90 protein-coding genes, 4 tRNA genes and 2 pseudogenes (2 of these 96 cut by a window edge) are annotated in these 115343 nt (G+C 59.4%); 41 read left to right on the forward strand and 55 right to left on the reverse strand.

Translation table 11 applies throughout. The annotated features are described in order from the left end of the window. The 3 genes in view from FHK95_RS07715 to fabI are tightly spaced (at most 34 nt apart) and all read left to right on the forward strand, a layout consistent with a single transcriptional unit that may run on beyond the window. Positions 1-309: the 3' portion of an ABC transporter permease gene (locus tag FHK95_RS07715; RefSeq protein ID WP_150304118.1), read on the forward strand. It extends 708 nt beyond the left edge of the window; 309 of the gene's 1017 nt are visible here — the last part of the coding sequence; its start codon lies off the left edge, out of view; its stop codon occupies positions 307-309. Between the two features lies 1 nt (position 310). Continuing rightward, positions 311-1930, forward strand: coding sequence for an ABC transporter ATP-binding protein (locus tag FHK95_RS07720; RefSeq protein WP_150304018.1), 1620 nt, complete (start codon positions 311-313; stop codon positions 1928-1930). A gap of 34 nt (positions 1931-1964) precedes the next feature. Further along, positions 1965-2759, forward strand: a complete 795-nt coding sequence (gene fabI, locus FHK95_RS07725) for an enoyl-ACP reductase FabI (protein ID WP_150304019.1) — start codon at positions 1965-1967, stop codon at positions 2757-2759. Between the two features lie 332 nt (positions 2760-3091). Here fabI and FHK95_RS07730 read toward each other — a convergent pair whose 3' ends face one another. From FHK95_RS07730 to FHK95_RS07780, 11 genes are all read right to left on the reverse strand, one after another. Then, a complete protein-coding gene (locus FHK95_RS07730) occupies positions 3092-4978 on the reverse strand; it encodes a SurA N-terminal domain-containing protein (protein WP_150304020.1) in 1887 nt (628 codons plus the stop codon). Between the two features lie 233 nt (positions 4979-5211). After that, entirely contained in the window at positions 5212-5484 is a 273-nt protein-coding gene (gene hupB / locus FHK95_RS07735) for a nucleoid-associated protein HU-beta (RefSeq protein ID WP_150299011.1), read from the reverse strand. A gap of 209 nt (positions 5485-5693) precedes the next feature. Beyond that, complete coding sequence (lon, locus tag FHK95_RS07740) at positions 5694-8105, reverse strand: endopeptidase La (protein ID WP_150304021.1); 2412 nt, start codon at positions 8103-8105, stop codon at positions 5694-5696. Between the two features lie 193 nt (positions 8106-8298). Next, positions 8299-9582: an ATP-dependent Clp protease ATP-binding subunit ClpX gene (gene clpX / locus FHK95_RS07745; RefSeq protein ID WP_150304022.1), complete on the reverse strand. Its 1284-nt coding sequence runs from the start codon at positions 9580-9582 to the stop codon at positions 8299-8301. 176 nt (positions 9583-9758) lie between these two features. Next, positions 9759-10400 (reverse strand): ATP-dependent Clp endopeptidase proteolytic subunit ClpP, encoded by a 642-nt coding sequence (gene clpP, locus FHK95_RS07750; protein WP_150304023.1) that lies wholly within the window; start codon positions 10398-10400, stop codon positions 9759-9761. Positions 10401-10492: 92 nt separating this feature from the next. Continuing rightward, positions 10493-11833: a trigger factor gene (gene tig, locus FHK95_RS07755; protein WP_150304024.1), complete on the reverse strand. Its 1341-nt coding sequence runs from the start codon at positions 11831-11833 to the stop codon at positions 10493-10495. Between the two features lie 152 nt (positions 11834-11985). Beyond that, on the reverse strand, positions 11986-14781 hold the full coding sequence (locus tag FHK95_RS07760; RefSeq protein WP_150304025.1) for a putative bifunctional diguanylate cyclase/phosphodiesterase: 2796 nt from the start codon (positions 14779-14781) through the stop codon (positions 11986-11988). A gap of 3 nt (positions 14782-14784) precedes the next feature. Further along, a complete protein-coding gene (locus FHK95_RS07765) occupies positions 14785-15261 on the reverse strand; it encodes a prepilin-type N-terminal cleavage/methylation domain-containing protein (protein ID WP_150304026.1) in 477 nt (158 codons plus the stop codon). Between the two features lie 223 nt (positions 15262-15484). Further along, positions 15485-15569: transfer RNA gene (locus FHK95_RS07770), tRNA-Leu, on the reverse strand. A gap of 53 nt (positions 15570-15622) precedes the next feature. Next, a tRNA-His gene (locus FHK95_RS07775) sits at positions 15623-15698 on the reverse strand. A 54-nt stretch (positions 15699-15752) separates the two neighbouring features. Next, a tRNA-Arg gene (locus tag FHK95_RS07780) sits at positions 15753-15829 on the reverse strand. A 275-nt stretch (positions 15830-16104) separates the two neighbouring features. Between FHK95_RS07780 and folD the strand changes: the two genes are divergently transcribed. Next, positions 16105-16959, forward strand: coding sequence for a bifunctional methylenetetrahydrofolate dehydrogenase/methenyltetrahydrofolate cyclohydrolase FolD (gene folD, locus FHK95_RS07785; protein ID WP_150304027.1), 855 nt, complete (start codon positions 16105-16107; stop codon positions 16957-16959). Between the two features lie 51 nt (positions 16960-17010). Here folD and prpD read toward each other — a convergent pair whose 3' ends face one another. From prpD to FHK95_RS07815, 6 genes are all read right to left on the reverse strand, one after another. Further along, positions 17011-18498: a 2-methylcitrate dehydratase gene (gene prpD, locus FHK95_RS07790; RefSeq protein WP_150304119.1), complete on the reverse strand. Its 1488-nt coding sequence runs from the start codon at positions 18496-18498 to the stop codon at positions 17011-17013. Positions 18499-18580: 82 nt separating this feature from the next. Further along, entirely contained in the window at positions 18581-19765 is a 1185-nt protein-coding gene (gene prpF, locus FHK95_RS07795) for a 2-methylaconitate cis-trans isomerase PrpF (RefSeq protein WP_150304028.1), read from the reverse strand. Between the two features lie 85 nt (positions 19766-19850). Beyond that, positions 19851-22463, reverse strand: a complete 2613-nt coding sequence (acnD, locus tag FHK95_RS07800) for a Fe/S-dependent 2-methylisocitrate dehydratase AcnD (RefSeq protein ID WP_150304029.1) — start codon at positions 22461-22463, stop codon at positions 19851-19853. Then, positions 22464-23627 (reverse strand): bifunctional 2-methylcitrate synthase/citrate synthase, encoded by a 1164-nt coding sequence (gene prpC / locus FHK95_RS07805; RefSeq protein ID WP_150304030.1) that lies wholly within the window; start codon positions 23625-23627, stop codon positions 22464-22466. It lies immediately after the preceding gene. 81 nt (positions 23628-23708) lie between these two features. Then, positions 23709-24593, reverse strand: coding sequence for a methylisocitrate lyase (prpB, locus tag FHK95_RS07810; protein WP_150304031.1), 885 nt, complete (start codon positions 24591-24593; stop codon positions 23709-23711). Then, entirely contained in the window at positions 24586-25269 is a 684-nt protein-coding gene (locus FHK95_RS07815; protein WP_408003596.1) for a GntR family transcriptional regulator, read from the reverse strand. Before FHK95_RS07815 ends, prpB begins: the two co-directional genes overlap by 8 nt. Before the next feature lie 267 nt (positions 25270-25536). Here FHK95_RS07815 and rloB point away from each other — a divergent pair, with 267 nt between their 5' ends. Genes rloB through pabB form a run of 3 tightly spaced genes read left to right on the forward strand, consistent with a single transcriptional unit; the run spans position 25537 to position 29438 of the window. Then, a complete protein-coding gene (gene rloB / locus FHK95_RS07820) occupies positions 25537-27066 on the forward strand; it encodes an osmotic stress tolerance membrane protein RloB (protein WP_150304033.1) in 1530 nt (509 codons plus the stop codon). Positions 27067-27076: 10 nt separating this feature from the next. Next, complete coding sequence (locus FHK95_RS07825) at positions 27077-28093, forward strand: alpha-L-glutamate ligase-like protein (RefSeq protein WP_150304034.1); 1017 nt, start codon at positions 27077-27079, stop codon at positions 28091-28093. A gap of 13 nt (positions 28094-28106) precedes the next feature. Continuing rightward, positions 28107-29438 carry an aminodeoxychorismate synthase component I gene (gene pabB / locus FHK95_RS07830; protein ID WP_408003597.1) on the forward strand — a complete coding sequence of 444 codons (1332 nt, stop codon included), beginning with the start codon at positions 28107-28109 and terminating at the stop codon, positions 29436-29438. Positions 29439-29482: 44 nt separating this feature from the next. Here the strand turns inward: pabB and thrH are convergent, their stop codons facing one another. Then, entirely contained in the window at positions 29483-30100 is a 618-nt protein-coding gene (thrH, locus tag FHK95_RS07835; RefSeq protein WP_150304035.1) for a bifunctional phosphoserine phosphatase/homoserine phosphotransferase ThrH, read from the reverse strand. 198 nt (positions 30101-30298) lie between these two features. Between thrH and FHK95_RS07840 the strand changes: the two genes are divergently transcribed. Continuing rightward, complete coding sequence (locus tag FHK95_RS07840) at positions 30299-31030, forward strand: phosphoadenylyl-sulfate reductase (protein ID WP_150304036.1); 732 nt, start codon at positions 30299-30301, stop codon at positions 31028-31030. 267 nt (positions 31031-31297) lie between these two features. Here FHK95_RS07840 and cysB read toward each other — a convergent pair whose 3' ends face one another. The 3 genes from cysB to FHK95_RS07855 all read right to left on the reverse strand — a co-directional run bounded on the left by cysB (position 31298) and on the right by FHK95_RS07855 (position 34283). After that, entirely contained in the window at positions 31298-32272 is a 975-nt protein-coding gene (gene cysB, locus FHK95_RS07845) for an HTH-type transcriptional regulator CysB (protein WP_150304037.1), read from the reverse strand. Between the two features lie 136 nt (positions 32273-32408). Beyond that, the gene (locus tag FHK95_RS07850) at positions 32409-33314 is read right to left on the reverse strand and encodes a 5'-nucleotidase (protein WP_150304038.1); all 906 of its coding nucleotides are present in this window, start codon (positions 33312-33314) and stop codon (positions 32409-32411) included. A gap of 18 nt (positions 33315-33332) precedes the next feature. After that, positions 33333-34283: a putative 2-dehydropantoate 2-reductase gene (locus FHK95_RS07855; protein WP_150304039.1), complete on the reverse strand. Its 951-nt coding sequence runs from the start codon at positions 34281-34283 to the stop codon at positions 33333-33335. 262 nt (positions 34284-34545) lie between these two features. Between FHK95_RS07855 and FHK95_RS07860 the strand changes: the two genes are divergently transcribed. After that, positions 34546-35622, forward strand: a complete 1077-nt coding sequence (locus tag FHK95_RS07860) for a 3-deoxy-7-phosphoheptulonate synthase (protein WP_150304040.1) — start codon at positions 34546-34548, stop codon at positions 35620-35622. Between the two features lie 92 nt (positions 35623-35714). On the opposite strand, the gene FHK95_RS07865 is transcribed toward FHK95_RS07860, so the two are convergent. Further along, a complete protein-coding gene (locus tag FHK95_RS07865) occupies positions 35715-35999 on the reverse strand; it encodes a GNAT family N-acetyltransferase (RefSeq protein WP_150304041.1) in 285 nt (94 codons plus the stop codon). Between the two features lie 116 nt (positions 36000-36115). Further along, entirely contained in the window at positions 36116-37501 is a 1386-nt protein-coding gene (locus FHK95_RS07870) for a GntP family permease (RefSeq protein WP_150304042.1), read from the reverse strand. 184 nt (positions 37502-37685) lie between these two features. On the opposite strand from FHK95_RS07870, the gene FHK95_RS07875 reads away from it, so the two are divergent. Continuing rightward, on the forward strand, positions 37686-37946 hold the full coding sequence (locus tag FHK95_RS07875; protein WP_150304043.1) for an Lpp/OprI family alanine-zipper lipoprotein: 261 nt from the start codon (positions 37686-37688) through the stop codon (positions 37944-37946). Positions 37947-37994: 48 nt separating this feature from the next. Here FHK95_RS07875 and FHK95_RS07880 read toward each other — a convergent pair whose 3' ends face one another. From FHK95_RS07880 to FHK95_RS07890, 3 genes are all read right to left on the reverse strand, one after another. Next, positions 37995-38921, reverse strand: coding sequence for a L,D-transpeptidase family protein (locus tag FHK95_RS07880; RefSeq protein ID WP_178114740.1), 927 nt, complete (start codon positions 38919-38921; stop codon positions 37995-37997). A gap of 4 nt (positions 38922-38925) precedes the next feature. Then, positions 38926-39270 carry a hypothetical protein gene (locus FHK95_RS07885; protein ID WP_150304045.1) on the reverse strand — a complete coding sequence of 115 codons (345 nt, stop codon included), beginning with the start codon at positions 39268-39270 and terminating at the stop codon, positions 38926-38928. Positions 39271-39450: 180 nt separating this feature from the next. Next, on the reverse strand, positions 39451-40068 hold the full coding sequence (locus FHK95_RS07890) for an arylesterase (protein ID WP_150304046.1): 618 nt from the start codon (positions 40066-40068) through the stop codon (positions 39451-39453). A 12-nt stretch (positions 40069-40080) separates the two neighbouring features. Here FHK95_RS07890 and FHK95_RS07895 point away from each other — a divergent pair, with 12 nt between their 5' ends. Genes FHK95_RS07895 through greB form a run of 3 tightly spaced genes read left to right on the forward strand, consistent with a single transcriptional unit; the run spans position 40081 to position 43765 of the window. Beyond that, positions 40081-40761 (forward strand): ABC transporter ATP-binding protein, encoded by a 681-nt coding sequence (locus tag FHK95_RS07895; RefSeq protein ID WP_150304047.1) that lies wholly within the window; start codon positions 40081-40083, stop codon positions 40759-40761. Then, positions 40758-43259 (forward strand): ABC transporter permease, encoded by a 2502-nt coding sequence (locus FHK95_RS07900; RefSeq protein WP_150304048.1) that lies wholly within the window; start codon positions 40758-40760, stop codon positions 43257-43259. The genes FHK95_RS07895 and FHK95_RS07900 overlap by 4 nt, the downstream gene beginning before the upstream one ends. Before the next feature lie 2 nt (positions 43260-43261). After that, positions 43262-43765, forward strand: coding sequence for a transcription elongation factor GreB (gene greB, locus FHK95_RS07905; RefSeq protein ID WP_150304049.1), 504 nt, complete (start codon positions 43262-43264; stop codon positions 43763-43765). A gap of 207 nt (positions 43766-43972) precedes the next feature. Here the strand turns inward: greB and FHK95_RS07910 are convergent, their stop codons facing one another. Continuing rightward, positions 43973-44929 carry a glutathione S-transferase family protein gene (locus FHK95_RS07910; RefSeq protein ID WP_150304050.1) on the reverse strand — a complete coding sequence of 319 codons (957 nt, stop codon included), beginning with the start codon at positions 44927-44929 and terminating at the stop codon, positions 43973-43975. Positions 44930-45071: 142 nt separating this feature from the next. Here FHK95_RS07910 and FHK95_RS07915 point away from each other — a divergent pair, with 142 nt between their 5' ends. The 3 genes from FHK95_RS07915 to dacB all read left to right on the forward strand — a co-directional run bounded on the left by FHK95_RS07915 (position 45072) and on the right by dacB (position 49315). Further along, positions 45072-46781 carry a DEAD/DEAH box helicase gene (locus FHK95_RS07915; protein WP_150304051.1) on the forward strand — a complete coding sequence of 570 codons (1710 nt, stop codon included), beginning with the start codon at positions 45072-45074 and terminating at the stop codon, positions 46779-46781. Between the two features lie 11 nt (positions 46782-46792). Beyond that, on the forward strand, positions 46793-47587 hold the full coding sequence (locus FHK95_RS07920; protein WP_150304052.1) for a TatD family hydrolase: 795 nt from the start codon (positions 46793-46795) through the stop codon (positions 47585-47587). Between the two features lie 255 nt (positions 47588-47842). Beyond that, on the forward strand, positions 47843-49315 hold the full coding sequence (gene dacB / locus FHK95_RS07925) for a D-alanyl-D-alanine carboxypeptidase/D-alanyl-D-alanine endopeptidase (protein WP_235906734.1): 1473 nt from the start codon (positions 47843-47845) through the stop codon (positions 49313-49315). 60 nt (positions 49316-49375) lie between these two features. Here the strand turns inward: dacB and rlmKL are convergent, their stop codons facing one another. Then, a complete protein-coding gene (gene rlmKL, locus FHK95_RS07930) occupies positions 49376-51610 on the reverse strand; it encodes a bifunctional 23S rRNA (guanine(2069)-N(7))-methyltransferase RlmK/23S rRNA (guanine(2445)-N(2))-methyltransferase RlmL (RefSeq protein WP_150304053.1) in 2235 nt (744 codons plus the stop codon). A gap of 269 nt (positions 51611-51879) precedes the next feature. On the opposite strand from rlmKL, the gene rmf reads away from it, so the two are divergent. Next, positions 51880-52095 carry a ribosome modulation factor gene (rmf, locus tag FHK95_RS07935; protein ID WP_150304054.1) on the forward strand — a complete coding sequence of 72 codons (216 nt, stop codon included), beginning with the start codon at positions 51880-51882 and terminating at the stop codon, positions 52093-52095. A gap of 164 nt (positions 52096-52259) precedes the next feature. Here rmf and FHK95_RS07940 read toward each other — a convergent pair whose 3' ends face one another. The 3 genes from FHK95_RS07940 to FHK95_RS07950 are packed head-to-tail and all read right to left on the reverse strand — an operon-like array spanning position 52260 to position 58438. Next, the gene (locus tag FHK95_RS07940; RefSeq protein WP_150304055.1) at positions 52260-53282 is read right to left on the reverse strand and encodes a quinone-dependent dihydroorotate dehydrogenase; all 1023 of its coding nucleotides are present in this window, start codon (positions 53280-53282) and stop codon (positions 52260-52262) included. A gap of 55 nt (positions 53283-53337) precedes the next feature. Further along, a complete protein-coding gene (locus tag FHK95_RS07945) occupies positions 53338-53562 on the reverse strand; it encodes a DUF2835 domain-containing protein (protein ID WP_150304056.1) in 225 nt (74 codons plus the stop codon). A gap of 31 nt (positions 53563-53593) precedes the next feature. Next, a complete protein-coding gene (locus FHK95_RS07950; protein WP_150304057.1) occupies positions 53594-58438 on the reverse strand; it encodes an NAD-glutamate dehydrogenase in 4845 nt (1614 codons plus the stop codon). Between the two features lie 221 nt (positions 58439-58659). Here FHK95_RS07950 and FHK95_RS07955 point away from each other — a divergent pair, with 221 nt between their 5' ends. From FHK95_RS07955 to FHK95_RS07980, 6 genes are read left to right on the forward strand one after another with little or no spacing between them, the layout of a single operon-like run. Continuing rightward, the gene (locus tag FHK95_RS07955; protein ID WP_150304058.1) at positions 58660-59619 is read left to right on the forward strand and encodes an AAA family ATPase; all 960 of its coding nucleotides are present in this window, start codon (positions 58660-58662) and stop codon (positions 59617-59619) included. A 2-nt stretch (positions 59620-59621) separates the two neighbouring features. Beyond that, positions 59622-60578, forward strand: coding sequence for a DUF58 domain-containing protein (locus FHK95_RS07960; protein WP_150304059.1), 957 nt, complete (start codon positions 59622-59624; stop codon positions 60576-60578). Further along, on the forward strand, positions 60575-61036 hold the full coding sequence (locus tag FHK95_RS07965) for a DUF4381 domain-containing protein (protein ID WP_150304060.1): 462 nt from the start codon (positions 60575-60577) through the stop codon (positions 61034-61036). The genes FHK95_RS07960 and FHK95_RS07965 overlap by 4 nt, the downstream gene beginning before the upstream one ends. Then, positions 61029-62021 carry a vWA domain-containing protein gene (locus FHK95_RS07970; RefSeq protein ID WP_150304061.1) on the forward strand — a complete coding sequence of 331 codons (993 nt, stop codon included), beginning with the start codon at positions 61029-61031 and terminating at the stop codon, positions 62019-62021. The genes FHK95_RS07965 and FHK95_RS07970 overlap by 8 nt, the downstream gene beginning before the upstream one ends. Beyond that, complete coding sequence (locus FHK95_RS07975) at positions 62011-63825, forward strand: VWA domain-containing protein (RefSeq protein WP_150304062.1); 1815 nt, start codon at positions 62011-62013, stop codon at positions 63823-63825. The genes FHK95_RS07970 and FHK95_RS07975 overlap by 11 nt, the downstream gene beginning before the upstream one ends. Continuing rightward, entirely contained in the window at positions 63822-65489 is a 1668-nt protein-coding gene (locus tag FHK95_RS07980) for a BatD family protein (RefSeq protein ID WP_150304063.1), read from the forward strand. The genes FHK95_RS07975 and FHK95_RS07980 overlap by 4 nt, the downstream gene beginning before the upstream one ends. A gap of 116 nt (positions 65490-65605) precedes the next feature. On the opposite strand, the gene FHK95_RS07985 is transcribed toward FHK95_RS07980, so the two are convergent. The 8 genes from FHK95_RS07985 to FHK95_RS08020 form a co-directional block, all read right to left on the reverse strand. Beyond that, entirely contained in the window at positions 65606-67960 is a 2355-nt protein-coding gene (locus FHK95_RS07985; protein ID WP_150304064.1) for an efflux RND transporter permease subunit, read from the reverse strand. A gap of 24 nt (positions 67961-67984) precedes the next feature. Next, positions 67985-69163 (reverse strand): YCF48-related protein, encoded by a 1179-nt coding sequence (locus tag FHK95_RS07990; RefSeq protein WP_150304065.1) that lies wholly within the window; start codon positions 69161-69163, stop codon positions 67985-67987. A gap of 190 nt (positions 69164-69353) precedes the next feature. After that, a complete protein-coding gene (pepN, locus tag FHK95_RS07995; protein WP_150304066.1) occupies positions 69354-72005 on the reverse strand; it encodes an aminopeptidase N in 2652 nt (883 codons plus the stop codon). Between the two features lie 10 nt (positions 72006-72015). After that, complete coding sequence (locus FHK95_RS08000; RefSeq protein ID WP_150304067.1) at positions 72016-72864, reverse strand: DUF2797 domain-containing protein; 849 nt, start codon at positions 72862-72864, stop codon at positions 72016-72018. Beyond that, on the reverse strand, positions 72864-73136 hold the full coding sequence (locus tag FHK95_RS08005; RefSeq protein WP_150304068.1) for a YeaC family protein: 273 nt from the start codon (positions 73134-73136) through the stop codon (positions 72864-72866). Before FHK95_RS08005 ends, FHK95_RS08000 begins: the two co-directional genes overlap by 1 nt. A gap of 180 nt (positions 73137-73316) precedes the next feature. Next, complete coding sequence (locus FHK95_RS08010) at positions 73317-74129, reverse strand: rhomboid family intramembrane serine protease (RefSeq protein ID WP_235906735.1); 813 nt, start codon at positions 74127-74129, stop codon at positions 73317-73319. A gap of 39 nt (positions 74130-74168) precedes the next feature. Further along, entirely contained in the window at positions 74169-75137 is a 969-nt protein-coding gene (locus tag FHK95_RS08015) for a metallophosphoesterase (protein ID WP_150304070.1), read from the reverse strand. Positions 75138-75139: 2 nt separating this feature from the next. Further along, positions 75140-76024, reverse strand: a complete 885-nt coding sequence (locus FHK95_RS08020; protein ID WP_150304071.1) for an NAD(+) kinase — start codon at positions 76022-76024, stop codon at positions 75140-75142. A gap of 114 nt (positions 76025-76138) precedes the next feature. Here FHK95_RS08020 and FHK95_RS08025 point away from each other — a divergent pair, with 114 nt between their 5' ends. Next, positions 76139-77110: a DUF1853 family protein gene (locus FHK95_RS08025; protein ID WP_150304072.1), complete on the forward strand. Its 972-nt coding sequence runs from the start codon at positions 76139-76141 to the stop codon at positions 77108-77110. On the opposite strand, the gene FHK95_RS08030 is transcribed toward FHK95_RS08025, so the two are convergent. Next, positions 77075-77917: a hypothetical protein gene (locus FHK95_RS08030; protein WP_150304073.1), complete on the reverse strand. Its 843-nt coding sequence runs from the start codon at positions 77915-77917 to the stop codon at positions 77075-77077. The genes FHK95_RS08025 and FHK95_RS08030 overlap by 36 nt on opposite strands. Before the next feature lie 226 nt (positions 77918-78143). Then, positions 78144-80195, reverse strand: a complete 2052-nt coding sequence (locus FHK95_RS08035) for an oxidoreductase (protein WP_408003598.1) — start codon at positions 80193-80195, stop codon at positions 78144-78146. A gap of 148 nt (positions 80196-80343) precedes the next feature. Here FHK95_RS08035 and FHK95_RS08040 point away from each other — a divergent pair, with 148 nt between their 5' ends. Further along, entirely contained in the window at positions 80344-81393 is a 1050-nt protein-coding gene (locus FHK95_RS08040) for an AraC family transcriptional regulator (protein WP_150304074.1), read from the forward strand. 308 nt (positions 81394-81701) lie between these two features. Here the strand turns inward: FHK95_RS08040 and FHK95_RS08045 are convergent, their stop codons facing one another. Then, positions 81702-82868 (reverse strand): hypothetical protein, encoded by a 1167-nt coding sequence (locus FHK95_RS08045; protein ID WP_150304075.1) that lies wholly within the window; start codon positions 82866-82868, stop codon positions 81702-81704. After that, positions 82865-83653, reverse strand: a complete 789-nt coding sequence (locus FHK95_RS08050; RefSeq protein WP_150304076.1) for a hypothetical protein — start codon at positions 83651-83653, stop codon at positions 82865-82867. Before FHK95_RS08050 ends, FHK95_RS08045 begins: the two co-directional genes overlap by 4 nt. A gap of 212 nt (positions 83654-83865) precedes the next feature. Here FHK95_RS08050 and fdhF point away from each other — a divergent pair, with 212 nt between their 5' ends. Both fdhF and FHK95_RS08060 read left to right on the forward strand, forming a co-directional pair. Continuing rightward, complete coding sequence (gene fdhF / locus FHK95_RS08055) at positions 83866-86841, forward strand: formate dehydrogenase subunit alpha (RefSeq protein WP_150304077.1); 2976 nt, start codon at positions 83866-83868, stop codon at positions 86839-86841. Then, the gene (locus FHK95_RS08060) at positions 86841-87323 is read left to right on the forward strand and encodes a DUF1641 domain-containing protein (RefSeq protein ID WP_150304078.1); all 483 of its coding nucleotides are present in this window, start codon (positions 86841-86843) and stop codon (positions 87321-87323) included. Before fdhF ends, FHK95_RS08060 begins: the two co-directional genes overlap by 1 nt. Before the next feature lie 111 nt (positions 87324-87434). Here the strand turns inward: FHK95_RS08060 and FHK95_RS08065 are convergent. The 3 genes from FHK95_RS08065 to FHK95_RS08075 all read right to left on the reverse strand — a co-directional run bounded on the left by FHK95_RS08065 (position 87435) and on the right by FHK95_RS08075 (position 91906). Further along, positions 87435-87511, reverse strand: a tRNA-Asp gene (locus FHK95_RS08065). Positions 87512-87782: 271 nt separating this feature from the next. Further along, positions 87783-90821, reverse strand: a complete 3039-nt coding sequence (locus FHK95_RS08070) for an efflux RND transporter permease subunit (protein WP_150304079.1) — start codon at positions 90819-90821, stop codon at positions 87783-87785. Then, a complete protein-coding gene (locus FHK95_RS08075; protein ID WP_150304080.1) occupies positions 90818-91906 on the reverse strand; it encodes an efflux RND transporter periplasmic adaptor subunit in 1089 nt (362 codons plus the stop codon). The genes FHK95_RS08070 and FHK95_RS08075 overlap by 4 nt, the downstream gene beginning before the upstream one ends. A gap of 117 nt (positions 91907-92023) precedes the next feature. Between FHK95_RS08075 and FHK95_RS08080 the strand changes: the two genes are divergently transcribed. From FHK95_RS08080 to FHK95_RS08095, 4 genes are all read left to right on the forward strand, one after another. After that, positions 92024-92656 carry a TetR/AcrR family transcriptional regulator gene (locus FHK95_RS08080; protein WP_150304081.1) on the forward strand — a complete coding sequence of 211 codons (633 nt, stop codon included), beginning with the start codon at positions 92024-92026 and terminating at the stop codon, positions 92654-92656. A 121-nt stretch (positions 92657-92777) separates the two neighbouring features. Next, positions 92778-94226 (forward strand): TrkH family potassium uptake protein, encoded by a 1449-nt coding sequence (locus FHK95_RS08085; protein ID WP_150304082.1) that lies wholly within the window; start codon positions 92778-92780, stop codon positions 94224-94226. Positions 94227-94229: 3 nt separating this feature from the next. Then, the gene (locus FHK95_RS08090) at positions 94230-95675 is read left to right on the forward strand and encodes a sensor histidine kinase (protein ID WP_150304083.1); all 1446 of its coding nucleotides are present in this window, start codon (positions 94230-94232) and stop codon (positions 95673-95675) included. Beyond that, positions 95672-96361 carry a response regulator gene (locus FHK95_RS08095; protein WP_150304084.1) on the forward strand — a complete coding sequence of 230 codons (690 nt, stop codon included), beginning with the start codon at positions 95672-95674 and terminating at the stop codon, positions 96359-96361. The genes FHK95_RS08090 and FHK95_RS08095 overlap by 4 nt, the downstream gene beginning before the upstream one ends. Positions 96362-96365: 4 nt before the next feature. Here the strand turns inward: FHK95_RS08095 and FHK95_RS08100 are convergent, their stop codons facing one another. After that, positions 96366-97088: a murein L,D-transpeptidase catalytic domain family protein gene (locus tag FHK95_RS08100; protein WP_150304085.1), complete on the reverse strand. Its 723-nt coding sequence runs from the start codon at positions 97086-97088 to the stop codon at positions 96366-96368. 197 nt (positions 97089-97285) lie between these two features. On the opposite strand from FHK95_RS08100, the gene FHK95_RS08105 reads away from it, so the two are divergent. Next, positions 97286-98971 carry a L,D-transpeptidase family protein gene (locus tag FHK95_RS08105; protein WP_178114741.1) on the forward strand — a complete coding sequence of 562 codons (1686 nt, stop codon included), beginning with the start codon at positions 97286-97288 and terminating at the stop codon, positions 98969-98971. Between the two features lie 39 nt (positions 98972-99010). Here the strand turns inward: FHK95_RS08105 and FHK95_RS08110 are convergent, their stop codons facing one another. Beyond that, positions 99011-99622: a TetR/AcrR family transcriptional regulator gene (locus FHK95_RS08110; RefSeq protein ID WP_150304087.1), complete on the reverse strand. Its 612-nt coding sequence runs from the start codon at positions 99620-99622 to the stop codon at positions 99011-99013. A gap of 96 nt (positions 99623-99718) precedes the next feature. Here FHK95_RS08110 and FHK95_RS08115 point away from each other — a divergent pair, with 96 nt between their 5' ends. The 3 genes from FHK95_RS08115 (at position 99719) to wrbA (ending at position 102744) form a co-directional block, all read left to right on the forward strand. Beyond that, positions 99719-101194: a flavin-containing monooxygenase gene (locus FHK95_RS08115; RefSeq protein WP_235906736.1), complete on the forward strand. Its 1476-nt coding sequence runs from the start codon at positions 99719-99721 to the stop codon at positions 101192-101194. Positions 101195-101210: 16 nt separating this feature from the next. Continuing rightward, on the forward strand, positions 101211-102044 hold the full coding sequence (locus FHK95_RS08120; protein WP_150304088.1) for an SDR family NAD(P)-dependent oxidoreductase: 834 nt from the start codon (positions 101211-101213) through the stop codon (positions 102042-102044). Positions 102045-102144: 100 nt separating this feature from the next. Then, positions 102145-102744: an NAD(P)H:quinone oxidoreductase gene (gene wrbA, locus FHK95_RS08125; protein ID WP_150304089.1), complete on the forward strand. Its 600-nt coding sequence runs from the start codon at positions 102145-102147 to the stop codon at positions 102742-102744. A 33-nt stretch (positions 102745-102777) separates the two neighbouring features. Here the strand turns inward: wrbA and FHK95_RS08130 are convergent, their stop codons facing one another. The 4 genes from FHK95_RS08130 to FHK95_RS08145 all read right to left on the reverse strand — a co-directional run bounded on the left by FHK95_RS08130 (position 102778) and on the right by FHK95_RS08145 (position 107055). Continuing rightward, a complete protein-coding gene (locus FHK95_RS08130) occupies positions 102778-103164 on the reverse strand; it encodes a septal ring lytic transglycosylase RlpA family protein (protein ID WP_206668554.1) in 387 nt (128 codons plus the stop codon). Positions 103165-103616: 452 nt separating this feature from the next. Next, positions 103617-104894: an MFS transporter gene (locus tag FHK95_RS08135; RefSeq protein ID WP_150304090.1), complete on the reverse strand. Its 1278-nt coding sequence runs from the start codon at positions 104892-104894 to the stop codon at positions 103617-103619. A 107-nt stretch (positions 104895-105001) separates the two neighbouring features. Continuing rightward, the gene (locus FHK95_RS08140) at positions 105002-106156 is read right to left on the reverse strand and encodes an acyl-CoA dehydrogenase family protein (RefSeq protein WP_150304091.1); all 1155 of its coding nucleotides are present in this window, start codon (positions 106154-106156) and stop codon (positions 105002-105004) included. Between the two features lie 62 nt (positions 106157-106218). Next, positions 106219-107055: an IclR family transcriptional regulator gene (locus FHK95_RS08145; protein ID WP_150304092.1), complete on the reverse strand. Its 837-nt coding sequence runs from the start codon at positions 107053-107055 to the stop codon at positions 106219-106221. 398 nt (positions 107056-107453) lie between these two features. Between FHK95_RS08145 and FHK95_RS08150 the strand changes: the two genes are divergently transcribed. Then, on the forward strand, positions 107454-108692 hold the full coding sequence (locus FHK95_RS08150) for a CaiB/BaiF CoA transferase family protein (protein WP_150304093.1): 1239 nt from the start codon (positions 107454-107456) through the stop codon (positions 108690-108692). Here the strand turns inward: FHK95_RS08150 and FHK95_RS08155 are convergent. Beyond that, complete coding sequence (locus FHK95_RS08155) at positions 108689-109975, reverse strand: D-serine ammonia-lyase (protein ID WP_150304094.1); 1287 nt, start codon at positions 109973-109975, stop codon at positions 108689-108691. The genes FHK95_RS08150 and FHK95_RS08155 overlap by 4 nt on opposite strands. Before the next feature lie 107 nt (positions 109976-110082). On the opposite strand from FHK95_RS08155, the gene FHK95_RS08160 reads away from it, so the two are divergent. Together FHK95_RS08160 and FHK95_RS08165 are read left to right on the forward strand one after the other, a co-directional pair. Then, entirely contained in the window at positions 110083-110259 is a 177-nt protein-coding gene (locus FHK95_RS08160; RefSeq protein WP_150304095.1) for a DUF2897 family protein, read from the forward strand. A gap of 45 nt (positions 110260-110304) precedes the next feature. Then, a complete protein-coding gene (locus FHK95_RS08165) occupies positions 110305-110835 on the forward strand; it encodes a DUF2058 domain-containing protein (RefSeq protein WP_150304096.1) in 531 nt (176 codons plus the stop codon). A gap of 86 nt (positions 110836-110921) precedes the next feature. Here FHK95_RS08165 and rloA3 read toward each other — a convergent pair whose 3' ends face one another. Next, a complete protein-coding gene (rloA3, locus tag FHK95_RS08170; RefSeq protein ID WP_235906737.1) occupies positions 110922-111602 on the reverse strand; it encodes a retropepsin-like aspartic peptidase RloA3 in 681 nt (226 codons plus the stop codon). A 277-nt stretch (positions 111603-111879) separates the two neighbouring features. Between rloA3 and FHK95_RS20445 the strand changes: the two are divergent. Together FHK95_RS20445 and FHK95_RS20450 are read left to right on the forward strand one after the other, a co-directional pair. Beyond that, positions 111880-112665, forward strand: a pseudogene (locus FHK95_RS20445) (cache domain-containing protein); the annotation flags it as partial. A gap of 264 nt (positions 112666-112929) precedes the next feature. Next, positions 112930-113520: pseudogene (locus FHK95_RS20450) on the forward strand (methyl-accepting chemotaxis protein); the annotation flags it as partial. 546 nt (positions 113521-114066) lie between these two features. Here FHK95_RS20450 and FHK95_RS08180 read toward each other — a convergent pair. Continuing rightward, positions 114067-114918 carry a flagellar protein MotY gene (locus FHK95_RS08180; RefSeq protein ID WP_150304098.1) on the reverse strand — a complete coding sequence of 284 codons (852 nt, stop codon included), beginning with the start codon at positions 114916-114918 and terminating at the stop codon, positions 114067-114069. A gap of 236 nt (positions 114919-115154) precedes the next feature. On the opposite strand from FHK95_RS08180, the gene pyrC reads away from it, so the two are divergent. After that, positions 115155-115343, forward strand: partial view of a dihydroorotase gene (gene pyrC / locus FHK95_RS08185; protein WP_150304099.1) — the beginning only. Its footprint extends 861 nt past the window's final position; the window shows 189 of its 1050 coding nt (coding positions 1-189); it begins with the start codon at positions 115155-115157; its stop codon lies off the right edge, out of view.

The following is a 115343-nucleotide window of genomic DNA, read 5'->3' on the forward strand; positions in this document are numbered from 1 at the left end:
GCGCGGGCGCTCGGAGCCAGCAACCGGGTAATCATGTTCCGGCATATTCTGCCCAATGCGATGGTCGCCACCCTGACGTTCTTCCCGTTCATATTGACCGGGGGCGTGATTACCCTGACGTCACTGGACTTTCTCGGCTTCGGTCTGCCTGCAGGATCGCCTTCGCTAGGCGAGCTCATCGCCCAGGGCAAGGCCAATCTGCAGGCGCCCTGGCTTGGCCTCACCGCCTTTGTGGTGTTGTCGGTCATGCTCTCATTGCTGGTGTTCATCGGCGAGGCGCTTCGCGATGCCTTCGACCCAAGGAAATAAGATGCCCGAACAACCCCTGATCCGCATAGAAAACCTCAGCGTCGCCTTCCAGAGCGAAAAAGAGGAGATCATGGCGGTGCGCGACGTCAGCCTGGACATCTATCCGGGCCAGACCGTCGCGCTGGTAGGTGAAAGTGGCTCAGGCAAGTCGGTCACCGCGCATTCCATCCTGCGTCTACTGCCCTATCCCATCGCCAGCCACCCCAGCGGGCGGATTCTGTACAAGGGTGAAGACCTGCTCACCGCCAAGCTCAAGCGCTTGCGGCAGGTGCGCGGCAACCGGATATCGATGATCTTCCAGGAGCCGATGTCATCGCTCAATCCGCTGCATACGGTTGAACGCCAGATCAACGAAGTGCTCTTTCTGCATAAGGGCCTGGACAAGAAAGCCGCCCGGGCGCGCACCATTGAACTGCTGGAGCTGGTCGGTATCCCTGAACCGGCCAAGCGGCTGACCGCCTACCCGCACGAGCTGTCGGGCGGACAGCGACAGCGCGTGATGATCGCCATGGCCCTGGCCAACGAGCCTGAACTGCTGATCGCCGACGAACCGACCACTGCACTGGATGTCACCGTGCAGCTGAAGATTCTGGAACTGCTCCGATCACTGCAGGAAAGACTCGGCATGGCCCTGCTGCTGATCAGCCACGACCTCAATCTGGTGCGAAAAATAGCCCATCGCGTATGTGTCATGTACCAGGGTCGCGTCGTCGAAGAGAACGAATGCGCTGAACTTTTCGACGCGCCGCAGCATGAATACACTCGTCAGCTCCTCGCCGCAGACCCCTCGGGGGATCCGGTCAAGGCGGATCGGAATGCTCCTGTCATCCTGCGCGCGGAACAGCTGCGGGTCTGGTTTCCGATCAAGAAAGGTGTGTTCAAGAAGACCGTCGATCATATCAAGGCGGTGACCGATGTCAGCTTCAGCCTGCGCAGTGGCCATACCCTGGGTATCGTTGGCGAGAGCGGATCAGGTAAAACCACCCTCGGCATGGCGATACTCCGACTGGTCGACAGCCAGGGCCTGATCGAAAGTAACGGACAGCGACTCGACGGCATGAGCCAGGAAGCCTTCCGGCCATTGCGCCGCCAGATCCAGGTGGTGTTTCAGGATCCGTTTGGCAGTCTGAGCCCGCGCATGTCGGTGTCCCAGATCATCAGCGAGGGCCTGGAAATCCATCGCATGGGCACGGCTGAGGAATGCGAGCAGATGGTCATCGAGGCCCTGCGGGAAGTGGGACTGGATCCAGAAAGTCGTCATCGTTACCCGCATGAGTTCTCCGGCGGACAACGACAAAGAATTGCGATAGCCCGGGCGCTGGTGCTCAAGCCATCGCTGATCCTGCTTGACGAGCCGACCTCTGCGCTCGACCGTACGGTACAGAGTCAGGTGGTCGAACTACTGCGTGAGCTGCAGCGCAAGTACGGGTTAAGCTATTTGTTTATCAGCCATGACCTGGCAGTCGTACGCGCCCTCAGCCATGAGCTGATGGTCGTCCGTCAGGGGGAAATTGTGGAACAGGGGCCGGCCAGGCAAATCTTCGCTTCACCGCAGCATGAGTATACTCGCCAGCTGCTCGAAGCGGCCTTCGCCGCACCGGCAACAGTTAATATGGCCTGAACATTCGGGCCGGGAATCAAAACAGGAAACATTTATGGGATTTCTAACCGGAAAGCGCGTACTCATCGTTGGCGTAGCCAGCAAACTGTCTATTGCCTCAGGCATCGCCGCTGCGATGCACCGCGAAGGCGCCGAGTTGGCGTTCACCTATCAGAACGAAAAACTCAAAGGGCGCGTTGAAGGCTTCGCCGCTGACTGGGGCTCCAGCCCGGAACTGTGTTTTCCCTGTGACGTAGCGGATGACGCTCAGATCGAACAGGTATTCGCCGAGCTCAGTAAAAAGTGGGATGGCCTGGATTGCATCGTGCACTCGGTGGGCTTTGCCCCCGGCGACCAACTGGATGGCGACTTTACCGAAGTGACCACCCGTGACGGCTTTCGCATCGCCCACGACATCAGTGCCTACAGCTTCGTCGCGCTGGCCAAGGCCGGTCGCGAGATGATGAAGGGCCGCAATGGCAGCCTGCTCACCCTCTCCTACCTGGGCGCAGAGCGCACCATGCCAAACTACAACGTGATGGGCATGGCCAAGGCTAGCCTTGAAGCCGGCGTTCGCTATCTCGCCAGCAGCCTTGGCCCAGAAGGCACCCGCGTGAACGCGGTGTCCGCTGGACCTATTCGCACCCTGGCTGCATCGGGCATCAAAAGCTTCCGCAAGATGCTGGCCTATAACGCCGCCCAGACACCACTGCGCCGCAATGTCACCATTGAGGAAGTGGGCAATGCAGGCGCCTTCCTTTGTTCAGATCTGGCAGCCGGTATTTCTGGCGAGATCATGCACGTGGACGGCGGTTTCAATACCACTGCCATGGGCAATATCGAAGAGTAAACAGCCATGCCGGGCAACCGGCAGGCAACAAAAAGCCGCTCTCTTCAGAGCGGCTTTTTTGTGTCTGGGAGCCCGAGCTATATCGGCGCCGATCATGTTACCGGCTGCTATGAGCCCGGTGTCTCATAGCGCAACGCCCAATAGAAGGCCGGGTTCCATCCCGGCCCCGTACGTGGCAGCCACGCCGCTGGTGGAGATGGAACTCGACACCCCACAAATCGTGCCTAATCCAGGAGCCTTTTTTGCTTCTACAGCATCGAGCGAATGAACGCGCTAAACGCAAAACCCGGTCCATGGACCGGGTTTGATATGCGACAGAATCGTTCGATAGGTTAGAAGCGCTCTATTTCCGCTTCTTCCTGTAACCGCTGTTGGACCGCGGCAAAGTCCTGCTCTCCGGTCTGCCCCGCGATAAAGCGTTCGAACATGGGCGATTCAGCTTCTGACAAGGCCTTCTCAGGCGTGGCAACGCCCTTCAGCTGAACAATCCAGCGACCGCCATCCGGCCGACGGAACTGGGCGAAGCCATCCTCGTCTGCATCCGGTCGCGGCATGGCGAACACACTGCGCAGCAGCGCAGGAAGCACGTCCTGGCTGTTGCGACCGACCGCCTCGTGCTCCTGCCAATCTGCACCGAGGGACTCGGCTAGTTGCGCAGGCTGGGCATCGCCAGAGCGTAACGTGGAGACCGCTTCGTCGGCGATACGCTCGGCCTTCTCAGTAGCCCGGCGATAACGCAGTACATCGACGATTTCCTCGCGCGCATCCTCCAACGACAAGGTCTCCTGCTTCATGTGCTCCTTGACCCGTAGCACGACAACTGTATCGGCATCCAGCTCAAGCAGAGGGCTGTTACGCCCATCGACCAGCACTTCCTCATCAAAGGCGGCCATCATGACCTTCGGATTGCTGGTCAGCCCTTCTCCGCCGGAACGTTCGACTGGACCGATGGTTTCGATTTCCAGGTCCAGGCTTTCCGCCGGGCCGACCAGATCAGCCGACTCATAGGCCAGATCCGCCAGTTCCTGCGAGGCCTCAACGAAGCGACGCTCGACCAGTTCAGTCTTGAGCTCCTGCTCAAGGCTCTCGCGCATCTCCTCAAGGGTCGGTAGGTCCGGAGCCTGCAGGTCGGTCAACTTGATCAGATGGTAGCCGTAGCTGGTGCGTACGGGCTCAGATACCTGACCCTCGTCCAGCGCTGACAGGGCTTCATCGAAGGCCGGGTCAAAGGCCCCTTGCACGGTGAACCCGAGGTCACCACCGCGATTGGCACTGCCACTGTCGTCAGAGTACTCCTTGGCGACGTCAGCGAAGTCCTCACCGGCCTGCAGACGCTCATAGGCTTCCTGAGTGCGGGCCAACGCAGCGGCCTCGTCTTCATCGATCTCTACCAGGATGTGCGCCGCACGGCGTTGCTCAACCAGGTTGCCCACCTCGCGTTGATACAGTTGCTCGATGGCCTGTTCATCCACCTCTACCTGGTCGAAAAAGTCGCGCCGGGAGAGCGTTACGGCTTCAAGCACCACTTTTTCAGGGGACTTGAACTGCTCCTTGTTCTCTTCGTAATGCTGCTGAACATCTTCATCGCTGATCTCGACGGCTTCATGCTCGGCAGCCACTTCCAGCACCGCGAAGTCACGGGTCTGATTCTCCAGCCGGGCCAGACGCTCACGTTCAGCCGGGGTAGCGAAGGCCGTTGCCTCATAGGCATTGCGCAGCTGAGCAATCAACAGCTCCTGGCGCACCAGATCGCGGAACGCCATGCGCGAGGCGAGCCCCATATTGCGGATTACGACATCGAAGCGGTCAGCACTGAACTGTCCATCCACCTGAAAATCGGGCGTACCGAGAATCAACTGGTCAATCATTTGCTCGGATACTTTCAGGTCCGCATCAGCGGCCCCTTCAAGCAGGACGGCGCGCTCAATAAGCCCATCGAGCACCGAAGCGCGCAGCAGGTTATCGTCGATCAGACTGGGATCGAAGTTCTCGTTACCCATCTGGCGCAATTGCTGAACCAGCTGCTGGCGTTGCAGAGAAACGGCCTGTTCCAGTTCTACTTTACTGATGACGGTCCCGTTCACTTCCGCTGCTTTCTCGTCGTCACTGGTAAAGCGACTGATCGATTCCCACCCCGTCAAAGCGAATATCAGCACAATGACGCCAACGATCACTTTCGCGACCCAGCTTTGCGCATTGTCCCTCATTTTTTGCAGCATCGTGCCCCCGAAGATCCTATTGTCAACAGCCCACTCCGGCGGCTGCTGGTCTTGCCAGAAACGCTAAACCATAAAACAAAAAAGGCGCATCGTCTGTGATGCGCCTTCTGGAAGTTCACGGAACCACAACCTTGCTCTCGCCTGGCGCCCCTGGGGGCTATCCACGCCGGCCGGGGTCCCGTCTGCATCCTGTCACCAAAGACTGACGGATGCCCTTCAATGTCAGGACGCTATCAGTTAACTGCGTCCTTCAGTGCCTTGCCTGCCTTGAAGCCAGGAATCTTGGCGGCGCTGATCTCGATGGGTTGACCAGTCTGCGGATTGCGACCAGTACGCGCAGCGCGCTCCTTCACGGCAAAAGTACCGAAACCAACCAGAACAACCGGATCACCGGCTTTCAAAGCACCAGTAACAGACTCGATGACCGCGTCCAGAGCACGACCGGCAGCAGCTTTCGGAATATCGGCGGATGCTGCGATGGCATCAATCAGTTCAGACTTGTTCACTTAAGTCCCCTTATATAATTTCAATGAGTAGTTAGTCGTTATGTAAGCTTATGGTCCTAGCAAAGCTCTAGCCAGTCAGCGTACCGCATGGGTCGAAGCACGCTTTATAGCAAGCGCTCAAAAACCGTGTCAAGGAATGCTTGAGAAACACGGCGTGCGGCAGGGAGCCCTGCGTTGCAAGGCTGCCCGCCCGAGCAGACCGTTCACACTCAATGAGTACTGATACGCTCCTTCGCGTCGGCCTCACGATTGTCATCCTTTGCAACTATCTCTTCAACCCCTTCCTGCAAGGGCTCCGGCATGTATTGCAGCGCAATCTGCAACACCTCGTCAATCCATTTCACCGGTTTGACCTCAATATTCTCCTTGATGTTGTCCGGGATCTCCTTCAAATCGCGCACGTTGTCGTGCGGAATGATCACCGTTTTGATGCCGCCTCGGTGTGCGGCGAGCAGTTTTTCCTTCAATCCGCCGATCGGCAAAACCTGCCCGCGCAGAGTGATTTCACCGGTCATGGCAACGTCAGCGCGCACCGGAATCTTGCTCAGTGCGGACACCAGCGCGGTGCACATACCAACCCCAGCACTTGGTCCGTCCTTGGGGGTAGCACCTTCCGGAACGTGGATATGGATATCATGTTTTTCATGAAAATCCGAAGCAATTCCGAGACTTGCGGCGCGACTACGGACCACAGTCAGCGCAGCACTGATGGATTCCTGCATCACGTCACCAAGCGATCCGGTCTTGATCTGACGGCCCTTACCGGGCACCACAACGGCCTCCAGGCTGAGCAGCTCACCACCCACCTGCGTCCAGGCCAACCCGGTCACCTGACCGATCTGATCAGCCTCCTCCGCCAGCCCGTACTTGAACTTGCGAATACCCAGATAGTGCTCGACCAGCTCGCTGTTCAGCACGACTTCGACGCCTTTGGATTTCGTCTTTCCATTGGCCAAATGCTCCCGCACCACCTTGCGGCAGACCTTGGCAATCTGGCGTTCCAGTCCACGCACACCCGCTTCGCGGGTGAAATACCGGACGATATCGCGCAATGAATCGACCGTGAACGTCAGCTCGCCCGCTTTAAGACCATTATTCTTGATCTGTTTGGGGATCAGATAGCGCTGTGCGATGTTGATTTTCTCATCCTCGGTATAACCGGGAATGCGAATAACTTCCATCCGATCGAGCAAGGGCGCCGGAATATTCATCGAGTTGGAGGTACAGATGAACATGACGTCGGAAAGATCGTAGTCAACTTCCAGATAGTGGTCGTTGAACGCGTGATTCTGTTCCGGATCCAGCACCTCAAGCAGTGCAGAAGACGGATCGCCGCGCATGTCCTGCCCCATCTTGTCGACTTCGTCGAGCAGGAACAGCGGATTGCGGACGCCGGCCTTGGTCATCTTCTGAATGATTTTGCCAGGAAGCGAACCGATATAGGTCCGACGGTGCCCGCGGATCTCCGCTTCATCGCGCACGCCGCCCAGCGCCATGCGAACGAACTGCCGGTTCGTCGCACGGGCCAGCGACTCACCCAGCGACGTCTTGCCTACACCAGGCGGACCCACCAGGCACAGCACCGGCCCCTTGAGCTTGCGCACGCGCATCTGCACGGCGAGATACTCAAGAATCCGCTCCTTGACCTCCTCCAGGCCGTAATGATCGTTCTCGAGCACATCCTGGGCGCGCTTGAGATCATGCCGGACTTTGCTGGCCTTCTTCCACGGGACGTTACACAGCCATTCAATGTAGGACCGCACAACCGTCGCTTCGGCTGACATGGGCGACATCATCTTGAGCTTGTTCAGCTCAGCGATAGCCTTCGCATGCGCCTCCTTGGTCATCCCGGCATCATCGATCTTTTTCTGGATGCCTTCCAGCTCGTTATTGCCCTCGTCCAGCCCACCCATTTCCTTCTGAATGGCCTTCATCTGCTCATTGAGGTAATACTCGCGCTGACTACGCTCCATCTGCTTCTTCACACGGCCACGGATGCGCTTCTCGACCTGCAACAGGTCTATCTCGGCATCCAGTACCCCAAGCACGTGCTCGACCCGCTCACGCAGCGGCAGGATCTCCAGAATTGTCTGTTTCTGGTCCAGCTTCAGCGTGAGGTGTGCAGCCATGGTGTCCACCAGGCGGCTCGGCTCCTCAATACTGGACAGAGAAGACACCACCTCGGATGGCACCTTTTTGCCGAGCTGTACAAACTGCTCGAACTGGCTCATCAGGCTACGAATCAATACCTCAGATTCACGCTCGTCCAGCGCGACTTCATCAAACAGCTCCACCCTGGCTTCCTGATACAGAGGAAGCTCCCTGACGCTATCAATCCGTGCGCGCTGTTCGCCCTCTACCAGCACCTTGACCGTGCCGTCAGGGAGCTTGAGCAGCTGCAGGATGGTAGCGACTGTACCCATAGCGTACAGGGCATCCTGGCGGGGGTCGTCGTCACCGGGTTCACGCTGGGCGACCAGCAGAACCTGCTTGTCACCAGCCATGGCTGCTTCGAGCGCCTCGATGGACTTGTCACGCCCGACGAAGAGAGGAATAACCATATGGGGATACACCACCACATCTCGGAGTGGCAGCAGGGGGAAATCGCTGAGAGTCGTCATGGCAGAGGCTCGCTAGCAGAGGGACGAATTCTGGACTCGTCCGTATATGAAATGTCCATGAATCAAAGATGGGGGCACGAAACGAAAAAAACAAGCTGCTTCACATGCCGTGTTACAGGAACAACAGAAAGGAAATGCGGGAAAAACAAAGAAAACTGCGTCACCGGGCGGTGACGCAGTCATAGCTGACCGCTCAGTCTTCGGGCATAGCCTTGGGTGGCTGCTCAACCGACTCGTAGATCATCAGCGGCTTGGCATCACCATTGATGACGTTCTCATCGATGACGACCTTGCTGACGTTCTCGTCGGAGGGAATGTCATACATGGTATCCAGCAAGACATTCTCCAGAATCGAGCGCAAACCACGGGCACCTGTCTTCCGCTCGAGCGCGCGCTTGGCGATAGACCGCAGAGCGTCAGTGCGGAATTCCAGCTCTACACCTTCCATCTCGAACAGACGAGCGTACTGCTTGGTCAGCGAGTTCTTCGGCTCGGTCAGGATCTGAATCAACGCGTCCTCATCCAGCTCGTCCAACGTCGCAATAACCGGCAGACGGCCGACGAATTCAGGAATCAGACCAAAGCGCACCAGATCTTCCGGCTCGACGTCTTTCAGCGCTTCACCGATCTTCTTGCCTTCGTCCTTGCTGCGAACCGCCGCACTGAAACCGATCCCGCTCTTTTCTGAACGATCACGGATAACCTTCTCAAGGCCAGCGAAGGCTCCACCACAGATGAACAGGATATTGCGCGTATCAACCTGCAGAAACTCCTGCTGCGGGTGCTTGCGGCCACCCTGCGGTGGCACCGAGGCAACGGTGCCCTCGATCAACTTAAGCAATGCCTGCTGCACGCCCTCCCCGGATACGTCCCGGGTGATAGACGGGTTGTCAGATTTGCGCGAGATCTTGTCAATCTCGTCGATATAGACAATGCCCATCTGAGCCTTCTCTACGTCGTAATCGCACTTCTGCAACAGCTTCTGGATGATATTTTCAACATCCTCACCAACATAGCCCGCCTCAGTCAGCGTCGTGGCATCAGCAATGGTAAAAGGCACGTTGAGCAGACGCGCTAGCGTTTCCGCCAGCAAGGTCTTGCCTGAGCCCGTCGGACCAATGACCAGAATATTACTCTTGCTCAGCTCGACGTCATCCTTGCCTTCGCGCTGATTGAGTCGCTTGTAATGGTTGTAAACGGCTACGGACAGAATCTTCTTCGCGCGCAGTTGGCCGATCACGTATTGGTCCAGAATACCGCTGATTTCCTTCGGTGAAGGGAGCTTTTGGCTGCTGCTCTCGGTCTGGTTTTCCTGCACTTCTTCACGAATGATGTCGTTGCACAGGTCAACACACTCATCGCAGATAAATACGGAGGGGCCGGCAATCAGCTTGCGCACTTCATGCTGGCTCTTGCCGCAGAAAGAGCAATACAGCAACTTGCCGTTGTCGTCACCCTTCCCAGTCATATCGGTCATCGAAAACCCCTGCTTACGGTTCACTCTTATCACAAAGATGAAGGCATCAACGCTGCTTTGCAAGCGCGATCCTGTCAACGTACGCCGCTCATTCGGTCAGAACAGCGGTACTTCCGAAGCGCATCCGAAGGTGCGCTCCAGCCGGCATTCAAGCCGGCGCCGGAGGTGACTGGCTGTTAGCCGGCCATTTCCCGGCTTTCAATCACACGGTCAATCAGACCATATTCAACCGCCTCACTTCCACTCATGAAGCGATCCCGGTCGGTATCGCGTTCAATCACTTCCATCGGCTGACCGGTGTGATGTGCCATGATCCGGTTGAGACGTTCACGGATGAACAGAATCTCCCGGGCATGGATTTCGATATCCGACGCTTGCCCCTGGAATCCGCCCAGCGGCTGGTGAATCATCATGCGCGAATGCGGCAGCGAGAAACGCTTGCCTTCGGCACCGCCGGCCAAGAGGAAAGCTCCCATGCTGGCGGCCTGGCCGATACACAAGGTGCTGACGTTCGGCTTGATAAACTGCATGGTGTCATAGATCGCCATGCCCGCGGTGACTGAGCCGCCCGGGGAGTTGATGTACAGGTGAATGTCCTTGTCAGGATTTTCCGACTCGAGGAACAACAACTGTGCAACCACCAGGTTGGCCATGTAATCCTCGACCTGACCCACGAGAAAGATCACGCGCTCCTTCAGCAGGCGCGAGTAGATGTCGTAGGAACGCTCGCCACGCGCGGACTGCTCTACCACCATTGGAACCAAGCCACCCGCAGCCTGAATAGTCGGCGCAAAGGGGTTATATGTATGTTGGGTCATGGATCGCTGTTACTCCGATTTAGCCTGTCGCATAAACACAGGAGCCAGCCCTAAGGCTGGCTCCATGCATTGCGTAATATGGCGACGAATAATTACTCGTCAGCGCCGGTTTCAGCCTCGCCGCCTTGCGCAGCTGGCTGAGCGGGTTTGACGGCGTCTTCGTAGCTGACCTGTTTATCAGTCACCTTAGCCTTCTGCAGCACAGTATCCACGACTTGCTCTTCCAGCACAACCGACTGTATTTCGGCGAGTTGCTGTTCGTTCTGGAAGTACCAGTTAACCACCTGCTCAGGCTCCTGATAAGCGGAAGCGAGATCTTCGATCATCGCCCGGACCCGGTCATTGTCAGGCTTGATGTCATTCTGCTTGACGACTTCGGCAACAATCAGCCCAAGGCTTACACGGCGCTTGGCCTGCTCTTCGAACAATTCAGCGGGCAGCTGTTCTGGCTTGATGTTGCCACCGCCAAACTGCTGTACCGCCTGCTCGCGGAGCCGATCAATTTCGCTGCTGAGCAATGCCTTGGGCACTTCAACCTGATTGGTAGCCAGCAGACCGTCCATCACCTGGGTCTTGGTCTTGCCTTTGATGGCCTGACGCAGCTCACGCTCCATGTTCTTGCGAACTTCGGCACGGAAGCCTTCCAGACCGCCTTCTTCCACACCAAACTTGGCGAAGAATTCATCGTTCAGCTCAGGCAGAACCGGCGCTGCGACGCTGTGGACAACCACTTCGAACTCTGCGGCCTTTCCGGCCAGCTCCAGGTTCTGATAGTCCTCAGGGAAGGTGACGTTCAAGGTCAGCGAATCGCCTGCTTTGGCGCCCACCAGCCCTTCTTCAAAACCAGGAATCATGCGGCCAGAGCCCAGCACGACCTGGCTATTGCTGGCCGTGCCGCCCTGGAAGGCTTCACCGTCGACGCGACCGGTGAAGTCGACAGTCAACTGATCTTCGTTCTGGGCCGCACGGTCCATTGCTTCAAAGACAGTGTTCTGCTTGCGCAGGATTTCGAGCATCTTTTCGAGATCAGCATCGGTCACTTCCGACTCGATACGCTCGACAGTGATGCCGTCGAAATCAGCCAGTTCCAACTCGGGATACACTTCAAACGTGGCGATGTACTCGAAATCCTTGCCTTCGTTCAGCTCTTTGGGCTCAACGCTCGGCGCGCCAGCAGGGTTCAGCTTTTCCTGCATGATGGCTTCGTAAAAGGAAGACTGGATCACTTCACCGATGACTTCCTGACGGGCAGAGCCGCCAAAACGCTTGCGAATCACGCTCATCGGCACTTTCCCTGGACGGAAACCATCGACCCGGGCGCGGCTGGCAGTTTGCTGCAAGCGCTTGTTGACTTCGTTTTCGATGCGCTCGGCAGGAATGCCAACGGTCATACGGCGTTCGAGGCCGGAGATGGTTTCAACCGAAACTTGCATGGAGAGTCCTCGTTGTACAGACAGTGTGATTGGACGAATTCTAAGGGGACAATATTCTATTCGCTCAGCACACAGAAGTCATCCTTTGCCAACCAACAAGATGCACGGGTTATCGATACCCCCGCAACTGCCACTCCGCCACCGGGCGTGACTCACTCGACTAGCGAGAGATTGCCGGCATGACGTATCAGCAGTGACCGGAACTGCTCCAGGACCATGGGTCGATGGAACAGATAGCCCTGGTAGCCGTCACAACCATGTTCATATAACCACTGGCGCTCTTCCTCGGTCTCCACCCCTTCAGCCACGCACTCCAGCCCCAGGCGCTGCGATAGCTGGAGTATGACCTCAACGATGGCCGCGTCCCGACCAGAACCGCTGATATCACGAATAAAGGACTGATCAATCTTGAGCTTGTCGATAGGCATATCCTTGAGATAACCCAGCGAGCAGTAGCCGGTTCCAAAGTCATCAATCGCCAGCTTCACGCCCTCGTCATGCAACAGCTGCAATGAGGCCAGGGCGTAGGACAGATCGTTGATCAGCGCACCTTCTGTGATCTCCAGCTCCAGACTCTGCGCCCCCAGCCCATAGTTCGCCAGGCATTCTCTGACCCGCCCGACAAACGCCGGCTGCTGGAAATGTGCGGCCGAAATATTGATCGATAACGGAACCGGGACCACCCCCTCATCCAGCCAGGCGCGAATCTGGCGGCATGCCGCATTCAGGACCCAGCGATCAATGTCGGCAATGAGCATGGATTCTTCTGCGATGGGGATGAATACGCCGGGTGATATCATGCCGCGTGTCGGGTGCTGCCAGCGCAGCAGTACTTCCGCGCCCGTCATTGCGCCGGTTTCAGCGGATATCTGCGGCTGGAAGTAAAGCTCAAAACCGTCGGTTTCCAGCGCGTGACGCATGTCGCTTTCCAGCTCCATACGCTGCTGCGCCGCCACGTGCATATCCTTGACGAAGAAATGATGACTGTTACCTCCACGACGCTTGGACTGATACATCGCCGTGTCGGCCTGCTTCATCAGGTCATCCAGGCTCTGCCCGTCGTCGGGATAGACCGCCACCCCGATACTTAAGGTACTGCGCAGTTCATGCAGACCAACGCGAACCGGCTGCGGAACCACGCTCAGCAACCTGTCGATAACACCTCCCACCTCTGCGGCCATATCCAGATCATTGGGGATATCCGTCAGGGCGATGGTAAATTCATCTCCACCCAGGCGTGCAACAAAATCCGACGCCCGTGCACAACGCCGGATCCGCTCGGCAATCTGACGCAGATAGTCATCACCGGCAGCGTGCCCCAGCGCGTCATTGATCAGCTTGAAACGGTCAAGATCGATAAACATAACAGCCACGCGGGTGCCATCGCGCGAGGCACGCGCCAGCGCTTCACTCAACCTGAGCTTCAAGGCGGTCCGGTTTGGCAACCCCGTGAGTTCATCATGATGCGCCTGCTGATACAGCTCGGCCTGCCAACGAGAACGGGACAACGCGATCGAGATACGTCTGACCGCTTGCAGCGCAGCCGGTAATTGCTCTCTGGCAAAGTCGGATCCCTGACGATTAGCGAGCACAACCACGCTCTCTGCGTTGCGCACCTGCAGGGGAACAACCGTCCAGCTCTGCACGTTCAGATCCAGGCTCGCATGGGACAACCAGGCTGGTCGTTCCACCGATAGCACCGCATCCTGCCCCTCAAGCTGCCGAATGGCCTGGCTGAAGCCTGTCGCATCGATGTGCGGCGACTGCATCGGCGACTCCCCAGCTTCGATGATCAGTTTCTGCTTATCGCGCTGCTCGACAATAATGATCAACCACTCGCTACCAAGTAATTGTCTTATCTGCTCGGCGACCTGGCTGACCACATGCTCCGGATCCATGGCCGAGAGAATCAGCCGATCAATATCCGCGAGCGTCTCCAGCTGGTGGAACTGTAGAGCCAGCTTGGCCATCATGCCGTTGAATGAATCCGCAAGCTCTTCGAATTCGTCGCCGCTACTGACCACAACCGGCTTGTCCAGGCGCCCACCTCCGACCCGAGCGGTCGCGCGACGTAGCATGTCCAGCGGTCTGAGTACGCGGCGGATATGCCTGATACTCAGCATCAACGCCGCCAGCATTGCGACGAGGATGATAACAACCATAGAAAAGCCGAACCGCCCTGAAGGCGCGAAAAATCTATTTTCCGGCTCGCTTAGTACCACGGTCCAGTTATGGTCCATTCCCAGACTACGAAGAAACACTTCCCAGTAGATCGCCCGCATGTCGCGCTCGGCATCGCGCCATGAGAAAAACCCCGACGCCCCATGTAGCGGATCTGCGGTGAAGGATCGCAAGGCGGCTTGACCGTCCGGCGTATTACAAAATAGAGCGACCTGCTGCTCGTCGATCACGCAGATCCGTTGATCGTCTGGTAGCTGTACGACGTCCCAAAGATAGTCGTGACGTATCTGTGCAACGAGCGTCTCGCCACCTGAGCGAACAACAGCCATGATCGCAGGCGCATTCGCGCCACCGAGCATGCGTATCCAGAAGCCTTCAGACCCATCGTCGGGCACCGAGCCAAGTGCTACTTCCAACATCCACGGCGCAGGCTCTTCTGGCTCCAACCAGAGCGGACTGACATATACACCCTCCGCGTCGTAGGCGGGACGAAGCCATATTGCGCTGGGTGTGACGGTTACCAGTTCCGGGTGCAGCGCTGCGAGCCGCAGATCACCGGCCACGCGCTGGAGACGCTCGAACAGACTCATACCAAAATGTTTGGCGTCCCGGTGCAACTGGTCCCGGTGCTGAACTGAAAGATGATCAGATACCTGCAGCAAGGTGACCGAAGCCAGCACCAGCACCGGCAGGGTTATTGCCAGAAAAAGAAAACCAAATAGACGGCGAGCGAAGCGGCTGTTGAATGTGTGGCAATTGATATTCACCGGTCAGTACTCTGAGGCCAGCCCAACGTAACTGCCGTTGTTTGCCCGCACGATGTCGTCTCGCCCAGACCTGGAAGTGAAGGTCTGATTGGTGACGCCATTCTCGCCCATGCTATAGAGGTCATAATCGGTATTGACCGGCACCAGATTCTTGTCCTTGCGCATACCGCCCTTCCCATTCCCCGGCAGCGTTGAGAAGTTCAGGAACTGATAGGGGTTTTCCCAGGGATCACGCATTTGCGCCAGACCTACGTCAGCGAGGCTCAGAGGGAGTTTGCGATTAATGGCATAGAAGCGCTCGATGCTGGCTTCGATGGTGACGATATCTGCGATAGCAGAGGTTACCTTTGCCTGTTCCACGTAGCGCTGATAGCTGGGCAGCGCTATCGCAGCCAACAGGCCGACTATCACTATCGCGAGCAGAAGCTCGATCAGAGTAAGACCGTCGATTCGCTTAGTATCAAAGGGGCGCAGCTGCATTCCATTGCCTGAGTCTGGTGCTTCACAGCAGTGTAGTCTCGTGATGGCATATTGCCAACCAGCGCACGTCGCACAGCGACAGGAGGTAGGGGCGAAGACAGTACAAACAAGGGAAAGGACGAAGACTATGAGGGGACGAACTGTTACGCGTGCTACCAATATCTAAAGCCGCCGCACTGAGCCAATCGGTAGGGCACCGATTATCATCAGGAGGTACAAAAAATGGTGCGGATGGGGAGACTCGAACTCCCACACCTTGCGGCGCCAGAACCTAAATCTGGTGTGTCTACCAATTCCACCACATCCGCTAAACCGGTCTTGCATGAAAAACGCCAGGCGGGAGCCTGGCGTTTTCAGAATATGGGGTGGACGATGGGTTTCGAACCCACGACACCAGGAGTCACAATCCTGTGCTCTACCAACTGAGCTACGCCCACCATATACAACCCGTCACAACTACAATTTCTGCTCTGCTTCACGTGCAATGCGGCTGGTGCGCCCGGCAGGACTCGAACCTGCGGCCATCCGCTTAGAAGGCGGATGCTCTATCCAACTGAGCTACGGGCGCCTGGTTCACATTATCGACACCCGTCAAAGGGTATCTGAAAACGTGCGCTGTACAAGCCGGAGCCGGTAAAACCATGGAGCCTGATCGCCTTCCAAAACCACGTCACCGTGTTCGTGAAGCGGGGCGAATAATACTCAGCCACTATCTTCCCGTCAACGGGCGCGGCAATCTTTTTTCAGATATTTGAGTAAGTTAGGCCTGCCTGATGGTTCGCCCTTTTGCCCAGCGGCATGCCATGCGACAATCTCACTATTCTTTGTTTCGTCAGGAAGCCAATGAACGCCCAGCTTATCGATGGCAAGCAGATTGCTGCCAACCTCCGCCGTGAAATCGCCGTCAAGGTTAACGAACGCAGAACCAAAGGCCTGCGATTGCCCGGCCTCGCTGTTATTCTGGTAGGCACCGACCCCGCTTCGCAAGTATATGTGGCGCACAAGCGCAAGGATTGCGAGGAAGTAGGCTTCGTATCACGGTCCTATGATCTGCCCGCCAGTACCGGTCAGGAGGAACTGCTCAATCTGATCGACACACTGAACGAGACGCCTGATATAGACGGTATCCTGGTCCAGCTCCCCTTGCCCGCCCATCTGGACGCGTCCCAGTTGCTCGAGCGCATACGTCCGGACAAGGACGTAGACGGCTTTCACCCCTACAACATTGGTCGTCTGGCGCAACGCATGCCGCTGCTGCGTCCCTGCACCCCGCTAGGTATCATCCGTCTGCTCAAGAGCACGGGGGTCGATCCCTACGGTCTGGATGCCACGGTGATTGGTGCATCGAACATCGTCGGCCGCCCCATGGCGCTGGAACTATTGCTCGCGGGCTGCACCACCACGGTCACGCATCGCTTTACCCGCAACCTGGCCGAGCATGTTGGGCGTTCGGATCTGGTGATCGTGGCGGCTGGTAAGCCGGGGCTGGTCAAGGGGGAATGGATCAAGCCTGGCGCGATCGTCATCGATGTGGGTATCAACAGGATGGAAGATGGGCGTCTGTGTGGTGACGTCGAATTTGGCCCAGCGGCCGAGCGTGCTTCGTGGATTACGCCGGTACCGGGTGGCGTCGGCCCGATGACGCGCGCCTGTCTGCTGGAAAACACCTTGCATGCCTGCGAGCACCTGCACGACTGAATATCACCAGGATCGAGCACAACAGCCGTTATTCAGCGGCCAGCTACCGGCTCAAATAACGAACAGGTCCATGAATGCGTGCACCGGCGTGGCTTCCAGTGCGTCCTGCTGCGCGCATAAATCGAAGATCGCTGCACAACGCCGGGGCGGAAAGCGGGTAGCCAGATTGGCCTTGAACTTCTCTTCCAGCAGCGGAATACCCTCGGCCCGACGCCGGCGATGGCCGATCGGGTATTCGACTTCCACCTTGTCGGTGCTGCTGCCATCACTGAAGTGCACTTGTATCGCGTTGGCTATCGAACGCTTGTCAGGGTCCAGATAGTCGGTCGTATAACGCTTGTCTTCCAGCGTCTGCATCTTGCTGCGCAGCTCGTCAATCAGCGGATGAACTGCATGGAAGTGGTCCTCGTAGTGCTCGGCAACCAGATCACCCTTCAGCAGTGCCACCGCCACCATGTACTGGATGCAGTGATCGCGATCGGCCGCGTTGGCCAGCTGGCCGGATTTGGAAATGATCCGGATCGCTGATTCATGGGTAGTGATGACAATTCGCTCTATTGCCTCGACCCGGTCCTTGACTTGCGGATGCAGGATCACCGCTGCCTCGCAGGCCGTTTGCCCGTGGAATTCAGCGGGAAAGCGGATCTTGAACAGGATGTTCTCCATCACGTAGCTGCCAAATCCCTGCGCCAGACTGAATTCGCGCTGGCCTTCCGGCTTGAGCGCAAGATCCTTGTTGGTATGACTGAACAGCACATCATAGAACCCCCATTGCGGCGCGGTCAGCACGCCGGGAATCCCCATTTCACCGCGGATAGCGATATCGGCCAGCCGCACGGCCCGGCTGGTGGCATCGCCAGCCGCCCAGGATTTACGGCTCCCTGCGTTGGGCGCATGACGATAGGTACGCAGGGCCTGACCATCGACGAAGGCGTGGGACAGCGCCGACAGCAGCTCATCCCGGCCAGCACCCATCAGCCGCGCGCAGACCGCAGTGGATGCCACCTTGACCAGCAACACGTGATCCAGGCCAACGCGGTTGAAGGAATTTTGCAGGGCCAGAACACCCTGAATTTCATGGGCCATCACCATGCTATCCAGCACATCGCGCATGCTCAACGGCTCCTGGCCGATCGCAACACGTTTTTGGGAAAGGTGATCTGCCACGGCCAGAATGCCGCCCAGATTATCCGACGGATGCCCCCACTCTGCGGCAAGCCAGGTGTCGTTGTAATCCAGCCAGCGAATGGTCGCACCAATATCCCAGGCGGCCTTGACCGGATCAAGACGCAAGGATGTACCCGGCACGCGGGAGCCGAACGGCACGACAGTGCCTTCTACCAGCGGCCCCAACAGTTTTGTGCATTCAGGGAACCGCAGTGCGAGCAGCCCGCAGCCTAATGTATCCATCAGGCAGTTGCGTGCGGTGTCCAGCGCCTCGGCAGATTCGACCCGATAATTCAGAACGTAACCGGCAATGTCCTGCAGCACCCGATCGTACTCCGGACGGACGTTGAACTCGGCATTGTCGGCTTTGATAGTCACGCGGCACCTCGAAAATTGAAACCTGTGCTGGAGACCACAGTATGGCACCCAGCGCAGGTTTTCTCGGGTCAGGCGCTCAGAACGTATCGCCGGGGATACGTACCCAACCTTCCATCAGGACCCGCGCGCTGCGGCTCATGATTGCCTTGACGACGGTCCAGTCGTTGCCGACCTGGGTCGCTTCGGCGCCAACCCGCAAGGTCCCCGAGGGATGACCAAACCGCACAGCGGTAAGATTGCCGCCACCGGCCGCCTGGTTCACCAGCGTGCCCGGGATAGCCGCAGCGGTACCGATTGCCACCGCTGCAGTGCCCATCATTGCGTGATGCAGCTTACCCATCGACAGGGCGCGGACTGACAGATCAATCTCGCTGGCCGACACCTGCTTGCCACTGGATGACACGTAATCGGCAGGCCTGGCAACGAAGGCCACCTTGGGCGTGTGCTGGCGACTCGCCGCCTCATCGACGTCCTTGATCAGCCCCATGCGGACCGCACCGAAGGCGCGGATGGCTTCGAACTTCGCGAGTGCCGTCGGGTCCTCATTGATCGCTTCCTGCAACTCGGTGCCGCTGTAGCCGATGTCTTCAGCATTGATGAAGATCGTCGGGATACCGGAGTTGATCATGGTTGCCTTGAATGTGCCCAGACCGGGTACGTCGAGGTCATCAACCAGATTGCCAGTGGGAAACATGGCACCTTCACCTTCACCGTCCGCCGGATCCATGAACTCGACCTGCACCTCCGCCGCCGGAAAAGTCACGCCATCCAGCTCGAAGTCACCCGTTTCCTGGACCTCGCCGTTGGTGATCGGCACATGCGCAATAATGGTCTTGCGAATATTGGCCTGCCAGATCCGCACCACCGCCGTACCGTCCTGCGGGATACGGCTGGCATCTACCAGCCCGCCGGCTATGGCAAAGGCGCCCACTGCCGCAGACAGGTTGCCGCAGTTGCCACTCCAGTCAACGAAGGCTTTATCGATGGATACCTGACCAAACAGGTAATCCACATCGTGTTCAGGCTGAGTGCTTTTAGCCAGAATCACGGTTTTGCTGGTACTGGACGTCGCGCCGCCCATACCGTCAATTTGCTTGCCATAGGGATCAGGACTACCAATAACGCGCAGCAACAGCTTGTCCCGGGCAGGACCAGCTTGTTGAGCAGCCTCAGGCAAATCCTGCAGGCGGAAAAATACGCCTTTACTGGTACCGCCACGCATATAGGTGGCGGGAATTCTGATTTGGGGAACGTGGGTCATTGTATCCAGACTCCGGACATTGGAAGGGTGTCGAGCCAGCGCTCTCCTCCCTCAGCAGGGAGGAGAACGCCTTGAACCGCGTCGACTACACGGCGCCTACGGTCTCGGCCAGGAAGTCCTCGGCGAAACGCTGCAGCACGCCGCCGGCCTCGTAGATCAGCACCTCTTCGTTGCTGTCCAGGCGGCAGGTGACCGGCACTTCGATGCGCTCACCGTTGCGGCGATTGACCACCAGCGTCATGTCGGCGCGTGGCGTCCATTCACCCAGCACGTCGTAGGTTTCGGTGCCATCCAGCTCCAGTGTCTTGCGTGTGGTGCCAGGCTTGAACTCCAGCGGCAGCACACCCATACCGATCAGGTTGGTACGGTGGATACGCTCGAAACCTTCTGCGGCAATCGCCTCGACTCCGGCCAGTCGTACGCCCTTGGCTGCCCAGTCACGTGAGCTGCCCTGGCCGTAGTCGGCACCCGCGACAATGATCAGCGGCTGCTTGCGTTCCATGTAGGTTTCAATCGCTTCCCACATGCGCATGACCTTGCCTTCCGGCTCGACCCGCGCGAACGAACCCTGCCTCACGTTGTCCTGATCGTCCAATACCATCTCGTTATAGAGTTTGGGGTTGGCAAAGGTGGCACGCTGCGCGGTCAGGTGATCGCCACGGTGGGTTGCGTAGGAATTGAAATCCTCCTCCGGCAGGCCCATCTTATGCAGGTACTCACCGGCAGCGCTGTCCAGCATGATCGCGTTGGACGGCGACAGGTGATCAGTGGTGATGTTGTCCGGCAGGATCGCCAGCGGGCGCATGCCCTTGAGCGAACGCTCGCCCGCCAGCGCACCTTCCCAATACGGCGGACGGCGAATGTAGGTCGAGTTCGGGCGCCAGTCATACAGCGGGCTTTCGGACTCGGTGATGGTGCCCAGATCGAACATCGGAATATAGACCTGCTTGAACTGTTCCGGCTTCACGCTGCTCGCGACCAGTGCATCGATCTCCTCATCACTGGGCCACAAATCCTTGAGCGTGACGGGGTTGCCGTTCTGATCCTCACCCAATACATCGCGCTCGATGTCGAAGCGCACGGTCCCGGCAATGGCATAGGCCACCACCAACGGCGGTGAAGCCAGGAACGCCTGCTTGGCATAGGGATGGATGCGCCCGTCGAAGTTGCGGTTGCCCGACAACACCGCCGTGGCGTAGAGATCGCGGTCGATAATTTCCTGCTGAATCTTCGGATCAAGCGCACCGGACATGCCGTTGCAGGTGGTGCAGGCATAGCCGACGATACCGAAACCGAGCTTTTCCATCTCGGTCAGCAGGCCGGACTCTTCCAGATACAACCTGGCCACCTTGGAGCCCGGGGCAAAGGAAGTCTTCACCCAGGGCTTGCGCACCAGGCCCATCTCGTTGGCCTTCTTGCACAGCAGGCCGGCGGCGACCACGTTGCGCGGGTTCGAGGTATTGGTACAGCTGGTAATGGCGGCAATTATCACCGCGCCATCCGGCATATGGCCTTCGGCCTCCTCGGCGCGGGCCTTGTCCATATCCATTGCGATGCCGCGCTCGTGCAGCGCCGATGTCGGCAGACGGCGGTGCGGGTTGGACGGGCCAGCCAGATTACGCACCACAGTCGACAGATCGAATTCCAGCACCCGCTCGTATTCGGCAGTCACTAACGCATCGGCCCACAGACCGGTGGTCTTGGCGTAATGCTCAACCAGCGCCACCTGTTCGGGTTCGCGCCCGGTCAGGGTCAGGTAATCGGTGGTCTGCTTGTCGATATAGAACATCGCTGCCGTCGCGCCATACTCTGGGCACATATTCGAGATGGTCGCGCGATCGCCGATGGTCAGACTGTTGGCACCTTCGCCGAAGAACTCCACATAGTCACCGACCACCCGCTCCTGGCGCAGGAACTCAGTGATCGCCAACACGATATCGGTCGCCGTGATTCCTGGCTGTCGCTTGCCGGTCAGTCTGACACCGGTGATATCGGGCAGGCGCATCATGGAAGGACGCCCCAACATGACGGTTTCGGCTTCCAGACCGCCCACGCCGACGGCGATGACACCCAGTGAATCGATGTGCGGTGTGTGGCTATCGGTTCCCACACAGGTGTCCGGAAAGGCCACGCCGTCGCGGGACTGAATTACCGGCGACATCTTCTCCAGATTGATCTGGTGCATGATGCCGTTGCCGGCGGGGATGACATCGACGTTCTTGAAGGCGGTCTTGGTCCACTCGATAAAGTGGAAGCGGTCTTCATTGCGGCGATCTTCGATGCTTCTGTTCTTTTCGAAGGCATCCTTGTCGAAGCCAGCATGTTCCACTGCCAGCGAGTGATCGACGATCAGCTGCGTCGGCACTACCGGGTTGACCAGGGAGGGATCGCCACCCTTGTCAGCGATGGCGTCACGCAGGCCGGCCAGATCCACCAGGGCGGTCTGTCCGAGGATGTCGTGACAGACCACACGCGCCGGATACCAGGGAAAGTCCAGGTCGCGGCGGCGCTCAATCAGCTGCTTGAGCGCATCGGTAAGCAAGGAAGGCTCGCAGCGACGCACCAGCTGTTCGGCCAGCACGCGCGAAGTGTAAGGCAATTTATCGTAGGCGCCTGGCTGGATGTCTTCGACGGCCGCGCGGGTGTCGTAGTAGTCCAGATCAGTGCCCGGCAAGGGCTTGCGGTATTGGGTATTCATTCAGGTGCGATCCTTCAACGGGACAAATTTCAGATCCTCCGGGCCAACATAGTTGGCGCTGGGGCGAATAATTTTCCCGTCGATACGTTGTTCAATGACGTGGCTGGACCAGCCCGAGGTGCGTGCGATCACGAACAGTGGCGTGAACATCGCGGTGGGCACGCCCATCATGTGATAGCTGACGGCGCTGAACCAGTCGAGGTTGGGGAACATCTTCTTGATTTCCCACATGACGCTTTCCAGGCGCTCGGCAATATCGAACATCTTGGTATTGCCCTGCTCTGTCGACAGATCCCGGGCGACTTCCTTGATCACGTCGTTGCGCGGATCGGACACGGTATACACCGGGTGACCGAAGCCGATGACCACTTCCTTCTTCTCGACCCGGGCGCGGATGTCGGCCTCAGCCTCATCCGGCGTGTCGTAGCGCTTCTGGATTTCAAAGGCGACTTCGTTGGCACCGCCATGCTTGGGTCCACGCAGCGCACCGATGGCGCCAGCAATGCAGGAGAACATGTCCGAACCCGTACCGGCGATGACCCGACCCGTGAAGGTCGAGGCGTTGAATTCATGCTCTGCATAGAGAATCAGCGAGGTGTGCATGGCGCGCACCCACGACTCGCGAGGCTTCTCGCCATGCAGCAGATGCAGGAAGTGACCACCGATGGAGTCATCATCGGTTTCCACGTCGATACGCTTGCCGTTGTGGCTGAAGTGATACCAGTACAACAACATCGAACCCTGCGAAGCCATCAGCTTGTCGGCAATGTCACGCGCGCCCGGATGGTTGTGATCATCCTTTTCCGGAGCCATGCAACCGAGAATGGAAACGCCGGTGCGCATCACGTCCATTGGATGGGCCGACGGCGGTAGCTGCTCAAGAGCAGTCTTCACTGCTGCGGGCAGACCGCGCAGAGCCTTCAGCTTGGCCTTGTATCCAGCCAGTTCGGCGGCGTTAGGCAGCTTGCCATGTACCAGCAGGTGAGCAATTTCCTCGAACTCGCAGGTGGTCGCGACATCCAGGATGTCATAGCCACGGTAGTGCAGATCGTTGCCGCTGCGGCCAACGGTACAGAGCGCCGTGTTACCGGCGGTGGTGCCGCTCAGTGCAACGGATTTTTTCGGCTTGAAAGTCGGCTTGGTGGTTTCAGGGGTATCGCTCATCGCGGAGATCTCCTCGTCTGACCCTATGGGGTATTCTTGTCTTTGTGTATCTGCCCCGCAGGCGGGGCAGCTCAATCTGATTTACTTCTTGCCGGCAGCGAACAGCGCGTCGAGATGCTGCTCGAACTCGTGATAGTTGATGCGATCGTACAGCTCCATGCGAGTCTGCATGGTATCGATGACATTCTTCTGCGTGCCTTCACGGCGCAGCGTGGTGTAGACGTTTTCGGCAGCCTTGTTCATGGCGCGGAAGGCCGACAGCGGATACAGCACCAGGGAGACATCGGCCGAAGCCAGTTCTTCGGTGGTATATAAAGGTGTCGAACCGAACTCGGTTATATTAGCCAGAATCGGTGCATTGACCTTGGACGCGAACAGCTTGTACATATCCAGCTCGGTAATCGCCTCCGGGAAAATCATGTCGGCGCCCGCTTCAACACAGGCCGCCGCACGATCTAGCGCAGACTCCAGGCCTTCAACGGCTAAGGCGTCGGTACGCGCCATGATCACGAAACTGTCATCGGTCCGCGCATCGACAGCCGCCTTGATCCGATCAACCATCTCCTGCTGGGTCACGATTTCCTTATTCGGGCGGTGACCGCAGCGCTTGGCGCCGACCTGGTCTTCGATATGAATCGCCGCGGCGCCGAACTTGATCATCGACTTCACGGTACGGGCGACATTGAAAGCGCTGGAGCCGAAACCGGTATCCACGTCGACCAGAAGCGGCAGGTCGCAGACATCAGTGATGCGGCGCACGTCCGTCAGCACGTCATCGAGACCTGTAATGCCCAGATCCGGCAAACCCAGCGAGCCGGCGGCAACACCACCACCCGACAGGTAGATAGCCTTGAAGCCGGCACGTTTGGCTAGCAGTGCATGGTTGGCATTGATGGCGCCGACCACCTGCAAAGGGTGTTCTTCGGCTACCGCGTCGCGGAATTTCTGACCGGGTGTTTTAGACATCAGACTGTCCCTCCTGAGGAAGTGAAAGCATCGTTTGCTCTTGCATGCGACGCTCGATGTTGCGGCGTGAGGCGCTGATATGGCGACGCATCAGCATTTCCGCGAGTTCGCCATCACGATCGGCGATGGCTTCAATGATTCGGTGGTGTTCGGCAAACGCCTGTTGCGGACGTTTCGGTGTTGACGAGAACTTGTAGCGATACATGCGCACCAGGTGATAAAGGTCGCCGCATAGCATGTCGCTGAGTGTTTTGTTCTTGCTGCCCTGAATGATCACGTAATGGATATCCAGATCGCCTTCCTGTTGATAGTAGGATTCATTGGCCTTGAGTCCACTGTGCTTTTCATGGGTAGCCAGCACTTCACGCAACCCTGCTATCTCCTGCTCGGTCATGTTCTGTGCGGCGAGCCGGCAGGCCATCCCCTCCAGTGCTTCACGCACGTGGTACAGCTCGATCAGCTCGGCATATTCCAGCGCGACGACACGGACCCCGGCATGCGGCACGCGCACCACCAGGCGACGCCCTTCCAGCCGACGGATAGCTTCGCGCAGGGGGCCCCGGCTGATGCCAAAGGTATTGGAGAGATATTGTTCGCTGATGCGAGTACCGGGCGGGATTTCACCTTTAACAATAGCTGTCTGGATGCGCTGGAACGCACCGTCAGAGAGGGTCATGGCAGGTGTGATACTTAATGATTCGGTCAATTGTCGACAACCCATCAGTTTTTTCTGGCTTTTTAGGCGCTTTGTGCCGCAATAGTGCAGTCGCACAAATAGATTGTCAACAATCCGCAGTTTAACGATTAAATGTTGTCTCATACAGCTGTTCAGTCTCCCCACTAGGAAGCGTGTGAAGGCGTGCTAAGATGCGGGCCTGTTTGCCGCCGCCCGTCCTGCCTGTAGTGAGTGAGCTGCACTGTTCTAAACTTACCGGGAACACCCATGCATTCGATTAATCTTCATCTAAAAATTCTCATTGCCATACTCGTCAGTCTTGGATTGGCGATTACCGGTTACCAGATCTACTTTCTGGAGATCCCGGTGACCGAAGACGAGACAGACGACATATGGAGTTTGGACGCCCGGCTCGAATTCCAGGCAGTGCAAGGGGTACCCGTAAAGGCGCAGATGTTCATCCCGCCCCTCAATCAGGATTACACCAGCCTTAACGAGAGTTTCATCTCCAATAACTATGGTGTCAGCGTTAGTCAGGCAGATGGCAACCGTCGCGTGACCTGGTCGGCGCGTCGGGCAAACGGTCCGCAAACCCTGTATTACCGTCTGGTGCTGACCAAGCGCTACAGCCCCGACGAGGTCGAATCGCCGCCACCGGCTCCGCGCGTACCTATCGTGCTGGAAGGTCCGGAGCAAGTGGCCGCTGACGCCCTGGTTGATCCCATCCGCCAGCATTCTGCCGATATCGAAACCTTCATCGCCGAAGCCATCCGCCGCGTGAATGACACGACCGATGACAACGTCCGGTTGCTGCTGGGCAGCGGCGATACCGTGCTGGATAAGGCCCGGGTGATCGACATCCTCTTGTCCAATGCGCGCATTCCCCTTGAACTGGTACGTACCATCCGCCTGGAAAGCACACCGAACCAGGAGCCGGAAGTATGGCTACGCAGTCACAATGGCGAGCGCTGGCTGTATTTCCATCCAGAAACCGGACAACAGGGCATCCCCGACAACCGTATGGTCTGGTGGACCGGCCAGGCGCCGATGTTCAACCTGGAAGGCGGCCGTCAGGGTCGCGTCAGCGTGACCATCAACAATAGCGAAATGAATGCGCTGCGCCTCGCTCAGATGACCTCGGATAACGGCACCTCGGCGCTGCTGGAATATTCGCTCTACGGTTTGCCGCTGCATGCACAGCAGGTCTACCGCGTGATGATCATGATTCCGATCGGCGTACTGGTCATTCTGATTCTGCGCAACCTGATCGGCATCCAGACACTGGGCACCTTTACCCCGGTTCTGATCTCGCTGGCGTTCCGTGAAACCCAGGTCGGCTGGGGCATTGCATTGTTCACACTGATCACCGCGCTGGGTCTGTCACTGCGGTCCTATCTCGAGCATCTGAAATTGCAGATGCTGCCGCGGCTATCCATCGTGCTGACCTTCGTGGTGCTGCTGATCGCGGGTATCAGCTTGTTCAGCCACAAGCTGGGCATTGAGCGTGCGCTATCTGTATCGCTGTTCCCGATGGTAATTCTGACCATGACCATCGAACGCCTGTCGATCAACTGGGAAGAACGCGGCGGCGGACATTCGTTCAAGGTGGCGCTGGGTACCATTATCGCTGCGACGCTCGCGCACCTGCTGATGACCGTGCCGGCACTGGCCTACTTCGTCTTCACCTTCCCGGCGATTCTGCTGGTACTGGTTGGCTTCATGCTCGCGATGGGCCGTTATCGCGGCTACCGGTTAACCGAGTTGATGCGTTTCAAAGCGCTGACCAAACAGGGCTGAGGAGAAACGTATGTTCTTCTGGAAAACCTGGAAAGCGCTCAAGGCGGCTGGCGTCATGGGCATCAACCGACGCAACGCGGACTATGTGCTGAAGTACAACAAACGGCACCTGTATCCGGTTGTGGACGACAAGATCATTACCAAGGAACGTGCTATTGCCGCCGGCATCCATGTTCCGGAAATGTACGGCGTGATCGATACCGAGAAGGATATTGATCGTTTCGAGAAGATCGTCGCGCCCTACCGTGACTTTGTTATCAAGCCAGCGCAGGGCGCTGGTGGTGACGGCATCATGGTCATTGGCGACCGCTTCGAAGGTCGCTACAAGACCGTGGGCGGCAAGATCGTCAGTGAGGAAGAGATTGGTCACCACATCTCCAGCATCCTGTCCGGCCTGTATTCACTGGGCGGTCATCGCGACCGAGTGCTGATCGAATACCGCGTCAAACCAGATCCGATCTTCAAGAGCATCAGTTATGAAGGCGTGCCGGACATCCGCATCATCGTGTTGATGGGCTATCCGGTGATGGCGATGTTGCGTCTGCCGACCCGCCAGTCCGGCGGCAAGGCCAACCTGCACCAGGGCGCGATCGGGGTAGGTGTCGACCTGACTACCGGCATCACCCTCAAGGGTACCTGGCTGAACAACAAGATCAGCAAGCATCCGGACACCACCAACCCGGTGGACGGCGTCCAGTTGCCTGACTGGGACGGTTTCATGCGGTTGGCTACCTCCTGCTTCGAGCTGGCCGGCCTGGGATACATCGGCGTGGATCTGGTACTCGATCAGGAACAGGGCCCCTTGATTCTGGAGCTCAATGCGCGTCCCGGTCTGAATATTCAGATTGCCAACGACGCAGGACTCACCCATCGCTGTCACATGGTGGAGCGCCACATCGCTGAGCTGGCTAAAGAGGGGAAGGTGGAAAACGTCGAAGAGCGCATGGCGTTTTCCCAGAAGCACTTCGGCAAGCCGATCCCGGTCGCCGCCGAAGAGCCGGAAATGCACAAGCAGACGGCACCCTGAACGGATCAGCCTGATGCGTTACGCATTGACTGAATTAGCCTATTCGGCGGACCCCTTGCCACGGTTCGCCGCCATCCGTTCGCTCGGGCACCCGGTACTGCTGGATTCAGCGGCAGCCGGGGCACAGCTCGGGCGTTACAGCATCATGTCCGCTGGCCCGATCAGCATCATTCGCCCCGCCCGGCACGAGTCGGGACGAGCGATTCTGGACCGTCTTCGCCGCGCGCTACAAGTATTGGGTCCTGCCCGCTGGCCTGAAGGCCACGAGCTGCCTTTTGGCGCCGGGGCATTGGGATTCATCAGCTACGATTTCGCTCGTTTGCTGGAGCGGCTGCCCTGCCACGCGCAAGCGGACATCCAGCTCCCGGCACTGCAACTGGGAGTATATGGCTGGAGCCTGGTCAGCGATCACCAGCAACAGCGCAGCTGGCTGGTGTGTCATCCCGGCATCGATGCCGATCTCCGCGGCGCACTCATCGATCGATTGTCGGCTCCCGGCCTTGCTGAAACAGCCGACTTTCACCTGGTGACAACCTTCCACGCAGAACAGAGCAGGCAGGCCTACCAGCACTCTTTCGAACGCATCCAGGATTACATTCATGCCGGCGACTGTTATCAGGTAAACCTGGCGCAGCGCTTCTCTGCAAGCTGTAAGGGCGACCCGCTGGCGGCCTATCAGCGTTTGCGTCAGGCCTGCCCCACCCCGTTTTCCGCCTACCTTGAGAGTCCGGAATTCAGCATCCTCTGCCATTCCCCCGAGCGCTTCCTCAGCTGTCGGGATGGCCGGGTCGAGACCAGACCCATCAAGGGAACGCGCAAACGCGGTACGACCCCGGAACAGGACCGTGCCCTGGCCGAAGAGCTGCTGATGTCGCCCAAGGATCAGGCAGAAAACCTGATGATTGTGGATCTGCTGCGCAACGACCTTGGCCGCAGCTGCGCGGTCGGCAGCGTCAAGGTGCCCGAGTTATTTGGCTTGGAGACCTACCCTAACGTACATCACCTGGTCAGCAGCGTTACTGGCCTGCTCGCACCTGAAAACGACGCACTCGAGCTGTTAGCCGGCGCCTTTCCCGGCGGCTCCATCACCGGCGCCCCCAAGATACGCGCCATGCAGATTATCGAAGAACTGGAACCGGTTCGGCGCAGCCTCTACTGCGGCAGCATCGGCTACATCGGCTGCGAGGGCCAGATGGATCTCAACATCAGCATTCGCAGCCTGGTCCATCAGGCGGACAGGTTATACCTATGGGGCGGCGGCGGAATCGTGGCCGATTCCGAGGCTGAGGCAGAGTATCAGGAGACCCTGACCAAGGTGCGGGTATTGATGGAAGCGCTGGCGTAGCAGCTTAAACCTGCGCTACGCCAGCTCTTCCTGACTCCGGGGAATTAAAGACTCAGCGAACGATCCGAGGCCTTGATGAATTCCTTCTTCAGGTCTTCAAAGGTCTGCACCGCAGGGAACTGCGGGAACTCGGCTATGACATTATCCGGGGCGTGGAACAGGATGCCCGCATGGGCCTCTGCCAGCATGGTGGTGTCATTGTAGGAATCACCCGCAGCAATGATCCGATAATAGAGACTTTTCAGCGCGATGACCGACTGACGCTTGGGATCTTTCTGGCGTAGCTGATAATCCACTACCCGACCTGCCCCATCGGTGATCAGCTTGTGACACAGCAGCGTGGGGAAACCCAACTGGCGCATCAGCGGCTGGGAAAACTCATAGAAGGTATCCGAGAGGATCACCACCTGGAAGCGCTCACGCAGCCAGTTGACAAATTCCGCGGCGCCTTCGAGTGGCTGCAATGTGGCGATCACTTCCTGGATATCCGACAGCTTCAAGCCGTTTTCTTCCAGAATACGCAGGCGCTGTTTCATCAGCACATCGTAATCGGGGATGTCTCGTGTGGTCGCCCTGAGTTCGGCGATACCGGTTTTTTCAGCAAAGGCGATCCAGATTTCCGGAACGAGAACACCCTCGAGATCAAGGCAAGCGATTTCCACACAGCACTCCTAGGATTGGGTATTTGGATTGGCGCCACAATCTACCGTCAACCTGACAACGGCGCAATGCTGGGGAAGGAAACCCTTCCCCCTTATAACCATATGACAGCAAAAATATAACCAAATACAAGGCGATGATCTAAGTCGGCTTTGTTAGACTTCCGCAAAACGGCAGTCTGCACGAGTCTGGAGAGCCTGATGTTAAGCAAGAACTTTGATCCCACTGCCCTGGCGCAGGAATACGCTACAGCGTCACCGCAACACATACTGAAGCTGGCGCTCGACAGCTTTGATGATCTCTGGCTGTCGTTCAGCGGTGCGGATGACATTGTGGTGTTGGATATGGCCTGGAAGATCAATCCGGATATCAAGGTCTTTACCCTGGATACCGGCCGACTGCATGCCGAGACCTACCGCTTCCTTGAACAGGTCCGCGAGCACTACGGCATCAAGCTCGAAGTGCTCTCCCCCGACCGCGAGAAGCTGGACGCCTATGTGCTCGAGAAAGGCCTGTTCGACTTCTACGAAAGCGGTCACGGTGAATGCTGTGGCATCCGCAAAATCGAGCCGCTGCGGCGCAAACTTGCTGGCGTTGACGCCTGGATCACCGGTCAGCGCAAGGACCAGAGCCCGACACGGACCAATGTGCCGGTGATAGAAGCTGACACCGGCTTCAGTGGTCCCGGACGCTCATTGGTCAAGTTCAACCCCCTGGCGAACTACAGCAGCGAAGATGTTTGGAATTACATTCGCATGCTGGAAATCCCCTACAACAGCCTGCACGAGCGCGGCTTCGTAAGCATCGGCTGTGAGCCCTGCACCCGACCGGTTCTGCCGAACCAGCATGAACGCGAAGGTCGCTGGTGGTGGGAAGAAGCCACGCAAAAGGAATGTGGGTTACACGGTGGCAATCTGATCGCCAAGAGCTGATGGTATTGACCGGGCAGTAAACCCTGAGGCGTCCTCCGGACGCCATCGCCGCGGGTCGCGCCTCCCACAAGTTGGGGCTGGGGGCCCGAAACCATTTGTGAGAGGGGCGATCCACGGCGAACCGTCGCCGTTGCGGTTCGGCGCTCCGATCGCGTCCTTCCCAGAGAAGTGACACAGGACTCGACATTTTTCGTGGGAGGCGCGACCCGCGGCGATGCTGGTCGCCAGGCCAGCTGTCCTTGTCCTGGCAGCACTTAACCTTATACCTCAGCGCACCGGCAGCTCTATATCCTGGAACAGCTGCTCCACCTCCGCCTTGTTGGAACATTCCAGGGCCTGCTGCACCCGTTCGCGGGTCAAATGGGGCGCGAAGGCTTCGATGAAGTCGTACATGAAACCGCGCAGGAAGGTCCCCTTGCGGAAGCCTATTTTGGTGACACTGGATTCGAACAACTTGCTCGCATCAATGCGCACCAGGTCCGCGTCCTGCTCGGCATCGACGGCCATACCGGCCAGAATACCCACCCCGAGTCCGAGCCTGACGTAGGTCTTGATCACGTCCGCGTCAGCGGCGGTAAAGATCACCCTGGCGTCGAGCCCTTTATTGCTGAAGGCTTCATCCAGTTTCGATCGGCCGGTGAAACCAAACACATAGGTGACCAGCGGATATTCAGCCAGGGCCTCTAATGTCAGCTCACCGATATCCGCCAGCGGATGGCCTTTTGGGACGATGACGCAGCGATTCCAGCGGTAACAGGGCATCATCACCATATCCGAGAACAGCTCGAGAGCTTCGGTAGCGATGGCGAAATCAGCCGTGCCGTTAACCGTCATCTCGCAAATCTGCACCGGCGTGCCCTGATTCATATGCAGGGCAACATCCGGATAGCGTTTGATAAAACCGCTGATAACCGGTGGCAAGGCATAACGTGCCTGCGTATGGGTGGTGGCGAGGGTCAGGGTGCCCTTGCGCTCGTTACTGAATTCCTGGGCGATCTGCTTGATGCTGTCACACTTGCGCAGGATCTCGCCGGCGGTGGCGATGATTCGCTCGCCGGCGGGCGTCACCCGAGTGAGATGCTTGCCGCTGCGCGAGAATACTTCCACGCCAAGCTCATCTTCGAGCAGGCGTATCTGCTTGCTGATGCCTGGCTGCGAGGTGTAAAGACTCTGGGCTGTTGCCGAAACATTGAGGTCGTGGTGGGCCACTTCCCAGATGTAACGCAATTGTTGCAGTTTCATGTTATCCCCTGTCCCGTTACAGGCCGCAAACCGGCAGCTGTTATAACCATCTTAGCGGGTTTTGATATCAGGTTAGACCATATGTTGCTGACAGGTTCTGAGGATGGGACGAACGGCCTCACCATTGGTCGGGGGATTAGCGCTTCAGGTTACTGATGCCGTGGGGGACGTGACCGGTCAGAACGGAGCTGACAGCCTTGCGGCAATGGCCTTCCTGATCGTCAAAGAACAGATCCGCACCGAAGGCGCGCAGGAAATGGGTCTTGTCCAGGCCGCCGAGAAACAAGGATTCGTCGAGACGAATATCCCATTCGCGCAGCGTACGGATGACCCGCTCATGCGCCGGTGCGCTGCGTGCGGTAAACAGCGCAGTGCGAATCGGGCAATCAGTGGTCGAGAACTCGGTCTGAATCCGATTCAGTGCCGCCAGAAAGGCCTTGAACGGGCCGCCGCCAAGTGGCTGACGGGCAGCGGCTAGCTCGCTCGCTTGAAACGCAGCCAACCCCTCGCGCTGAAACACCTGCTCTGACTCGTCCGAGAACAGCACCGCATCACCGTCAAAGGCGATGCGCAATTCATCACCGGTCTCCCGGCGAATACCCGAGGGCAGGATGGTTGCCGCAGCGAACCCCGCTTCAAGGGTGCTACGCACGTCCTCGGCATGGGTGGAGAGAAACAGATGACAGCCGAAGGCAGGGATATAGGTGTACGGACTGCGCCCGCCGGCAAAGGCGGCGCGGGTGATATCCAGCTGATAATGTTGAATGGAGTTAAAAATACGCAAGCCGGTGTCGGCGCTGTTGCGTGACAGCAGTACCACCTCGACCCGGGTATCGCCTTCCAGCAGCGTATTGATACGCAACAGCTTTTCCACCAGGCCGAAGGCTTCCCCGCGCTCCAGCGGGGTATCCTCCCTGGCTATCTGATACTGCCGATAGGCTTCCAGCCCCTCCTGCTCGTAGACCTGATGACTTTCGTCGAGATCAAACAGCGCCCGAGAGGAAATCGCTATCACCAGTTTGTCGCCGAGCAGAACTGCCATCAGAATTGTCCAGGTTTATCAGCTTTCGAGGTAGCCAGCCTGAATGAACTCAAGTAAGGCCAGCAGCGCTTCGGTCTTGGGCATGCTGACGCCCACTTCAGCCGCTACGCGCAACGGTTCGCCATACATGAGCTCAAGCTCCATCGGCCGCTTGTGCAACCAGTCATGATACATGCTGGCGTGGTAATCCGGCATTTTCGAGGTGCCATGCAGCAGCTTGTCGGGGAAATCCTCGGGGATCACGCAGCCGCAGGCGGCCGCTACCGCAACCACCTCCGACATCATGTCGCGGATCAGCTTGCGACTGGATGGATTACCCAGCAGGTCACGGGTGCCGGCATTCAGCACCACGTGCATGCCGTTGAAAGGCAGGTTCCACACCAGCTTGTGCCAGCGCGCCGCATCTACATTCGCCATCTCGCGGGATTTAATGCCGGAGCTTTTGAACAGTTCCGCCGCCTCGCTGATGATTGCCGCCGCCGCGGCCTCATCGGCGGGGCCGGAGTGGTAGCCGAGGTCGATCTGACCGTTGAACTGATGGTTGATAACGCCCGGCTCTTCCCGGAACAGGCAGACGTAGCACATGCCGCCGATGAGATGAATGTTATCCGGTAGCAAGGGGCGCAGCAGACTTTCGTTGTTCAGGCCATTCTGCAACAGGATCACCTTGGCGCCGTCTGCCGCCGCCCGCGCGATAATCGGTGCCAGCTCTGCGTTGGCAGTGGCCTTGGCGCCAATCAACAGCCAGTCGCAAGCGGGCATGTCAGCTACGTCCTTATACGCCTGAACCGGCTTCAGGGTCATGTCGCCATGCACCAGACTGTGCACGGTGATGCCCTTCTCCACCACGGCCTGATATTCACTGCGCAGCAGAAAATGCACATCGTGACCGCCCTTGGCGAGCATCAAGCCATAAAAGCCCCCTATCGCTCCAGTGCCGATGATGCCGATACGCGGTTTGTTCTGCATAAGATCCTCTGAGCTCCACTGTCTTGGGTTTAAAAGCTTATCCGAGTTGCTCATGATAGAGGCACCGGGCCGGGAAAACAGTCATCAGTGCGACAAAGGATGGCCGGAAAAGGTTTATCATGGGTCTCGTAACCGATTGACACTTTTTATCAGAGCGATGCAGCGGCACAGGGTAGCCGCCGTAGCCCAGCTTGATTAAGCTGTCGTCCACTATTTGCAAGGCTGTCCGGTGGCAGTCTTTATGACATGTTCAGGAAGGAAGATGGCCGACTTACCGATTGATGACTTATATGTTGCTTCGAACGAAGTACTGATCACGCCTGCCGATCTCAAGGCCAAGATCCCCTTGACCGAAGCGTCGCAGAAAACCGTTGTAGAAAGCCGTCAGGTGATCCGCGACATCCTCGACGGCAAGGACCATAGACTGTTTATCGTCATCGGCCCCTGTTCGATTCACGACGTCGAGGCCGCCAAGGACTACGCGCGACGCCTCAAAGAGCTGGCGAACGAAGTCGGCGACACGCTGTATCTGGTCATGCGCGTGTATTTCGAGAAGCCGCGCACCACTGTGGGCTGGAAAGGGTTGATCAATGACCCCTACCTCGACGACAGCTTCAAGATCGAGGACGGGTTGCACATCGGTCGTCAACTGCTGCGTGATCTCACCGAGATGGGCCTGCCCACGGCTACCGAGGCGTTGGATCCGATTTCCCCGCAGTATCTGCAGGATCTGATTTCCTGGTCGGCTATTGGCGCGCGCACGACCGAGTCCCAGACCCACCGGGAAATGTCCTCGGGTCTGTCCTGTGCGGTGGGCTTCAAGAACGGTACCGATGGCGGTCTGGCAGTGGCTATCAACGCCCTGCAGTCAGTCTCCAGCCCGCACCGTTTCCTGGGCATTAACCAGGCGGGCGAGTGCTCTATCGTCACCACCAAGGGCAACAAGTACGGTCACGTTGTGCTACGTGGCGGTAACGGCAAACCGAATTACGATTCGGTAAGCGTGGCCCTGTGTGAGAAAGAACTGGAAAAAGCCGGTGTTCCAACCAACATCATGATCGACTGCAGTCACGCCAACTCCAACAAGGATCCGGGCTTGCAGCCCCTGGTGATGGACAATGTTGCCAACCAGATTCTGGAAGGCAACCATTCCATTATCGGGCTGATGGTCGAGAGCCATATCAACTGGGGCAACCAGTCGATTCCAGCCAATCTGGCTGACCTGAAATATGGCGTGTCGGTCACCGATGCCTGTATCGATTGGGATACCACGGTCGAGAGCATTCGCAGTATGCATCGCAAGCTCAAGGACGTATTGCCTGAGCGTCAGCGCGGCTAAACGCTGAGCGCAACCGGGCCTGTCTATTCAAGGCTGCGATGCACAAAAAAACCCGCCAACCAGGCGGGTTTTTTGTTTAGTTCGTTCATCAGTCAGCCAGTATCCGATTTGCCCATAGCATTACGCTCGATATACCGCTCAACGTAGGAGCAGGAAGGGATAACCTCATAACCGCGTATCCGCGCGTACTGCAATGCGTGTTCGGTCAACTGCGCGGCGACGCCCTGGCCGCGTAACGAATCCGGAACGAAGGTACGATAGATATCCAGGGTCTGCTTACCCAGATCCATGTACGCCAGATAGGCACGCGTGCCGTCAACGATGGTGTAAAACTGCTGGCGCTCAGGGTCGTGCATTATGCGGTTGTCAGTATTCATTATTATTGGTCTCCTGATGAATCCAGTCGTACGGCCGCGAATAACAAATGACATTTTACTGACGGAATAATTCATCCCGAACGCCATTTTGACGTCGATCGTAGTCTTTACACACCCTACCCCATCCCAAGCATCATGAGTAATCCAATCGACGATAGGCAAGCTATCACTGGAATCGCTACGGTGACCACAAACATGTCCTTGTAGGCCTCCTTATGTGACAACCCCATGATGACAAAAGTGGCAATCACCGCGCCGCAATGGGGTAGTGAATCAAAGCCCCCCGAGGCGATCGCAGCAATACGGTGCAGAATTTCCGGCTGAATGCCCATTTCCAGGTAACTTGGTGCCAGGGTTTGCATGAAAATCTGCAGGCCACCAGTGGACGATCCGACAATCCCCGAGACCACGCTGGCCGAGGCGAACACGGACAACAGCGGCGGAAGATCGGCATTGAGAATCCATTGCGCAAACTCACCGAAGCCTGCGGTCTGGGTGACCACGCCACCAAAACCAATCACCGCTGCAGTGTTGAACAGCGGCATGATCGAGTCTTCGGCACCCTGCCCGAATACCTGCGAGATTTTACGGCGCATGCTCGGGAACAGTCCGATGCACACCAGCGAGCCGATTATCAGCGCCATGCTTGGCCAGATGATTGGCTGGGCCTGACTGAAGCGTAAAGCGTCGGCAAACCAGCTATCACTCTCCGACCAGTCGCCCATGCCGATCAGCAGCCGCGGCAGCATGATCACACCCAGCACCACCACCATCGGCACCAGCGCCAGGTGCCACGGCGGCGCATCGTCCGGATCACCGACGAGCTGTTCCATGCGACGATCCTGAGCATTTTCGACAAAGCCTTCGCCGTTGGCCCGCGCCAGCCGCCAGCCGCGTTCGACATACCACATGCCCAGACCGCCCATGATCAGCGCAGCAAAGATACCGATCCAGCCGCCGGCAAACAGGTCGGTGCCCAGCGAGCTGGCTGATATGACGTTATGAATAGAGGGCGTGCCCGGCAGCGCGGTCATGGTGAATGTGCCGGCGCCGATGGAAGTAGCCGCCGCCCAGAGACGCTTCGGCAGGTTGGCCTCACGCATCAGCGTGATACCCAGCGGGTACATGGTGAATACCACGACGAATACCACCACGCCGCCATAGGTCAGCAATGCACAGACAATCATTCCCACCAGTAGCGTGTGCCGGGTGCCCAGGCTCCGGGTAATGGCCAGCGCGATGCTCTTGGCCGCCTGGCTGGTTGCCATTGCCTTGCCGAAGATGGCCCCACAGAGGAATAACAGAAAGAACCGGCCGGCGAAGGTAAAGGCACCGAGCTGCCCGGCGGGATAGTGTTCCAGTAACGTTCGAGGAATCAGCATGCCGTTGGTAACAGCAACAACCAATGAACAGACAAGCGATGCGATGAAGATATTGGTGCCGCGCAGCGCCATGACAATCAACAGCGCCAGACCGGCGAGAAGACCTAAATTCCCCAACATGGACGTTCCTTGGTTGTATTATTCTTGCCGCCAAGATAACTGGCATCACAATGGGTCACACTGACTATTCACACCGCTGAACTTTGACTATAAGTGCTGCGGGATGCTCTGGATCAATAGCAATATGCTGTGGTCTGCTAGAATCACTGGCGAAGTACGGAACTAACTCAACGAGGGTAAAAACATGAAATCATTAGTGACTCTTTCCGCAGTGGCGCTTTCGGCCCTGCTTGTTACCGGTTGCGCCAGCAACGACAAACAATACGAAGAAACATCGTCGCGCCTGTCCCAGAGCGAAAGTTCAGTAGCCCGCGCACAGGCACGTGCCGATGAAGCCTACACCAAGGCCGAAGAAGCCATGGCCGCTGCGCAGCGTGCCCAGCAAACAGCAGACGAAGCGAACGAACGTGCTCTGCGGATGCTCGATCGCACCAGCCGCAAGTAAGTCTTATCAGTTCGACGGCAGGCCCGCTCCGGGTCTGCCATCGGCTTGCTAGTTCAAAGCAGTGCCGATGACCCTGGGCACACCCTCCTCCGCATACACCGCATCTCTGATGGCGGTCCAGTCCAGCCGGTAGTTACTCACCAGTTCCGCACGCTCTTGCAGCAAGTCCTGAATTGCACCCTGACGATCCAGCGCGGACGGCAAGCCATGCTCGTCCAGAGGCGTATGGACTTCAAGCAGCAACTCTCCACTGCGCTCACCCAGCTTGAACGGTTGATTGATAATGCGCACCTCGGTACTCACCGGAACCTGAGGAAACAGCTGGGTAATGTCTTCGTTGCGCATGCGGAAACAGCCATGGCTGACACGCATGCCGATGCCGAAGTGCTTGTTGGTGCCGTGAATAACGTAGCCGCTCATTGCCAGGTTCATCTTGAACGGTCCCATGGGATTGTCCGGTCCAGGCGGGACGACCTCCGGCAGAAAATCACCCTCGGCAGCATGTTCCTCGCGTATGGACTTGGGCGGATACCAGGAAGGGTTCGCCTGTTTGCGTGCTACACGGGTTTCGCCAATGGGTGAAGACCAGCCTTCGCGGCCTATCCCCACGGGATACGTCACCACCTTGCCGCCGTCCGGTGGATAGAAATACAACCGGTACTCGGGCAGATTGATGACAATGCCCTGCCTCGGCGCAGCCGGAAGAACGTGCAGGCCAGGCATGGTCACCGTCTGGCCTTCTCCCGGCAACCAGGGATCGATCCCCGGATTGGCCGCGATCAGCTCGAGCTGACCGAAGCCATGCTCGTCACCTAGTGCAGCGAAGGTATCTTCATACCGGGCAGTAACCTGATAGACCGATCCGACCAGCGTCTGCTCCGGTGCAGTCAGTGAATACTCAGCGCCATTGGCTGCGCCGCTCACCACCCAGGCGGTCAGCGCGATACGACCGAATGCTCTCGAGAAGGCTCCCATCGTGTCAGGCTCCAGAGATCGCATAGAGTTCGAACTGCCCCGTCTCCAGCGGTCCGGCGGCCCTACGCGGCGCTGCAGATCGCTTGCCTCCGCGCATGCTATGTGCCAGCGCCACGCAGTCGGGGCACAAACCTTTCAACAGCGCCCGACTGAGCTCCTGATAAGCCGGACGCGCCGGCAGCAGATCACCGCACAAGGTCCGTTCCCGTGGTACGTCCAGACGCATATTGATATCCACCAGATGCTGATGCCATGGATCGCCCACAAACAGATCGCGCTGCTCGTCCTGCTCCACCACGCACCAGCGTCTGGCCAACCACGACAGCGACACACCACCACCAGCGGTCATTGGCAGCTCCACGCGGACGGCAGTAAAGGCACATTGCCCCACCGTCCCGGCAATAAGCCCGCTTGCGCTGCCTGCTGTCCAATCCAAATAACCAAACTACTCTCCTCGTACCGTGCGCAGAAATAGGGGGCCTTAGTAGCCAGGTCAACGACCGGAGTAATCATGGATCCCGGTGATTGCTCATTGCTGATCGAGCCAGTCCTTGATCAGCGGCCATGCATTTTCCAGCAAAATCGGTTGAGCCTGGGCAGTGGGGTGAATTCTATCCGATTGCATCAAATCCGCTACCTCGGCGACGTCTACAAGGAAGAACGGCATCAGCGGCACGTCTTTGTCAGTATTTATGTCAGCGAACACCTGCTCGAATGCCTGGGTATAGCGCACGCCGTAGTTTGGCGGTATGCGCATTCCCAGCAGCACCACATCAGCGCCGGCCTCGCGCGATCTGTCGACCATAGCCGCCAGATTCTGCTGCATCTCGGTTGGTTTGAGTCCGCGCAGACCATCATTGCCACCGAGTTCGATGACGACCAGCTCGGGTTCATGTTTCTCGAGCAGCTGCGGTAAACGTGCGTGCCCCCCCGCGGTGGTGTCACCGCTAACCGAGGCGTTTACCACCCGGTGCGGGTAACCTTCATCGCTGATACGCTCCTGCAATAGCGTCACCCAACCCTGCTCGATTTCCAGACCGAAAGCGGCGCTGATACTATCGCCGACAATCAATATGTTTTGGGCAGCCGCCGGCAACGCAAGCAGGCAGAACAGGCAGGTAGCCAGGCATTTCTTCAGCAACTTCATAAGGCATCCACCATGTCCGAAAGCGTGATAATCGCCAGCCACCTTAGCAAAGTCGTCCGTAGCTCGGAAGCAGAGCTGACCATTCTCGACAATGTCAGTCTGAGCATCGAACGCGGCAGCAGCGTGGCGATTGTCGGCGCCTCTGGCTCGGGCAAATCGACTCTCCTCAGCCTGCTCGCCGGGCTGGATCTGCCGACCACCGGCGAGGTCATACTGGCTGGCCAGCCACTGGGCAAGCTAGATGAGGATCAGCGGGCGGCGCTACGCGCACAACATGTCGGCTTCGTCTTTCAATCCTTCCAGTTGCTCGCCAGCCTGACGGCGTTGGAAAACGTCATGCTCCCGCTCGAACTGCATGACCGTAAGGACGCCCGCGAGCGCGCCACTCAGCTGCTGGACCGGGTAGGTCTGGGCCAGCGGACCACACACTACCCGTCCCAGCTGTCCGGCGGTGAGCAGCAACGCGTGGCGATAGCCCGGGCATTCGCCAGCGAGCCCGACATCCTTTTCGCTGACGAGCCAACCGGCAACCTGGATGCCGGCACCGGTCAACGCATCACCGACCTGCTCTTTCAGCTGAATCAGGAACAGGGCGCGACGCTGGTTATGGTCACCCATGACCAGCGTCTGGCTGAACGCTGCGAGTCGGCACTGCATCTGGAAGCCGGCCGCTTGCTGGAGCCGGTCGCATGAGCGGGCGCAGCCTTCCGCTGGCGACCCGGTTGCTCGCCCGGGAATGGCGAGCCGGCGAACTGCGTGTGCTGATTTTCGCGCTGGTGATAGCGGTCCTGGTCAGTACGGCCATCAGCTTCTTTACCGACCGTTTACAACGCGGCATGGTCAGTCGCGCTGCCGAGTTCCTCGGCGCGGATATGGTGGTGTCCTCACGCGCGCCGCTGCCCGAGGCGTTTCTTCAGCAGGCTGTGCAGCTTGGGCTGAATCATACCCACCTGGTCGAGTTTGCCAGTGTCACGGCGAGCGAGAACGAGATGCAGCTATCAAGCATCAAGGCGGCCGGCCCGGGTTATCCGCTGCGCGGGCAAGTACGCATCAGTGATGAGCTGTTTGGCGCTGAACGCGTGCCTGACGGCATCCCACCGCCCGGGGAGGTCTGGATAGAGCCACGTCTGCTGACTATTCTCGACCTTGAACCGGGGGACACGCTGGAAGTGGGCTACAGCAATCTGCGTATCGCTGCGCTGCTGACCCACGAACCGGATCGCGCGGGTGATTTTTACAGCCTTAACCCTCGCGTGCTGATGAACCTGGCGGATCTTGAGGCCACACGCGTCATCCAGCCGGGCAGCCGGGAGCGCTATCGTCTATTGCTCAGCGGCAGTGAAGGCGCACAATCGGCCTTCCGCCAATGGGTGACGCCGCGCTTGGAGGCCAATCAACGGCTGACCACGGTCGGCGACGATAACCAGCGCATCGGTAGTGCGCTGGACCGTGCCAGTCAGTTCCTGGGCATCGCCAGCATTGCCGCGGTGGTACTGGCGGGCGTGGCAGTGGCGCTGTCGGCCAGCCGTTTCGCTACCCGGCATTTCGATACCAGCGCCTTGCTCCGCTCCATGGGAGCGAGCCGACGTCGCGTCATGAGCATTTTCACCATCCAGCTGGCCGTTATTGGGCTGTTCGCCACCTTGATCGGGCTGGCCCTCGGCTGGTTGATGCAGTGGGGGCTAGTAGCGGTACTGCGCGATCTGCTACCGCCGAACCTGCCTGGTGTGGGTCTGAAACCCTTGCTGGTGGGTGCCGCCACGGGGTTTATTGGGTTGGCCGGCTTCGCCCTGCCGCCTTTGCTGCGCCTCGGGCAGGTTGCGCCTTTGCGTGTACTGAGGCGCGATCTTGCGCCCTTGCCGAGCAGTGGCTGGTTGATCTATGGGCTGGCATTTGCAGCGCTGACCATTCTGATGTGGCAATTCACCGGCAATCTGCAAATCACCCTTGCGGTGGTGTTTGGAGGCGCTGCGGCGGCATTGCTGCTCGGGCTACTGGCCTGGCTGTTGCTGCGTGTGATAGGTCAACGGCTGCGCCATGCCAGCCTGGCCTGGCGCCTCGGCACCGGCCAGTTGCTCAAGCAACCGACAGTCGCAGCCGGACAGGTTCTGGCCTTCGGCCTGATCATGATGTCCATGGTGGTCATACTGATTCTGCGCACTGAGCTGCTGGATGCCTGGCAGGCCCAACTGCCGGACGACGCGCCCAACCATTTCGCGATGAATATCCTGCCTGACGAAGAACAGGCGTTCCGCGCGAAGCTGGATGAAATCGGTGCAGTGGCCGCCCCGCTGTATCCGATCACCCCCGGGCGCCTGACCGAAATCAACGGCGAGCCGGTGCGCGAGCTGGTCACCAAGGAGACCCAGGCGGAGCGCGCGATCAATCGTGACCTGAGTCTGACCTGGTCAGCAGACTTGCCGCCGGACAACCGTCTGCGCGATGGGCAATGGTGGGATCAGCTGCCGCCGGACGACGCACCCAGGGTATCGATCGAGGCCGAACTGGCAGACAACCTGGGCGTTGAACTCGGCGATGTATTGACCTTTGTCATCGCCGGCATGGTCATCGAAACACCGGTTGTCAGCATCCGTGAAGTGGAGTGGGATAATTTCACGCCGAATTTCTTCATGATCTTCTCGCCCGGGACTCTGGCCGAGGTGCCTACCACCCTTCTGACCAGCTTCAGCCTGCCCACCGAGCAACGCGAGGATCTGCGCGACCTGGTCCGAGCCTTCCCGGCCATGACCTTGCTGGAAGTGGAAGCCATCCTGCAGCAGATCCGCGACATCCTTTCGCAGGTCACCCTGGCGGTGGAATACGTGCTGATCTTTGTGCTGCTGGCTGGGTTTACCGTGCTCTTTGCCTCCTTGCAAGCCACGCTGGATACGCGACGGTATGAAGGCGCGCTGCTGCGCACCCTGGGCGCGCGCAAATCCCTGTTACGACAAGCCAACCGTCTGGAATTTGCTCTACTCGGAGCCTTGTCCGGTTTACTGGCTATTGCCGCTGCCGAACTCATCACCCTGCTGTTATACCGCTTCGCACTCGATCTGGAATGGAGTCCGCATTGGCTGCTATGGCTATTGGTGCCGCTCGCCGGGGCGCTACTCATCGGTATAGCGGGCGCCCTGGGTACGCGGGCAGTGGTTAACCAGAGCCCCATGCGACTGATCAATCAGGGAAACTGAACATGAGCCGTTACCGTCCACCGCGTTCCGCCGGAACGCCCTTGATCACCGCCGCCGGCGCGCAGCGGCTACGCGACGAACTGCATGAGCTATGGCATGTCCAGCGCCCCGCCATCACCCAGTCTGTCAGCGAGGCAGCGGCCCAGGGCGATCGCTCGGAGAACGCAGAATATACGTACGGGAAAAAGATGCTGCGGCAAATCGACAGCCGCGTGCGCTTCCTGCGCCGTCGCCTGGAAAACCTCAAGATCGTCGATCAGCCGCCCGCCGACCGCAGCAAGGTGTTCTTCGGCGCAACGGTTGAGCTGGAGGATGAAGAGGGTGAGGTGCAGACGTTGCGCATCGTCGGGCCGGACGAGATCGAACCCAAACTCCAACACATCAGCATCGACAGTCCGATGGCCCGGGCACTGCTAGGCAAAACCCTGGATGACGAAGTAGTAGTGCGCGCCCCCTCGGGCGAGCGCAGCTACTACGTCATCGCTATCGAGTATCCGGACCTATAAAGCCGCGCCCCTCTCTATATCTCGGCCCGCAGCCTCGCCCCGGAGGAGTGTCGCCCTCGGCACGACCTGGCCGGTAGGCCAGCCAACGCTGCGTGCACTAACAGCCCCAGGGCGTCCGATGGACGCCATCGCGGCGAGTCGCCCCTCCCACAGTCAGGGTGCGGCGTCTGCTGCGACACCAAACTAAGCTATGCACTGAGCAAGCCACTACACGTACCCATCGATTTGCCCACAGCCCCGCCCGTGCGGAAGCGTCAGGTCCAGCCCGTCACCCAAGGGAACGATACGGGTCGGGTTGATGGTTGCGTGACTGTAGTAGTAATGTTGCTTGATATGTTCCAGATTCACCGTTTCGGCAATGTCCGGCATCTGGTACAACTCCCGCACAAAGCCGGTGATATTCGGGTAGTCCTCGATGCGCCGGATATTGCACTTGAAATGACCGTGATACACCGGGTCGAAACGCACCAGCGTGGTGAACAGGCGCCAGTCCGCTTCGGTAAGCTGACCGCCGGCCAGATAACGGCGCTCGCTCAATAGTTGCTCGACCCAGTCCAGCGCCTGGAACAACTCGGTGCATTCCTTTTCGTACACGTCCTGGCTGGTAGCAAAGCCGGCCTTGTACACGCCATTGTTGATATGGTCGTACACCCGCTCATTGATCCGGTCGATTTCTCCCCGCAGCGCCTCGGGATAATAATCGTCGGTATTACCGGTGAGCTCGTTGAATGCGCTGTTGAAGATGCGGATGATCTCGGCCGACTCGTTGTTGACGATGGTTTCTTCGCGGGTATCCCACAGCACTGGCACCGTCACCCGACCGGTATAGTCCGACTTGGCCCGGGTATAGAGTTGATAGTGCCGCGTAAATCCATAAAGAGGCTCCGGCGGATCGTAGGTCCAGCCTTCCTCAAGCATGGGCGGTTCCACCCAGGTGACGCCGATATGCGGCTCAAGCCCTTTCAGGCGGCGCATGATCAAGGTGCGGTGAGCCCAGGGACAGGCCAGAGATACATAGAGGTGATAGCGTCCCGATTCTGGTGCGAATCGACCACCGGTCTCCACGCGGTTGCGGAACCCGGCATCCTCACGTACAAAGGCTCCGCCGGTGCTTTTGGTGTCATACCACTCATCGTGCCAGGTACCCTTTACGAGGCGCCCCATATCTCATCCTCCTGTCTGTCGTGCGGCTCTCCAGCCTGACAGCTGGCAGGCGCGATGACCAGTTTCGAAAAACGTTGCGGCAAAATCTCTGCTTTGCGCGTATACTCTTCGATCTAATTATTCCCCAAGGTTCACTTCAAGTATGTCCGATACCGCTCCGGCGGCACCGCAGTTTGCCGATCTTGGCTTACCTGCACCGCTCCTTGAGGCTCTTGCCAGCCTCGGTTATGAAACACCCTCCCCAATCCAAGCCGAGGCCATTCCGACTCTGCTGGCCGGCAGTGACCTGTTGGGCCTGGCCCAGACCGGCACCGGCAAAACCGCAGCCTTCGCGCTGCCGGTTCTGGCTGGCATCGACGTCAGTCTGCGTGCAACTCAGGCATTGGTGCTTACACCTACCCGCGAGTTGGCACTGCAGGTAGCAGAAGCATTGCAGCGCTATGCGCAGAACATGCGTGGCTTTTCGGTTCTGGCGCTATATGGCGGATCCGCCTTTGCTCCCCAGTTCAAGGCTCTGGAGCGCGGCGTGCACGTCGTCGTCGCCACGCCTGGCCGTCTGACCGATCACATGCGTCGTGGCAGCATCAAGTTCGACAACATGCGCTTCCTGGTGTTGGACGAAGCTGACGAGATGCTCAAGATGGGCTTCGCCGACGATCTCGATGCTGTTTTCGAGAAAGTCCCGGCCACCACCCAGAAGGCACTGTTCTCCGCAACCATGCCGGCTGGCGTGCGTACCGTAGCGCGCAAGCACATGAAGGACCCGAAGGAAATCCGCCTTCACAGCGGCAAGACCAGCAGCCTGGATACTATTACCCAGAAAGTCTGGGAAGTGTCCAATCACCACAAACTGGATGCCATGACCCGTCTGCTCGAAGTCGAGCCGGTGGAAGCCATGCTCGTCTTCGTTCGCACCAAGACCGCCAGTATGGAATTGGCCGAGCGGCTGGAAGCGCGTGGTTTCTCCGCGGCAGCGCTGAATGGCGATCTGAGTCAGCAGCTTCGCGAGCAGGTCGTTGACCGTCTCAAGCGTGGATTGCTCGACATCGTGGTCGCGACTGACGTTGCGGCGCGTGGTCTGGACGTGGATCGCATCACCCACGTACTGAACTATGACCTGCCCCACGACAGCGAATCCTATGTTCACCGTATCGGTCGAACCGGCCGTGCTGGTCGCACAGGCACAGCGATTCTGTTCGCCACCCCGCGTGAGCGTCGCCTGCTGCACCTGCTGGAAAAGGCCACTGGCCAGAAGATCGAACCCCAGCAGCTGCCAAGTGCCGATGCCGTGCGTACCGGTCGTCTGAGCAAGCTGGCCAAGCGTTTGAACACCGCCCGTGAGAACACCGGTGCGTTGCAGCAGCAGCTGGTCAATGACCTGCTCGAGCTGACCAATATGGATTCAAATGAACTGGCGGCCAGTCTGCTGGCGATTCTGCCCAGCGCGAAAACTCTGGTTGAGCCCGTTGCCGATCTGCCCGCCGCCCCGCCGCGTCGCGAAACCAGCGATGACCGCGACAGTGGCCTGGTCCGTTATAAGGTCCAGGGTGGTCGCTCCAACGGTCTGATGCCCAAGCCGCTGGTTGATGCACTGGTGCGGCATGCGCGTCTGCAGCGTCAACAGATTGGTCATATCAAGATGTTCACCGAGCATACCGGCGTTTATCTGCCGCCGCTTGATGACGCTACCCTAGCCAAGCTGTCGACCATCGAGATCAACGGCGTTGCCCTGCAAATCCGTGCCTGGCCCCTGCCACCGGGTGAAACAGACCGTCCGCCACGCAGCAGCCGTCCGCCGCGCAAGGACTTCCCCAGCAAGCCCCGCGCGCCACGGCCACCTCGTAGCGAGTGATAGCCTCGCCCATGGAATGGATCGACATCGGCGTCAATCTGACTGACGCCGCTTTTGATAAAGACCGTGAGGCGGTGCTGGACCGGGCTCGTGAAGCAGGCGTCAGGCAGATTGTGCTGACGTCCACTTCTCTTGATAGCTGTGCGGATACCCAGGCGCTTTGCGCCCAGGCATCCGGCCAGCTGTTTTGTACCGCCGGGGTCCACCCCCATGAAGCCCGCCACTGGAATGCCTCCCACGCCTCCAACCTGCGCTCGTTAGCCGACGCTGAATGCGTTAAAGCGATTGGTGAATGCGGCCTGGACTTCAACCGCGATTTTTCCCCTCGACCATTGCAGATCAAAGCGCTCGAAGATCAACTCAGCCTGGCAGCCGAACTCGGTTACCCGGTATTCTTGCATGAACGCGATGCTAGCCAAACCTTGATAGAACTGCTCGCCGACTATCGTGACCGTCTGCCCGCCGCGGTGGTGCATTGCTTCACGGCCGACAAGCAAGCCCTGTATCGCTATCTGGATATGGATCTGCACATTGGCATCACAGGCTGGATATGCGATGAGCGACGCGGCACCCACTTGCGTCCCTTGATGCAGGATATTCCCGCTGGCCGCCTGATGCTGGAGACCGACGCACCCTGGCTCCTGCCCCGCACCCTGACCGTCAAGCCGAAGAACCGGCGCAATGAACCGGCCTTTTTGCCTGAAGTGGCAGAGATGGTTGCCCAGTGCCGCAACGAAAGCCTCGAAGCACTCAGCCTGCATACCTGCGCTACGGCCAGAGCATTCTTTAATCTCCCATCCTGCTAACGCTAGCCCGGGATGCTTCACTGCTTCTGGCGCACGCCGGATCGTGCATTCCACCATTCGGACCAACGGTCCAGAATCGCCTACTGACGGCGTTATTCGACGCATTCCGTGACCTGTCAAGGTGTCTATCCAATACTGGCCTACCGCTAGTCGCACAGACCTTGGAATTTCCGAAATTCCGAGCAATGATGGGTACTTACAGGGTCCTATTCAGGCTCAACCTTCATTCAGACCGTATTCGGAGTTCTCCGATTCATGTCACGCATTTTGAAGTCCACGCTACGTTGCCTGATTCCAACCCTCGCACTGGTGCTAGTGCCTACGCTGGCGAGCGCCGAAGACGTCGGCAAGCTACCTGCCACCGTGAGTTCTGCGCTGGCATCAGCCCGGGTTCCGGCGAGTGCTTTTTCCCTGGCAGTCATTCCGCTAGAGGGTCAGGGCATGTCCCAATTCGTCAATGCGGACCAGGCGTTCAATCCGGCCTCGACCATGAAACTGGTCACCACCTACGCCGCCCTCGAGATTCTCGGCCCGACTTATCAGTGGCGCGCCGGCTTATACGGCACCGGTGAGGTGCGCGATGGTGTGCTGCACGGCGACCTGGTGTTCGATACCGATGGCGATCCAAAACTGACGATGGACCGCGTCTGGGTGATGTTGCGCGAGTTGCGCGCCAATGGTGTGCGCGACGTCACCGGGCACCTGGTGCTTAAATCAGGTGATCTGTTATTACCGCTAGGCGTTCCCCCGTTCAATGACGACGGCAATGACGCCAGCCGTCCGTTTCTGGTCGAGCCCGATCCGCTCCTGACCAATCTCAAGCTTTTCACCCTGAGCACCTTTGCCGAAGGCCAGAACGTCCGGGTACATCTGGATCCTGCGCTGCCAGAGGTGACAATAGATAACCAGCTCAAGACGCTACCGGCGGTCAAGTCCTGTCCCTGGCCCAACGTCGCGTATTCGGTGAAGGATAATGGCAGGCAAGCGCAGGTCACGCTGACGGGCGCGCTGCACGAGGGCTGCTCGACGCAGCGCTATCTCTCTGCACTGAATGCACAGACCTACACCGGTAGTCTGGTGCGTACTCTGTGGCACGAGATGGGTGGCCGGATTCAGGGCGAGACCCGTCTCGGCGAAGTGCCGTCCAAGGCGCGCCGCCTGGCGACCAGCGTTTCTCCCGATCTGGTCTCGGTGGTGCGTGACATCAACAAGTTCAGCAACAACACCATGGCGCGCCAGCTATTCCTGACCATCGGCCGGGAAAACCGCAGCGCCAACGATGTGGATGACTTTCAGGCAGCCAATCGAACCATCATGTCCTGGCTGGCCGAGAAGAACATCGAGCCCAACGGACTGGTATTGGATAACGGGTCTGGTCTGTCACGGGTTGAACGCATGAGCGCCCGGAACATGGCGCAGCTGCTGCAGCAAGCATGGCAAAGCCCCTATGCGGCGGAGTTCATCGCATCAATGCCATTGGCAGCCATGGACGGGACAATGCGTAAACGCATGCGCAACACCCCGGTAGCCGGTCAGGCACATATCAAGACCGGTGCATTGAACAACGTTCGCGCCATCGCGGGCATTACCCGGGATGCCAACGGTCAGAGCTGGGCAGTCACCGCCTTCGTCAACCACGCCACTGCCGGTGCCAGCCGCCAGGCGCTTGATCTGGTGCTGCAGGATGTACACCGCCGTGCGCCAACCGATATCGCTGCCAACCAGTAAGTCACACGTCACCGGCCGGGGCGCAACGCCCTGGCCGGTTCACTTCAGTTCAGTTCAGATTCAGCGGGTAATGCGCCAGGTGCGGTGAATCTTGGTATTACGCTGAAAGTCCTTATCCAGTGTCGCCGCCGAAATATCCTCCACCTTGTAACCGCTCTCCAACGAGGCCGCCATACGGAAGCGTCGGAAGTTGTTCGAGAAATACAGCGTGCCGCCGGGCGCAAGCCGGGCCATTGCCATGTCGATGAGATGCACATGGTCGCGCTGGATATCGAATACCTCTTCAAGCCGCTTGGAGTTGGAGAAGGTCGGCGGATCGAGGAATATCAGATCGTATTCGCCCTCGTCATTCTCCAGCCACTCCATGACATCCGCCTGCACCAGCTCATGTAGATCCGATAACCCGTTTAATGACAGGTTGCGTCTGGCCCAATCCAGATAGGTCCGTGACAAGTCCACGCTTACCGTCTTACGCGCGCCCCCGACCGCCGCATGCACGGTTGCGCTCGCGGTATAGCAGAACAGATTCAGGAACCGCTTGCCCTTGGCTTCCTGCGCGATCCGTAAACGCAGCGGACGGTGATCAAGAAACAGCCCGGTATCCAGATAGTCCGTGAGATTGACCAGCAACTTGACCTGGCCTTCCTGCACGGTCATGAACTCGCCACGCCGATCCATACGCTGATACTGCTGTTTGCCGGCTTGCTTCAGGCGTTGTTTAAGCACCACGTGGTCCGCCGGTATGCCCAGGGTCTCTGGCAGGGTTATCAGCACGTCCTGCAGGCGTGCCTGGGCCTTGTCTTCACTGATCGTCGCCGGTGCAGCGTACTCCTGCACATGAGCCCAGCCGTCATACAGGTCAATCGCGACGGCAAACTCCGGCATGTCAGCGTCATACACCCGATAGCAGGAAATATCCTGCTGTCGCGCCCACTTCCTGAAGATCTTCAGATTCTTCTTCAAACGGTTGGCAAACATCTGCGCCGACTCACTGAGCCGCGCTGCTGTGACCGGAGCAGCAGGCTCTGGCCTGGCACGTGCCACCGGCTGCGGGGTGTCGTTGTTGACCGCCTCGACCGGCTCGACCCGGTCAGTGTTACGCGTGGGATTGCCCCCGGTGACAAAGCGCTCCGGAATCAGCTCCATCAACAGTAGCTTGCAGGGAATGGCGCCGTTGAGCAGTGAGTACTGCTTATGGCTGCGGATGCCCATGCGCTTGCCCAGATCCGGATTGCCGGTAAAGATCGCCGCGTGCCAGCCCGGACACTGCTCACGTAATACCTCACCGAGTTTCTGATAGAGGTACACCAGACTCGCCGCGTCGCCCAGCCGCTCGCCATAGGGAGGGTTACAGACGACCAATCCCTTCTGGCCGCGATCCGGGGCCGGGGCGAAGGTCGCCAGCTCACCCTGGTACACCTTGACCCATTCGCTTAGTCCGGCGCGCTGGATATTATTGCGCAGGGGTTGCAGCATGCGCGGGTCCGCCTCATAACCGCGTATCCACAGCGGTGGTCTGGCCAGGCCGGCAGCGGCGCGCTGCTGTGCCTCTTCAAGCAGGGGCTGCCATTGCTCAGGTTCGTGCTGCAACCAGTTACTGAAGCCCCAGTGCTGGCGATTCAGGTTCGGCGGCACATCCGCCGCCATCAGCGCGGCTTCAATCAGGAAGGTACCCGAGCCGCACATGGGGTCGGCCAGCGCGGCGCCCTCGGCAGCCAGCGCCGGCCAGCCGGCGCGCAGCAGGATCGCCGCAGCGAGGTTCTCCTTGAGTGGCGCAGCACCCTGCTGCAGACGGTAACCGCGCTGATGCAGGCTCTGGCCAGACAGATCGATCGCCAGCTGCGCTTCATTGCTGCGGCAGAACACATTGATGCGCAAATCAGGATTGATCTTGTCCACCGAGGGCCGGGTGCCATCGGCCTGCCGCAGTGCGTCAACCACGGCGTCCTTGACCTTCAGCGAGCCGAAATGGGTGTTGTCCACGCCCGGCAGAATACCGGTGAAATCGACAGCCAGGCTGCCATCGGCAGGCATATGACTGGCCCAGTCGACGCGCGCGGCGCCCGCGTACAACTCCTCAGCATCCCCCACCGCAAAACGGTCCAATACCAGCAGTACCCGGTTCGCCAGACGCGACCACATGCAGATGCGGTAGCCGAGCGACAGCTCACCGCTGACACTGATACCTGCCACGGTTTCCTTGGCATTCCCGGCCCCCATGGCCAGCAGTTCGTCCATAAGCAGGCCTTCAAGGCCCTTCGGACATGTAACAAAAAATTCAACGGTGGAACGCATCTGATTGATTTCCGGATTGTGTTTCGAATGAGCGTAATGTCACGAGATCATCACGCTTAAGTAACTGTGTATTCATGCCGTTTTGATATTTGGACAGCCCGCTCTGGTTAGGGTACAACAGAGCAATCGCTTAGTGTTGCAAGCTGCCGAACATGCGGCCGGGCCTGACAGGCGGCGGCGCATGGGTATCAGGGCATCTCCCCTGGTGCCAACCGCTCACCTCGCTGGTTGCGAGGCGGGTATGTCATATCAAGTGAGGGTTCTACCTTATGAGAAGACTGAAGCGTGATCCTGTGGAAAGAGCATTTCTCCGCGGGTACCAGAATGGAGTACATGGCAAGTCCCAAGATTCCTGCCCCTTCAATAGCGCCGCCGCACGACAGAACTGGATTAACGGTTGGCGGGAGGGCCGTGCCGATCACTGGGCCGGCTTTACGGGCATCTCCGGCGTGCATCGCCTGAACGAAATGCGCGCAGTAGGCTAATTTCCCAGCCTTAAAAGTTTACCCAGGGCGCTCTCTCCAAGCGCCGGGCCTTCAAGGCCCAACCGGCCCCTGCAGCGCGGGGGCCAACCAAAGCGTTACCCCTCTTCCCTTTCTTCTCTTTCTATCTATCACCCTCACAACCCTGCTGATTCTCCACGGCATGCTCAGTCGCGGATAGCGGCGATAGCGTCAGTGCACTCGCGAATCAGTTCAGGCCCGCGGTAGATAAAGCCACTGTAGAGCTGCACCAGGCTAGCACCGGCCTTGATCTTCGCGGCGGCGTCCGCCCCGCATAGGATGCCGCCCGCCCCGATGATCGGCAGACGCCCGTTGAGGGTAGATGCCAACACCCGAATCACCTCGGTGGATACGTCCGTCAGTGGTCCGCCGGATAAGCCGCCTGCCTCGTCGGCGTACTTCAGGCCTGCCACGGCGCCACGTTCGAGCGTGGTATTGGTCGCGATGACGGCGTCCATGCCCTGGTCCACCAGTGTCTGCCCGACCAGCGCCAGCTCCTCTGCGCTCATATCCGGCGCTATCTTGATCGCCACCGGCACATAGCGTCCGTGTAGCTGGCTCAGCTCCAGCTGGCAGGTCTTAATCTGCTCCAGCAGTACCTTGAGCGTGTCACCGAATTGCAGCGTGCGCAGACCAGGTGTATTGGGCGAAGACAGATTCACTGTGACGTAACCCGCACGGCTATAGACCTTGCGCAGACAGAACAGGTAGTCATCCACCGCGCGCTCGACCGGGGTGAACACGTTCTTGCCGATATTGATGCCCAGCACACCTTGATAGCGCACCCCGGCGAGACGCTCGAGCAAGGCATCAACGCCGTGGTTGTTGAAGCCCATACGGTTGATGATCGCGTTGCGTTCCGGCAACCGGAACAGCCGCGGCTTCGGGTTTCCCGGTTGAGGCAAGGGCGTGACTGTGCCCACCTCGATGAAACCGAACCCAAGCCCCGCAAGCCCATCGACCGCTACGCCGTTCTTGTCCAGTCCCGCTGCCAGCCCGACAGGGTTATCAAACACCCGTCCCATGACTTCGACCGGCTGCCGAGCGATCGGCTTCGCCAGATGCTTTTCCAGGCCAAGCCGCCCGGCGGCACCAATCATGTCCAGGGCCAGGTCATGGGAGGTTTCGGCAGGGAGGCGAAACAGCAGGGAGCGCAACGTGGAATACATGAAGTCAGGCCTTGATCGAAAATGTCGGTGCAAGAGTATACCGATTTTCAGGCGTTCAAGCGTTCAGACGCTCAAGGGACAGCAACTGCCCCTCTGCGGTAAATGTCATCAGAAAGCTGCCGTAGATACCCTCGTGCGTGAGAAATTGCCGCAGGTGATGGGCCGGCAGACTGATGCGCCGGCCGTCCCGGCTGCGCATTGTGACCCGCTTGGCGGTACCTCGATACCATTCGAGGTATCGCTCGGCGGGCAACGACAGGTCAAAAATCAACTGCTGCATGGCACTCCTTGCTAGGCCCGTCAGAGGTCCCTCAACCCATGTGGTTGTTGGCCCCCTGTGCCAGATCCAGCAATTCTCGCATAGCTACGGAGATCATGGGATAGTCGCCGGTGGTCGCGCTCTTGAGATCCGTGAGCATGTTGCGCCAGCGCACCAGCAACTGATCGTTACGCTCTATCCAATTGTCGACCACAGCGTCCACCTCGGTCTCCTCACTGGAGGACTGCAGCGCCGACACCGTCATGGTCCTCAACAGTCCATCCAGGTCGTCACGATAGCTTTCGCGCGCCAGCGCCTGCCAGTGGGTGTCCACCTGCAGGTTGGAAACCAGCTGTCCAAACCAGGGAATCTGCAACTCGCTTGCCAATATGAAGGAAACCCTGGCAACCCGTTCCGTTGCCTGTCCGGTAGCGTCCGCCGCCTCGATGATGCCAAGCATCGAGTAAAACAAGCCGGTGCCGGCAATCATGCGAGCGATCTGCTCCGGTACGCCGGCTGCCAGGTAGCTGTTGTAGCGGGTTTCCCACACGCCCCGCTTGGGCCCTTCGAAGAGGCCATCGAACTGTTCGGCGAGTGCCGCGACGCGCGGTCCGAAATGCGCCACTTCGTCCCCGGCACGCAAATCCAGCCGACGGTTACGGATGAACCAGCGCGTCGCACGGCGCCCGAGTCGCATCAGATCATCCATCAGATCGAACTGCACCTGCGCTGGCACCTGATAGTCCAGCGCCTCGATGGTCGCGAAATGATGATTCAAGCGAAACACATCGCGGGCAACGACGTAGGCCCTGGCAATTTCGCCAACCGATGCGCCGGTTGATTGCTCGAGCCGCCGCTGGAAGGTCACCCCCATGTGATTGACCATATCGTTTGCCAGCTGGGTGGCGATGATTTCACGACGCAGACGGTGGCCGGCCAGAGCATCCCCATGTCGCGCAACCAGGGTCGCAGGAAACGCCGTATTCAGTTCCTCGCCAAGGTACTCATCGTCGGGCACATCCGAGGCGGCGAGCGTCTCCTTGAGCTCCGCCTTGGAATAGGAAATCAGGATCGCCAACTCCGCCCGGGTCAGCCCTTCGTCGCGTGCCGAGCGTTCGGCCAGCTGTTCGTCCTCGGGGATGAATTCCAGCGACCGGCTCAGCTTGCCGGAGGCTTCCAGTGCACTGATCAGCCGACGGTATTCTCCCATGGCCAAACGCGCCTGGCGTTCAGCCAGACTGATTGCCTGAGTCTGCTTGTAGTTGTTGGCGAGCACCAGACCAGACACTTCATCGGTCATGCTGGCCAGCAGGCGGTCGCGCTGCTTGCCGGTCATCTCCTGGGCGGCGACCACCTCGTTGAGCAGGATCTTGATATTGACCTCATGGTCGGAACAATCGACCCCGCCTGCGTTATCAATGAAATCAGTATTGCAGTGACCACCCTTGAGGCTGTATTCGATGCGACCACGCTGGGTCATGCCCAGGTTGCCACCCTCGCCCACTACCCGGCAACGCAGCTCGGCACCGTTTACCCGCACGCCATCGTTGGCCTTGTCACCCACGTCAGCGTGGCTTTCCGCCGCGCTTTTCACATAGGTGCCGATACCGCCGTTCCAGATCAGGTCAACCGGTGCCTTGAGCAAGCGATTAATGAACTCGTTAGGGGTGAGCTTATCCTCGCTGATGTCGAACAACTGCTGCATCTGCGGCGTCAAATGAATCTGCTTGAGGCTGCGTTCGAATATGCCGCCGCCTTCAGAGATCAGGCTGCTGTCATAGTCGCTCCAGCTGGAACGCGGCATGTTGAACAGCCGCTCACGCTCGACAAAACTCGCCTCGGGATCTGGGTTCGGATCAATAAAGATATGCATATGGTTGAAGGCCGCGACGACCTTCAACTGGCGAGACAACAACATGCCATTGCCGAACACGTCGCCGGCCATATCACCGATACCGACGACTGTCACAGGCTCTTCCTGAACGTTGATTCCCAGCTCGCGGAAGTGCCGCTGTACCGATACCCATGCACCCCGGGCAGTAATACCCATGGCCTTGTGGTCATAACCCGCTGAGCCGCCGGAGGCGAACGCGTCGCCAAGCCAGAAGTTGTACTGGGCAGCAATCGAGTTGGCGATATCGGAGAAACTTGCGGTGCCCTTATCCGCCGCGACGACCAGGTAAGGATCGTCGCCATCATGGCGGACCACCTGTTCCGGGGGCGATACGTCGCCTTCAACATAATTATCAGTAATGTCCAGCAAACCTTTTATAAATAAGCGATAACACGCGATAGCTTCTTGCTGAATCTCATCCCGCGTGCCGCTTACCGGCAGCCGCCGCGGAACGAAGCCGCCCTTCGCGCCGACCGGCACAATGACCGCGTTCTTGACCTGCTGCGCCTTGACCAGACCCAGCACCTCGGTCCGGTAATCTTCCTCACGATCGGACCAACGCAGGCCGCCACGGGCCACCTTGCCGCCGCGCAGATGGACGCCTTCGAAGCGTGGCGAGTAGACATACATCTCGAACATCGGTCGCGGCAGTGGCAGTTCCGGGATGCGCTGCGGATCGAGCTTGATGCTGATGTAGTCCTTCGGCTCACCCTGCTCGTCGTTCTGGTAGAAGTTGGTACGCAGCGTGGCTTTGATCAGATCCAGATAACGACGCAGGATGCGGTCCTCATTGAGCACCGCCACGCCGTCCAACGCATTGATAATGGCCTGTTCCAGACGCTCTTCCAGCTCGGCGGCGGAGGATTTGCGCGCCAGATAGAAACGCGTTTTGAACAGCCGTACCAGTTCCCGGGAAATGGTCGAATGGGTCACCAGCGTGTTGGCCAGATAAGGCAGTTCGAAACCCATACGAATCTGCTTGATGTAACGCCCGTAGGTGCGCAGCAGTGCCACGTCGCGCCAGGACATACTGGCCAGCATGACCAGGCGATTGAAGCCGTCATTCTCCGCGTAGCCGCGCCAGATATTGATAAAAGCATCGCGGAACAGCTGATTGACCTCCTGGATATCCTGGGCGCTGTCCAAGGCGTAGGTGAATTCAAAGTCATGAATCCAGTACACCGGGCCGTCCGCGCTGGCGATGCGGAAGGGAAATTCGCCCATGACCCGCAAACCCAGATTCTCCAGAATCGGCATCACATCGGATAAGGGCAGCGGCTCGTGCAAGTGGTACAGCTTGCAATGCAGTACGCCGGGCTTCTGTCGCAGCGGTTGGTAAAAACTCATGCCCAGCGGATCCTGCTCGCTCAGGTTGAGCAGATGCTTCAGGTCGACGACGGCCGAAGCCGTGGTAAACCGCTCACTGTATCCGGCTGGAAAACTGTCGGAGAAGCTATCCCATGCTTCGGTGGCATCGGCCTCGCCCAGCGTTTCGTGTAACCGGTCTCGGAAATCGTCGTGCCAGCTGCGGCATGCCTGGATAACGTCCTGCTCTATTTTCACGTGATCAAGTTCCTGGCCGTGTTTGGGGTCGACGCGCAGAATGAACTGGGTGCGCGTCAGGATCGATTCGGAGAAATACGTCCAGAACTCACACTCGCTGGATTTGAGGCGATCCATCAATACCGCCTGAATCTTCATACGGATGTCGGTGGAGTACAGGTCGCGTGGCACATAGGCCAGGCAGTAATAGAAGCGGCCATAGTTGCCACGCCTCAGGAAAACCCTGATGCGCGCGCGCTCCTGGATCTGCACGATGCTCACCGCAGTCTCCAGCAGTTGTTCCTTGGACATCTGAAACAGATCGTCCCTCGGCAACACCTGCAGCACCCGCTCGAGGTCCTTGCCAAGATGACTGTGCGGATCCAGCCCGGCCTCCTGCTTCACCACCTCGACCTTGCGGCGCAGGTGAGGAATGCGCGACACACTCTCGGTGTACACCCGCGAGGTGTATAGCCCGGAGAAGCGATGTTCGACCAGCACCTTGCCGTGTTCGTCAATCTCCCGCACAGACACATAGTCCGGATAGGCCGGGCGATGCACGCGGCTCATCCGCGACGCCTTGGCAAAGGACAGCAGCAAGGGCGCGGTCAGGTAATCGAGTACTTCCTCCGGCAGATCCGAGGTAACGTCATCCAACGGGTCACAGACCGCCACGCCAAGGCTGTACTCACGATCCACACCCAGCCGGCCCTGGGGCAGCCCCTCGTGAATATGAAACCGCTCGTAGCCAAGGAAGGTGAAATGATCAGCCAGCAACCAATGGAGAAACTCCACGGCCTCGGCGCGCTCCTCGGCTGGAAACTGCGATTGCCCTTCGGTATTGAGCATCTCGGCCAACTCGATCATGCGCTGCTGCATGGGCTGGAAATCAGCGACCGCGGCGCGCACATGACTCAAGGCATCGACCACCGCCTCCTGCACCGAGCGCAACTCCTGAGTGCTGGAACAGCGGTCGATTTCGATGAACATCACCGACTCGGCATGCCCCGGAGCGGTCGGATCGTTACGGCCGTGAACCTGCAGCAACTGTCCCTGCGAATCACGTTCCACCCGCATCACACTGTTCTGCATGGTATGCACGAGATAGCCCTGGCGTTTGAGCTCCATGCGCACCGAGTCCACCAGAAAGGGGGCGTCGCAATGCAGGATCTCGACCACCGAGTGCGTACCCTGCCAACCGTGTTGCTGCGTATCGGGGTTGAATACCCGAATCTTCTGTTCATTACCGTCAAAATGCTGAAAGAATCGCCAGGCGGAAAGCGTACAGCCGAGCAGGTCCGAATCATGCCGTCCGCGCAGCTCTTCGAGCGGGACAATGCCAAAGAATTGCTGGCTGAAGCGCGCAATGTTTTCCGCATCACCTGGCTCCACCAGTGCCTGCAAACGTTCGCTGAGCACTGCAAGCAATTCATCTTTACTACTGGCCATTATTAATGCCATGTTTCCTCCAGCAATGATTGGAACCGGCCTGCAACAGACCGACTGGGCATAAGGCATACCAGCCTTGCCATGACCGCCACGCCACAGCTGAGTTAACATACAGCGTCTGGCTCGACAATGTAGGTCGAGTTGGACAGCGGAGCGTCAATAGCCCCAGTCTAGACCAAAAGCATGTCCTGGCAGTGACTGCCAGCAGGAGCCTCAATTCATGGACACCCATCATGACGCACCGTAATGCCCTACTTGAACTGAAGGCCTTTATGGGCCAACAGATATTCGGTCAGGAACAGCTCATTGAACGCATGTTGATATGCCTGCTCGCTGCCGGACATGTACTGGTGGAAGGTGCGCCGGGTTTGGCCAAGACCCGCGCAATCAAGGTATTGTCAGAAGGCATCGAGGCGGACTTCCACCGCGTGCAGTTCACCCCTGACCTGCTGCCAGCAGACATCACGGGCACCGAAATCTACCGACCCGAGACCGCCAGCTTCAGCTTCCAGCAAGGCCCCATATTCCATCACCTGGTCCTCGCAGACGAAATCAACCGCGCGCCGGCCAAGGTGCAATCGGCGCTACTGGAGGCCATGGCCGAGCGACAGGTCAGTATTGGCCGGCAGACCTATCCGCTGCCAGAACTCTTCATGGTCATGGCCACGCAAAACCCGATCGAGCAGGAAGGCACCTACCCCCTGCCGGAAGCCCAGCTTGACCGCTTTCTGATGCACGTGCGCATTGGCTTCCCGGATGCCGCGCTGGAGAAACAGATCCTGCAGCTGGCCCGTGGCGAAGCGCGCGGCGAAGAGCCGCAGATGGCCAGACGCATCAGTCAGGAAACCATTCTGGCCGCGCGCCAGGAAGTGCTCGACATGTTCATGGCGGACGCGGTGGAGGAATACCTGATCCAGCTGATCATGGCGACCCGGCGACCGGAAATGTACAGCCCACAGCTTGCCGACTGGCTACAACTGGGCGCCAGCCCCCGTGGCACCATCGCGCTGGATCGCTGCGCCCGCGCCCATGCGTGGCTCGCCGGCCGGGACTTCGTCAGCCCTGAAGACGTGCAGGCGGTGGTCCATCCGGTACTGCGGCACCGGCTTATCCTCAGTTTTGAAGCTGAGGCCGAGGGTATCGATGCCGATCGGGTCATCGCGCTGCTTCTCGAATCCGTTGCAGTGGTCTGAGCATGTATATCGATGGCGCGGATGCGCTGGTAAGGGTCACGCTGCAATCCCTTCTGGATGCTAGGCGGCATTGCCAGGAGCTGCCGCTGTTCAGTCGCCCGATGCGCACCAGTCGCCAGACCGGCCGCCAGTACTCGCGACTGCGCGGGCGGGGCATGGATTTCGATCAGGTAAGGGCCTATCAGCCCGGCGACGACATCCGCACCATTGACTGGCGCGTCACCGCACGCACCCAGAAGGTCCACACCAAGGTATTCAACGAAGAACGCGAGCGCCCGGTGTTCATCATCTGCGAACAGAGCAGCCGCCTGTTTTTCGGCAGCCGTCACAGTATGAAGTCAGTGTTGGGCGCCGACGCCTGCGCCCTGATCGCCTGGACTGCGTTGTCGCATAATGACCGGGTGGGCGGCATGGTCTTCGCCGCAGACGCCTGCCATGAAGTGCGTCCGCGTCGCAGTCGCCAGGCCATCCTGCAGCTGTTTCGCCTGCTTCTGCAGGCCAACGAGCGCATTCCCGAGGCCACCGAGGCGCCAGCCGAAGCAACCGCCGAACCCTTGAACATGGCGCTGCGGCACAGCAGGGAGATCATCCGACCCGGCAGCATTCTTTATCTGCTCTGCGATCACAGTGCGATCGACAACATGAATCAGTCCCTGCTCGCCCCCCTCGCCGCCCACAACGACATTATTCTGCTGCCTTTGTTCGACCCCCTGGATGCGGAGCTGCCCAAGGCGGGTATTCTGGACTTCATACAAGGTGAGCAACGCTTCAGCGTCGACACCGACAATCCCGCCGTGCGCGGCGCCTGGCAACAACAATTTGCCGACCAACAGCAAGCCTGGCAGCGCCTGGCCCGACGTTTACGCTGCAGCCTGAGCATGCTCGACAGCTCGCTGACAGCAGTCGAGCAACTGAGTCTTATGCTCGGTGCCCGCACTGGCCGCGCCCCCCGCCGATGAGCAGCGAACTGAGCACCGCGCTGATCCATCCAGCGCCACCCTCACCCGTGTCCTGGTGGCCACCCGCCCCAGGCTGGTGGCTACTGTTGGGGCTGACACTGTTGTTGCTATTGCTTCTCCCCCGCGTGTTGCGCAGTGTTCAGCGCCGCCGACTGGCGCGCACCCGGGTGACTCAGGCCCTGCACGGGTTACCCGCTACGCTGCCGGATCGGGAATGGCTGGCAGCAGCCAACAAAACACTCAAGCGGTTACTCAAGCGCCAAGGGAATGACCGCGCCACACGCCTGTTCGGTGATGACTGGCTGGACTACCTCTGCGCCACCTATCCCGAACCCAACCGTCACAGCCTGCAGCCCCTGGCGGCCGATCTGTACCGCCCTGATGTAACACTGACAGCCGACCAGCGTCGGGCTCTGGAACACGAACTCAAGCGCTGGTTGCAGCATAATCATGTTTGAATTTGACTGGCCGCTGCTATTTCTTCTGTTTCCACTGCCCTGGCTGATCCGGCGGTTCGCGCCACCAGCGGAAAATCGTCCGGCGGCACTGCAGATCGCTTTCATGTCCAGACTGCGGGCGGTTCAGCCAGAGCCGGCCAAGCCTGGCGTCCGACGCACGCCCTGGGTCTTCCTGCTGATATGGCTGTTGATACTCAGCGCAGCCGCACGGCCCCAGCTGCTCGGCGATCCGTTACCCATGGAGGTCACCGGCCGCGACATGATGTTGGCCATCGACCTGTCCGGCAGTATGGAATTTCGCGACATGCAACTTGATGGAGAAGAGACAGACCGCCTGAGCCTGGTGCAACAGGTGATGGGACAGTTTATCCAGCGTCGTCATGGCGACCGGCTGGGGCTTATTCTGTTTGGCTCCCAGGCGTTTGTTCAGGCACCCCTCACGCATGATCGGCGCAGCGTCCGGAAATGGCTGGATGAGTCCTTCATCGGACTCGCTGGTCGACAGACCGCCATTGGCGATGCCATTGGTCTGGCAATCAAGCGCCTGGAGCAGCAACCCGCCGAACGCCGCGTGCTGCTGTTGATCACCGACGGTGCCAACAACGCCGGCCGGATCAGCGCAATCCAGGCCGCCAGACTCGCAGCCGAACGGCAAATCCGTATTTTTACCATCGGGATTGGTGCAGAGACTGCGCCCATGCAGGGCGACACCAGCGAAGGGTTGTTCGCGGAACGCGACCCTTCGGTGGAGCTGGACGAAGGTACGCTCAAGGAAATCGCCCTGCTCACCGGCGGCGAGTACTTTCGAGCCCGGGACAGCGAGAGCTTTGAACAGATCAACCAGCAACTGGATAGCCTGGAGCCCGCGCTGCATGAGGGACGCACGCTGCGTCAGAGCCTTCCGCTGTATCCCTGGCCGCTGGGGCTGGCGCTGATCCTCAGCATGGCCCTGACCGGCTGGTATCGGAGGTCAAATGTGGCTTGAATCGCTAGCCGGTTTCAGCTTTTCGCGGCCTGTCTGGCTGCTTGCGCTGCTCCCGGCGCTGGCGTTGTGCTGGCTGGCCTACCAGCACGCTCACCGAGGTTCGGGGTGGGAGTCGATACTGCCGTCGCATCTGCAACACTGGCTGTTGCGACGCCAACCCGGCAACGCCAATCGCAGCCGCTATCTGCTGCTGGCCGGCTGCTGGCTGGTGGCGATTCTCGCACTGGCCGGTCCGTCCCAGGAAGTCTCCGCGCCTGCCACATCCGCATCTCAGCCAACTGTACTGATCGTGCTGGATGTGTCGCACAACATGCTGTCCGACGATCTGCAGCCGACCCGCCTGATTCGCGCCAAGCGCAAGTTGCGCGACATCCTGGCCCTGCCCGATGACTACCAGGTGGGTCTGATTGCCTACGCCGGCAGCGCGCACCGGGTGACGCCCTTGAGCAACGATCCGGCAACGCTGACAAGTCTGTTGCAGGCCCTGGAGCCCGCGATCATGCCGTCCTCGGGGCGGGATCTGGATCAGGCCTTGACGCTGGCGCGCGATAGCATCAGCGAACTGCCGCGCAGCATCCGTGTACTGGTACTCACCAGCGGTGCAGACGAAACAGAACTTGCCGCCCTGGAGCAACATGCTGAGGCACTGGGCGCCCAGCTCGCCGTGCTGGGCGTGGGTACCGCCGAGGGCGCGCCAGTAGCACTTGAGGAAGGCGGGTTCATGCGCGATGACCAGGGTCGCATACTGCTGCCACGGCTCAATGCCCGGGCGCTGGCGAGCACGGTTCGCCGGCATGGCGGTAGTTATCATGGGATGACGCTGGATGACCGCGATCTGCAGCGCGTGTTACCCACAGTCGGCCCAACCAGCCAGGCTAGCAGCGAGGCCGAGGACGGCGAAGCCATCCGATCGATCAGGGACTACGGCGCCTGGCTGGCGCTGTTACTGGTGCCGCTGGCGGCACTAGGCGCGCGGCGCGGTTGGCTAGGCCTGCTCGTATGCGCCGCATTGCTGCCGATGCCGGCCGACGCTGGCTGGGCGGACTATTGGCAGCGCCCGGATCAGCAAGGCGCAGCCTTGCTTGAACAGGATCAACCCCGAGCCGCAGCCGAGCGCTTTGAGGATCCCGCCTGGCGCGCCTGGGCGTGGTACCAGGCCGAGGATTACGCGCAGGCAGCCGACGCCTACGCTGAACAGCTGAAGCAGCGACCTGATGATGCCGACAGTTACTTCAACTATGGCACAGCGCTCGCCTTGAGCGGTCGCTATCCCGAGGCGCTGGAGGCGTTTGAACAGGCACTGACGCGTAATCCTGAGCATCATCCGGCGCGCCACAACCGCGATCGGATCGAAGCCCTCCTCGAAGAACAAAAGCGCCAACAGGCTGAGCAGGACAAACAAAACGCCGAAGCGGGCGACAACGCTGCGGAGACGGCCGACGCAACACCCGATCAGGTGTCGGGCGAAACACCGCCACCCTCACCCAGCGATACCGCATCCGATCGCGAGCCGCAGAGCGTTGAGCCCGCACCCGGTTCCGATCCCGAAACTGACGTTGAAAATGGCGCGAGCGCCGCGCCTGATGCCGCGCCGGGAGCGTCGAGCCGTGCGGCACAGGGCAATCAGACAGATGCCGGCTCGCCCGACGACGCCAATGCTGCTGCAGACGCCTCCAGGGTGGTACACAATGAACAGCAGCAAGCGCTTGATCAGTGGCTCGAGGCGATCCCCGACGAGCCCGCTGAGCTGCTTCGGCGCAAGTTTCTGTATCAATACCAGCAGCGTAAGGAAGCGCAGCCGTGAACCGATTCATAATGTTGTTGGCGTTACTGATGATGCCGATGCTGGCGCAAGCCTCGCTGCTGGCCAGCGTTGATCGCACCCGGCTGGTCGAAGGCGATACGCTGGAGTTGACGCTTGAAACGCCTCAGGCCAGCCGGTCCACGCGTCCGGACTTCAGCCCGCTGGAGGAGCACTTCCGGATCCAGGCAACGCGGCAGCTCAACCTGGTCAGCCAGGCCGACGGTAGCGCCCAGCGCACTACCCGCTGGGTGATCACCCTGCTGCCCAAACGCACCGGCTACGTGGCGATACCACCAATCAGGATTGGCGATCTGCAAAGCGAACCCATCGGGCTCCAGATCCTCACCAAGGCCCAGGCCGCCCAGGACACCGTCGCTCAGCTGGCACCCATTTTCATCGACAGTGAAGTGGATGTGGAAAATCCCTACGTGCAGGCGCAGGTGCTGCTGACGCTGAAGGTTTATCATTCAGTCTCACTCTACGACGACTCGATCCTGAGTGGATTGGAGATCCCCGATGCACGGGTGGAGAGTCTGGGACCTGCACGCCAGTCCGAGCAGTTGATCAACGGCGTGCGGCACGGCGTCATCGAAGTCCGCTATGCCATCTATCCGCAGCAAAATGGCATCCTGGAAATCCCCTCGCAATTGTTCAGCGCCACCACCTTGCAGCCGGTCGATCCCTCCGCGCGGTTCTCGGCGCGTACCGGACGCCTGGTCCAGGTGCGCTCGCCGAGCATTATGCTGGACGTCCGGCCTGTGCCAGATGGCTATCCCTCGGGCGCGCCCTGGATTCCCGCCAGCGAACTCACCTTCACCGAACATTGGCAGCCGGACCCCGGCGTTGATCTGATCACCGGCGAACCCCTTACCCGCACCCTTACCATCGAAGCGCAAGGTCTGAGTGCCAGTCAGTTACCGATCATGCATAGCCTGGTGCCAGGCACCGAGAAACACCTGCGTCAGTACACTGATCAGCCCAAACTGGAAAACCAGACCAGCGACACCGGCATACGCGGCATCCGTCAGGACAGTGCTGCACTGATTGCCCAGACCGAAGGCGTCTTCCAGGTACCGGAGCTGCAATTGTATTGGTGGGACACCATCGAGGACCGGCTGCGCACCGAGCGGCTGGACAGTGTGACCTTGAATGTCAGCGGCATGGACAATCTCACCCCATCGATCAGCGAGCCAGGCCTGACACAAACAAACGTCAGCTCAGGCCCCGCCGTCTGGCCCTGGCAACTCGCAAGCCTGCTGCTGAGCATCGCGTTGAGCACCTGCCTGTTGCTGCTCTACCGCGCCCGACGCGCCTTGCGCGATAGCGAAGTGATCGAAGAAGAGGAAATCCTGGGCGAGGAGCATCAGGGCAATCCGCTGGGTGATCTACAGCTGGCCTGTCGTGGCAATCACCCAGCCGAAGCCCGCAAGGCGCTAGAAGCCTGGGCCCGGCAGCAACACAGCGAAGGCCTGATAGCCCTGACGCATCACAATCAGGAGTTGGCCGAGGCACTGGACGAGCTGAACGCCTGTCTGTTTGGCCAGACGGAAAGTCCCTGGCGTGGCAAGCCACTCTGGCGTGCGGTGCGCATGACCATTCAAAGCCGCCAGCGCGCAGCAGAAGCCCCCAGCGACCCGCTTGGTACGCTTTACCCCGACGTTTAACTCCTCGCCTCCTACCGGGAACCGCCTTCCTGCCCTTTGCGAAAATGCCCAGGGCGTTTCGCGCAGGCATAAAAAAAGCCGCTCCCTGGGGAGCGGCTTTTGGTAGTGCAAGGTAATTACTTACCGCGCAGCTTATCCGGACGAATCAGGAAGCGTGCCAGCGCTGGCAACAGCCACAGGGCGCCGAACATGTTCCACAGGAACATGAAGGTCAGCAGAATACCCATGTCTGCCTGGAACTTGATCGCGGAGAAGATCCAGGTCGCTACACCGATGGCCAGAGTGAAGCCGGTGAACGTTACCGCCTTACCCGTGGTCTTTAGCGTCTCGTAGTAGGCTTCCTGCAGCGGCAGGCCCTGACGCAGATAGGTCTCCAGGCGACTATAGATATAGATGCCGTAGTCGACACCGATACCCACGCCCAGGGCGATCACCGGCAGCGTGGCGACTTTCACACCAATCCCCAGGAATGCCATCAGCGCGTTAGCCAGAACCGAGGTCAGCGCCAGCGGGATGATGATACAGAGCACCGCGCGGATCGAGCGGAAGGTAATCAGACACATCAGGATGACCACCACATACACAGTGATAAGCATCTTGGTTTGTGACTTCTCGATCACCTCGTTGGTGGCCGCTTCAATACCGGCGTTACCCGCCGCCAGCTTGAATTCCAGCTGGTCAGTGTTGTATTCCTCGGCGAAGGCTTCGACCTCGGCGGTAACCCGCTCAAGCGTATCGGCCTTGTGGTCGTTGAGGAAGAGCATCACCGGAACCAGCGAGCACGCCGAGTTGAACATGCCCGAGGGTGCCCGGCTGATCGCGTTGTTCAGGTTGTCCTGGTTACGCGAGAGCGTTTGCCATTTCAGGCTGCCCTCGTTGTTACCCATGATCACCTGCTTGGCCACGCTCACCATGGACACAGCGGACTGTACGCCCGGCAAATTCACCATGCGCCATTCCAGCTGATCGATCGCATCCATGGTCTCGTAGGTCGAGCACATTTCAGGCGGTGTGCTGACCATGACGACCAGTACGTCCGAGCTGGTGGAATAGTTGCGGATGATGAAGTCGTTATCCAGGTTGTAGCGCGAGTCCGCACGCAGCTCCGGCGCACCCGGATCAAGGTCACCGATCTCGACCTTCTGACCATGGTAGATACCGAAACCGAAGCCCAGGATAGCCAGCACCACTGAAATCGGAGCAACGGTCGGGTGAGCGAACTTGGCGACCGTCAGCCACAACTTCTGTGGCCGCGATGCCATGTCACGGTTGCGTTGAATCGCCCGCTTGCTGATGCCGATGTAGGACATCAGCACGGGCAACAGGATCAGGTTGGTGAGAATGATGACCGCCACGCCGACCGAGGCAGCGATACCCAGCTCACGGATCACTTCGATCTGGATCAGCAGCAACGTGAGGAAGCCAACACCATCAGACAGCAGCGCGACGATACCGGGGATGTACAGAGACCGGAAAGCACGGCGTGCCGCAGTCGGAGCATCGTCAGCCGTGGCATATTCGATGGCCATCCCGTTGATGATCTGCACACCGTGGGAAATACCGATGGCAAATACCAGGAACGGAACCAGGATCGAATAAGGGTCCAGACCGAAGCCCATGGTGCGCAACAGACCCAGCTGCCAGACCACCGCAATCACCGAGCAGATCAACGCAGTCAGCGAGCTTTTGATACAGCGGGTGAACATCAACAGCAACACGAAGGTGATGGCCAGCGCCGCGCCAAAGAACAGCAACACCTTGAGGATGCCTTCGATCAGGTCGCCTACCTTCTTGGCGAAGCCGACGATATGAACGCTGATGTTGGGATTTTCATTCTGGAACTCGCTACGGATTTTCTCTTCCAGCTGACGCGAGAAGTCGCCGTAGTCGAGGCGAATCTGCTCGCCCTGGTCTTCCGGGTTCGGATAGGTTTCCTGCAGCGGTACTTCAATGATGGTTGACTTGAAGTTGTTCGCCACCAGGCGACCGATCTCGCCAGACTTGAGGATGTTGGTCCGCAATTCCTCGAGGTCTTCCTCGGTCAGATAGGCCGGTCGATTGGCCACCGGACCACCATCGAAACCGTACTCGGTCACTTCCGTCCAACGCACGTTGGGCGTCCACAGCGAGCGCATGCTGGAGCGGTCGACGCCGGGCAGGAAGAACACCTCGTCATTGATACGCTTGAGCGTCTCCATGTACTCGGTGGAGAAGATATCGCCATCTTCGATGGCCACCGCGATACGGATCGAGTTGCCCAGATTGGCCATCTCGTCCTGATGCTCAATCATGTTGATGATGTAAGGGTGTTCGAGAGGAATCATCTTCTCGAAGCTGGTATCCGGCTTGACCTGCGCTGCCTGGTACCCCAACAACAGGGTCACCACTAAAAAGAACAGCAGAACGACCAGCCGATTATTGAAGATCAACCGCTCGATAAACGGAGCGGTTTCCTGATGATGTTTGGACATCCAGTTTCTCCTGGCGTGTAATTATTATTGGACCGCGGGCGTACCGGCCGCAGGGATGCTGTCAGCTGCAGAACCGTTCTGCGGCATGCCGGTTGAATCACCCTTCACTGCGCCACGTTGGCCAAGCAGCAAGAGATTGCCGTTATCCAGTACCGTGGCTGATGCCAGAGCAGCCCGGTCGGGACGGCTTACCACCGTGAAATTGCGGCCCTGATCGTCGCTGGTCACCACAAAGCCCCCGGTTCCCACGACGACGATTTTGCCATCCTCGGAATAATCGCCGCCCGAGAGTGTGGCTTGCAGAGGACCATTGTGAGGTGTCATCAACGCGACCTCCTCCCAGGTATCGCCAAAATCTTCGGAACGGAACATGTTGCCGCGTAGCCCCCAGGCCAGCACCACGTTCGGCTCGCCGGTACCGGACACGCCAAACAAAGAGCCGTCATAGGGCAGATCTTCGATGGTTTCCCAGGTATCGCCGAAATCAGGAGAACGGAACATCATGCCCAGCTCGCCCACCATGAACAGGCCAGTCTCGGGAATTTCCGCAATGGCGTTGTAGTGAAAGCCGTCCTCGTTGTCGATCTCGTAGGTCAGGTCGTCCCAGTTCTGGCCGCCATCATCAGTGCGTAGAAACAGGCCATAGGCACCCGCAGCAAAACCGGTGCGGGTATCCCTGAACCAGACGTCCATCAGGGGTTTTTCCAACAGACCGGGGCCATCAGGATCAACTTCGTGCTCCAGTTCCGGGTCACGGTACTGGATGGTCCAGCTTTCCCCTGCATCACTGGTATGCAGAATCAGCGAGTCATGGCCCACCGCCCAGCCATGGGTGTCGTTGACAAAATCAACCGCCGTCAGCAACTGCCGGGTAGGCACCGGGGCCTGCTGCCAGCTTTCGCCTTTGTCATCGGAATAGAGAATGTGACCGCGTGAGCCCACCGCCACCAGGCGATCACCCGCACGATCTACGTCAAGGAGCAGCGCAGAGCTGGCCTTGGGAGAGATTACCGCTGCACTGGTTGCAGGTTCCTGCGCTTCCTGCGCTAGAGCAACTGGAGCCGAAATACTGGCGAGCACGACGGAGAGGCCCATGGCGGCCAATACCTGACGTGTTAATGATTGTTTGCCACCCGTGGCGAGCTGACCAGAAAAGCTGGTGAGACGACAGGATGAAGCGCGCCGCTTAATGGGCTTACGCATACCATTCCCCCTTATTCTTATAGGAACCCCTACCCAGATGGCAGGAGTCCTAATACTAACGGGGAATAACAAGCGGTAACAACGGCCCCTCCGTTATCTTTTGTTAATCACGGCAATGATGGGGTCCGTCTCACGATAAGGCAGAAGACAGGATTGCACGCCCGCCTCCGAAGAGGCGAACGGGCTGGCTTCAGGCGAGGGATTTGCTGACTACTTCGTAGACATCAGGGGACAAATCGGGCTGTGAAAGCAGGCGCGAGAGCTCCCCTTTGAGCAGCGCCTGACGGCCGGCATCGTACTTGCTCCAGCGCGTTAAGGGCGTCAGCAGGCGTGAGGCAATCTGCGGATTCAGTTCATTAAGAACAATGATCTGGTCTGTCAGGAAGCGGTACCCAGCCCCGTCCTTGCGGTGGAAATTGACCAGGTTCTGCGCTGCGAAGCTGCCGATCAACGCGCGCACCTTGTTCGGATTGCGCAGGGTGAACGCCGGATGTGCCATCAAGGCCTGCACGCGCTCCAGACCGCCGGGGAGCGTGCTGGTAGCCTGCACTGCAAACCATTGATCCATGACCAGTGGGTAGCCGCTCCAGCGCTCGGCGAATTCGGCCAGCGCCGCCGCCTTCTGCTCTTCGTGGGGCGAGTTGACCAGCGCTGCCAGCGCCGCCTGGCGATCGGTCATGTTATTGGCTTCAACGAATTGCCGAACGCAGACCGATAGCGCCTCGGCCGAACCGCTCTGCATCAGATAGCCGAGCAGCGTATTCTTCAGACTGCGCCGGGCCACCGAGGCGGCATCCGGCGTATAGGCCGTGCGATCATCCAGGCGTCTGAACAACGTCCACATGTCTGCGTTCAGTGTCGTGGCCAGCTCAAGACGCACCCACTCGCGCACATGATGAATGGCATCCACGTCCGCCACCTCGGCCAACTCAACGAGATAGGATTCCGTGGGCAGACGGATGATCTCGGCCACCATCGCCGGATCCAGATTCTCATTGGTCAGCACGCTGCGGTACACATCGAGCAAGCGCAGATCCAGCATCAGCGGCCGGCCAGCCTGATGAATTTCCACCAGACCCTGCAGTACATCCACGGCGAGACTCTGCGCCGCTTCCCAACGGTTAAAGCCGTCCGGATCGTGCTTGGCCAGAAACACCCGGTCATCACGGCTGTAGGGGTACAGCATCTTTACCGGTGCCGAGAAATTGCGCAGCAGTGAGGGCAGCGGCTCGCCGGTCAATCCCTCGAACACGAAGGTTTGCTCCGGCTTGGTGACGGACAGCACCGTCTCGGTGCCGCGCGGCTGCTGCTCGCCGACCAGCTTCAAATTCAACTCATGGCCTTGCTCGTCCAGCAACGCCATGCGCACCGGAATGACGAAAGGCGCCTTCTCCGACTGGCCCGGAGTGGGTGGGCAGCTCTGGCTGAAGCTCAGACTGAAGGTGCCCGCGGCGCTGTCATACGCGCTTCTGACCGCCAGGCGTGGCGTGCCGCCCTGGCTGTACCAGCGTTTAAACTGGGTCAGGTCTACCGTATTGGCCTCTTCCAGCGCCTTGACGAAATCGTCGCAGGTGACCGCCTGGCCATCGTGCCGCTCGAAATACAGATCGGTGCCCTTGCGGAAACCCGCATCGCCAAGCAGCGTATGCAGCATGCGCACCACCTCGGCGCCCTTCTCGTACACCGTCAGCGTGTAGAAGTTGGAAATTTCCATGAACGCGTCCGGGCGTACCGGATGTGCCATCGGGCCGGCGTCCTCGGCAAACTGGTTGGCGCGCAGGAAGGTCACGTCTTCGATGCGCTTGACCGTGGCCGAGTTCATGTCAGCCGAAAACTGCGAATCACGGAACACCGTGAAACCTTCCTTCAGTGACAGTTGAAACCAGTCGCGGCACGTCACCCGATTGCCCGACCAGTTGTGGAAATATTCGTGGGCTACGACGGCTTCCACGCGCTGGAAGGCCATGTCGGTCGCGGTATCGGCATGGGCCAGAACACAGCTGGAGTTGAAGATGTTCAGCCCCTTGTTCTCCATCGCGCCCATATTGAAATCATTCACCGCCACGATCATGAAGATATCAAGATCGTACTCACGGCCATAGGCCTGCTCGTCCCAGCGCATGGAACGCTTGAGACTGTCCATCGCATGGTCACACTGGTCGCGGTTTTCTGCTTCGACGTAGATGCGCAGGTCGATCGTGCGACCGCTCATGGTGGTGAAGCTGTCACGGATCAAACACAGGTCACCTGCCACCAGCGCGAATAGATAGGCGGGCTTGGGGAACGGATCTTCCCAGGTGATCCAGTGGCGATCGGTGTCGTGCTCGCCGGAGGCAACGGGGTTGCCGTTGGACAGCAGTACCGGGAAGCCGTCGCGGTCAGCGATCACCGTAGTGGTGAACCGGCTCATGACATCCGGGCGGTCCAGATAATAGGTAATCTTGCGGAAGCCTTCCGCCTCGCACTGCGTGCAGAACATCTCACCAGACTGGTACAGCCCTTCCAGCGCGGTGTTCTCGCGCGGGTGAATACGCGTGGTAATGGCAAGCTCGAACTGAGCACCTGCGGGTTGCAGCGTCAGGCTATCCGCGCTCAGCTGGTAGTCGGCCTCGGTCAGCGCCTGATCGTCGATCGCAACGGATATCAGCTCAAGTTCCTGTCCATCGAGCACTAGCTGCGGCAGCGTCGTCGGGTTCTTGTCCGCGTTGACGCGCATCGCCAAACGACTGTGAACCAGCGCATGATCGTCAAACAACTCGAAGGTCAGATGGGTTTCATCTATCCAGTAATCGGGCTGCTGATAATCCTTGAGATAGATTGTCTTCGGTTGTTCAGTGCGCATGCGTCTGTCCTCAATGAACCGAGAAGGCCATATTGTAGGCGGTGTATTTACGAATATTGATGACCTCAGTATCAAGCAACAGATACTGGCCCTTGATCCCCAACAGAGTCCCTTCCAGTACCGGCTCCTTGTCCAGATTAGCCGACTTGGGCTTCTCCACGTACTCGAGTACCGGATAGCGGATATCCAGCGCCTGCGCGTCATTCAGCGGCTGAAACGCCTGCAGCCCATAGCGTGAATGCAATGCGTCGATGCCCTCGCGTGCGCCCTCAAGCAGGTTGTCACGCAGCGCCTTGAGATCCATCGGTTCTGGCTCGCCGCGTAGCAGCTTGCGCCAGTTGGTCTTGTCTGCCACCTGTTTACGCAACAGGTCTTCAAGCAACCCTGAGTGCTGCCGGGCCGACACGCGCATGATCGGTAAACCCTGGCTGGCGCCCTGATCAATCCAGCGTGTCGGTAGCTGGGTCGCGCGGGTAATGCCCACCTTGGGGCCGGATGAATTGGCCAGATAGACAATATGATCGGTCATGCAGAATTGCTCGCCCCAGGCAGGATCCCGGCAGGTGCCCAGCTCGTAATGGCAACGCTCGGGACTCATGATGCACAGATCGCACTGCGGCAACTTGATGAAACAGGGGTAGCAATACCCCTGGCTATAGCTTTTTTTGGTTCGACGGGCGCAATGCAGGCAGTGGATATCGCCGAGTGCCTGCAGGCGAATCGACTTACCCAGCAGCTCGTTCAGCGGCACATGTTGCTCGCCGAGGGGCAGTTGGTACTCCACCGTCGCCCCGCTGCGGCCTTGTTCGAGCGCGCCCAATAGCTTCTTGACGGAACCTGAGGCAGACACAATGGACATCAGTGCAGGGTATCCGAGGCGTTGACGAACATCGATTCGGGAACGGTCTTCTGCTCGGTTTTCTGGGATTTGCAGGTCTGCGCCATGTAACCGGTACGCTCTTCCTCGGGCAGGTTCTCCTGCTCCCAGGCAATCATGGCCTGCATGCACAGCTCCTTCTGTTCCAGGGTCAGCTTGCGGCCATCCGGCCACTTACCGATCTCGACTGCGAGCTTCAGGCTGGCGTACACATCGGGTGTAACGGTGCGCAACATTTCAAGGAAGTCGTTCATTTTGCCTCCGCGGGACACACTCTAAAGCCCACGAAACCCGGCGGTTACAGGCAAGGCGACCGGACAACAATGCAACATTTACCGGAGGTAAAAAGCACAGGTGCCGGAGTATCAACGTCGCATGGCCGGACAGGCTGGTTTCGCGGGAACCAATAATTCAAAGGGCACATTGTACCCTCTTCAACGGTAGCGCTGCAGCGCCCCGACTACGGCGCCGACCAGGCACCCGGTAACCAGACCGCCAACATGGGCTGCGTTGGCAATCGCGCCGAAACCCAGCATGCCGATCAAGCCTGAAACGCCCAACGCCAACCACGCTAGCATCAGTACCACCACGCCCCGGGGCAGATCGAAGTGCACACTGGGAGCGATAAGCTGATGCAGCCAGCAATACCCCAGTAGACCGTAGACCACCCCGGACATACCGCCAAACAAGGCATTGCCGCTGGTGAACCACTGGGCAAAGTTCGAGGTCAGCGCGAACAACACGCTCAGCCCGAACAACCACATACCACCCGAGCGGATTTCGATGCGCCGGCCCAATTCCCAGAACCACAACGCGTTGAACGCCAGATGCATAATGCTGAAGTGCAGCAACGCTGGCGTAACCAGACGCCACCATTGGCTCATATCTATTTCGGTCGCCAGATAGCCATCGGCAGCCAGTGGCGTGAAGGTGAAATAGACTATCGCCTCGGGCCGGCTACCGAGTCCGGTCAATAGCGCGACCACACCGGTGAGCAACAGCACGATCAGCGTCACAGGAATCATTCTTGCCCGCGCCCGCCAGCCCGGCGTCTGTTTCGCCCTGGGCTCGCCTTCGACAATGTCGGGCACACCCTGCTGATATAAGGTCTGCACCACCTGACCGTCGCTTTCATCCAGCGTCCAGACCACCTGACGCCCACCCTCTTCGGTGATGCGATGCACCACCCCGCGACTGCGCAGGAAGCGGGCCAGCTTGCTCAGGTCCTCGTCAAGCGGACGATTCATAGCTCGGTACATCTTTACCTCACGATGGTCGGGTGACTCTCATGCCATTTTCGGCACATCGACCCAGACAAATTTATCCCGCTCGAGACGTTCTTCACCGTCCCATCTGTAGGCGACCAGTTTACCGAATTTGACCGCGCTATAGTCGAGACACGCCAGATTCGGCCTGATCGGATGCGGCTTTCCTTGTTGCCAATAATGTCCGACAAACAGGATCGGCTCATCCTCGCCGTACACCAGCAACTCAGCCTTCTGATCTGGCGTCAGGGGTCGCGCGGCAATGTGCTCGGGCAAGGGGTCAGGCTGGAACTGTACGTCACCGTAGGTCTGCGGATTCTCTTCCCAGAACTTGGTGCGGAAGAACTGGCGAGTGAAGCCGTCCTTGCCGGTCATGGTCAGGCCATGCGGCAAAGGCATGCCAGTGCCACGCAACAGCCGATCCTGAACCTGGGCAGCGAAACTGTCCGGCTCCACTGAGGCCTGCAGAAATTCGCGATCCAGACACCCGTCCGGATACTGCGCCTGAAATGTATCAATCAACTCTTGATCCCAACACGCATGGACCATGCGGAACGCGCCCATATCCAGGAACAGCGGTAGACGGAAGAACCAGTCGAGGAAATAGCGCCACTCGTCCGGGTAGGCAGCGAACTCCTCCAGCGTCTCCTGAATTTGCCGCAACTGGCGCTCGGTATGATCGCGGACATACTGCCTGCCGCTGCCGGGCGCAGCGGGCGTGGTCCAGCCCAACGCATTGAATTCGTGATTACCCATGATGCAGCGCGCACTACCTGCCTGAACCATATCGTGGACCAGATGCAGGGATTCACGAATACGCGGCCCACGATCGATGATATCGCCGAGGAACAGCGCCTGCCGGCTTGGATGGCGCCATACACCCTGCTGCAGCGTGTATCCCATTTGTTCCAGCAACTGAGCCAACGTGCGGGCACAACCGTGGATATCCCCGATGATGTCGTAGCCCGAATGCTCGGCCGGTGCATGCATGGTCATCGCTCCGTCAGCCGGCTCGACCAGCCCAGCTTCTCTCGGCAGATGGCATAAAAGTTGTGATCCAGCGGGTGAATCAAGCGCAGCTTCTGCGGCTTCTTGCGGATGTAAATGGTATCCCCCGGCGCACAGGCAATCTGCACCTGGCCGTCACAGCTGACCTGCGGATAGATACCGTTCTGCGAGGAAATGATGATTTTCAACTCGCTGTTACCGTCCACCACGATGGGGCGGCTGGACAGCGTGTGCGGGAACATCGGCACCAACACCACGGCATCCAGCTTGGGATGCATGATCGGGCCGCCAGCGGACAGCGCGTACGCGGTGGAACCGGTTGGCGTGGCAACGATCAGGCCATCGGATTTCTGGCTATAGACAAACTGACCATCGATATACAGCTCGAACTCGATCATTCGCGCCGATTTACCCGGGTGCAATACCACATCATTCAATGCTTCGCTGGTGCCCAGCTGCTCATCGCCACGGCGCACGAAGGCGTCAAGCAGGAAGCGGTTCTCGACCATATAACGCCCGGCCAGCACTTCGCCGATGCGACTTTCCAGCTCATCGGGGGAAATGTCGGTCAGAAAGCCCAGGCCGCCGCGGTTAACCCCGAGTACCGGCACGTTATAGCGGCACAGCGCGCGTGCGGCACCCAGCAAGCTGCCATCACCGCCTACGACAATAACCAGATCGCAGATCTCGCCCATCATTTTGCGGGTACAGACCTGCAGCTGGTGGCCGGGCAACAGGTCCGCCACCGAATCTTCAAGAATCACGGTATGGCCGTTATCGAGCAGAAACCGCTTGAGCCGTTTAAGGGTATCCACGACCCGCCCGCTGCCAAGACGTCCGATCAACCCGATATTGCGGAATTGCTCCATGCCACTCTCTCTATATCAACTTGTAGGATTCGCGGGCGTGGATGACACTGCCCAATAAAGGATTATCCGCAGCCGGCTCCGCGCTGGCAAACGAGACGACTAACGAGACGACTGATGCCCGACCTATTTACTCATCCACAGGTCCGTGACCTTGCCTGGGTCGCCTGTTCTGGATCATTGCTGGAGTCGGGCATATTGCCGATGCGCGACCCGCTGGCCGGATCGGTCTGGCGGCGCGATCCGCAGTCGCTACTCTACAGGCTTAAACAACTCGACGCCGACCCGGTTCCCCTGCAACAGCTGATTCCAGCATCCCGCGATCTGCGGCTGGGCAATTATTACGAACGGCTCTGGCACGCGCTCCTGTCTCTGGCGCCCGATGTAACGATACTGGCACGGAATATCGCCCTGCGGGAACGGGGTCGGACCCTCGGCGAACTGGACCTGCTGATCGAGGATGCGGACGGCGCCATCATCCACCTGGAACTCGCGGTAAAGTTCTATCTCGGCCTGCCGGAGGCACTTACAGCACCAGCCACCGAGCAAACATCGGCGATCGGCTTCAGCGCGCACAGCGCATGGTTGGGGCCTGATCCACGGGATAGCCTGCATGACAAGGTCAGCCGGCTACGCGACCACCAGCTGCGACTGACCGACCAGTTTCATCTCGCTGACACCCCGCTGCCACAGCCCGACCTGTCCGGCGCCTGTATGCAAGGGGTGCTGTTCGCCCCCCATGACAGACCGATGCCCCCCGCCGTTGATAGCCGCCCCGGTGCCCCTGCACACCAGTGGTGTCGACAGTCCGCGCTGGCATCTATGCGAGGCAAGCAATGGCTGCTCATGCCGCACAAGCAGTGGCTGATGCCGCCGCTCGCGGAGCACGGACTGATACGGACAGGGGATCAGATAAAAGAGATGCTCGATACGCAACAGCTGGACCCGACCCGGGCATGGATGCTGGTGCGCTGTGATACGGTCGCGGACTACCGGGCGATGAGCGCCGAACGGCTGATCTGCATGCCCGAGACTTGGCCCAACGCGAAGGAGTCAGTCGATCGACGTGCGGTTCTGCGCCTTGGTTAGCTCACGGCGTAACGACGCGTTGATCTTCTGCTGGTGTGCCAGCTCGTTCTTGATATCGATCATCTCGCCGCGAATCAGGTTGAGGTGATCGGTATGATCCTGGCGCAGCTGATTCAGGTCCGCCAGGCGACGATCCTCTGCCTGTTTCAAACGCTCCTGTAGGGTAAGTACCTGACGGGTGTACAACGCAATCTTTTTCAAATGCTCATCGCGTTCGCGCTGCGCCTGATCTTCGATAGCCTGTTCCGCAGCGACCGGCTCCGGCGCGGGCTCGGTAATCCCGCGGGAGTCATCGTACCAGCCGTCTTCAGCGGCCACGCGCAAGCGCTCGGTCGCTATCGGAGTGAAAGCCTCCTCCTCGACGCCAATAATCCCCAGGGCGTTGCGGCTAACCGCCTCCTTGATCAGTGCCAGATCGGCGCGACCGTTACGCTGGCCGGGTTTCCACATGTTTTCACGGTGTTGTGGCGCCGTGGTAAAACCGAGACAAGCCAATCGGATCGGCCCGCCGCCCATATCAGGACCACGACCGGCCTTCTCGGCCAACTGACGAAGCGGCATGTTCCACAGACGGTTGACGTAACCGTCCATGTCAAAATCCATGGTAAAGAACACCGCTGCGCGCACCTGCAGACGATTATTGATCTGTAAGAAAACGGCTTCGATGGTTTCGTCGGCGAACTCAGGGGTGGCTACCAGGCCATCAAGCAGCGCCTCGAATTCGGTGTAAAGCACTTCCTTGCATACGCCACGCGCCGAAAAAAACATTACCGCTTCTGTCAGTAATGACTTTGGTGCTGTGCTCATCAATAACTCTCCGCCGGGTCCCTTCAGCAAAAATGCATTCCCGTATGCAATTTTCAGATGCAATCCATGTTCTATGGACGCTTCGTCACCTGTGCAACGAAACGTCAAGAGAGCCTAACCCAACTTTGAGCTATGGAGTTACTGAATGCATCGGCCGATCACAGTTTAGAGGACGTGACCGGCAGCTGTATGTGACGGGGTTGGCAGGCGGATACTCAGAGGCTTCCTAGATCGCTGCGGCCAGTCGAGATCCCTGATCGATCGCGCGCTTGGCATCGAGCTCGGCCGCAACGTCTGCACCGCCTATCAGGTGCACCGTCACACCCAGGTTTTTCAGATCCTGCTCGAGCTCACGCAGCGGCTCCTGTCCGGCGCAAACGATGATGTTGTCCACGGGCAACAGTTGCGCCTCGCCTGCTTCACCAATCCGGATATGCAGGCCATCGTCATCAATCTTCAGGTATTCCACGCTATTGAGCATCTTGACCTGCTTGCTCTTGAGCCCGGCACGGTGGATCCAGCCGGTGGTCTTGCCCAGACCCTTACCCACCTTGCTCGACTTGCGTTGCAACAGGAATACCTGGCGGGCGGGTGGCTGAGGTTGCGCGGTGATACCGGCGATACCACCTCGGGCCTCTAGCGCCGGATCGATGCCCCACTCCTTCCAAAACAAGGCAATATCCTGACTGGGCGAGCCGCCCTGATGGGTAATGAACTCGGCCACGTCGAAACCGATACCGCCCGCGCCCATGACCGCCACACGCTCGCCAACCGGCTTGCGCCCGGTAATCACATCCAGATAGCCAAGCACCATGGGATGATCGATTCCCGGGATATCTGGCGTGCGCGGCTTGATGCCGGTCGCCAGAATGACTTCATCAAAGCCACGCAGGTCCTCAGCGGTCACCCGGCGATTGAGCTCGAGCTTGACGCCATGCAGCGCGATCATCTTGCCGTAGTAGCGCAGCGTTTCATAAAACTCTTCCTTGCCCGGAATACGCTTGGCGATATTGAACTGGCCGCCAATCTCGTTTGCCGCATCGAACAGCGTTACCTGGTGGCCGCGCTGGGCGGCGACAGTCGCCGCTGCCAAACCCGCCGGCCCGGCACCAACCACAGCGATCTTCCTGATCTTCGCGGTCGGAATATAATTCAATTCAGTCTCATGGCAGGCACGTGGATTGACCAGGCAGCTGGTCAGCTTGCCGCTAAAGGTGTGATCCAGACAGGCCTGGTTACAGCCGATGCAGGTATTGATCTGGTCAGCGCGGCCTTCCGCCGCCTTGTTGACAAATTCCGGGTCAGCCAGAAATGGCCGCGCCATGGACACCATATCGGCATCGCCGCCGGCCAGAACCTGCTCGGCCACCTCAGGGGTATTGATCCGGTTGGTAGTGATGAGCGGAATGCTGACTTCGCCCTTGAGCCTCGCCGTCACCTTGGTGAAAGCTGCGCGCGGCACCTTGGTCGCAATAGTCGGCACTCGTGCCTCATGCCAGCCGATGCCGGTGTTGATCAGCGTAGCGCCAGCCTGCTCGACCGCCTTCGCCAGCAATACGACTTCGTCCCAGGTGCTGCCATTTTCGATTAGATCCAGCATCGATAAACGGTAAATAATGATGAATTCGCGCCCGACCGCTTCACGTACGCGGCGCACCACTTCCACCGCCAGACGCATGCGGTTCTCGTAGCTGCCGCCCCAGCGGTCGGTGCGCCGATTGACGTGCCTGACCAGGAACTGATTGATGAAGTAGCCTTCCGACCCCATGATTTCGACGCCGTCATAACCAGCGCTCTGGGCCAGTTGCGCGCAATTCACAAAGTCGGCGATCTGTTTTTCGATGCCAGCCTCGTCCAGCTCCCTGGGCGTAAACGGATTGATCGGCGCCTGCACCGCACTGGCCGAGACGCCGTTGGGGTTATAGGCGTAACGCCCCGCATGCAGAATCTGCATGCAGATCTTGCCGCCGGCTTCGTGGACCGCCTGGGTAACCACCTTGTGCTTTTCCGCTTCTTCCGGCGTGGTCAGCTTGGCGGCGCCCTTGCCGACGCTGCCTTCTTCGTTGGGACCAATGCCACCGGTCACAATCAGACCCACACCGCCACGGGCGCGCTCGGCAAAGTACACAGCCATACGCTCGAAGCCCTGCGGACGCTCTTCCAGCCCGGTGTGCATGGAGCCCATCAGGGTCCGATTGCGCAACGTGGTAAAGCCCAGATCCAGAGGGGCCAACAGGTGGGGGTACTCCAAGTGGGCGTGCAGGGCGTGGTCGGTCATGATTGCTCCGTCATCAGGTTTGCCTGGGGTCCATGCCACCAGGTCGAATGACGAGACGATAGGCCGGTGTTCGTCTGCGCTCAATTACCACAAGTGACATATTCATCACCATTTCTTACAATCGGTTTTTCTTTCCACGAGTGCACACATGAAACTGGGCGACCTGGCCGTCGGGCACTTGTACAGCCTGCAGGCGGCATTAATCGAACTGGGTCAGGATCCGCAGCCGCTATTTCAGCGTTACGGCATCACCCCGGAGCTGCTGGCCCAGCCCCAGGCGCGCATCAGCATTCCGCGATTCATGCGACTCGGCCATGCTGCGATCCGGGAAAGCGGTACGCCGGCGATCGGGTTATTGATGGGGCAACAGGTGCAGATCAGCCACTTCGATCTGGCTGGCATGGCTGCGCAATGTGCTCCAGCTCTGGGGGAAGCCTTCGCCACGCTGGTACGCTATGAGCGGCTGACCAGCCAGAACTACCGCGGCCACTCCAGCCTGGCGGCACCGGCCCTGCGGTTCTACTCAATCAGCCCGTACAACGCCTTCAATCTGTTTGTGGTCGACTCCGCGCTGGCCGCCCGGGCGCAACTGGGCCGTCAACTCACCGCCGGGCGCGCCCGGGTGCGCGAGGTGCACATCGAGTTTCCGGCGCCAGCCTATGCCGACGCATATGAAGCCTGTTTTCAGTGTCCAGTGCTGTTCGGGCAGGCCGCCAATCAGTTGCTATGGGACCCTGCCAGCCTGGCCTTGCCCCTTGTGCAGAGCGCACCCGCCACCTTTGCGCATCTCATCCAGTTATGCGATCGCGAACTGGCGCAGCTGGACCGTCACCGGCGCATTCGCGAGAAAGTCGAGGAGATAGTCTCGCCGGAACTGCATCGCAAACTGCCGACGCTGTCCGAGGTGGCAGAGCAACTGGGCCTGCCCACCTGGACTCTGCGCCGACGGCTGCACACCGAAGCCAACACGCGCTTTCAGGATATCGTCAACGAGACGCGGCGCGACCTGGCGATCACCTACATTCGGGATACAGACCTGGCGCTCGGCGAAATAGCCTTTCTGCTGGGGTTTTCATCCCAGGGGGCGTTTCAGCGGGGATTCAGAAAATGGACGGGGCAACCGCCCGGGGCCTTCCGTCGCCAGTACCGACAGACGCTGGCGGCGGAGAATACGGAAGTACGGTTTGGAAAGTCATAGCACGTGCGGAAAATCATTGTATTGCAGGTGTTCATTACAAGAAGAACGCCGAATTTACATCTCTTCGGCGTCTTCTACTTCCTGGTCCCATTCCTGGGCGTGTTGCTCAATCAGCTCTTCATAGTAGTCGTTCATATATTCGCCTCTTTATCTCATTTTTCGCTGTTTTTGTATGCTTCGGACTCCAACTTAATGTCCTTACATTACAGTGAGATGAAGGGGCTTCCGAAAAGTTCAAGCAAGGTTGCAGGCAGGAGCGATTATGCTGCGGTATGCGAAAACGCTCTGCTTTTTCAGGATCCTGTAGCCTAAGCGTCCCAAAAGCGCCACTGATCAAGAATATGAAACTGTCGCTTCGCGCGGGTTTCGTCCTCGATTCCCCCCACGCCGCGCCGGTAGGATTCGCCCGCCGGCCCGAAGGCCGCCTGCAGTTGCGCCTGAAGCTGATCGCGGGTGGATTCCCTGAAGACCACCAGTTCGTCATGTAACTGTCGTTCCTGGTCCTCCCGCATGACGGCTTCTTCTGCCTTCAATAGCGCAAAGTCAGTGATCACAATAGTACCGGCGGCCGTTGCGAAGGCAATACCGCCTGCCACCAGCGCACTTGGACCGGTGGGCGCCGCCACCGCCGCCGCGCTACCACCAATGGTGACGGCGCCCGCCATGCGCGGCGCCAGCCGTGCAGCGAAACCGGCGATCACCTGCCGCGCCGCCTGAACACTGCCCAGGCGCATCAGCCTGGGCAGAATCGCGTGGCGCGCCAGCAGCGCGAATGAGCCAACACCGGCGACAACAGACGCCTGACTACTGATTTGCCAGCGCTGAATATCCCCGGCGCTGGCGCCAAAGGCCCGATCCAGCGCAGCGTTCACATCAATCACCTGTCTGGCGTCGATCTTCGGTTCCGCCAGCTCGACCTGACGGTCGCTATAGCGCTGAACCAGCGCCTGTCGAAGAGCCTGGCCCTGCTCGCCGAGAATGCCATGCAGCTGTCGAGTCAGCGCGCGGTCGAAATCCGCCAGCCGCTGCTCGAATCCGCTCTGCACCAGCAGATGACTCTCGAGCCGTTCGCGTAGCGCGGCGTCCAGGTCGCCACTGATTGCGTAATACAACCGCGTATACGAGCCAGGCATGGAGTAATACCAGTCCATATAACCCGGCACGGCGTCGAGTGCCAACACGAAGGTGTCGTCCAGCCACTGATCCACCCAGGCATTCATTTGCTGCTCAAGGGACGCTTGATGGCTGATACCCAGACGCTGGAGATCGGCATTGAAGGCGTCGAGGGTCTTGCCATCAAGCAGCAATCGCTGATCATCCACCAGTACGGCAAACACCCGGTTGTCAGCCAACTGCTTGCTAAGCAGCCGGTAGCCGACATTCAGCGCCAGCAGTACCGCGCACACCGCCACGGCGGCCATGAACAGCAGAGCGACACGTCGAATGGAACCGTTTTTCATCGCGCCTGCTTTCATGATAGCTCCTGTAGCGATGCACCGCGCCGCTGGCTGAACAACGCATCGACGCCGACCATAAGCCGCACGTAGGCCCAGATGAAGGCGCTACCACTCAACAACAACAGGCTCCAGCCAACCACAGCCAGCCCGCCATTGCGCTCGGTTCCACCCAGCGCATTCTGCAGCGCCCATTGCAGCGTCAGCTCCAGCATCATGTACAGCCGCTCAAGAAAACGCAGAGGGGCGAACTGGCTGGAGGACTGCTGCAGATGCTGCGTCACCGCCGAATCCCAATTCAAGCCCCGCACGTCCGGTTGGCCCAGACTTAGCGTTACAACAAGATACAGGGCAGTCAGCACGCACACCGCCAACGGCACGGTGAACCGTCGAACCAGCGCAGGGCGCGCCTGCGGCAATACGTGCTTCTGCAGCCGCCCACTCAGGCTGCGCAACAGCCAGGCGATCAGCGGCAACCCAAGCGCCAGAACGACCCACAGCGCGACGGCCAGGCTCTGCAGCTTGATCAACATGAACAGACTCAATAGCGCGCCGATAAGCAAATGCCAGGCGATCATCACCGATCCGCCGCGCAGTACTCGATGCCAGGGCGATGCCGCCAGCAGGTACTGATCCAGCCAGACTCTGCGCCGCAGCCGCGCCGCCTCGAAGCTGCCGGTAAACACGAGTGCGGTACAGGCGATCCACAGTGGCAGCATGGCCCAGCCCCGCAAGACACCAGGCAGCAGACTCCATCCCAACAACAGCAGGAAGATGGCTAGATTGAATACAAGCGGTCGCTGCACTGACAGTCCTGTGGTTGACCCGACGACCATGAGTGTACCCCAGGGCCAGTAGATCCTGTCTCGCTGAACGATTCGAGATGACGTCAGTCCCAAAATGAAGCGCACTAGGGTCTGTTGCCGTTTCGGCACGGCCGCGACGGCAACGGACCCTAACGCATCAACATGACGACGCACGCCATGGACCCGAGGCCTCCAATAACAAGGGTGTCCTGATGAACAAGGTTGCGGACTGCACGATTTTCTTCGATGGCAAGCCACTGACCGGCCAGACCGATCAACCTCTGGTCGACTTCCTCGCCGAGCACGGTATTGACCTCCCCCACGTCTGTTATCACCGCGCGCTGGGCGCACTGCAAACCTGCGACGTGTGCTGGGTCGAGGTAGACGGCGAACTGCAGCGAGGCTGCGCGCTGACCAGCAAAGACGGACTCATCGTCAACAGCGAGTCCGAACGTGCAGGCGCGGCGCGGCACGAAGGCATGGACCGGCTACTGGGCAAGCACGAACTGTATTGCACCCTGTGTGAACACAACACCGGTGATTGCACGCTGCACAACACCTTCGCCGACATGAACATGCCGATCCAGCGCTACGAGTTCAAGCGCAAGCCCTACGACAAGGACGAATCCAACCCTTTCTATACCTACGATCCGGACCAGTGCATTCTCTGCGGGCGCTGCGTCGAGGCCTGCCAGAACGTTGAGGTCAACGAAACGCTGAGCATTGACTACAACATGGAGCATCCGCGGGTACTCTGGGACGGCGGCGAGTCCATCGATCATTCCAGCTGCGTCAGCTGCGGCCACTGCGTCACCGTCTGCCCCTGCAATGCGCTGCTGGAGAAATCCATGCAACCGGACGCCGGGCCCTTCACTGCCCTGCCGCAAACGCTCAAGCGACCGCTGATCGATATCGTCAAGAAACTGGAACGCACCATTGGCGCACCACCTATTACCGCTGTTTCCAATATGGACATGTATTGGCGGCAACCGGAAATCAAGCGTACCAAAACCGTCTGCACCTATTGCGGCGTGGGGTGCTCGTTTGAGATGTGGACCCGCGACCGGCATATTCTCAAGGTGCAGCCGGTGGTCGATGCGCCGGCCAACGGCATCTCCACCTGCGTGAAAGGCAAGTTCGCCTGGGATTTCGTCAACAGCGAAAAGCGCCTGACCACACCCTTGATCCGCGAAAACGGCCAGTTCCGTGAAGCCAGCTGGGACGAGGCGCTGGATCTGGTCGCCAGCCGTTTAATGAAGGATCGCGACCGTTACGGCCCGGATGCCATCGGTTTTATCGGATCGAGCAAGGCCAGCAACGAAGAGGCCTACCTGACGCAGAAGATCGCGCGGCTGATCATCGGCACCAACAACGTCGACAACTCCTCACGCTACTGCCAGAACCCGGCGACCAAGGGTCTGTTCCGCACTGTCGGCTACGGCGGCGACGCCGGCTCGATACAGGATATAGAAAGCGCTGAGCTCGTAGTGATCGTGGGCAGCAATCTGGCGGAAAACCATCCGGTGATTGCCTCCAAAGTGAAGGCGGCGAAGAAGCTGCGCGGCCAGAAGCTGATCGTGGTTGACCCGCGCAAGCACGAAATGGCTGAACGCGCCGACATCTTCCTGCGCCCGAAATTGAGCACCGACCTGGTCTGGGCATCGGCCATGTCCCGCTACATGTTCGAGCATGGCTATGCCGATCAGGATTTTCTGGATAACAAGGTCAATCAGGTCGAGGAATACCGCCGCTCGCTTGAGCCCTTCACCCTGCAATACGCCGCGCAGATAACCGATATCCCCGAGGAGCAATTGATCGCCGCCGCCGAGATGATTGGCCAGGCAAAATCCGTCTGCCTGTTATGGGCCATGGGCATCACTCAACACAGTCATGGCGCCGACACCAGCACCGCCCTGTCCAACCTGCTGGTGGTGACCGGCAACTATGGTCGACCCGGCACGGGCGGCTACCCGATGCGCGGACATAACAACGTTCAGGGTGCCAGTGATTTTGGCTGTCTGAAGAACATGTATCCCGGATATGAAAAGGTCACCGAGGACAAGGTTCGCAAGAAGTGGGCAAAAGCCTGGGGCGTCGCCCCGGACAAGCTGTCCGCCGAAATAGGTTCCGACAACTTCCTGATGGTCAAGCAGGCTGAAGAGGACAAGATCCGCGCTATGTACATTATCGGCGAGGAAACGGCCTTTTCGGACGCGCACAGCCAGAACGTACACAGCGCCTTTGAGAGCCTGGACTTCATGGTGGTGCAGGACATGTTCCTCAGCCGTACCGCCGAGTTCGCCGACGTGGTGCTACCGGCCTGCCCCAGCGTGGAAAAGGAAGGCTCTTTCGTCAACACCGAGCGGCGTATCCAGCGCTTCTACCAGGTGATGCCGCCGCTGGGCGACAGCCGGCCTGACTGGAAGATCCTGACCGAGCTGGCCAAACGCATGGGCCATGACTGGGGCTACGAACATCCATCGCAGATCATGGATGAAGTCGCCGGCATTGCCGAGATATTCAAGGGCGTCAGCTACAAACGCCTCGAAGGCTGGCAATCCCAGTGCTGGCCGGTCAAGGAAGATGGCAGCGACACACCGCTACTCTATACCGACGGCTTCCATACCGGCGACGGCAAGGCGGTGCTGTATCCGCTGGAATGGAAAGAGCCGGACGAGCAAGCCGATGAGCAGTACGACCTGATGCTGGACAACGGCCGGATGCTCGAGCACTTCCAGGGCACCAACCAGAGCGGCCGTTCCCCAGGCATTGATAATCAGCTGCCGAACTGGTTTGTCGAGGTCAGTCCGGAGTTGGCCAGCCAGCACGGTATTCAGGACGGCAGCTGGGTACGCGTCAGTTCACGGCGCGGCTCCCTAGAAGTGCGCGCAACGGTGACGGACCGGGTTCACGGTAATGTGCTGTTCATGTCGATTCACCAGGGCAAGCCGGGGCTGAATCTGTTGACCGGCGAGCATCACGACCCCGACGTCAATACACCGGCTTACAAGGAAACAGCGGTCAGGCTGGAAGTCATGCCGCGCCCCGCCGGAGAGCCTCCGCTGCCGGACAACAATTTCCGCTATGGACACCGTACGCCCAACGACGGTGTGCCGGTGGAGCTCAAATGGGCCCAGCCGGAATACGTTGCCCCGCCCGCCGAACAATCCAATCCGGAGAAGCTCTGATGGCCGAACGTATCGACTACAACGTCAAACCCACGCCGATCGGCCCCGATGCGCATCAGGAGCTCGAGCGCCTGCTGCAGAGCCTGCATGAACACGGCGTGCTGCGCTTTGCCAATGATGTGGTGTGCTCCAAGACCGATCTGGCGCATGTGCTGGTCGGCGGCCTGGGCAAGGAAGGTACGCTGAACACGATACAGAACCTGTCGATTCTCGGTATGGCGCTCTCGCGCATTCCGCCCGAGCAGTTCTACAAGGTGGTGTTCGGCATGAAAGACGCCGTCGAGGAGCTCAACCGGCATACCAAAACCGACGAACAAGGCGACGCACCCGGCCTCAGCGGCACCTACAAGATGCTCCAGGATGACAAACTCTGGGCATCACTGGCGCCGATTCTCGAAGCACTCAAAGTCTTCGCCGACCGAATGGGCAAAGAGCCCAACAAACCCGTCACGGCATTCACTGGCAAGCAAACGGATAATTGAAGCGACACTAAACCCTGTCGGCGCGTCCGAACGCGGCCCGAGCAGACAAATTCACACCAGCCAGACAGCAAAAAGCCCCTGAATCTTTCGACTCAGAGGCTTCTCTATATATGGCGCAGTGGACGGGACTCGAACCCGCGACCCCCGGCGTGACAGGCCGGTATTCTAACCAACTGAACTACCACTGCGCATCTGTCCTCAAGATCGGTATAACGAGAGAGTTGCCTCTCCATCCGTCTGTCTGAACAGGCGCGCATTGTAAACTTTCCTGTAGGTTCGTCAAGCAGTTAGCAGCGCTTTCGTATAAAAAGTTATCGGCCAGTCAAAGCCTCCGGAAAGACCAAACCCCTTCTCAGCCAAGGGTTTATGGAGGGCCGGGCTCCATCCCGGCCAGCGAACCACCAGATCATCCTGTAGGTCGTAATTATCGCTGCTCTCCATAACTGTGTTTTCGTCTGCTCAACCTTTGGCTGACACGCTCGGCTCAACCTCCCTTTCAGCCACTGGCCTGAGCACAAAACAGGACACCGCCGGCACCACCAGCAAGGTCAGCACCGTGGACGCCAACAAACCGGAAATGATCGCCCAGGCCATCGGTGGCCACAGAGTCGAGGACGAAAAGGCCAGCGGCAGCAGACCGGCAATGGTCGTAGCGGTGGTCAGCAGAATCGGCCGGGTGCGACGCGCCACTGCATCGGCGACGGCCTGACGAACCGGCACGCCTGCCGCAAGCCGTTGATCAACCACATCCAGCAGCACGATCGCGTTGTTCACCACGATCCCGACCAGCGCGATGATCCCCAGCGTCGACTGAAAGCCGAAGGGCGACCCCGACAGCACCAACCCGGGAAACACACCCACAGCAGCCAGCGGCACGGTAAGCAGAATGATGCCCAGACGGCGGAAGGAGTTGAATTGCAACAGCAGGAAGAACAGCAACAACAACAGCCCGATCGGCGCGGTGGTAGCCAGTGCACGATTGGCATCACCGGAGCCTTCACTGTCACCCCCCAGTTCCATACGCACGCCTGCTGGCAGCGGGGTCGATTCCAGCTCACGGTTCAGTTGATCCAACACCTGATTGAAGCTGTAGCCCTGCTCCAGTCCGGCGGTGACGGTATACACCCGCACGCCGTTGCGCTGACGTATGCCCGCCGGTTGCCAGCTGGCAGCAATACTCGCCACGGCTGTCAACGGCACCATCTCGCCGTTCTCGTTAAACACACTGGCCGAGAGTAGCCGTTCGACGGACTGGCGCGTCCCCTCATGGGAGCGCAGCACAATCGGCATCGGATCAAGCTCCTGGCGATACTGCTCAGCTGTCAGGCCCAGGCTGTGAGTGAATAGCGCACGGGCCACATCGCCTCGATCCAGACCGTAACGCTGAGCCAGTGCGTCATCGACATTCACTTCAAGCACCGGGACGCCCAGGTCGATGTCATGCCTAACGTCCACCGCACCCCTGGTGGACTTGATGATACTGAACGCCTGCTCGGCGGCCGCAATGCGCACCTGATCATCGTGGTGATAAAGCCGTATTTCCACGGGCGCTGCGGTCGGCGGCCCCTGCCCCAGCGTGCTGGCGACCACCTCCAGCTCGGGCATGTTGCTGGCAACCCGCTCTCGCACCCAGCGAATCACCCCATCGGTCGCGGCCAGATCCGAGGCATTCACTACCAGCCTGGCGCGATTGGGTGCCTGCGGCGCACGCAGCAGGTTGTAGTAGAAGCTGGGGCCGGCTGAGCCGACAAACCGGTGCACGCTCTGCACATGCGGACGCTGCCGCAATTGTCGCTCCAGATCCGCAGCGACCGACTCGGTCTGCTGCTGATCGGTGCCCTCTGGCATGTAGAGTTCGACTACCACCTGTGGACGGTCGGCCTTCGGAAAGAACTGCACTTGCATGAATGGCGTCAGCGCCAGACTGGCAATGACCATCAGCGCACCCAAGCCGATGATCCAGAGTGGATAGCGCGTGCTCAACCAGGCCAGGTGGCCACCCAGCCGTTCCATTATTACGCTGCCATGACCTGTGGTCGGTTTCAGAAACCGGCCAGCGAGCATGGGCGCAACGCTGATCGCCAGCAAATAGCTGACCGTCAACGTGAGCATGATCATGATCGGGATACCCCGCGTAAAATCCGCCGTGGCACCCTTGGATAGCAACAGCGGGGTAAAGGCCGCCAGCGTCGTAGCGGTCGAAGCGCCAAGCGGGCCCGCCAACTCACGCACGCTATTGACGACCGACTGCTGACGCGATTCGCCGCGGTTCAGCCGGTCCTGGATGTTCTCCACCATCACGATCGCGTTGTCGATGAGGATGCCCAGCGAAATCACCATGGCAATGACCGCGATCTGGTGCAGGATGCCGCCGCCCAGGTTGTAGATCCCCAGACTGATCGCCGCCACCAGCGGCAGCATACTGGCCACCAGAAGCCCCATGCGCCAGCCCATGCCGATGAACACCACCAGCACAATAACCAACACACTGCCCAACAGACTCCATTCCAGCCCGTCCAGGCGTTGCCTGACCTGATCAGGCTGAAAGAACATTTCATCGATTTGCAAGGGTGCAAAGTCCGCACGCAGCACCTCGATCCGCTGGCGGATCTGTTCGCCGAAGCGGATGGCATCGACCTGGCCACGCTGGGCAATCAGACTCACCAACACCGCCTGTTCGCCGTCAAACCAGGTTTGCGGCTGCGCCGGTTCGAGCGGGCCACGCCATACATCAGCGATCGCCGCCAGGGGAACGCTGCCACCCTCCGGCAAGGGGATCTGTGTAGCAGTCAGTGACTCGATACTGGTGAATTCACTGTTCGGCAACACCCCGAGCCGCTTGCCGGCAGACACGACAAACCCACCCGGAATCACCTGGTTGCGCCCGGCCAGCAACGCGGCGAGAAAGCCATGGGATATGCCCAGCCGCTGCATTTCTGAATCGCGCAGGGCGATGGTGATCTGCTCGTCCGCCTCGCCATCAAGCTCGATACGCGACAGCCCCGGTACGTCTGCCAGCGCCCGCTTGAGCTGTTCAGCCTGCTGACTCAGATGCACCAGCGACGCGTCGCCCCTCACCGCGAGCACCACTGCCGGAATATCGATCAGGCGATCGTCCAGCGACATCTGCTGCACGCCTTCTGGAAACTCCAGGCGCGCGCGTTCCATGGCCTGACGCACCCGGTCCCAGGCCGAGTCGGTGTCATAGATCGCATCAGCCAGGTTAATGGATACCAGCGCGACCCCGGTGCGCACCGTCGCAGTGAAATAATTCACTTCCTCGACCTGCGACAGCTCATCCGACAAGGGCTCGAGCACCAGACGCTCGACGGATTCAGCCATGGCGCCGGGATACATCACCGTAATCAGGCCAGCCCGATACGGAAAACTCGGATCCTCCTGGCGCGCCATGGTCAGGTAGGACGCGATGCCAAGCAGACACAGCATGACCACCACCAGCCCTATCAGCCTTGGGCGGGCCAGCATGCCGAAGTTCATGGCAGTAACTCCACCCGGTCGTTGTCCGCCAGCCGCGTCAGTCCAGCGTAGACCACGTGATCGCCCACCGTCAGCGTGTCGCTGCCCAGCATCGCCAACTCACCGCGTACCGACTCAACCTCGACCGCGACGCGCGAAGCCTGACCGTCATTCACCCGGAACACCGCCAGGCCGCCAGCCGAGCGCATGATGGCCGCCAACGGCACGGCCAGTGCATCGCCACCTGGACGTTGCAGACCTATTTCAACAGCGTCACCGCTTTGCAGGTCTGCATGCTCGAGGCTGACTATCAACGGATACAGGGCGCTGCCCTGGGAGGCGCTGCGACCGATTTCCAGCACCCGCCCGGTATATTGGGCGCCAGTCAGTCCATTGCGCACCGGCACCGTCTGACCGACCTGCAATCCGCGCAGCAGCGGTGCGGGCACGCGCACTTCGACCTCCAGCCCACCCGCTGCGGCCAGCCTGAATACTGGCTGCCCCGGTGCCACGAACTCGCCGGGTTCCACCAGCACAGCTTCCACCCGTCCGGCAAAAGGCGCACGCAGCTGGCTTTCGTACTGCAGGCGCTCGGTCTGGGATGCCGCAGCGCGCGCACTGCTCACCCCGGCAATCAGCGCGTCAAGGCGCGCCCGTTGTTGCTCGCGTTCGTGGGCAGACACGACGCCCTTGTCGAACAGTCGCTCGGTACGCTGCAGGTCCCGTCGCGCCTGAGCCGCCTGAGCTTCGAGCTCGCGGGTGCGGGCCATGGCGGCGTCCCATGCTGGCTTGAGCTCAGGATTGTAAAGTGTGGCCAGTGCCTGCCCGCTTTCGACGGATTGCCCCAGCTCGACAGCGCGTTCGCTCAGCACCCCACCCACCTGAAAGGTCAGGCTGGCCCGCTGACGAGCGCGAACCGCTCCGGCAAAATGCAGCGGCTCGGTTTCCGTCGGAATGATGACCTCGGCGACACGCACCGGCACCGGCTTGTCCTGCTCGGCCGCCGTGACGCCGACCTCATCGCTACACCCGGCCAGGCTCGAAACGATGTAACCCAGACACAACGTCCATAACCAACGGGACGACGCCTGCGATGAGGTAAACATGATGAGCTCCTTGAAAATGATGTGGCGACTTTTGACATACTGTCACTGATTGACAGTTTGTCAATATACAGAGCACACTCATTCGCGACACGTTCAAAATGCCGTTGAGGAAGAGCCATGGATCTGAATTCGCGTCGAGAAAAAGAGAAGTCCGAACGCAGAGAAAGCATTCTGGATGCAGCGGAGGAAATATTTTTCAGCAAGGGCTACGAGCGCTGCTCGATGGATGAAATCGCGCGCACCGCGCAGCTCAGCCGCGCCCTACTCTATGTGTATTTCAAGGACAAGGCCGCCATGCTGCACGCGATTCTGTTGCGCTCCGCACGCCGGCTGCGTGATCGCTTCGAGTCAGCCCTGGAGGACCAGCAACAGGGCATCGACCAGATCGCCAGTATTGCCCGCGCCTACTACGACTTCAGCCAGCGGGACACGCACTATTTCGATGTTCTGACCCAGTCCAGCACCTTTGTTCACCTGGCGTGCGACACCGAACAGAATCAGGCGCTGCATCAATGCGGCGCCGAAATCATGCAGCTGATGGTGGATGCGCTAGAGGCAGGGCTGGCCGATGGCAGCATCAGTGCGGAACGCGTGACCGACCCATTGCAAACCGCGTATTTCCTGCGCGGGGCTCTGCATGGCGTGATCATGGAAGTGCGGCATGCCGAACGCCGCGCTGTGGAACTGCCCGAGGCCGAGCGCCTGATCGGCTATACCATCGAGATGCTCGGGCATTCCCTGCGCGGCTGATTGATCCGTTGGCACGGACGCCAGCAAAACCTTTACGCAGTATTTACGTACACCGGCGCATCTGTATCTCGTTTGTTTATACCCCGCACGCTAGCCTTGCGGCATCTGATTCGAGGTGTCGATGCTCCGGTTTATCCGCCCGGTTATATACGTTTGTGGCTTTTTGGTGCTGATCCTCGCCGGAATGATGCTGGCGGTGGGAGTATTCGCCTGGAGCCGTCGCGACCCGGAAACTCAGGTATTTCTCATTTGCGCAGCCATCGCTGCTGTTTCTGGCGCGGTGATGGTGCTCAGCTGTCGGCGCGCGCAGTTCAACCTCATCGCACGACAGCTGTACCTACTGACCAGCCTGAGCTGGGTCATTATGTCTTTGGTTGGGGCGCTGCCGCTGATATTCAGTCATTCCAACCTGTCCCTCACTGATGCCCTGTTCGAGGCAGTATCCGGGATCACCACTACCGGATCGACCGTGCTGTCAGGCCTGGAACACCGGCCAGCGAGCCTTCTTCTATGGCGCTCGTTGCTGCAATGGCTGGGTGGGCTGGGCGTGATCGGCATGGCGGTGTCGATCCTCCCCTTTCTGCGGGTCGGCGGAATGCGCCTGTTTCACACGGAGTCGTCCGACTGGAGCGACAAGTCCGTCCCGCGCCTCCAGTCTCTCGCTCGCCTACTTCTGGGGACCTATTTCGGCATCAGCGTCGCATGCATACTCAGCTATTGGGCAGCAGGCATGAGCCTGTTCGACGCCATCAATCATGCCATGACCACCGTATCAACGGGCGGCTACGCCACCGATGATCGATCGATGGGCCGGTTTAGCCATGGCATCCTATGGATCGCTTCACTGTTCATGTTGCTCGGAGCCCTGCCGTTCACCATGATCATTACCTTCCTGCGTCGCCCTGCAATGGACACCTTGAAAAACCAGCAAGCGATCGGCCTGGTTTTCATCATCGGCACAGTCAGCCTGATGCTCACCGGCGTGCTCATCTACCAGCATCAATACGAACCGTTCGAGGCGCTGACCCACGCCACCTTCAATCTCGTGTCGGTCATTACCACTACCGGTTATGCCTCGACCGACTACCTGGGATGGGGTGCCTTCAGCGTCGCGCTGTTCTTTCTGGTGATGTTTATCGGCGGTTGCTCCGGCTCCACCAGCGGTGGCATGAAGGTTTTCCGGTTTCAGCTCAGCTACCTGTTTTTGCGAACACAGATCAGAAAACTGGTGCATCCCAGCGGGGTCTTCATCACGCAGTACAATGGCCGACGGGTACAGGACGAGATCATCCAGTCCGCCGTAGCGTTCTCGTTCCTGTTTTTCCTGGCACTGGCGGTCATTACGCTACTGCTTGCCCTACTGGGGCTGGATTTGCTGACCAGCGTGAGCGCCAGCGCTACAGCCCTGACCAATGTCGGTCCAGGAGTAGGCGAGATCATCGGGCCAGCCGGCAACTTCGCTACGCTCCCCGCTGCTGCGAAATGGTTGTTATGCTTCGCTATGTTGCTGGGTCGTCTGGAGTTGCTCACGCTGATGGTTCTTTTCACGCCCATATTCTGGCGCGGTTAAACGATGACTAGACTTATTCGTCCGCATCCGTGGCTGACGCGTTCATTGCCTGTGGTGATGCCGCTACTCGCGACACTGGTCTCGCTGGGGTTGGCGCCGCTGATTCCCAGCGCTGATCTGGCGATGATCTATCTGGCTGGAGTGCTGATCACAGCGCTATACAGCCGCGTGCGGCCAGCGCTGGTCTGCGCGCTATTGAGCTTTTTGGCCTATAACTTCTTTCTTACCGAGCCCCATTATTCACTGCAGATGTTCCATAGCGATGACGTGCTGACGGCGTTGCTATTGGTCATGGTGGCCATAACCACCGGGCATCTGGCTGCACGACTGAATGAGAAAGTGACTGCGCTGAGCGACTCACAACGCTGGAATGAGCAGCAGATGATCTGTGCACGGGCACTGTCAGTGTGCGTCGATCCCCCAATGGTGATGCACGTATTCGCCGAACAGCTGCGCGACGCCTTCTCTTGTGATGTTATCGATATGACCGACGACTCCGCGCCGCCGACCGATACGCTGGAGCAAGGTATCGGCTGGCAGGCTGGCGACACGGCGATAACCTTCTGGTTCTGCAATCCAGGCGGCCAGCTACAGCGCAAGCTATGCATGCCGCGCCCGCTGGGGCTGCGTCAGGAGTCTGTTGGCATCCAGGTCGAAACGTTGGCTAGCCTCGCTCGGCTAGCCTGGAACCGTGTCATGCTCGCCGAATCCCTACGTCAGGAAACGCTGGTCAAAGAGCGAGAACAGCTGCGCTCAGCATTGCTGTCGTCTATTTCCCATGATCTGCGCACCCCCTTGTCGACCATGATCGGATCAGTATCCAGTCTGATCGATTTGGCCGAAGCGCTGGATCCGGACCTACGTGCTGAACTCCTGACCAACACCTTGAGCGAAGCAATGCGCCTGGACCGGTATATTCAGAAATTGCTCGACATGACTCGGCTCGGCCACGGCGAGCTAGCGCTCGATCGGGACTGGGTGGGCGTGGACGACATCCTCAGCGTGGTATTACGCCGACTTCGTCCATTGCAAGGCGATATCGATGTGCAGCTGCACATGGCGGATGACTTACCTCTGCTGCACGTACACCCGGCCTTGATTGAACAGGCGGTATTCAATGTGCTGGAAAACGCGATGCGTTTTTCCCCCAAAGCCGGAGTAATTGAAATCGCGGTCAGCGGCGAATCGGGCTGGACCTATCTGGATGTATCAGACGCAGGACCTGGCATCGACACCGCTGTTCACGAAGCCGTATTCGATATGTTTCATACCTTCAGCCATGGCGACCAATACGCGACCGGCACCGGTCTGGGACTGGCAATCTGCAGAGGCATACTCGGCGCTCATGGCGGGACTGTGCAGGTCCGGCACAGTGCGCCGGGGCACGGCACCACATTCCGTCTCAGCCTGCCCTTCACTCGACCTGAACACAGCGAGGCTCGCGCATGACGCGAATCCTGGTTATTGACGACGAACCTCAAATTCGACGCTTTCTCACCATCTGCCTGGGTTCACAGGGTTATCAGATCATTGAAGCGGCTGATGCCCGCACCGGGCTCCAGCAGAGCGCATTGCATGAACCCGACCTGATAGTCATGGACCTGGGGTTACCCGATATGGACGGCCAGGCATTGTTAAGTGACCTACGTGGTTTCTATCGGGGGCCAGTAATTGTGCTGTCGGTTCGCAACAGCGAGCGAGACAAAGTCACGGCGCTGGACAATGGCGCAAACGATTACGTTGAAAAGCCCTTCGGTGCCAACGAGCTGCTGGCGCGGATTCGTTCGGTGCTACGGACCTTCGCCAGCATTGATGTGCCGCCTACAGGGTTCGATGATGGTCATCTGAAGGTAGATCTGCAGACCCACCGGGTGAGTCTGGGCGGCGCGGATATCCACCTGTCGCGCAAGGAGTTCGAGCTATTACGCTGCTTTATTGCCCATCCAGGGCGAATCGTCACCCAACAACAGCTACTGAAAGAAATCTGGGGACCGCACCACAGCCACGATACGCATTACCTGCGTATATTCGTCGGCCGTTTGCGGGCCAAGTTACAGGATAATCCCACCGCGCCGCGTTATATCGAAACCGAAGCTGGGGTCGGTTATCGATTCATGGGCGGCGTGGAGCGCTGATTAGTCAGTCGGCGCGAGCGATCAGATCACCCTTTTTGCGCGGCGGGCAGTTGAGGTATTCAGATGTCGCCAGCCAGTGCTCATCCGGGTAATAGGAGAACATAAACTGGCCCCCTTTGAGGCTGTCGACCACCATGCTGGCGATCTCCGGCCTGACCGCAGGACATCCCTGACTACGGCCGATGCGGCCCTGTCGGGTGATCCAGTCAGGGTCCACGTAGTCGGCGGGATGAATAACGATGGCCCGCTGGCGTGCCAGATCGTTTATGCCGGATTCAAGCCCATCCATACGCAGCGAATAGCCATGCTTGCCGAAATAGCTTTCCTGCGTGCGGAACAATCCAATGCTCGACTGGTGACTGCCCTCGATATTCGAAAAGGCCTCAGCGTAGTTATCACCTGAGCCCTGCCCGTGGGCGACAAGGTCTTCCAGCAGCAATTCACGGGTATCGAGATCGAAAATCCACAGCCGGCGCTCAGAGGAAGGTAACGAGAAATCGACAACCGCCAGCCGGCTGGCGGGCGCAGCGCCATGGGTAACGGCGCATTCCATGGCGGTAACGGCTTTTCTGAGCACCTGACGATCAAGCTGAGGAGCTGCCTGATTCAGTTGAGTCAGCAGTGAGCCAGGTGTGGTGGGTGCTGCAGTCGACGCATGGCTGTAGCCAGCGCCAAGGCCGAGGCAGAGCGCGGCGAGTACGCCAGTGCGGCGCCAGAATGTTAGCATCTGTAAGATCCCCAGGCTCCGAAATGCGGAGCGAAATAAGGCGGCAAGCACAACGGGCGGTGAAAACTGTGTACTATCAACCGCCTTCCAATGAACCAACAAATCCTTTTATAGCCTAAAACTACGGCACAGCTGTGTTGCAGGACGACCGCCGGATATGCCGGTTCGCACTGCAAACGATGCCGGGAGAGTACCTGTTGCTCAAGAAATGTACAGTGTTTTGCCTGACATCCCTGGCTGTCCTGGCCGGTCCTCTGCTGGCAGATTCGCCACCGGCCGAGGCGGTCCACATCGTCTCCGACATCCCGGTCCGCCACTTCTCTGAAGGCTGTACGGGCGTTGCAGCGCTGCGCACGCTGGACGTCCATAGTGCACTGGGTGATATCTACCAACACAGCGACTACCGCCCAATCTGGACAAATTCCCGACGAATGGACTCGCTGCGGACGGAACTGAGGCAGCTGTCCAACGATGGGTTGATCCCCGCTGACTATGCCTACGCGTTGCACGCTCCTGTTCCTGCTGACCTATGTGATGACCTGCGAATCACCAGTGAATACCTGTTGGCATTGGAGCATTTGCGTTTCGGGCGCTTTGTGCAGAACGAACATGAGCCGGTGTGGCTCGCACCTGGTCAGCCGCCGCGTCTCGGTCCGACGCTGCTCGAGTTGGCAGTCGATGCGCTCGACGACCCGCGTGCAGCCTTCGAGCGCGCGCGCCCTGCGCTACCGCTGTACAGGCAATTGCGCGCCGCCTATGCCGCGCTGCCTGATCGGCCGCTCGATTTTCTACCTATTCCGGCGGGCCCGACCCTCAAGCCCGGACAGAACGATCCGCGTCTGCCGCAACTGGCGCAGCGGCTGATCGCAAAAGGCTATTTGCAGGAACTGTCCTGGCAACGCATACGCGCGCAGCCGCTGCGGTATGACGCAGCGCTGGAGCAGGCAGTGCGGGCCTTCCAGGCGGATCACGCTCTGGAGACAGACGGCCTGGTCGGTCGTCAGACGCTAGCCGCCCTCAATGTGACTGCCTCCGAGCGCAAGCAGCAGGTGCGTATCAATCTGGAACGACTGCGTTGGCTGAGCGCCCTGCGCGACGAGTATGTCGTGCTGGTGAATTCCGCCGGCGGCGATATACGGCTATATCGCGGACAGGATCGGGTCTGGGCATCCCGCGTTCAGGTGGGGACCAAGGCACGACAAACACCTTTGCTGGTGTCGCGCATCAATCGCCTGACGCTGAACCCGAGCTGGACCATCCCGCCCACTATATTGCGCGAGGATAAGTTGCCGGAGATCCGCAAGGATCCTGCGTATCTGCAAGCGCATGACCTGCATGTGCTGGACTATTCCGGGCGGTATCTGAATCCGCTGGATATCGACTGGAATAATCCCCGAGGCGTCATGCTGCGGATGGCGCCAGGCCCGAAGAATCCGCTTGGGCGCATGGTGTTCCGTTTCCCCAACCCCTTCTCCGTTTACCTGCACGATACACCCAGCCAGCACCTGTTCAGCCGGGCAGCACGCACGGTCAGCTCCGGCTGCGTGCGCGTGCAGTCGGCGGGCGATCTTGCCGATCGGCTGGTGGCGGAGATGGGTGAGGCTCAGCAACAACGGATCCAGGGGCTGCTGGATCGCGGACGGACCTACGAGCTCTCCGTGCCCGACGGGCCGCAATTGATCCTCAGCTACTGGACGACCGAGGTCAACGCGGCTGGCCGACTGATTCACATGCCTGATCCCTATGACCTGGACCCCGCGCTCATGGCCGTGTTCCAACAGGCCGACGCAGCCGCTACAGCAAAAATGCGAGCACCGCACAGCACACAGCCACGGGACGTTGGCCGGAGTGAAGACAGCCTGTTCGAGACTATCCTTCAGTAGTCAGGGCTACGACTAACAATCCTGCGCGGCTACGGCTGATCAGTCGCGCTGCATGGCAGCGCTCAGTTTGAACGCGGTATTGGCCACGACCTCGGTGGGCTGACGATAGCCGCTCGCCATCCAGTGCAGCGCGATATGAATGACGCCGCCCATCACGCCGGCGTGCAGGAGTTCGTCAGGCTGTTGATCGGGGCGAGCGACCACCCGCGTCAGATCCCGATTCATCTCCTGCAGCGCGCGGATTATGGCTTGGTCCACCGCCGGACTGATGCCACGAATCTCCACCAGCAGCAGATTGGCGATCAGCGGGCGCGCCTTGAGCGCCTGGTAATACGCCAGCAACATGGCTCTGCCCCGCTCCAGTCGATCCGGACCAGCCCTCTCTGCCGCGCTGGTGATCTCTTCGCGCAACGCCGTCGCTGCCTGCTCATAGCAGGCGATGAGCAGCTCATCGCTGTGCGAAAAGGATTCGTAGAAATAGCGCTGCGTCAGCCCCGCCGCATCACAGACCTGCTTGACGCTGGAATGGCGGTAACCATTGCGGCCGTATACCTCGCTTGCGGCGTCGACCAGTTGTTGACGGCGTTGCGCCTGCCGGGCCTCGATGGCAGAACCGCGGTAGCGACGGGTGGGAAGAATAGGTGTATTCATCGAATCCAATATGAGCGAGCCTGAACTGACAATCTGTATTGCCAAATCATAAGTGACAATTTAGATTGTCACCACCGCTCTTGATGGCAGATCAAAGTGAACTCACAACAAATACAATCTCCGTCCACCCCCTATGATGTGCTGATCATTGGTGCCGGCCTGTCCGGCATCGGCGCCGCCCGCGCCTTGACCAGCCAGTGCCCGGACAAGCGCTACGCCATTCTCGAGGCGCGGCAAGCCATTGGCGGTACCTGGGATCTGTTCCGGTATCCGGGCGTTCGCTCCGATTCCGATATGTATACGCTGAGCTATAGCTTCAAGCCCTGGCGGCATCGCAAGGCGATAGCCGATGGGCCTGACATCAAGCGCTACATCGAGGAAACCGCCGAGGAAGGCGACATTACCCGGCATATCCGCTTCGGTCACAAGGTCACAGCAGCGGCCTGGTCCAGCGAAGAGGCTTGCTGGACGCTCACGGTGCTGGTCAGCCAAGCCGAGGGTCAACCGCAGGAAATAACCCTACAGGCCCGCTTGTTATCGCTCTGCGTGGGCTATTACAGCTACGTCGAAGGCTACCGTCCGAGCTTTGCCAATGAAGCCGCATTTGAAGGTCAGATCATCCATCCACAGTTCTGGCCAACCGATCTGGATTACGCAGGCAAGCGCGTGGTGGTGATCGGTAGCGGCGCCACGGCGGTTACCCTGGTGCCGGCGCTGGCCAAAACAGCTGCGCATGTGACCATGCTGCAGCGCTCGCCCAGCTACGTTGTATCGCGCCCGCTGCAGGACAATATCGCGCAGCGGCTGCAGAAGTGGCTGCCGATGCCCGCCGCCCATGCGCTGACGCGCTGGAAGAACGTGCTGGTCGGCAGCTTTTTCTACCGCATCGCGCGTAAAAAACCCGAAATGTTCAAACAGCGGATTCTGCAGATGGCCAGCGATGAACTGGGTCCATCGGTGGATATCCGGCATTTCACGCCGAGCTACAATCCCTGGGACCAGCGCGTGTGCGCCGTGCCCGATGGCGACCTGTTTCGCGACCTGCGATCCGGCCGTGCCTCTGTGGTGACGGACAGCATCGATCAGTTCACCCCGACCGGCATTCGCCTGGCCTCTGGCGAAGAAATCCAGGCAGACATTATTGTCACCGCCACCGGCCTGAAGATGAACGCGCTGGGCGACATGACCCTAACGGTCGATGGCCAAAGCGTGCAGCCCGGCCAGAGCATGGCCTACAAAGGCATGATGCTCAGCGACATACCCAATCTCATCCTCACCTTCGGCTATACCAACTCGTCGTGGACGCTGAAAGCCGAGCTCACCGCCAACTACACCTGCCGTCTGCTGCGCTATATGGACCGCAAGGGGTACCGCATGGCGGTGCCGCGGCGCGATCCACAGGTGCAGGAGGCGCCGTTCATCGATTTCACCTCCGGTTATGTCCGGCGCGCTGCCGGTCTGTTGCCCAAGCAGGGTGACCGCAAACCCTGGCAGGTGTACCAGAACTACACGCAGGACAAGCTCACCATTCAATACGGCCGTATCGATGACGGCGTGATGCAGTTTCAATAACAAGGACGATACCTTCATGCACATCCAGCATTCAGTGGCTGTACTCACCGGCGCCGGCAGTGGCATTGGCCGCGCGGTAGCCCAGTCACTCGCGCGCCGGGGCTGTCATCTGGCGCTGATCGATATCAATGCCGAGGGGTTGGCCGAAACCGTCAGACTGGCGCGCGCAGAGGGGGTAACGGTCAGCGAGCATGTGCTGGATGTGGCCAGCCGGGACCAGATCGCCGCCCTGCCCCAGGCGGTATTGGCCGAACATCACCAGGTGGACATTCTGATCAACAACGCTGGCGTGGCGTTAGGCGGACATTTCCATCAGGTGTCCGAAGCGGATTTCGACTGGCTGATGGCAATCAACTTCGAGGCGGTGGTGCGCATGACCCGCGTGTTTCTGCCGTTCATGCAGCAACGCCCGCAGGCGCGGCTGGTGAACGTGTCCAGTCTGTTCGGGCTGATTACACCCGCCGGGCAGACAGCCTACTGCGCCAGCAAATTCGCCGTGCGGGGTTTCTCGAACGCGCTGCGGCTGGAATTGCAGGGCAGCAATGTTGGGGTGACCGTTGTGCATCCCGGCGGTATTGCCACCGCCATCGCAACCAGCGCACGGTTATCGGCGGACATTCCCCAGGACATCGCCGCCCGCAACCTCAAGCATGCACAGAAGCTCCTGCGCATGCCCCCGGAACGGGCCGCCGACATCATCGTGCGCGGTATCGAGCGCGACAAACCGCGGGTTCTGGTCGGTAACGATGCGCGTATTTTGTCGTGGATTGAACGCCTGCTGCCGGTGAGCTATTGGCGTCTGGTGCCCGGTCTGGCCAAGCAGTCGGAACGACCAACCGGTAACGCTTGAGGCTGTGCGGGAATTAAACGCATCCATCCGGAGCAGGTTGCCCGGCAGCCTTCTACACTGGCTAAGGATATTTTCAGCCTAAGAACAGGAGGAATTCCGGATGGCCAAGATACTGGTGCTGTACTACTCAATGTACGGCCACATCGAAACACTGGCGAACGCCGTTGCAGACGGCGCGCGCAAAGTCGGTGGCGCGGAGGTGACGATCAGGCGCGTACCCGAAACCATGCCCGAGGAAGCATTCAAAAAGGCCGGTGGCAAGATGAATCAGGCCGCGTCGGAGGCAACGATTGCCGAACTGGCCGACTACGATGCCATCATCGTCGGCACCCCTACCCGGTTCGGTAACATGACCGGACAGATGCGCACCTTCTTCGATCAGACCGGTGGCCACTGGGTCAGCGGCGCGCTGCGTGGCAAGGTCGCCAGTGTTTTTACCTCTACAGGGACCGGCGGCGGCGAGGAGATGACCATTACCAGCACCTGGACCACCCTCGCCCACCACGGGATGATCATCGTGCCGCTCGGCTATGGCGCACCGGAGCTGTTCGACATCTCTGAAGTGCGGGGCGGCGGGCCCTACGGCGCAGCGACCATCGCCGGCGGTGACGGCTCGCGGCAACCAAGCGCAGCGGAACTATCGGTTGCGCAGTATCAGGGCGAGTTGGTTGCGGATATCACTACAAAGCTGACCCGCTAAGAGGCTGCACAACTTGAAGACAGTCGGCCGCAGCTAGCGCAGCACCTCTATTTTCACATCCAACAAACCGGCGGAGGTGCTGCCGATGCGGGCGAAGGCGGATTTCGACAGATCGATGACGCGTCCCCTGACAAAGGGCCCGCGGTCATTGATTTTGACCACAACGCTCTTGCCGTTACCCGTGTTGGTTACTCTAACCCTTGATCCAAAGGGCAGCTTGCGATGGGCGGCCGTGCTCACACCATGCTTATATCGCTCTCCGCTGGCCGTTGTGCGGCCCTGGAACTTGTCTGCATAGAACGAGGCCTGGCCAGATTGTTTGTAGCCGATCCAGTCACCAGAGCTGCCTGACGGCGAAGCACCACAACCGCTCAGCGCCAGGACCACCACACCAAAACATATCCATTTCAACATGTTCATAGTTTAGCTCGTTTGAATAAGGGAAGCGCCCCGGGCCGCATTCGGGCTCACACATCAGGCTTAAGACGCTGCAGGATCTGGCGTAGCGCAGGCGCACTACACCCCCAGGCAGCTCTCGCGATGCACCGATACTAACGGCTGGGCATCCAGCAGTCTGCAACGCGCATAAAAAACCGGAGCCAGGCTCCGGTTTTTATCAAGACTTGGCGACGAGGCCGAACGCGGCTCAAGCCGCACGCCAACCCCAGGAAAACCCGCGCTACGCACGGCCCTCCTGGGGGTGTAGCGCGCCTGCGCTACGCCAAGCCGACAGCCACACCGGACCCGCATTTGTGAAGCCGAACGGGCCGCGACGCTAAGCGAACCCCTGGCGGCGCGTCCGAACGCGGCCCGAGCCGCACGCCAACCCCAGGAAAACCCGCGCTACGCCAATCTCACTGATGCCAGCCAGATCACTGACTCTGCGGATCGTACTGCTTGTCCTTGATGAACAGCGCCGGGATAACACCACAGATGAAGTACGCTGCGCCCATCACCAGGAAGCCCATACCGATGGAATACTGGGTCGCCAGGAAGCCAATGGCTGCCGGGGCTATCGCTGCGCCGATACGACCGATGTTGTAGGCGCCACCGACTGCAGTGCCGCGGTACTGCGCCGCGAAACTCTCGGTCATGTAGGTCGCGTTCACGCCGTAGGGAATGCCATACAGGAAGCCGAACACCACCAGCATCCACAGGATATGTTCCGGGCTGTGGTAGAGCACGATCAGCGGCAGGAACAGCGCCGTGCCCATCGCACCGAAGACGTACACAACCCGACGGCCGAACCGATCAGCGGCCACGCCCGCCAGGATCTTGCCCAGAATCATCGCCGAGTAGGTCCCGACCAGATAGGCCGTCATGGACTTGAAGTTCATCGCCAGCTCGGTTTCCAGATAGGCAGGCAACCAGTTGTTCACACCGTAGTAACCGAATTGCAGGAAGCCGGCGGTCAGACACCAGAAGATGAACATGCTGCGCGCGCGCGGATCGCCGAAGATCATCTTGTAGGCGCTCTCGCGTTGCTCCGGCTGCTTGTGATCGCGCAGGTCAGCGGCGTCCTTGTTGGCGCGCTCGGCCTTGGCCTTGACCCAGGCAGGCGGCTCCGGAACCAGGCGCTGCATCACGATAGCCAGCGTCACAGGAATGATGGCGACAAAGAACAGGTAGCGCCAACCATAGGTCGGCAGTAACCAGCCGGCCAGCAAGGTGGCGACGATGTAGCCCACTGACCAGCCAGCCTGCAGCGTGCCCAGCACCGTGGTGCGAAAGCGGGTCGGCACATATTCAGCCATCAGGGTATTACAGGCGACGTAGAGCGCGCCGAGCCCGAGGGATGATATGAAACGGAACACCGCGAACTGCCAATAGTTCTGGGTAAAACCCAGTGCGCAGGTGCCGATCGAGAACAGCACAATGGTCCAGACCACGGTCTTGACCCGGCCAAAGCGGTCGCAGGCCCAGCCGCCATAGATGCCACCAATGGCCATGCCGGCCAGGGTAAAGCTGCCGAGGCTGCCTGCCTGCATGTTGGTCAGGCCAAACTCTTGCTTGAGGCTGGTCAGGCTGTATGACAGCAACATGAGATCTGCGCCATCGATCAGCAGACCCAGGAAGCAGAAGATAAAAACGATAATCCATATGTTGTTCTTGACCGGCGCGGCAACGGCGGTCTGAGCGGTAGAATGCATAAACGTACCCGGTGATTGAGGGACAGGCCCTCTACTAGCTGATGGTATGTGTGGGCTCGCTGACGATTCGCCGCAACCAAAGGCGAATCGCCAACCGGCCCAGAGGGTTAGCCTTCAATATCGCGGATCATGTTGCGGGCGATGATCACTTGCTGGATCTGGGTGGTCCCTTCGTACAGGCGGAACAGACGCACGTCGCGGTAGAAACGCTCGATGGCGTACTCGCTGATATAACCGGCGCCGCCATGGATCTGCACCCCACGGTCAGCCACCCGGCCACACATCTCGGTGGCGAACATCTTGGCGCAGGAGGCTTCGGTGCTGATATTCAGCCCCTCGTCACGCTTGCGTGCGGCGTCCAGCACCATGCAGCGCGCGGCATAGATATCCGCCTTGCTGTCGGCGAGCATGCCCTGGATCAGCTGGAAATCAGCGATACGCTGACCGAACTGCTTGCGCTCGACGGCATAGCGCAGCGAATCATTCAGCATGCGCTCGGAGGCGCCGACTGACAGCGCGGCGATGTGCAGGCGACCCTTGTCCAGCACCTTCATGGCGGTCTTGAAGCCTACGCCTTCCTTGCCACCGATCAGGTTGCCGGCGGGAACCCGGACGTTTTCAAAGATCACATCCGCAGTGTGCGCGCCCTTCTGCCCCATTTTCTGGTCCGGCTTGCCAATGGTCAGGCCAGGCGTGCCGCGCTCGACGATGAACGAGCTGATACCGCCAGCGCCCCTGATCTCGGGATTGGTACGCGCCATCACAGTGAAAATGCCGGCATGCGGCGCGTTGGTGATGAAGCGCTTGGTGCCGTTCAGTACGTAGAAGTCGCCATCACGCACCGCGGTGGTTTTCAGCGACGCCGCGTCGGAACCCGAATCAGGCTCGGTCAGACAAAACGAACTCAGATACTCGCCGGCAGCCAGTTTGGGCAGATAGTGGGCTTTCTGCTCCTCGGTGCCATCCAGCAGGATGCCGATCGAACCGATACCGTTATTGGTGCCGATGTACGAACGAAATGCGGGTGAGGTACGGCCCAGCTCGAAAGCAATGCTGACCTCTTCTTCCATGGTCACACCCAGACCACCAAACTCTTCGGGGATGGTCAGACCGAACAGACCCATGGCCTTCATCTGTTCAACGATGTCGGCGGGGATCTGGTCGGTTTCCGCCACTTCGTTCTCACGCGGGATCAGCTCCTGGGTAACAAACTGATTGATGGAATCAAGCAGAATACTCAGCGTTTCCGGATCACGAATCATATGTTTCTCCTCATTGGCCTGCATGCAGGCTGGTTATCCACACTACGTAACCCGGACCGTGGTCAGCGGGTAGCGGATCCTATGTTGCTTACCATGTTCACCAGACGGGGTCCGATGTCGTCTTCCAACTTGTCCTGCGGCAAATGGAAGCTCGGGCCGCCGCAGTTGAATGCCAGCAGGCCGTGCTCCGCATGCAGCATCGGCACAGCGACTGCGTTGATATCCCGATGCCACTCGCCGATGGACAGGCAATAACCAAAATCCGCGTAATCACGGAACGAGCGCTCCAGTGACCGGCGCGTGGACGGCCACTGATCGCCCATGCTGCCGCGCAAGTGATCCATCAGAAAATCGCGCTCCGGTTCGGGCATGGCGGCCAGCGTGGCCCGGCCCATGGAGGTCAGGCAGATCGGCAGATAGGTGCCGATATGACGCCGCGTGCTCATGTTTGCCTTACCGTAGGCGACATCCAGATAGACCATTTGCAGCCTGTCGCGGGCGGCCATGGCCACGGATGCCTCCGAGTAGGCAGCCATCTCTTCCATTAGCGGGTGCGCCGTCGCGCGGACCGACAGATTCGATAACAGCGCATAGCCAAAGCCCATCACCCCCACATCCAGCTGGTATCTCCCGGTCTGCGGCTGCCGCTTGAGGCAACCGAGACGCATCAGCGTGTGCGTCAGGCGGGTGACGGTGGCCTTGGGCAAACCGGTCTTGTTCACCAGATCCTGATTCCCCAACAGCGTTTCCCGCGGGTTGAAGCAGCGCAGGATCTCCACACCTCGGGCCAGGGCAGTGACCAGATGACGATCCTTGGCCTCGTCCTCGGGGGCATTCATCGGGTCCAGCATCTGACTTTCGATACTGTTGGATTTGGCGTTGTTATCGGCTTCGCTCATGGCTTTCGCTTACTCCGGCAGGGGCGCATGTTAGCGCCAGTTTTAATCTGATTTCAACAAAACAAAACATAGTACTGCACAGTGGAACTGGCAGTCGAACTGAACTGAATTCTGTTCCGCGATGCAGAAGCCACATGGGCTCTATCCTTCCTGACACAGACGGGCTTCCGTTTCAGAGACTTTACTCCGCCCCCTCTGGAAACTATGATCTGCGTCACATTTTCAGTACCTAGTACTGCACAGCGGAACAGGCACTTCAGACTCCCTCGACGGAGTTATCCACCTCGCCAGGCTATCGCAACGCAGCATCGCGCTTTAGTGTTGGCAGCAGGGCGATATAGAACTGTTCCGAGACACAGAGGTTGGCTGCGGTCGGCCGTTACACGACGGGAAAAGATATGGGTGCGCTGACAGGTATACGAGTACTGGACCTGAGCCGAGTACTGGCAGGACCCTGGTGCGGCCAGATCCTGGCGGATCTTGGCGCCGAGGTGATCAAGGTTGAACGTCCGCGCACTGGCGACGACACCCGCGGCTGGGGCCCACCCTGGATGAAGGACCCGCAGGACGAATGGACCGCAGAAGCCTCCTATTACCAGTCAGCCAACCGAGGCAAGCGCTCGATTGCGATTGACCTGGCCAGCGCCGAAGGACAGGAACTGATCCGCGCGCTGGTTCTGGACTGTGACGTGCTGATTGAGAACTACAAGGCCGGTTCGCTGGGCAAATACGGCCTGGACTACCCGACACTGGCCGAGCTCAATCCGCGGCTGGTGTATTGCTCCATCACCGGATTTGGCCAGACCGGGCCCCGCGCCGAAGAACCCGGTTATGACTTCATCATCCAGGGCATGGGCGGTCTGATGAGCATCACCGGCGAGCGTGACGACCTGCCTGGAGGTGGCCCGCAGAAAACCGGCGTGGCCTTTGCCGACCTGACCACCGGCCTGTATTCCACCATCGCGATTCAGGCTGCGCTGATCAATCGGGAAAAAACCGGCCTCGGTCAGCATTGCGACATGGCCTTGCTGGATGTCCAGGTAGCCGCGCTGGCCAACCAGAGCATGAATTATCTGGCCTCCGGCAAAGTACCTGGCCGTTATGGCAACGCCCACGCCAATATCGTGCCCTACCAGGTATTCAGTGCGGCCGACCGGGATTTCATTATCGCCTGCGGTAACGACAGCCAGTTCATCGCCCTGTGTAACGCCATCGGTCTGCCTGAGCTGCTCAGCGATCCACGCTTTACGCGCAACGCCGACCGGGTCAAGCACCGCAGTGAAATCGTTGAGATTCTGTCTGCGCATTTTCTCGGCGGCACGGCGGACGAGTGGGTCAGCAAGATTCATCCGGTGAAAGTACCGGTCGGGGCGATCAACAATATCGCCCAGGCGCTGGACGAGCCGCAGGTCAAGGCGCGCGACATGCTGGTCAAGATCCCGCACCCGCTCAATCCGGACTTCACCATGGTGGCCAGCCCGCTCAAGCTGTCAGGCTCACCGGTTGAATATCACCGCCCCGCCCCGCTGCTGGGACAGGACACCGATGACGTATTACGTGAGCGACTGAATCTGACCGCCGAGCAGCTGGCTAGCCTTAAACAGCAGGGCGTAATCGAGCAGTCGAAGCAGGGCTAATCCGCCAGCCAGCGCTGATAGACCGAGTCTGGCACCAGCCCTCCCCCGGTACTCCACAGCACGTGCGTGGCGCTGGCCGGATCGACCTTGTGCGCTGCACACCATTGCTGGCCAACTGTTGAGTCGGCCAGCCATCCGGGTCCGGCAAACCCGGCGGTGGCGGAGGGCTCAAGCTTTTCGCCGAGCAGCTTGCCGGCGAGCGTCAGGTACTCACGCAGCGCCGCATCCTCTACTGTGAACACGCCGGCCAGACGATCCTGCATGCAGGCTGTGGCCAGCAGCGACGCCTGCCCCACCGCCAACCCATCGGCCAGGGTCTTGTTATCCAGACCAATGTCATACACCGACAGTGGCGCGGTACTGCCTGAAGCAAGTTGCACCAGCACGCTGGGCGAATGCACCGGCTCGGCGAACCAGCAGTGCACCCGGTCGCCAAATATCAGTTTCAAACCATAGGCAATGCCGCCCGGGGCGCCGCCCACACCGCAGGGCAGATAAACGATCAGGGGCTGCTCCGGAGAGACCTCGATATGCTGCCGCTCCAGCTGCGCGGCGAGGCGTCTGCCCGCCACGGCGTAACCGGTGAACAGGGATGCCGAATGTTCATCATCGACAAAGTGCGAGTGTTGGTCGGCTTCGGCAATGGCGAGCCCGGCTGTCACTGCGCTGGCGTAATCGCCGTCGTGCTCGATGACCTCCACGCCGCGCTCGCGCAGCAACTGCTTTTTCCATTCGCTGGCATCATTGGACATGTGCACTTCGGCACGAAACCCGAGGGCGCGGGATAAAAGCCCAACACTGATACCGAGATTGCCGGTGCTGCCGACTACCAGCCGGTATTGGCCGAACTTTTTTCGCCACGCGGGGCTGCCCAGGTCTGCGAAGGATTGGCCATCCCAGCCCAGTTGCCTGGCGGTGCGCTCTGCAAATTCGAGCACCTCATGGAAGCCGCCACGTGCCTTCACCGAGCCGGCCAACGGCAGTTGATGATCAGCCTTGAGCAACCAGCGACCCGAGCCATCCAGTGCATCGCGTAATTTGTCCGCGGGTAACAGCGGTGACTCGATCAGGCCTTCGGGATGCTCAAGCTCGGGGATTCGCCGCGCAAGCAACGGGCCGGCCCGTTTCAAACGCTCTGCTGCCGCATCAACGTCGGCCGGGCTGATCGGGTCTGGCTGAAGGCGCCGCCCAGGGTTCACCCACAGCAGTGGCTGCAACGCTTGCAAGCGCCGCAGCAGGTCGGGCGGCAGCGCAAACTCGGCTTGCTTGCTATCTTCTATCATGGAACCTCTGAATATGACTGCGCGTGGGCAGGTTGTTTTTGTTGGGCAACAGACCCCAGGGCTCTTTTCAGTCATCATAGTTGCAAATTCGCAAGAGGAGCACGCACATGCCTATCATCGGCTGGATTTTCGTTGCCATCGCCGTGGCCACCCTGCTCGGCACCCTCTATATGTTGCGCAAGACGGCAAACAAGATGCCGATTGATCCTGAAACGATGAAACGCATTCAGGCGCGCAAGGCAGAAATGGAAGCGCAGGAAGCACGCGAAAAGAACCGCGATTAACGCTAGAATGGCCGATTAACAGTCTTAAGCAGGTAGCCCTACAGCATGGTCAATTCCCTACAAGCCCAATTGCTCAAGGCCGGTCTGGTCGACGAGAAAAAGCTGAAGCAGGCCCAACGCGCCAAGAAGAAAGCCGCCAAGAACGAGCCGGAAAAGGTTTACGACACTGCCGCGGCGGTGGAAAAAGCGCGGGCTGAAAAGGCTGAGCGTGACCGCCAGCTGAATGAGCAGCGCAAGCTGGAGAGTGCTCGCAAGGAGAGCGAAGCGCAGGTCAAGCAGATCATCGAGCAGGCGAAGATCGACCGAACCGGCGGCGAGACGCCCTACCAGTTCGCCAGCAAGAACAAGATCAAGAAGATTCACGTTACCGCTGAGCAGTTCGATCAACTCAGCCGGGGCAAGCTCGGCATAGTGCGTCTGTCAGGCAAGTTCGAATTGATCCCGGTGGAGATTGCACAGAAGGTCATGGAGCGGGCCCCGCACTGGCCCGTGGTCATCGCCAAGGTTGAAGCCGACAAGCCAGCCGAAGATGACCCCTACGCCGCGTTTCAGGTGCCCGACGACCTGATGTGGTAAGCACGCTGGATAATAGGCTCTAACGACATGCGGCGTGCTTGATTGCACGCAGCGGTTACTGTGGGCTGATCAGCCTGTCAGTCGAATCAATCCTCGTCTTCGTCCTCGGTCTCTTCCGGTTCCTTCATCTTGCTGTCATCGACCAGGGATTCATCGCGCTTCATGCGTTTCTGCTTCTCGCGCTCTTCCTCGCCTGCGTCGGTGGGGCAATCGAGCGGCAACAGGAACGTCTGCGATACATCGATCAAACCAATGTGTTCGATGGTGCGACGGCCAATCAATACCGGATAGGTCATGTCGCCGCGGTCACGCAGGGAAAACTGCTCTTCATAGACCCGGTCACCCATACAGATCGACATCTTCACCACTGGACGCCGCTCCTTACCACCGGCACCGCGTACCACCACCCGGCGATACACCGGACGTTCGAACTCCAGGCGTACCAGCTCATCGGTGTCTGCATCTTCCACCGGCACATCGTAGCGGACCCATTCCTTGCCCTTGCGGGTAAAGGTTTCGATGTTCACCGCATGCATCGACGACGTCAGCGCGCCGGAATCCACCTTGATCTTCACAGCTGTCAGCTCCGGCAGGATCTGGCCTTTCTCAATCCAGCCCACGACTACCTGCCCGCCGAGTTGTTCTGACTGGGCGCCGCTCTCGGCGTCATCTTCCATGACTTCGGGTTCGGCGTAAGCAGGGTTGCCCAGCGCCAGTGTGGCCGCGAGACACGCCGCGACGGAGAGTGCTTTGGTCGATAACCGCATAAAGGATCCTAAGGAGTGACAACAGAGGAGGTAGACAGAAGAATCGTATAAAAGTCCCAACTGCCGCGATTCTATATTATTTCTGAGAACTGCAAAGCAATGAGAGACGAAGCGCGAGCTTTACCGCTGCCTTTGCCCGGCTCATTCAAAGGCAGCGCCTGCGACAAAATGCCTCCAGATATTTCGCCAACCGCCGATACAGTGGGTATGCCCAACGTAACGGGCGCGATTTGCCCACCAAGAGCCACCATGCAGGGAGCGCAGGATTATGAAATTGATGCGAACACTCAGGATTAATCAGCGGATCTGGTTGATCCTCATTGTTGCGCTAATCAGCCTGGCGCTGCTTTCGCTTAGCAGCTTGCTCAGCATCAAGGAAGAGCTACGTCAGGCGGAAATCACCAAGGCCAGCCATCTGGTCGACACCGCGCATGACCTGCTGGCGCACTATCACGGCAAACAGCTGAGCGGAGAACTGAGCGAACAGGCTGCGCGCCAGCAAGCCCTTGAGGCGCTGCGAGGGCTACGCTACGCCGGACAGGAATATTTCTGGGTAAATGACCTGAACAACGTGATGATCATGCACCCCATGGCGCCGCAAACCGAAGGGATCGATCTGTCCAGCATGGTCAGCCCCAATGGCGAACCCAATGTCATCGTCGAGATGACCAATAAAGTGCGCGAGCAGGGCTCGGCCTATCACGAATACTCCTGGGTACGTCCGGGTAGCGTGCCCGGCGAAGACGAGGGCCTGGACAAGATTGCCGCGTTCAAGCATTTCGAGCCCTGGAACTACATGGTTGGAACAGGCGTGTTCGTTGCCGACATGGAGGCGCGCTTCATCAGCGAAATCAAGAAGTTGATGAGTTTCGTCGTAATTATTACCGCCCTGATGGCGAGCACCCTGTATGTCATCGGTCGCAGCATCGCCAAGCCGCTGGACCAGGTGGTCCGGGCCATGCGCGACATTGCCAGCGGAGAAGCCGACCTGACGCGCCGCCTGGATGATGATGCGCGTGATGAGGTCGGCATGATCGCCCGCCATTTCAACGCCTTTACCGCCAATCTCCGGGACATCGTCATCCAACTGGGCGACAACGCCCAGCAGCTCAGCAGTGCCGGCCAGCAGCTCGATCGCATCAGCGGCGGCAGTCTCGACGGCATGACCAGGCAATCCGAGCGCATGGAACTCATGGCGACGGCCATCAACGAGATCACCTACGGCGTGCATGATGTTGCGCAGAACGCCAGCTCTGCGGCGCAGGAAGTAGAGAAAGCCAGCGATGGCGCCAGCAACGGTCAGGTGCAGGTCAACAAAACCATCGAACAGATAGATCACCTGTCAGCAAGCATCTCCATCGCCGTGCAGCACATGCAGACATTGTCCAACGATGCCCGGGAGATCACCGCGGTGCTCGACGTAATCCGCAACATCGCCGAGCAAACCAACCTGCTGGCACTCAACGCGGCCATCGAAGCGGCCCGTGCCGGCGAAACCGGACGCGGCTTTGCAGTGGTTGCCGACGAGGTGCGCAATCTGGCGCAACGCAGCCAGAAGTCCACCGAGGAAATCAACACCATGATTACCAGGCTGCAGAACAATACGCAGACCGTGGTCGACGTGATCAACGACAGCAGCCGCTATTCTGCACTGAGCGTGGAGCAGGTTAACCACGCAGGCGCAGCCCTGACGCAGATATCCTCATCCATGGAACACATGGTCGCCCTCAACGCCTCGATCGCTAGCGCTACCACGCAACAGTCAACGGTTGTGGAAGACGTCAATCGCAACGTGACCGAAGTCGCCACCCTAGCCCGCGAAGCCACCGATGGCGCCCGGGAAACCGCCCAGGCCAGCCAACATCTGACCAGGATTAGTCAGCAGATTGATCTATTGGTGGGACGCTTCAAAGTGTGAATCCCCCCTGGGGGTGTAGCGCCCTGGTCCGCACTCGGGCGCTACGCCTAATTCCCCAGCAGCGCTAAACCCTGTCGGCGCGTCCGAACGCGGCCCGAGACGCTCGCCGACCCCAGGAAACCCGCCTCAGGGCTGAACCACCCTGGGGGTGTAGCGCGCCTGCGCTACGCCAGGATTGAACCAACGCACAAGCCACAACCAACACCGGAACTCGCCACTCGCACTGAACCACCCCGTCGGCGAGCAGGCGCTCACCAACCCCAGGAAACCCGCCTCAGGGCTGAACCACCCTGGGGGTGTAGCGCGCCTGCGCTACGCCAGGGTCCGATCAACGCACAATGCAAAAGACCAAACGCAAAACCGCCTCAGCCCTTATCCAACGCCACCAGAACCCGTCGATTGCGCTCCCTACCCGCCTGCGTTCGATTATCCGCAATCGGATAACGCCCTCCATGAAAGCGCACCTTGATCATGTCGCGATCAACGCCATGCTCAACCAGATACNCCGATCAACGCACAATGCAAAAGACCAAACGCAAAACCGCCTCAGCCCTTATCCAACGCCACCAGAACCCGTCGATTGCGCTCCCTACCCGCCTGCGTTCGATTATCCGCAATCGGATAACGCCCTCCATGAAAGCGCACCTTGATCATGTCGCGATCAACGCCATGCTCAACCAGATACGCCTGCACCACTAAAGCACGCTGTCTGGACAACTCATGATTGGAGAGCCGGTCGCCGACGTTGTCGGAGTGGCCGTTAACCTCGATTGCCTTGATGCCCGGATCGGCTTCCAGATAGGCCAGTACCACATCGAGAAATGCGCGGGCCTGTTGATCCAGTGTCCGCGCGCCGCTGGCAAAACGTATCGGCGTCGTCGCTATCTGATCGATATTCATCGGTAGCAGACCAGCAATGCATTGCTGGAAATCCACTTGGGCCTGTTGATATCCAACGCTGGAAACTACCACCCGCACGGAGGCCGCGGAGCCGGCCCAACCGCTACGCTGAATGGTCGGGTGCAAGCCGCCAGCCAGACCAGCGAGCATCTGACCCGCCTGCTGATAGGGCACAGACATGACGGCGCCCTGCTGCACCACGGCTTCACCGAGATAGCGCTCAGCGCTGCCATGGCGCCAGGGTGGAACGCCGTTATATAAGGACGCAGAGCCTGGCCGCATGAGGCTGTCCCACGCCTTGAGCTGGAACGTGGGCTGCTCACCCGCACGGCGCACGAATGCCGCTTCGCCGTAGCCAGTCACCGTCTGGCTCAACCGGCACTCGAACTGATCTCCTTCGACGGCCCACTGCACGTCTTCCATACGCGTCTCGAAGGTCGTCGCCAGCGCCGGCAAGGCCAGCCCAATCAGCGGTACAGCCAGATACAATCGAACCACGTAAATCTCCGGACGATAAGCTTTCCATTGCGTTTTACATCGGCCGCGTCAGCTGAAACTTTACCCACGCTCAAGATCGGGTAACGCGCTGTCCCGCACAGCCATGACACTCTCGCTCCGGCGCAGCCCCCGTCCGCGACCGGGTCTCGTACACGCGCAATGCGCTGAACAGCCTCAGTGTAAAATCGAGGCAATTCCGGTAGCATGGCGCCATTGCAACAGCCTGGAACATCGCGATGACCGACACCCTTTCTATCATCCGGCCTGACGACTGGCACATCCACCTGCGTGACGGTGATGTCCTGCCCGACACGGTCGCAGACGCCTCACGTGTGTTCGGCCGGGCAATCATCATGCCGAACCTCGTTCCGCCGGTACGCGATGGCCAGCAGGCCGCCGCCTATAAAGCGCGTATTCTTGCCGCA

The organism is Pseudomonas saliphila (assembly GCF_008638345.1).
Classification (GTDB): domain Bacteria; phylum Pseudomonadota; class Gammaproteobacteria; order Pseudomonadales; family Pseudomonadaceae; genus Halopseudomonas; species Halopseudomonas saliphila.

Excerpts from the sequence above, each read along its gene's own strand:
- FHK95_RS08035 (WP_408003598.1), bottom strand. The coding sequence starts at position 80,195 with ATGACCGACCACGCCCTGCACGCCCACTTGGAGTACCCCCACCTGTTG.
- FHK95_RS07970 (WP_150304061.1), top strand. The coding sequence starts at position 61,029 with ATGTTTGAATTTGACTGGCCGCTGCTATTTCTTCTGTTTCCACTGCCC.
- FHK95_RS08135 (WP_150304090.1), bottom strand. The coding sequence starts at position 104,894 with ATGCATTCTACCGCTCAGACCGCCGTTGCCGCGCCGGTCAAGAACAAC.
- FHK95_RS07730 (WP_150304020.1), bottom strand. The coding sequence starts at position 4,978 with ATGCTGCAAAAAATGAGGGACAATGCGCAAAGCTGGGTCGCGAAAGTG.
- FHK95_RS07840 (WP_150304036.1), top strand. The coding sequence starts at position 30,299 with ATGTTAAGCAAGAACTTTGATCCCACTGCCCTGGCGCAGGAATACGCT.
- wrbA (WP_150304089.1), top strand. The coding sequence starts at position 102,145 with ATGGCCAAGATACTGGTGCTGTACTACTCAATGTACGGCCACATCGAA.
- FHK95_RS07885 (WP_150304045.1), bottom strand. The coding sequence starts at position 39,270 with ATGACCGCTGGTGGTGGTGTGTCGCTGTCGTGGTTGGCCAGACGCTGG.
- FHK95_RS08060 (WP_150304078.1), top strand. The coding sequence starts at position 86,841 with ATGGCCGAACGTATCGACTACAACGTCAAACCCACGCCGATCGGCCCC.
- FHK95_RS08080 (WP_150304081.1), top strand. The coding sequence starts at position 92,024 with ATGGATCTGAATTCGCGTCGAGAAAAAGAGAAGTCCGAACGCAGAGAA.
- FHK95_RS08015 (WP_150304070.1), bottom strand. The coding sequence starts at position 75,137 with ATGCATGCACCGGCCGAGCATTCGGGCTACGACATCATCGGGGATATC.
- FHK95_RS08030 (WP_150304073.1), bottom strand. The coding sequence starts at position 77,917 with ATGAGCACAGCACCAAAGTCATTACTGACAGAAGCGGTAATGTTTTTT.
- FHK95_RS08155 (WP_150304094.1), bottom strand. The coding sequence starts at position 109,975 with ATGATAGAAGATAGCAAGCAAGCCGAGTTTGCGCTGCCGCCCGACCTG.
- FHK95_RS07910 (WP_150304050.1), bottom strand. The coding sequence starts at position 44,929 with ATGGGGCGCCTCGTAAAGGGTACCTGGCACGATGAGTGGTATGACACC.
- FHK95_RS07965 (WP_150304060.1), top strand. The coding sequence starts at position 60,575 with ATGAGCAGCGAACTGAGCACCGCGCTGATCCATCCAGCGCCACCCTCA.
- dacB (WP_235906734.1), top strand. The coding sequence starts at position 47,843 with ATGTCACGCATTTTGAAGTCCACGCTACGTTGCCTGATTCCAACCCTC.
- FHK95_RS08000 (WP_150304067.1), bottom strand. The coding sequence starts at position 72,864 with ATGTCCATTGTGTCTGCCTCAGGTTCCGTCAAGAAGCTATTGGGCGCG.
- FHK95_RS07915 (WP_150304051.1), top strand. The coding sequence starts at position 45,072 with ATGTCCGATACCGCTCCGGCGGCACCGCAGTTTGCCGATCTTGGCTTA.
- clpX (WP_150304022.1), bottom strand. The coding sequence starts at position 9,582 with ATGACCGATATGACTGGGAAGGGTGACGACAACGGCAAGTTGCTGTAT.
- FHK95_RS07765 (WP_150304026.1), bottom strand. The coding sequence starts at position 15,261 with ATGCAGCTGCGCCCCTTTGATACTAAGCGAATCGACGGTCTTACTCTG.
- FHK95_RS07870 (WP_150304042.1), bottom strand. The coding sequence starts at position 37,501 with ATGTTGGGGAATTTAGGTCTTCTCGCCGGTCTGGCGCTGTTGATTGTC.
- FHK95_RS07990 (WP_150304065.1), bottom strand. The coding sequence starts at position 69,163 with ATGCGTAAGCCCATTAAGCGGCGCGCTTCATCCTGTCGTCTCACCAGC.
- FHK95_RS08120 (WP_150304088.1), top strand. The coding sequence starts at position 101,211 with ATGCACATCCAGCATTCAGTGGCTGTACTCACCGGCGCCGGCAGTGGC.
- FHK95_RS07880 (WP_178114740.1), bottom strand. The coding sequence starts at position 38,921 with ATGGGAGCCTTCTCGAGAGCATTCGGTCGTATCGCGCTGACCGCCTGG.
- FHK95_RS08130 (WP_206668554.1), bottom strand. The coding sequence starts at position 103,164 with ATGAACATGTTGAAATGGATATGTTTTGGTGTGGTGGTCCTGGCGCTG.
- FHK95_RS07890 (WP_150304046.1), bottom strand. The coding sequence starts at position 40,068 with ATGAAGTTGCTGAAGAAATGCCTGGCTACCTGCCTGTTCTGCCTGCTT.
- FHK95_RS08010 (WP_235906735.1), bottom strand. The coding sequence starts at position 74,129 with ATGAATCGTCCGCTTGACGAGGACCTGAGCAAGCTGGCCCGCTTCCTG.
- FHK95_RS07985 (WP_150304064.1), bottom strand. The coding sequence starts at position 67,960 with ATGTCCAAACATCATCAGGAAACCGCTCCGTTTATCGAGCGGTTGATC.
- prpC (WP_150304030.1), bottom strand. The coding sequence starts at position 23,627 with ATGAGCGATACCCCTGAAACCACCAAGCCGACTTTCAAGCCGAAAAAA.
- FHK95_RS08100 (WP_150304085.1), bottom strand. The coding sequence starts at position 97,088 with ATGCTAACATTCTGGCGCCGCACTGGCGTACTCGCCGCGCTCTGCCTC.
- prpF (WP_150304028.1), bottom strand. The coding sequence starts at position 19,765 with ATGACCCACGTTCCCCAAATCAGAATTCCCGCCACCTATATGCGTGGC.
- FHK95_RS07945 (WP_150304056.1), bottom strand. The coding sequence starts at position 53,562 with ATGCAGCAGTTGATTTTTGACCTGTCGTTGCCCGCCGAGCGATACCTC.
- FHK95_RS07825 (WP_150304034.1), top strand. The coding sequence starts at position 27,077 with ATGTTCTTCTGGAAAACCTGGAAAGCGCTCAAGGCGGCTGGCGTCATG.
- pepN (WP_150304066.1), bottom strand. The coding sequence starts at position 72,005 with ATGCGCACTGAACAACCGAAGACAATCTATCTCAAGGATTATCAGCAG.
- FHK95_RS08020 (WP_150304071.1), bottom strand. The coding sequence starts at position 76,024 with ATGGAGCAATTCCGCAATATCGGGTTGATCGGACGTCTTGGCAGCGGG.
- pabB (WP_408003597.1), top strand. The coding sequence starts at position 28,107 with ATGCGTTACGCATTGACTGAATTAGCCTATTCGGCGGACCCCTTGCCA.
- tig (WP_150304024.1), bottom strand. The coding sequence starts at position 11,833 with ATGCAAGTTTCGGTTGAAACCATCTCCGGCCTCGAACGCCGTATGACC.
- FHK95_RS07940 (WP_150304055.1), bottom strand. The coding sequence starts at position 53,282 with ATGTATTCCACGTTGCGCTCCCTGCTGTTTCGCCTCCCTGCCGAAACC.
- FHK95_RS08145 (WP_150304092.1), bottom strand. The coding sequence starts at position 107,055 with ATGAGCGAAGCCGATAACAACGCCAAATCCAACAGTATCGAAAGTCAG.
- fabI (WP_150304019.1), top strand. The coding sequence starts at position 1,965 with ATGGGATTTCTAACCGGAAAGCGCGTACTCATCGTTGGCGTAGCCAGC.
- FHK95_RS07850 (WP_150304038.1), bottom strand. The coding sequence starts at position 33,314 with ATGGCAGTTCTGCTCGGCGACAAACTGGTGATAGCGATTTCCTCTCGG.
- FHK95_RS07920 (WP_150304052.1), top strand. The coding sequence starts at position 46,793 with ATGGAATGGATCGACATCGGCGTCAATCTGACTGACGCCGCTTTTGAT.
- rloB (WP_150304033.1), top strand. The coding sequence starts at position 25,537 with ATGCATTCGATTAATCTTCATCTAAAAATTCTCATTGCCATACTCGTC.
- fdhF (WP_150304077.1), top strand. The coding sequence starts at position 83,866 with ATGAACAAGGTTGCGGACTGCACGATTTTCTTCGATGGCAAGCCACTG.
- FHK95_RS08140 (WP_150304091.1), bottom strand. The coding sequence starts at position 106,156 with ATGATTCGTGATCCGGAAACGCTGAGTATTCTGCTTGATTCCATCAAT.
- FHK95_RS07900 (WP_150304048.1), top strand. The coding sequence starts at position 40,758 with ATGAGCGGGCGCAGCCTTCCGCTGGCGACCCGGTTGCTCGCCCGGGAA.
- FHK95_RS08110 (WP_150304087.1), bottom strand. The coding sequence starts at position 99,622 with ATGAATACACCTATTCTTCCCACCCGTCGCTACCGCGGTTCTGCCATC.
- FHK95_RS08045 (WP_150304075.1), bottom strand. The coding sequence starts at position 82,868 with ATGAAAGCAGGCGCGATGAAAAACGGTTCCATTCGACGTGTCGCTCTG.
- prpB (WP_150304031.1), bottom strand. The coding sequence starts at position 24,593 with ATGTCTAAAACACCCGGTCAGAAATTCCGCGACGCGGTAGCCGAAGAA.
- FHK95_RS08070 (WP_150304079.1), bottom strand. The coding sequence starts at position 90,821 with ATGAACTTCGGCATGCTGGCCCGCCCAAGGCTGATAGGGCTGGTGGTG.
- acnD (WP_150304029.1), bottom strand. The coding sequence starts at position 22,463 with ATGAATACCCAATACCGCAAGCCCTTGCCGGGCACTGATCTGGACTAC.
- FHK95_RS07815 (WP_408003596.1), bottom strand. The coding sequence starts at position 25,269 with ATGACCCTCTCTGACGGTGCGTTCCAGCGCATCCAGACAGCTATTGTT.
- FHK95_RS07865 (WP_150304041.1), bottom strand. The coding sequence starts at position 35,999 with ATGAATACTGACAACCGCATAATGCACGACCCTGAGCGCCAGCAGTTT.
- FHK95_RS07720 (WP_150304018.1), top strand. The coding sequence starts at position 311 with ATGCCCGAACAACCCCTGATCCGCATAGAAAACCTCAGCGTCGCCTTC.
- cysB (WP_150304037.1), bottom strand. The coding sequence starts at position 32,272 with ATGAAACTGCAACAATTGCGTTACATCTGGGAAGTGGCCCACCACGAC.
- greB (WP_150304049.1), top strand. The coding sequence starts at position 43,262 with ATGAGCCGTTACCGTCCACCGCGTTCCGCCGGAACGCCCTTGATCACC.
- FHK95_RS07950 (WP_150304057.1), bottom strand. The coding sequence starts at position 58,438 with ATGGCATTAATAATGGCCAGTAGTAAAGATGAATTGCTTGCAGTGCTC.
- FHK95_RS08005 (WP_150304068.1), bottom strand. The coding sequence starts at position 73,136 with ATGAACGACTTCCTTGAAATGTTGCGCACCGTTACACCCGATGTGTAC.
- FHK95_RS08150 (WP_150304093.1), top strand. The coding sequence starts at position 107,454 with ATGGGTGCGCTGACAGGTATACGAGTACTGGACCTGAGCCGAGTACTG.
- folD (WP_150304027.1), top strand. The coding sequence starts at position 16,105 with ATGAACGCCCAGCTTATCGATGGCAAGCAGATTGCTGCCAACCTCCGC.
- rmf (WP_150304054.1), top strand. The coding sequence starts at position 51,880 with ATGAGAAGACTGAAGCGTGATCCTGTGGAAAGAGCATTTCTCCGCGGG.
- FHK95_RS08095 (WP_150304084.1), top strand. The coding sequence starts at position 95,672 with ATGACGCGAATCCTGGTTATTGACGACGAACCTCAAATTCGACGCTTT.
- FHK95_RS07860 (WP_150304040.1), top strand. The coding sequence starts at position 34,546 with ATGGCCGACTTACCGATTGATGACTTATATGTTGCTTCGAACGAAGTA.
- FHK95_RS07955 (WP_150304058.1), top strand. The coding sequence starts at position 58,660 with ATGACGCACCGTAATGCCCTACTTGAACTGAAGGCCTTTATGGGCCAA.
- FHK95_RS07895 (WP_150304047.1), top strand. The coding sequence starts at position 40,081 with ATGTCCGAAAGCGTGATAATCGCCAGCCACCTTAGCAAAGTCGTCCGT.
- FHK95_RS07875 (WP_150304043.1), top strand. The coding sequence starts at position 37,686 with ATGAAATCATTAGTGACTCTTTCCGCAGTGGCGCTTTCGGCCCTGCTT.
- FHK95_RS07960 (WP_150304059.1), top strand. The coding sequence starts at position 59,622 with ATGTATATCGATGGCGCGGATGCGCTGGTAAGGGTCACGCTGCAATCC.
- FHK95_RS07855 (WP_150304039.1), bottom strand. The coding sequence starts at position 34,283 with ATGCAGAACAAACCGCGTATCGGCATCATCGGCACTGGAGCGATAGGG.
- lon (WP_150304021.1), bottom strand. The coding sequence starts at position 8,105 with ATGACGACTCTCAGCGATTTCCCCCTGCTGCCACTCCGAGATGTGGTG.
- FHK95_RS08075 (WP_150304080.1), bottom strand. The coding sequence starts at position 91,906 with ATGTTTACCTCATCGCAGGCGTCGTCCCGTTGGTTATGGACGTTGTGT.
- FHK95_RS07975 (WP_150304062.1), top strand. The coding sequence starts at position 62,011 with ATGTGGCTTGAATCGCTAGCCGGTTTCAGCTTTTCGCGGCCTGTCTGG.
- FHK95_RS08090 (WP_150304083.1), top strand. The coding sequence starts at position 94,230 with ATGACTAGACTTATTCGTCCGCATCCGTGGCTGACGCGTTCATTGCCT.
- FHK95_RS08040 (WP_150304074.1), top strand. The coding sequence starts at position 80,344 with ATGAAACTGGGCGACCTGGCCGTCGGGCACTTGTACAGCCTGCAGGCG.
- FHK95_RS08165 (WP_150304096.1), top strand. The coding sequence starts at position 110,305 with ATGGTCAATTCCCTACAAGCCCAATTGCTCAAGGCCGGTCTGGTCGAC.
- rloA3 (WP_235906737.1), bottom strand. The coding sequence starts at position 111,602 with ATGCGGTTATCGACCAAAGCACTCTCCGTCGCGGCGTGTCTCGCGGCC.
- FHK95_RS08160 (WP_150304095.1), top strand. The coding sequence starts at position 110,083 with ATGCCTATCATCGGCTGGATTTTCGTTGCCATCGCCGTGGCCACCCTG.
- FHK95_RS08085 (WP_150304082.1), top strand. The coding sequence starts at position 92,778 with ATGCTCCGGTTTATCCGCCCGGTTATATACGTTTGTGGCTTTTTGGTG.
- clpP (WP_150304023.1), bottom strand. The coding sequence starts at position 10,400 with ATGACCCAACATACATATAACCCCTTTGCGCCGACTATTCAGGCTGCG.
- rlmKL (WP_150304053.1), bottom strand. The coding sequence starts at position 51,610 with ATGCGTTCCACCGTTGAATTTTTTGTTACATGTCCGAAGGGCCTTGAA.
- FHK95_RS08025 (WP_150304072.1), top strand. The coding sequence starts at position 76,139 with ATGCCCGACCTATTTACTCATCCACAGGTCCGTGACCTTGCCTGGGTC.